General features: G+C 50.3%; 93 protein-coding genes and 1 tRNA gene (1 of these 94 running past the window's edge). 55 read left to right on the forward strand and 39 right to left on the reverse strand.

The genetic code is table 11. The features are described 5' to 3' along the window. Positions 1–172: 172 nt before the first annotated feature. The 4 genes from gpmA to AC52PS_RS09265 all read right to left on the reverse strand — a co-directional run bounded on the left by gpmA (position 173) and on the right by AC52PS_RS09265 (position 3735). Positions 173–919, reverse strand: a complete 747-nt coding sequence (gene gpmA / locus AC52PS_RS09250) for a 2,3-diphosphoglycerate-dependent phosphoglycerate mutase (RefSeq protein WP_495562776.1) — start codon at positions 917–919, stop codon at positions 173–175. Positions 920–1105: 186 nt separating this feature from the next. Continuing rightward, entirely contained in the window at positions 1106–1519 is a 414-nt protein-coding gene (gene sufU / locus AC52PS_RS09255; protein ID WP_495562777.1) for a Fe-S cluster assembly sulfur transfer protein SufU, read from the reverse strand. A gap of 65 nt (positions 1520–1584) precedes the next feature. Continuing rightward, entirely contained in the window at positions 1585–2826 is a 1242-nt protein-coding gene (locus AC52PS_RS09260; RefSeq protein WP_495562778.1) for an aminotransferase class V-fold PLP-dependent enzyme, read from the reverse strand. Positions 2827–3126: 300 nt separating this feature from the next. Next, the gene (locus AC52PS_RS09265) at positions 3127–3735 is read right to left on the reverse strand and encodes a superoxide dismutase (protein ID WP_495562779.1); all 609 of its coding nucleotides are present in this window, start codon (positions 3733–3735) and stop codon (positions 3127–3129) included. Positions 3736–3880: 145 nt separating this feature from the next. Here AC52PS_RS09265 and AC52PS_RS09270 point away from each other — a divergent pair, with 145 nt between their 5' ends. Continuing rightward, entirely contained in the window at positions 3881–4855 is a 975-nt protein-coding gene (locus AC52PS_RS09270) for a dihydroorotate dehydrogenase-like protein (RefSeq protein ID WP_495562780.1), read from the forward strand. A 50-nt stretch (positions 4856–4905) separates the two neighbouring features. Further along, on the forward strand, positions 4906–5286 hold the full coding sequence (locus AC52PS_RS09275) for a RidA family protein (protein ID WP_495562781.1): 381 nt from the start codon (positions 4906–4908) through the stop codon (positions 5284–5286). Here AC52PS_RS09275 and AC52PS_RS09280 read toward each other — a convergent pair. Continuing rightward, positions 5264–6544, reverse strand: coding sequence for a D-alanyl-D-alanine carboxypeptidase family protein (locus AC52PS_RS09280; protein WP_495562782.1), 1281 nt, complete (start codon positions 6542–6544; stop codon positions 5264–5266). The genes AC52PS_RS09275 and AC52PS_RS09280 overlap by 23 nt on opposite strands. Positions 6545–6826: 282 nt before the next feature. Between AC52PS_RS09280 and AC52PS_RS09285 the strand changes: the two genes are divergently transcribed. Genes AC52PS_RS09285 through AC52PS_RS09295 form a run of 3 tightly spaced genes read left to right on the forward strand, consistent with a single transcriptional unit; the run spans position 6827 to position 8917 of the window. Next, positions 6827–7432 (forward strand): biotin transporter BioY, encoded by a 606-nt coding sequence (locus tag AC52PS_RS09285; RefSeq protein ID WP_495562783.1) that lies wholly within the window; start codon positions 6827–6829, stop codon positions 7430–7432. Then, complete coding sequence (locus AC52PS_RS09290; protein WP_495562784.1) at positions 7419–8153, forward strand: energy-coupling factor ABC transporter ATP-binding protein; 735 nt, start codon at positions 7419–7421, stop codon at positions 8151–8153. Before AC52PS_RS09285 ends, AC52PS_RS09290 begins: the two co-directional genes overlap by 14 nt. Beyond that, positions 8138–8917 carry a CbiQ family ECF transporter T component gene (locus AC52PS_RS09295; protein WP_495562785.1) on the forward strand — a complete coding sequence of 260 codons (780 nt, stop codon included), beginning with the start codon at positions 8138–8140 and terminating at the stop codon, positions 8915–8917. The genes AC52PS_RS09290 and AC52PS_RS09295 overlap by 16 nt, the downstream gene beginning before the upstream one ends. Before the next feature lie 135 nt (positions 8918–9052). Here AC52PS_RS09295 and ilvY read toward each other — a convergent pair whose 3' ends face one another. Continuing rightward, positions 9053–9934 (reverse strand): HTH-type transcriptional activator IlvY, encoded by an 882-nt coding sequence (gene ilvY / locus AC52PS_RS09300; RefSeq protein ID WP_495562786.1) that lies wholly within the window; start codon positions 9932–9934, stop codon positions 9053–9055. 160 nt (positions 9935–10094) lie between these two features. On the opposite strand from ilvY, the gene AC52PS_RS09305 reads away from it, so the two are divergent. Together AC52PS_RS09305 and nrdR are read left to right on the forward strand one after the other, a co-directional pair. Beyond that, positions 10095–11564, forward strand: a complete 1470-nt coding sequence (locus AC52PS_RS09305; protein ID WP_495562787.1) for a ketol-acid reductoisomerase — start codon at positions 10095–10097, stop codon at positions 11562–11564. Between the two features lie 100 nt (positions 11565–11664). After that, a complete protein-coding gene (gene nrdR / locus AC52PS_RS09310) occupies positions 11665–12147 on the forward strand; it encodes a transcriptional regulator NrdR (RefSeq protein WP_495562788.1) in 483 nt (160 codons plus the stop codon). Between the two features lie 104 nt (positions 12148–12251). Here nrdR and AC52PS_RS09315 read toward each other — a convergent pair. The 4 genes from AC52PS_RS09315 to AC52PS_RS09330 form a co-directional block, all read right to left on the reverse strand. After that, positions 12252–12324: transfer RNA gene (locus AC52PS_RS09315), tRNA-Met, on the reverse strand. Positions 12325–12477: 153 nt separating this feature from the next. Beyond that, positions 12478–15444, reverse strand: coding sequence for a hypothetical protein (locus tag AC52PS_RS09320; RefSeq protein ID WP_495562789.1), 2967 nt, complete (start codon positions 15442–15444; stop codon positions 12478–12480). Between the two features lie 14 nt (positions 15445–15458). After that, positions 15459–16682: a PilZ domain-containing protein gene (locus AC52PS_RS09325; RefSeq protein ID WP_495562790.1), complete on the reverse strand. Its 1224-nt coding sequence runs from the start codon at positions 16680–16682 to the stop codon at positions 15459–15461. A gap of 105 nt (positions 16683–16787) precedes the next feature. Further along, complete coding sequence (locus AC52PS_RS09330) at positions 16788–17501, reverse strand: hypothetical protein (protein WP_495562791.1); 714 nt, start codon at positions 17499–17501, stop codon at positions 16788–16790. Between AC52PS_RS09330 and AC52PS_RS09335 the strand changes: the two genes are divergently transcribed. From AC52PS_RS09335 to AC52PS_RS09345, 3 genes are all read left to right on the forward strand, one after another. After that, complete coding sequence (locus tag AC52PS_RS09335) at positions 17476–18771, forward strand: HD domain-containing protein (RefSeq protein ID WP_495562792.1); 1296 nt, start codon at positions 17476–17478, stop codon at positions 18769–18771. The two genes, AC52PS_RS09330 and AC52PS_RS09335, sit on opposite strands and share 26 nt — an antisense overlap. Positions 18772–18952: 181 nt before the next feature. Further along, on the forward strand, positions 18953–19411 hold the full coding sequence (locus tag AC52PS_RS09340; protein WP_495562793.1) for a hypothetical protein: 459 nt from the start codon (positions 18953–18955) through the stop codon (positions 19409–19411). After that, complete coding sequence (locus AC52PS_RS09345) at positions 19398–20108, forward strand: late competence development ComFB family protein (protein WP_495562794.1); 711 nt, start codon at positions 19398–19400, stop codon at positions 20106–20108. Before AC52PS_RS09340 ends, AC52PS_RS09345 begins: the two co-directional genes overlap by 14 nt. Before the next feature lie 142 nt (positions 20109–20250). Here the strand turns inward: AC52PS_RS09345 and AC52PS_RS09350 are convergent, their stop codons facing one another. Genes AC52PS_RS09350 through AC52PS_RS09360 form a run of 3 tightly spaced genes read right to left on the reverse strand, consistent with a single transcriptional unit; the run spans position 20251 to position 22859 of the window. Next, entirely contained in the window at positions 20251–20541 is a 291-nt protein-coding gene (locus AC52PS_RS09350; RefSeq protein WP_495562795.1) for a DUF503 domain-containing protein, read from the reverse strand. Between the two features lie 3 nt (positions 20542–20544). Continuing rightward, positions 20545–21924, reverse strand: coding sequence for an ion transporter (locus AC52PS_RS09355; RefSeq protein ID WP_495562796.1), 1380 nt, complete (start codon positions 21922–21924; stop codon positions 20545–20547). An 8-nt stretch (positions 21925–21932) separates the two neighbouring features. Further along, the gene (locus AC52PS_RS09360) at positions 21933–22859 is read right to left on the reverse strand and encodes a hypothetical protein (RefSeq protein WP_495562797.1); all 927 of its coding nucleotides are present in this window, start codon (positions 22857–22859) and stop codon (positions 21933–21935) included. A gap of 104 nt (positions 22860–22963) precedes the next feature. Between AC52PS_RS09360 and AC52PS_RS09365 the strand changes: the two genes are divergently transcribed. The 4 genes from AC52PS_RS09365 to mutL all read left to right on the forward strand — a co-directional run bounded on the left by AC52PS_RS09365 (position 22964) and on the right by mutL (position 33992). Further along, entirely contained in the window at positions 22964–28213 is a 5250-nt protein-coding gene (locus AC52PS_RS09365) for a hypothetical protein (protein ID WP_495562798.1), read from the forward strand. A gap of 151 nt (positions 28214–28364) precedes the next feature. Then, positions 28365–29750 (forward strand): hypothetical protein, encoded by a 1386-nt coding sequence (locus tag AC52PS_RS09370; RefSeq protein ID WP_495562799.1) that lies wholly within the window; start codon positions 28365–28367, stop codon positions 29748–29750. A gap of 12 nt (positions 29751–29762) precedes the next feature. Beyond that, a complete protein-coding gene (locus tag AC52PS_RS09375; RefSeq protein ID WP_495562800.1) occupies positions 29763–32099 on the forward strand; it encodes a FecR family protein in 2337 nt (778 codons plus the stop codon). An 18-nt stretch (positions 32100–32117) separates the two neighbouring features. After that, on the forward strand, positions 32118–33992 hold the full coding sequence (gene mutL / locus AC52PS_RS09380) for a DNA mismatch repair endonuclease MutL (RefSeq protein WP_495562801.1): 1875 nt from the start codon (positions 32118–32120) through the stop codon (positions 33990–33992). A 142-nt stretch (positions 33993–34134) separates the two neighbouring features. Here mutL and AC52PS_RS09385 read toward each other — a convergent pair whose 3' ends face one another. Next, positions 34135–36054 (reverse strand): tetratricopeptide repeat protein, encoded by a 1920-nt coding sequence (locus AC52PS_RS09385; RefSeq protein ID WP_495562802.1) that lies wholly within the window; start codon positions 36052–36054, stop codon positions 34135–34137. 55 nt (positions 36055–36109) lie between these two features. Next, positions 36110–36772 (reverse strand): hypothetical protein, encoded by a 663-nt coding sequence (locus tag AC52PS_RS09390; protein ID WP_495562803.1) that lies wholly within the window; start codon positions 36770–36772, stop codon positions 36110–36112. A gap of 163 nt (positions 36773–36935) precedes the next feature. Here AC52PS_RS09390 and AC52PS_RS09395 point away from each other — a divergent pair, with 163 nt between their 5' ends. The 3 genes from AC52PS_RS09395 to AC52PS_RS09405 are packed head-to-tail and all read left to right on the forward strand — an operon-like array spanning position 36936 to position 40015. Further along, positions 36936–38294: a tetratricopeptide repeat protein gene (locus tag AC52PS_RS09395; protein WP_495562804.1), complete on the forward strand. Its 1359-nt coding sequence runs from the start codon at positions 36936–36938 to the stop codon at positions 38292–38294. A 46-nt stretch (positions 38295–38340) separates the two neighbouring features. After that, complete coding sequence (locus AC52PS_RS09400) at positions 38341–39099, forward strand: metallophosphoesterase (protein WP_495562805.1); 759 nt, start codon at positions 38341–38343, stop codon at positions 39097–39099. Then, positions 39092–40015, forward strand: a complete 924-nt coding sequence (locus AC52PS_RS09405) for a transcriptional regulator (protein WP_495562806.1) — start codon at positions 39092–39094, stop codon at positions 40013–40015. Before AC52PS_RS09400 ends, AC52PS_RS09405 begins: the two co-directional genes overlap by 8 nt. A 107-nt stretch (positions 40016–40122) precedes the next feature. Here AC52PS_RS09405 and AC52PS_RS09410 read toward each other — a convergent pair whose 3' ends face one another. The 5 genes from AC52PS_RS09410 to AC52PS_RS09430 all read right to left on the reverse strand — a co-directional run bounded on the left by AC52PS_RS09410 (position 40123) and on the right by AC52PS_RS09430 (position 45938). Beyond that, positions 40123–40908, reverse strand: a complete 786-nt coding sequence (locus tag AC52PS_RS09410; RefSeq protein ID WP_495562807.1) for a hypothetical protein — start codon at positions 40906–40908, stop codon at positions 40123–40125. Between the two features lie 3 nt (positions 40909–40911). Beyond that, positions 40912–41121 carry a 30S ribosomal protein S21 gene (gene rpsU / locus AC52PS_RS09415; RefSeq protein WP_041402484.1) on the reverse strand — a complete coding sequence of 70 codons (210 nt, stop codon included), beginning with the start codon at positions 41119–41121 and terminating at the stop codon, positions 40912–40914. 155 nt (positions 41122–41276) lie between these two features. Next, a complete protein-coding gene (locus AC52PS_RS09420; protein ID WP_495562808.1) occupies positions 41277–42383 on the reverse strand; it encodes a M23 family metallopeptidase in 1107 nt (368 codons plus the stop codon). Positions 42384–42420: 37 nt separating this feature from the next. Continuing rightward, positions 42421–44526, reverse strand: a complete 2106-nt coding sequence (gene recJ, locus AC52PS_RS09425; protein ID WP_495562809.1) for a single-stranded-DNA-specific exonuclease RecJ — start codon at positions 44524–44526, stop codon at positions 42421–42423. Between the two features lie 47 nt (positions 44527–44573). Further along, the gene (locus AC52PS_RS09430; protein ID WP_495562810.1) at positions 44574–45938 is read right to left on the reverse strand and encodes a thymidine phosphorylase; all 1365 of its coding nucleotides are present in this window, start codon (positions 45936–45938) and stop codon (positions 44574–44576) included. A gap of 176 nt (positions 45939–46114) precedes the next feature. Between AC52PS_RS09430 and AC52PS_RS09435 the strand changes: the two genes are divergently transcribed. Further along, positions 46115–46576, forward strand: coding sequence for a hypothetical protein (locus tag AC52PS_RS09435; protein ID WP_495562870.1), 462 nt, complete (start codon positions 46115–46117; stop codon positions 46574–46576). On the opposite strand, the gene recO is transcribed toward AC52PS_RS09435, so the two are convergent. Beyond that, positions 46559–47323 carry a DNA repair protein RecO gene (gene recO, locus AC52PS_RS09440; protein WP_495562811.1) on the reverse strand — a complete coding sequence of 255 codons (765 nt, stop codon included), beginning with the start codon at positions 47321–47323 and terminating at the stop codon, positions 46559–46561. The genes AC52PS_RS09435 and recO overlap by 18 nt on opposite strands. A 222-nt stretch (positions 47324–47545) precedes the next feature. Between recO and lon the strand changes: the two genes are divergently transcribed. The 3 genes from lon (at position 47546) to AC52PS_RS09455 (ending at position 52297) form a co-directional block, all read left to right on the forward strand. Continuing rightward, positions 47546–49891, forward strand: coding sequence for an endopeptidase La (gene lon, locus AC52PS_RS09445; RefSeq protein ID WP_495562812.1), 2346 nt, complete (start codon positions 47546–47548; stop codon positions 49889–49891). Between the two features lie 76 nt (positions 49892–49967). Then, complete coding sequence (locus AC52PS_RS09450) at positions 49968–51011, forward strand: M15 family metallopeptidase (RefSeq protein ID WP_495562813.1); 1044 nt, start codon at positions 49968–49970, stop codon at positions 51009–51011. Between the two features lie 47 nt (positions 51012–51058). Next, complete coding sequence (locus AC52PS_RS09455; RefSeq protein WP_495562814.1) at positions 51059–52297, forward strand: peptidase U32 family protein; 1239 nt, start codon at positions 51059–51061, stop codon at positions 52295–52297. On the opposite strand, the gene AC52PS_RS09460 is transcribed toward AC52PS_RS09455, so the two are convergent. After that, positions 52282–53238, reverse strand: coding sequence for a hypothetical protein (locus AC52PS_RS09460; RefSeq protein WP_495562815.1), 957 nt, complete (start codon positions 53236–53238; stop codon positions 52282–52284). The two genes, AC52PS_RS09455 and AC52PS_RS09460, sit on opposite strands and share 16 nt — an antisense overlap. A gap of 173 nt (positions 53239–53411) precedes the next feature. Between AC52PS_RS09460 and AC52PS_RS09465 the strand changes: the two genes are divergently transcribed. Further along, a complete protein-coding gene (locus AC52PS_RS09465) occupies positions 53412–54752 on the forward strand; it encodes a DUF1015 domain-containing protein (RefSeq protein ID WP_495562816.1) in 1341 nt (446 codons plus the stop codon). A gap of 189 nt (positions 54753–54941) precedes the next feature. Next, positions 54942–55892 carry a TP0183 family DNA metabolism protein gene (locus AC52PS_RS09470; RefSeq protein WP_495562817.1) on the forward strand — a complete coding sequence of 317 codons (951 nt, stop codon included), beginning with the start codon at positions 54942–54944 and terminating at the stop codon, positions 55890–55892. Here AC52PS_RS09470 and AC52PS_RS09475 read toward each other — a convergent pair. Then, positions 55856–56392 (reverse strand): hypothetical protein, encoded by a 537-nt coding sequence (locus tag AC52PS_RS09475; RefSeq protein ID WP_495562818.1) that lies wholly within the window; start codon positions 56390–56392, stop codon positions 55856–55858. The genes AC52PS_RS09470 and AC52PS_RS09475 overlap by 37 nt on opposite strands. Positions 56393–56572: 180 nt before the next feature. Between AC52PS_RS09475 and AC52PS_RS09480 the strand changes: the two genes are divergently transcribed. Genes AC52PS_RS09480 through AC52PS_RS09505 form a run of 6 tightly spaced genes read left to right on the forward strand, consistent with a single transcriptional unit; the run spans position 56573 to position 65161 of the window. Continuing rightward, on the forward strand, positions 56573–59104 hold the full coding sequence (locus AC52PS_RS09480) for a midas domain-containing protein (RefSeq protein ID WP_495562819.1): 2532 nt from the start codon (positions 56573–56575) through the stop codon (positions 59102–59104). Between the two features lie 3 nt (positions 59105–59107). Next, positions 59108–60553: a hypothetical protein gene (locus tag AC52PS_RS09485; RefSeq protein ID WP_495562820.1), complete on the forward strand. Its 1446-nt coding sequence runs from the start codon at positions 59108–59110 to the stop codon at positions 60551–60553. An 8-nt stretch (positions 60554–60561) separates the two neighbouring features. Then, complete coding sequence (locus tag AC52PS_RS09490) at positions 60562–62232, forward strand: hypothetical protein (RefSeq protein ID WP_495562821.1); 1671 nt, start codon at positions 60562–60564, stop codon at positions 62230–62232. Then, entirely contained in the window at positions 62229–63962 is a 1734-nt protein-coding gene (locus AC52PS_RS09495) for a 6-hydroxymethylpterin diphosphokinase MptE-like protein (protein WP_495562822.1), read from the forward strand. The genes AC52PS_RS09490 and AC52PS_RS09495 overlap by 4 nt, the downstream gene beginning before the upstream one ends. Continuing rightward, the gene (locus tag AC52PS_RS09500) at positions 63959–64216 is read left to right on the forward strand and encodes a hypothetical protein (protein WP_495562823.1); all 258 of its coding nucleotides are present in this window, start codon (positions 63959–63961) and stop codon (positions 64214–64216) included. Before AC52PS_RS09495 ends, AC52PS_RS09500 begins: the two co-directional genes overlap by 4 nt. 27 nt (positions 64217–64243) lie before the next feature. Continuing rightward, complete coding sequence (locus AC52PS_RS09505; RefSeq protein ID WP_495562824.1) at positions 64244–65161, forward strand: hypothetical protein; 918 nt, start codon at positions 64244–64246, stop codon at positions 65159–65161. Between the two features lie 50 nt (positions 65162–65211). Here the strand turns inward: AC52PS_RS09505 and AC52PS_RS09510 are convergent, their stop codons facing one another. From AC52PS_RS09510 to fabV, 6 genes are all read right to left on the reverse strand, one after another. Continuing rightward, positions 65212–66288 carry a DUF4340 domain-containing protein gene (locus AC52PS_RS09510; protein ID WP_495562825.1) on the reverse strand — a complete coding sequence of 359 codons (1077 nt, stop codon included), beginning with the start codon at positions 66286–66288 and terminating at the stop codon, positions 65212–65214. A 4-nt stretch (positions 66289–66292) separates the two neighbouring features. Beyond that, positions 66293–67921, reverse strand: coding sequence for a GldG family protein (locus tag AC52PS_RS09515; protein WP_495562826.1), 1629 nt, complete (start codon positions 67919–67921; stop codon positions 66293–66295). 4 nt (positions 67922–67925) lie between these two features. After that, complete coding sequence (locus AC52PS_RS09520; RefSeq protein ID WP_495562827.1) at positions 67926–68663, reverse strand: ABC transporter permease; 738 nt, start codon at positions 68661–68663, stop codon at positions 67926–67928. Beyond that, positions 68660–69598, reverse strand: coding sequence for an ABC transporter ATP-binding protein (locus tag AC52PS_RS09525; protein ID WP_495562828.1), 939 nt, complete (start codon positions 69596–69598; stop codon positions 68660–68662). Before AC52PS_RS09525 ends, AC52PS_RS09520 begins: the two co-directional genes overlap by 4 nt. 68 nt (positions 69599–69666) lie before the next feature. Beyond that, positions 69667–70605: a ribonuclease Z gene (locus tag AC52PS_RS09530; protein WP_495562829.1), complete on the reverse strand. Its 939-nt coding sequence runs from the start codon at positions 70603–70605 to the stop codon at positions 69667–69669. Between the two features lie 17 nt (positions 70606–70622). Then, positions 70623–71798, reverse strand: coding sequence for an enoyl-ACP reductase FabV (gene fabV, locus AC52PS_RS09535; RefSeq protein WP_495562830.1), 1176 nt, complete (start codon positions 71796–71798; stop codon positions 70623–70625). 195 nt (positions 71799–71993) lie between these two features. Here fabV and AC52PS_RS09540 point away from each other — a divergent pair, with 195 nt between their 5' ends. The 7 genes from AC52PS_RS09540 to AC52PS_RS09570 all read left to right on the forward strand — a co-directional run bounded on the left by AC52PS_RS09540 (position 71994) and on the right by AC52PS_RS09570 (position 79699). Further along, positions 71994–72485, forward strand: coding sequence for a hypothetical protein (locus AC52PS_RS09540; protein WP_495562831.1), 492 nt, complete (start codon positions 71994–71996; stop codon positions 72483–72485). Next, complete coding sequence (gene hisD, locus AC52PS_RS09545; RefSeq protein ID WP_495562832.1) at positions 72485–73795, forward strand: histidinol dehydrogenase; 1311 nt, start codon at positions 72485–72487, stop codon at positions 73793–73795. Before AC52PS_RS09540 ends, hisD begins: the two co-directional genes overlap by 1 nt. Further along, complete coding sequence (locus AC52PS_RS09550) at positions 73788–75119, forward strand: bifunctional folylpolyglutamate synthase/dihydrofolate synthase (RefSeq protein WP_495562833.1); 1332 nt, start codon at positions 73788–73790, stop codon at positions 75117–75119. Before hisD ends, AC52PS_RS09550 begins: the two co-directional genes overlap by 8 nt. Before the next feature lie 38 nt (positions 75120–75157). After that, the gene (locus tag AC52PS_RS09555; RefSeq protein ID WP_495562834.1) at positions 75158–75694 is read left to right on the forward strand and encodes an O-acetyl-ADP-ribose deacetylase; all 537 of its coding nucleotides are present in this window, start codon (positions 75158–75160) and stop codon (positions 75692–75694) included. An 83-nt stretch (positions 75695–75777) separates the two neighbouring features. Continuing rightward, the gene (locus tag AC52PS_RS09560) at positions 75778–77316 is read left to right on the forward strand and encodes an NFACT RNA binding domain-containing protein (protein WP_495562835.1); all 1539 of its coding nucleotides are present in this window, start codon (positions 75778–75780) and stop codon (positions 77314–77316) included. A gap of 14 nt (positions 77317–77330) precedes the next feature. After that, positions 77331–78215, forward strand: a complete 885-nt coding sequence (gene amrB, locus AC52PS_RS09565; protein WP_495562836.1) for an AmmeMemoRadiSam system protein B — start codon at positions 77331–77333, stop codon at positions 78213–78215. 11 nt (positions 78216–78226) lie between these two features. Beyond that, positions 78227–79699, forward strand: coding sequence for a hypothetical protein (locus AC52PS_RS09570; protein WP_495562837.1), 1473 nt, complete (start codon positions 78227–78229; stop codon positions 79697–79699). Here AC52PS_RS09570 and AC52PS_RS09575 read toward each other — a convergent pair. Next, positions 79656–80900, reverse strand: coding sequence for a FecR domain-containing protein (locus tag AC52PS_RS09575; protein ID WP_495562838.1), 1245 nt, complete (start codon positions 80898–80900; stop codon positions 79656–79658). The two genes, AC52PS_RS09570 and AC52PS_RS09575, sit on opposite strands and share 44 nt — an antisense overlap. A gap of 141 nt (positions 80901–81041) precedes the next feature. Here AC52PS_RS09575 and AC52PS_RS09580 point away from each other — a divergent pair, with 141 nt between their 5' ends. Continuing rightward, on the forward strand, positions 81042–81989 hold the full coding sequence (locus AC52PS_RS09580) for a hypothetical protein (RefSeq protein ID WP_495562839.1): 948 nt from the start codon (positions 81042–81044) through the stop codon (positions 81987–81989). A 5-nt stretch (positions 81990–81994) separates the two neighbouring features. Beyond that, positions 81995–83530 (forward strand): Mur ligase family protein, encoded by a 1536-nt coding sequence (locus tag AC52PS_RS09585; RefSeq protein WP_495562840.1) that lies wholly within the window; start codon positions 81995–81997, stop codon positions 83528–83530. Here AC52PS_RS09585 and AC52PS_RS09590 read toward each other — a convergent pair. Then, positions 83414–85000, reverse strand: coding sequence for a YncE family protein (locus AC52PS_RS09590; protein ID WP_495562841.1), 1587 nt, complete (start codon positions 84998–85000; stop codon positions 83414–83416). The two genes, AC52PS_RS09585 and AC52PS_RS09590, sit on opposite strands and share 117 nt — an antisense overlap. A 155-nt stretch (positions 85001–85155) precedes the next feature. Here AC52PS_RS09590 and AC52PS_RS09595 point away from each other — a divergent pair, with 155 nt between their 5' ends. Then, a complete protein-coding gene (locus AC52PS_RS09595; RefSeq protein WP_495562842.1) occupies positions 85156–86373 on the forward strand; it encodes an adenosine deaminase family protein in 1218 nt (405 codons plus the stop codon). A gap of 198 nt (positions 86374–86571) precedes the next feature. On the opposite strand, the gene AC52PS_RS09600 is transcribed toward AC52PS_RS09595, so the two are convergent. Beyond that, positions 86572–87891: a lipid II:glycine glycyltransferase FemX gene (locus AC52PS_RS09600; RefSeq protein ID WP_495562843.1), complete on the reverse strand. Its 1320-nt coding sequence runs from the start codon at positions 87889–87891 to the stop codon at positions 86572–86574. Next, complete coding sequence (metG, locus tag AC52PS_RS09605) at positions 87891–90212, reverse strand: methionine--tRNA ligase (protein WP_495562844.1); 2322 nt, start codon at positions 90210–90212, stop codon at positions 87891–87893. Before metG ends, AC52PS_RS09600 begins: the two co-directional genes overlap by 1 nt. A 31-nt stretch (positions 90213–90243) precedes the next feature. On the opposite strand from metG, the gene AC52PS_RS09610 reads away from it, so the two are divergent. Beyond that, complete coding sequence (locus tag AC52PS_RS09610) at positions 90244–90678, forward strand: hypothetical protein (RefSeq protein ID WP_495562845.1); 435 nt, start codon at positions 90244–90246, stop codon at positions 90676–90678. 83 nt (positions 90679–90761) lie between these two features. On the opposite strand, the gene AC52PS_RS09615 is transcribed toward AC52PS_RS09610, so the two are convergent. Next, positions 90762–91556 carry a dienelactone hydrolase family protein gene (locus AC52PS_RS09615; protein ID WP_495562846.1) on the reverse strand — a complete coding sequence of 265 codons (795 nt, stop codon included), beginning with the start codon at positions 91554–91556 and terminating at the stop codon, positions 90762–90764. Positions 91557–91866: 310 nt separating this feature from the next. On the opposite strand from AC52PS_RS09615, the gene hflK reads away from it, so the two are divergent. Both hflK and hflC read left to right on the forward strand, forming a co-directional pair. After that, positions 91867–92862, forward strand: coding sequence for an FtsH protease activity modulator HflK (hflK, locus tag AC52PS_RS09620; RefSeq protein WP_495562847.1), 996 nt, complete (start codon positions 91867–91869; stop codon positions 92860–92862). Continuing rightward, positions 92859–93878, forward strand: coding sequence for a protease modulator HflC (gene hflC, locus AC52PS_RS09625; protein ID WP_495562848.1), 1020 nt, complete (start codon positions 92859–92861; stop codon positions 93876–93878). The genes hflK and hflC overlap by 4 nt, the downstream gene beginning before the upstream one ends. 265 nt (positions 93879–94143) lie before the next feature. Here the strand turns inward: hflC and AC52PS_RS09630 are convergent, their stop codons facing one another. Then, entirely contained in the window at positions 94144–95979 is a 1836-nt protein-coding gene (locus tag AC52PS_RS09630) for a DNA adenine methylase (protein WP_495562849.1), read from the reverse strand. Positions 95980–96039: 60 nt separating this feature from the next. On the opposite strand from AC52PS_RS09630, the gene AC52PS_RS09635 reads away from it, so the two are divergent. The 4 genes from AC52PS_RS09635 to dinB all read left to right on the forward strand — a co-directional run bounded on the left by AC52PS_RS09635 (position 96040) and on the right by dinB (position 102595). Next, a complete protein-coding gene (locus AC52PS_RS09635) occupies positions 96040–97740 on the forward strand; it encodes a Mur ligase family protein (protein WP_495562850.1) in 1701 nt (566 codons plus the stop codon). An 84-nt stretch (positions 97741–97824) separates the two neighbouring features. Next, the gene (locus AC52PS_RS09640; RefSeq protein ID WP_495562851.1) at positions 97825–98931 is read left to right on the forward strand and encodes a D-alanine--D-alanine ligase family protein; all 1107 of its coding nucleotides are present in this window, start codon (positions 97825–97827) and stop codon (positions 98929–98931) included. After that, complete coding sequence (locus AC52PS_RS09645) at positions 98931–101348, forward strand: hypothetical protein (protein WP_495562852.1); 2418 nt, start codon at positions 98931–98933, stop codon at positions 101346–101348. The genes AC52PS_RS09640 and AC52PS_RS09645 overlap by 1 nt, the downstream gene beginning before the upstream one ends. Further along, on the forward strand, positions 101348–102595 hold the full coding sequence (gene dinB, locus AC52PS_RS09650; protein ID WP_495562853.1) for a DNA polymerase IV: 1248 nt from the start codon (positions 101348–101350) through the stop codon (positions 102593–102595). Before AC52PS_RS09645 ends, dinB begins: the two co-directional genes overlap by 1 nt. On the opposite strand, the gene AC52PS_RS09655 is transcribed toward dinB, so the two are convergent. Beyond that, positions 102513–103103 (reverse strand): hypothetical protein, encoded by a 591-nt coding sequence (locus AC52PS_RS09655; RefSeq protein WP_495562854.1) that lies wholly within the window; start codon positions 103101–103103, stop codon positions 102513–102515. The genes dinB and AC52PS_RS09655 overlap by 83 nt on opposite strands. Before the next feature lie 293 nt (positions 103104–103396). Between AC52PS_RS09655 and AC52PS_RS09660 the strand changes: the two genes are divergently transcribed. The 5 genes from AC52PS_RS09660 (at position 103397) to AC52PS_RS09680 (ending at position 106498) form a co-directional block, all read left to right on the forward strand. Next, entirely contained in the window at positions 103397–103801 is a 405-nt protein-coding gene (locus AC52PS_RS09660) for a hypothetical protein (protein ID WP_495562855.1), read from the forward strand. Then, complete coding sequence (locus AC52PS_RS09665) at positions 103794–104147, forward strand: tRNA-binding protein (RefSeq protein WP_495562856.1); 354 nt, start codon at positions 103794–103796, stop codon at positions 104145–104147. Before AC52PS_RS09660 ends, AC52PS_RS09665 begins: the two co-directional genes overlap by 8 nt. Continuing rightward, positions 104131–104970 carry a TatD family hydrolase gene (locus tag AC52PS_RS09670; RefSeq protein ID WP_495562857.1) on the forward strand — a complete coding sequence of 280 codons (840 nt, stop codon included), beginning with the start codon at positions 104131–104133 and terminating at the stop codon, positions 104968–104970. Before AC52PS_RS09665 ends, AC52PS_RS09670 begins: the two co-directional genes overlap by 17 nt. Next, positions 104933–105718 carry a tRNA threonylcarbamoyladenosine dehydratase gene (locus AC52PS_RS09675; RefSeq protein ID WP_495562858.1) on the forward strand — a complete coding sequence of 262 codons (786 nt, stop codon included), beginning with the start codon at positions 104933–104935 and terminating at the stop codon, positions 105716–105718. Before AC52PS_RS09670 ends, AC52PS_RS09675 begins: the two co-directional genes overlap by 38 nt. 66 nt (positions 105719–105784) lie before the next feature. Then, complete coding sequence (locus tag AC52PS_RS09680) at positions 105785–106498, forward strand: YjjG family noncanonical pyrimidine nucleotidase (RefSeq protein WP_495562859.1); 714 nt, start codon at positions 105785–105787, stop codon at positions 106496–106498. 59 nt (positions 106499–106557) lie between these two features. Here AC52PS_RS09680 and AC52PS_RS09685 read toward each other — a convergent pair whose 3' ends face one another. After that, the gene (locus tag AC52PS_RS09685) at positions 106558–106824 is read right to left on the reverse strand and encodes a UbiA family prenyltransferase (RefSeq protein ID WP_495562860.1); all 267 of its coding nucleotides are present in this window, start codon (positions 106822–106824) and stop codon (positions 106558–106560) included. 2 nt (positions 106825–106826) lie between these two features. After that, positions 106827–107243, reverse strand: coding sequence for a UbiA family prenyltransferase (locus AC52PS_RS09690; RefSeq protein ID WP_495562861.1), 417 nt, complete (start codon positions 107241–107243; stop codon positions 106827–106829). Between the two features lie 257 nt (positions 107244–107500). Between AC52PS_RS09690 and AC52PS_RS09695 the strand changes: the two genes are divergently transcribed. From AC52PS_RS09695 to AC52PS_RS09705, 3 genes are all read left to right on the forward strand, one after another. Beyond that, entirely contained in the window at positions 107501–107656 is a 156-nt protein-coding gene (locus AC52PS_RS09695) for a transposase (RefSeq protein ID WP_495562862.1), read from the forward strand. A 448-nt stretch (positions 107657–108104) separates the two neighbouring features. Then, entirely contained in the window at positions 108105–108722 is a 618-nt protein-coding gene (locus tag AC52PS_RS09700; RefSeq protein WP_495562863.1) for a hypothetical protein, read from the forward strand. A 114-nt stretch (positions 108723–108836) separates the two neighbouring features. Next, positions 108837–110672 carry a hypothetical protein gene (locus AC52PS_RS09705; RefSeq protein WP_495562864.1) on the forward strand — a complete coding sequence of 612 codons (1836 nt, stop codon included), beginning with the start codon at positions 108837–108839 and terminating at the stop codon, positions 110670–110672. Positions 110673–110902: 230 nt separating this feature from the next. Here AC52PS_RS09705 and AC52PS_RS09710 read toward each other — a convergent pair whose 3' ends face one another. Beyond that, positions 110903–111328: a hydrolase gene (locus AC52PS_RS09710; RefSeq protein ID WP_495562865.1), complete on the reverse strand. Its 426-nt coding sequence runs from the start codon at positions 111326–111328 to the stop codon at positions 110903–110905. Between the two features lie 353 nt (positions 111329–111681). On the opposite strand from AC52PS_RS09710, the gene AC52PS_RS09715 reads away from it, so the two are divergent. Then, positions 111682–115343 carry the 5' portion of a DEAD/DEAH box helicase gene (locus AC52PS_RS09715; protein WP_495562866.1) on the forward strand. 940 nt of this gene lie beyond the right edge of the window, so the window shows 3662 of its 4602 coding nt (coding positions 1–3662); it begins with the start codon at positions 111682–111684; its stop codon lies beyond the right edge, outside the window.

Genomic DNA, 115343 nt, shown 5'->3' on the forward strand with positions numbered 1-115343 from the left:
TTTTATTTTAATCAAACAATGGGTTTTATAATTACCAATTCATCACGTTCCTGTTCTTGTGGTATAAGGTCTTATTCTAAATTGACTATTACGTCACTAACTTAAAAAAAAACACGACCGGGGATAATCCTCCGGTCGTTTTTTTTTCCAAGATTGTGTGGCGGCAGAAGGATCAGCCCTTCTTTCCCTGGTTGGCAACCGCATTCATTTTTGCAGAGATTGCATCCTGGTCGCCCAGGTAGTAATGCTTCAGGGGTTTGAGATTATCATCCAGTTCATATACCAGAGGCACTCCGGTAGGGATGTTAAGCTTTACGATTTCTTCGTCGCTCATGTTGTCCAGATATTTCACCAGTGCCCGGAGGCTGTTGCCGTGGGCGGCAATTACCACTTTCTTACCAGCTTTAATGGTGGGAGCAATCTCTTCGTGCCAGAAGGGCAGAAACCGGTCTACGGTGTCTTTCAGACATTCGGTTTTGGGAAGCTCTTCCTTGGAGAGATCCGCGTAGCGGGGGTCTCGGCCGGGGTACCGCTCATCGTCCACGTCCAGTTCCGGGGGCGGTACGTCGTAGCTTCTGCGCCAGATTTTCACCTGCTCTTCACCGTGCTTGTCTGCGGTTTCCCCCTTGTTGAGGCCCTGGAGAGCACCGTAGTGACGCTCATTCAGTCTCCAGCTCTTAATAACCGGAATCCAGTGAAGCCCCATGGTTTCAAGAGCGATGTTCAATGTTTTGATTGCCCTGAGAAGAACCGAGTTGAACGCAATGTCAAAGGTGAACCCTTCAGACTTGAGAATTTCTCCAGCGGTTCTTGCTTCTTCCAGACCTTTTTCTGACAGATCCACATCGGTCCAGCCGGTGAAGCGGTTTTCTTTGTTCCAGACACTTTCGCCATGTCTGATGAGTACCAGTTTGTACATGCACAAACTCCTTTTTCTATAATGTTATAAAGTTACGGCAAATTCGGGAATGATAATTCGTTGAAATTGCCATTCATATTTTAACGAAGATGAGGATCTTACTCCAGTGACAGGGGCCGAAAAACGCCCCATCCCAAGGCTTACCGGGGCCTGGCTTACCGGGCCAGGGCTTTGGACGGGAACGGTTTACTCCGTAAGATCCAGCAGAATTTTCCAGCCCATGGTGGCACATTTTTGCCGCATGGGAAACTGTTTCAGGGTGAGCAGAGCGGGAATGTCTCCGGGAAGTTCGGCCTCATGTTCGCTCCCGGGCTCCAGGGTTTTCAGAAACTCCCGGGCGGTTTCCCGGGCTTGGGAGACCGGCACCCCGTTAAGTTCATTGCAGAGGATGTCCGCCGAGGCGATGCAGATAGAGCATCCTTTTCCCTGGTAGCCGATGTCGCTGATTACCTCTCCGTCGGTCCGGATGAACAGGGTCAGTTCATCTCCGCAGGAACGGTTTACCTCATGTCCTTCCAGCCTGGGCTGATCGGGGAGGCGTTCCCAGGGACGTTCACGGTAGTGTCGGATGATGATATTTTTGGATTGCTCCTGGTCCATTGCCTTGCTTCACTCCTGATTGAGTTTTTGGGCCGTCCCTCGCCGGAGCTTGGGTACGCCGAATATTATGCGCCGAAGACGCTCTTGGCCTGCTCTATGCCGTGGAACAGGGCGTCTATGTCTTCCCGGGTGTTGTACAGGTAGAGACTCGCCCTGGCGGTTCCCGGGACGCCCAGCCATTCCATGAGAGGCATGGCGCAGTGAAAGCCGGTGCGGATGGCAATTCCCTGGGCGTCCAGGACTGCTCCCAGGTCGTGACTGTGCAGCCCCTCCACGTTGAAGCTGAAAATACCCCCCCGTTTCCCGGAATCAGGGAGCAGATAGCTCTGCAGCCCCTTTACCTCCCGGGCCCGTTCTTCGGCATAGTCAATGAGGCTGCGCTCGTGGGCTTCTATGCGTTCCATCCCGATATCCGCCAAATATTCCAGCGCTGCTCCAAAGCCCAGTACTCCTGCGATATTCGGCGTACCGGCCTCGAATTTTTCCGGCAGGGGATGATACGTGGAATGGTCCTTGTGCACCTTGAGAATCATATCTCCCCCGTACATAAAGGGATCCATGGCATCCAGAAGCTCGGTTCGTCCGTAGAGCACCCCCACCCCCGTGGGTCCCAGCATTTTGTGGGCAGAGAAGAAGAGAAAATCGGGCTTGAGCTCCTGAACATCCACCTTATGATGGCTCACCAGTTGGGCCCCGTCCAGAGCCACAACGCTACCATTGTCATGGGCGCTTTGTATCATCCGCTTCAGAGGAGGCATGTAACCGGTCACATTGGACATACCGCTCATGACCAGCAGCTTCACCTTTTCATCCAGGAGATCTTCATAGGAGTGAATATCCAGCTCCAGGGTCTCCCGGTCAATGGGGATAAATCGAAGCTCTGCGCCGGTGGCTTCGCACACCGCATGCCAGGGAACCAGCGAAGAATGGTGCTCGTACTCGGTGGTGAGAATCACGTCCCCTTTTTTCAGGAATTTTCTGCCCCAGGAATAGGCAATCAGATTGGATGATTCGGTGCTGCCGTGGGTAAAGATAATCTGGCCCTCTTCGCCGGCGTTTAGGAAACGGGCGGCGGCAAGACGTACCTCATGAAATTCCCTGGTGGCCCGTTCGCTGAATTCATAGATTCCCCGGTGAATGTTCACCCCGTATTCCCGGTAGTATTGGGAAATACGCTCTATTACCGGTTCGGGAGTGAGGGATGTTGCACCGCTGTCCAGATAAATAAAGGGTTTCTTGCGCATTTTACCGGTCAGAATCGGGAAATCCTGCTGGAGTCTGCTCTGTTCTAATATATTTCCATCCATAATCATCACCTACTAATCGGCTATCACCGAAATATTTCGCCGGTGGGAATATCAGCGGGGAACCGCTTGCCTTCCCCAATTTCCCGTTCCTCTGGGTACCCGGGTTATACCACAATTCATTGGAACATGTCATTCCACCCTGCAGCCCCGGCGACAGCAAAGCCCCGGCGACAGCAAAGCCACAGAGACAGCAAAGGCCCAGCGACATCAAAGCCCCGGAGACAGCAAAGGCCCGGAGGAAACCGGGCCTTCGCAAGATCTGTGTTTCAAATACTGGACGGATGATTAATCGGTGTCAGATTAAATCAAATTTTGATAGTGTTCACTGACTTTGTTCCAGTTTATTACGTTGAAGAATTGTTCCACATATTCGGGCCGGCGGTTCTGATACTTCAGATAATACGCATGTTCCCACACGTCCAGCCCCAGAATGGGAGTGAGTCCCTGGGTAAGCGGGCTGTCCTGGTTGGGAGTGCTGAGAATATTGAGTTTCTTTCCACCGTCCACGGCAAGCCACGCCCAGCCGCTTCCAAAGCGTCCGGTGGCGGCGCTGCTGAACTGCTTCACAAATTCGTCGAAGCCGCCGAAGGTTTTTTCTATATCTTTTGCCAGTACGCCCTCAGGCTGGCCGCCGCCCTTGGGAGACATAATCTCCCAGAAAAGTCCGTGGTTATAATGTCCGCCGCCGGCGTTCCGCACTTTGGTCTGGATGCTTTCAGGAAGGGAATTAAGATCTTTCAGGAGAGTGACAATATCTTTTTCGGCATAATCGCTGCCTTCCAGGGCGGCGTTTACCTTCTTGGTGTATCCTGTATGATGTTTATCATGGTGAATTTCCATGGTTTTTGCATCGATATACGGCTCGAGGGCATCAAAACCGTAGGGTAAATCGGGTGTGGTAAATGACATAGTTCCTCCTTAGGTTCTATTTCTTACTAATGTACTAATATATATCCTCTGTGAAAAGCCGGAAGGAGAGATTGTTGCTTTCCAGCTGCGAGATTTTCGGATATACTAGGATTGTACCAATAATTATCTATATAAGGATTCTTACATGTCGAAATTACATACCAGTTATCTGGGTTTGAAGCTGAAAAATCCCCTGATTATTTCAAGCTCCAGCCTCACGGCACAAAGCGACAGCATCGAAAAACTTGCCAAAGCAGGAGCCGCTGCGGTGGTACTCAAATCCCTGTTTGAGGAACAGATACAGGCTGAAACCAATGAGATGGGCGATACCCTCTCCCACGCGGAAGCCTACGACTATATAGAGCAGATGGGCATGAGTCTGGGCCCCGCCCAATACCTTGATCTGGTGAGGGAGACGAAACAGAAGGTGGATATTCCCGTTATCGCCAGCCTGAACTGTGTGGACGGAAAATGGTGGAAGGAGTACGCCGTACAGCTGGATTCTGCGGGAGCCGATGCTCTGGAGGTGAACTTAAGCCTCATGCCCCGGCGCTTCAATCAGAAAGCAGACGACCTTGAAAAAGAGCTGATTCGCAGCGTGGAGACGATCCGGAAACACAGCTCCCTCCCCCTGGCAATCAAACTGGGGCCCTACTTCACCAGTCTGCCGGAGTTCGCTACCCGACTTCAGAAGGCGGGAGCCGATGCTCTGGTGCTGTTCAACCGCTTTTATCAGTTCGATTTCGATCTCAGCACAGGTCAACCTAAGGGCAGGGTATCGTTGAGTTCACCGGAGGATTACCATCAGGCTCTGCGCTGGATATCCATTCTGTTCGACCGGGCGGGTGTTGAGCTTGCCGCATCCACAGGGGTTCACAGTGCAGAAACGGCGTTAAAATTGATTGCCGCCGGTGCGGATGCTGTTCAGCTGTGCTCGGTGGTTTACCGTAACAATACTCAGGTTGTGGAGAGCATTCTCCAGGATATGGAAGTTCAGCTGGACGGCCTTGGAGTTTCCAGTATTCAGGAATTAAAGGGACGCTATGCGCAGAAGAAATCTGACAAGCCGGAAAGCTATGAGCGTCTTCAGTATATTAAAGCGCTGACCGGGGTCAGTTGATCTATGCTGGGGATGCTGCCAGCACCGGAGAGTCCGCTCAGGAAGAAAATATGAAACAACAGATCAGCACAGAGAGCAACTCAGGCATCGGCCCGTATTCACCGGCACTGCTGGTGGACGACACCCTCTATATTTCAGGCCAGATAGCACTCGATCCCCAAAGCGGTGAGTGCATACCCGGCACTGGGGTGGAACAATGCAGGGTGGTGATGAACAATATCGGCGGGCTTCTGAAAGCCGCCGGTATGGATTACCAGGATCTGGTGCATTGCAGAATTTTTTTGAAGCAGATGGGTGACTATGCATCCATTAATCCGGTATACGAATCATTCCTGGCGAAACCTTACCCCGCCAGGGCCGCCGTTGAGGTATCCGCGCTGCCCAAAGATGCAGCCATAGAAATTGAAGCTATTGCACGGAAAAGCCGCTGATATCCCCTTCCAGCGGCTCTTCTCCGGTGAATAGCCTTCGGAAAAACTGCCCCACGCTCTGAATAATACCCCTCAGGCCATTGCTGCGGACGATCTGACGACCGGACTCCCGGGCGTATTCCCCCACAATAACTCCGTCCTGGATCCAGCGGTAGCGTTCCACAATCTGATCCCCGGCCACAGGTGCAAGCAAGGCCGCTGGCCGCCTGCGTTGAACGGTTATATCTCCTCTGCTCACCGGAACAATCATCTCAAGCGATTCAGCTGACAATTCAATTCCTTCTTCCCTCCCCGTTCTTACCGGAATAACGGATTCAGGGACGTGAAGCTCAACCGTAGTGAAGTTGGTAAATCCGTAATCCAGAAGAGCCGCAGCTTCCTCTTCCCGAATCCTGGAACCATCCATTGAATTCTCCGCCTGTACCCCCATGATCAGTGCAAACAGATGCATACCCTCTTTTTGGGCTGTGGCAATGAGATTGTATCCTGATTCATCAATATATCCGGTTTTCAGCCCCGTAGCGCCTTCATAGCTATCGATCAGACCGTTTCTGTTATATTGGGTGATATTCATGAATTGGGCGGTTGCCCCATTAAGCATATGCTCACGCCGGGGATATGTAAAACTTTTCACCCGGTGGAACTGATCGATGACCCAGGGCCATCGATCCAGATAAAGCTGTGTAAGCCGGGCCAGGTCCAATGCGGATGAGCGGTTATTCTCCGAATACCCCGAAGGCTCCACAAAGCCGCTTGAGCGCAGCCCCAACTGTTGGGCTATCCTGTTCATTCGCAGCATAAATCCTTCCATGCTCCCGGTACTGGTCTCGGCTATGGCCATGGCAGCATCGTTTCCGCTGGAAACCATGAGACCAAGGAGAATCTCACGAATGCTGGGTGCCTGATCGGGTCCCAAAAACATGAGAGAGGACCTGGGGGGAGCATTTTCCGCCCAGGCAGCAGGGCTGAATTCAGCGGTATCTTCCATTTCCACCCCCAGCTCCTCATAGATTTCCAGCGCGGTATACATGGTAAACAGTTTGGTCAGGCTGGCTGGAGGATACTCCTGACGGATATTTTTCCCATACAAAATAGTGCCGGTCTCCAACTCCAAAAGGAGGGCAATGGGGGCGGTGTGCTTTGGGGGAGCAAGATCGAAGATGTTCTGGTAACTCAATGGGTAAAATGTGGTGGCATCAGGCCCGGGTGGATTGGATTCTTCCCCATAGGGCGCCATCACCTGAGTAATCGGATACATGCTCCCAAGATACTCATTATCCAGATTCTGCCCTTGGACTGAAAATATCCCCCCGAGCAACGTCAATATCAACAAAGAGGGAAACAATGGGGGGCGAAAAGCAGGGCGAAACCCTCCGGCTCCCCTGATCTGAAGGAATTCCTGAATGAAATTCAGGCTTTTCCAGAGTAATTTACTGACACTTTTATACATAGCCTTTATAGTAGCCAATCGCGGGCTCATCGCGCAATAGAAAATTCGCAAGCCTTTTTCGCGAATCAGTACAACCGAATAGGAGATTCCATGACCTATCAAACGAAGCATATTCAGAATATCGTTCAAACCGCATTGTTCGCAGCCCTCATAGCAGTAGGTGCCATGATCCGTTTTGATATTCCCCTGAGTCCGGTGCCTATTACCCTCCAGACGTTTTTCATCCTTTTGGCGGGAATTCTCCTCAGACCGCTTTATGCCCTTGGGGCTGCAGCACTGTATATTTTCGCAGGGATTGCAGGCCTGCCGGTATTTGCCGGAGGAACCAGCGGTTTTGCGGTAATACTGGGTCCCAGCGGCGGATTTATTATCGGATTTCTCCCGGCTGCGCTGCTCATGTCCCTCATCGTACATATGCGCCCTGGACACAAGGCCAGTGCCGCGGAACATGCGGGTCATCTGAACCGTGGTGCCATGTCGCCTCTGCTGAGAGATATTCTTGCAACCGTGGCTGGAACCCTCATCATCTATGCAATCGGGTATCCCTGGATCGTACTCAACCTTGGCTGGGATTGGCGCATCGGACTTGGCCGGGCCGTACTTCCCTATGTTCCCGGGGATGTGATAAAAATTATTGCCGCTGTTTTACTGGCAATACCCGCTCGGAGGATACTGGAAGGGAATGCTCGAAGCTGATCAACTCTCGTTATTCATAGACGAACACCAAATCCTCTCTAATATCAGCTGCAGGTTTCACACCGGTGAGATAACAGTAATCACCGGTCCCAACGGTGCGGGAAAAACCATGCTGATTCACGCCCTGGCAGGCCTTCTTGATACATTTGAAGGAAGCATCCGTCTGAACTCCAAGCCCTACCCTTTGAAGGGACAGGCCTTGGGTACCGGGGTGGGTTTGGTGTTTCAGCAGCCTGAAATGCAGGTAATTGAGCAGACTGTGGAGGAAGATATTTTGTTCGGCCTTCGGAATCTGGATCTTTCTGAGGATGAACTGCACAAACGCCTTGAGTACGCCCTTGAGTGGAGCGGCCTCCATGAGCACCGGGATCAGAACCCCCGAAGCCTTTCCGGCGGAGAAATACGCCGATTGGCCCTTGCATCCATTCTTGCCATGAACCCCGATTACATTCTTATGGATGAACCTTTTGAAAACCTGGATTATCCGGGAGTTGTGGAGACCCTGCATCAGATTCTCCGCCTGAAAGAGGAAAAACGGGGAATTGTGATTGTGACCCATGGTCTGGAAAAGTGTCTGGCCCTGGCTGACCGGCTGATTCTGCTCAAGGAAGGCCGGATTATCGCCGACGCCCTGCCCGAGCGGGTGCTGAATTTTCTGGAGGACCACGATGTACGTAAGCCTCCCATGAAGATCAAGGATATGACATGGCTCAAAACCTGAGCTTTCATTATCAGGGTGGAACAAGCATCCTCCACAACGCATCCGCTTCGGTCAAATTCATTGTATATATCTGCCTCAATCTTTTCTTTTCCACCGCAGGTTTTGCCGGGATGCTTCTAAACCTTTCGGCAATGATTGTCGTCAGTCTCCTGGTGGGAACCCGGCTTCTCCGGGTCATGAAAGAATTGCGGGCATTTATCTGGATATTTCTTATCAGCTACATCAGCAGAGCTCATTTGGCTGAGGGCATCCCCCTTGAGCTGTCAGTCCTAACATACGATTTCACCCTGAATTGGAACAGTGAAGGGGCCCAAGAAACTCTCCGCCTCATACTACATATATCCAATTCAATTATCAGCACCCATCTGTTGATGTCCACCACCAGACTTTCACGACTCCAGGATGGAATTTATCGGCTGATCCGCCCCCTTCATGCACGGTTCGCCTGGACCGTTTCCACCATGCTCAGGGTCATGCTGGGCGCCATTCCCCGCTTACTCGACGCCGCCCGGGATTCCGGTCAGCGCATTCGTTTGCGGGGACTTCTGATCAGAAAGCATCCGTTACGGTACCTAAAGGCCATGGGGGTGTTAATGCTGCAACATATGGGAAATCTCAGTACAGGATACAGCAGATCCCTCATGCTCCGGGGGTGGAAGGAGGATGGGCCTGTAACTCTTCCTCACATTCAATGGCTGTCCTGGTCCAACGGGCTGCTCTGTTTGTCCGCGGCGGTTCTGGCGGCGGGGTCCATGCTGCTGTAAGCCCCGGTAGAGTCCTGCGAGCCGGAGCTCATGTCCAACTCGGCGAAACAAGACTGGGCATAGCCCGGTACATCTGTAGAGCCAAGACTGGAGCATGGCCGCTATGCTAAGCCGGCGCTCAGAGCAGAAGGTATTTTAGCTCAGATTTTCCATTGCACTCTGCATAAAGGCCCGAAGCGCCGGGTTGGCCCTTCTGCTTTGCTTGGCCGCCACCCCCACCTGAAAATCGGGAACCTCATCAATATGGGGAAGAATTTCCAGACCTTCGGTGAGGGGACTGTTAACCACCACAAGCTCAGGCACAAGGCCGATACCCAGACCAAGATTTACCATGGAAAGAATCCCTTCATTTCCCGCAGCCTCAGCCCGAATTCGGGGGTGTATTGCCCTGCTTCGAAACCAGGTATCTATGCGCTCCCGGGCAAGCCCCCGTTCCGGGAGAATGATCGGCAGTTCATCCCAGGGAGCATCCACGGGAAACCCTTCCAACTCCTTTCGAAATTCATCCCAGGGAGCCACAAACACCAGAGGCGTAGCTGTCAGCACCTGGACAAACAGATCCTCCGCCGAAGTATCCGGAATGGGGGCAACACTGCAGTCAACCCGGTTCATCCGCACCGCATCCAGGGCATCCGCAGCATCTCCGGTACGCAGATGGATGGTTACCCCGGGGTACGCTTTGCGGAACGGATTGAGCACCTTTGGAAGAATGGAATAGCAGGCGGTAACCGTTGCAAAGATGCTCAGATCCCCGGAAACTTCTCCGCTGTGCAGCTGCTGCCGGACATTTTCATACTCCGCAAGAGCTTCCCGGGCATAGGACAGAAAACGCTCCCCTGCGGTGGTTATAAAGAGCTCCCGGGTATTCCGGACACACAACTCAACTCCCAACTCATCCTCTGTACGCTGAATTATCCGGGAAAAGGCAGACGGGCTCATATAGCTGCGGGAACTCGCCCGGTTGAAATTTCTGGTTTCAGCAAGGGTTACAAAACACTGAAGTTGCTGGTAATTCATCTCATCATCCTTAAGGATAGAAAAAGTCTCGCACCTGTTATATTGCGTTTATTGCAATAATATAGTGCAAATATTTCACTTCTTGCAAATGCTTTCCTGTGATATATTCGCCGTATCAATCAATACAGGGTTGATTTCACATTGCACGAAGGAGCGAACCATGCAACTTGATTTTACCAGTAAAATATTCGACAAGGAATCCATCAATCTGGATGGAAATACCGAATATATCGTTCGGGGAGGCCGACATCTTTTTTCCCGGCTTTCCCAAGCCTTTGAGGGCATTTCCCGCATTGGAGTAATCGGCTGGGGTTCTCAGGGCCCTGCACAGGCACAGAATCTCCGGGACAGCCTTGAAGGAAGCGGAATTACCGTGCAAGTAGGACTGCGAGAAGGAAGTGCCAGCTGGTCCAAAGCCGAAGCTGCGGGTTTTACCCCCCAGTCGGGTACTCTGGGAGAGATGTTTGAAGTGATCTCTTCAGCAGACCTGGTGATCCTTCTTATTTCAGATGCAGCCCAGGTAAGTCTCCATGAAAAAATATTTAAAAGCATGAAAAAAGGGGCCACCCTTGGATTATCCCACGGTTTTCTCCTCGGGTATCTCAAATCTGCGGGGAAGGACTTTCCCGAAGATCTTAATGTGATTGCCGTCTGCCCCAAGGGGATGGGGCCTTCTGTTCGCCGGCTCTATGAACAGGGCAAAGAAGTGAACGGCGCGGGAATTAACACCAGCTTCGCAGTACATCAGGATATTGACGGGAAAGCAACTGATTATGCCATCGGCTGGGCTGTTGCCCTGGGTGCTCCGTTCAGTTTTATGACAACCATGGAAATGGAGTACCGCTCGGATATCTACGGCGAACGGGGCATTCTGCTGGGTGCGGTTCACGGGATTGTTGAAAGTCTCTGGCGCCGGTTTGTTGGAAAGGGAATGGATAAGCAGGAAGCATTCCGACAAACCGTTGAATCCATTACCGGTCCCATCAGCAAAAAAATCTCACGGGAAGGAATCAAAGCGGTCTACGATTCCCTTTCCGGGGAAGAACAAAAAACCTTTGAAAAAGCGTATTCCGCAGCCTATCATCCGGCATTCGAAATCCTCATGGAGTGTTACCAGGAAGTATCAAGCGGAAACGAAATCCGTTCTGTGGTTCTGGCCGGCGAACGCCTCGAGCGCTACCCTTTCGGCACCATCGACAATACCGAAATGTGGAAGGTGGGCGAAGGCGTGCGGGCAGCCAGAAAGGAAGATGCAATTCCGGTTAACCCGGTGACCGCTGGAATTTATATTGCAACCATGATTGCCCAAATTGATGTTCTCCGTGAAAATGGACACAGCTATTCTGAAATTGTAAATGAATCGGTAATTGAAGCCGTGGATTCATTGAACCCCTATATGCATTACAAAGGGGTCGCTCACATGGTGGATAACTGTTCCACAACCGCACGGTTGGGAAGCCGTAAATGGGCCCCCCGCTTCGATTATAATCTATGGCAGCTTGCATACCCGGAACTTGAATCCGCAGCAGACGGCCAGTTGATTAAAGATTTTCTCAATCATCCGGTACACCAGCCGGTTTCGGTTCTGGCCGAACTGAGACCCAGTGTAGATATAAGCCTTCAAGGCTGATCTTTTCCCTCCTCAGTCCCCCGGACATACAGCTCCGGGGGGCTCTTCTCTTCTTTTCTCTTCTCTTGCGAAAAGCCATACGGCAATATACATTGACCTCATGAAATGTCCCCATTGCGGAAGTAAAAACGACAGGGTAATTGAAAGTCGAACGCTGGCTGATGGTTCAGCCATTCGAAGGCGGCGGGAATGCACGGATTGCAGTTACCGTTTCACCAGTTATGAACGAATTGAGGACAAACCCCTCATGGTGGTAAAATCCAGCGGACGGCGGGAACCCTTTAACCGGGAAAAATTGGAACGGGGATTACAGCGAGCCCTGGAAAAACGTGAAATCAGTCAATTGGAAATCGAGAATATACTGAACCAGATTGAAGATGAAAGCATGATTCTGTCGAAAAGCAGCCATGAGATCAGTTCCCGGGAATTGGGAGAAATGGTACTGAAAAAACTTCACGACATGGATGACGTTGCATATATCCGCTTCGCATCTGTGTACCGGAATTTTGAAAGTCTCGAGGGGTTCATCAGTGAAATTCAAACCATTTCGGAATCGGCCAAGAAACAGAAAAGCAAAGGTTAAACAGAAAAACAAAGATTAATTTAGCCGCAAAAATAAAAAAGGATATCCGGGGGATCGGATATCCTTTTTTTGATGCCACCGATCTGGTGTCATCCTGGTAATGATAGTGGCGAAGGGACTTGAACCCCTGACCTAACGGATATGAGCCGTTTGCTCTACCAGCTGAGCTACGCCACCGTGTTACAGATCGGGAATATATCAAAATCTTCTGACAAGTGTCAACGACCTTTTTCCATTTTATTTTTTTGATTGTTCGCGGAAGCCTGCACACGATCCGCATTTTCCCGGAAAACGCAAATAGCCGGCGGTCAAACAGCACAGTTTGTGAAATTATACCAGGTTATGACGTTTGGCCTTCTCCAGCAGTTCACGGTTCCACACCACGTTTTTCAGGTATTCCCGTTTGTCAGCAGGCTCTTCAATTCTGCTGGAGCGCTCCTGAAGGGCTTTGACGGCTTTTCCCAACAGCGTCAGTCTGTCTTCCCCTTCATCTTCCCGGCTCTTTTCCAGAATCCCCGAGTACCAGTAGAGAATCGTGCTCTCATGGGGATCGGACGATGGGAGTTTCTTCTGCCGCGTCAGCCAGTGAAATCCTCCAATACTTTCCTGGGTATCCCCGATCATTCCCTGGGCATAGCTTCGCATGCCGTAATAAAAGTTCCACAACACCGAATCCTGGCTGAGATCATCAACAAACATGTCTTCCACCCAGGAAAAACCGCTGTTCCAGGGAAATAGAATTGATGTGGGATATTGCATTTGGACTTCTGCACCCGGGTCTTTCAGCCTATCCAGAGCTTGCTCGAATTCACCCCGAATAATGCTGGATTCGGCAAAGTATAGGTTCCGTTCCAGGCTGGGAGGAAGGTTTTCCAGGATGGCACACCCTGCCCCATGACTGCCCAGATAATTCAAACTTCTGGCCATCCAGGCGTAAAATATTCTTCGGATCTGAACCCATCGGTCTCCACTGAGACTGTTGAGAATCCGGGACAGCAATGTGTAACATTTTTCATACAGTCCCAGGGCAAAATAGGTACGAGATATTAGGAAGGCAGCTACAGCATACCATGAATGTGCTGCGTTGTTTGAGAACTGATCCAGTAAGCCTTCGTCACCCTCCAGTTCCTTCCTGACCCGGCTGTATTTACCTTCTGTAAAGTCGCTGAGCACGGGAAGAAAACGGGCGTACATTCTATTCAAATCGTTGGGAGACACTCCGGCATGGCGCTCTGCAATGGTAAAGTAGTGAAATGCTTCCTGATGTTTCCGCTTCCGCAGATGAAGATACCCGAATACCGTATTAGATGAACTAAGACCGGGTAAATCTCCATTCTGCTGAAAAGAAATAATCGCTTCTTTGCTGTATTGTTTGGCACCGTGGAAGTCCCGTTCCCTGAGGGCTGCAAGTCCCTGGAGAAGCTGCCACTCAGCCTTCCACAAAAGATCTTCAGGATACTCAAGTGGCAGGAGACCTTTATGAAACTCCCCCATGTCCAGCGAGTACTGGGCTTTCAGAAGCCGTGAAGCTTCGCTGAAATTTGGTCGAAGTTCCAACATGGCCATAAGCCGATGGTATTCACCGTAGAGTTTGCAGTTTAACAGCGTCTGCAGGTGTCGGTAGAGCTGAGGAGCCGGATTCCCGTTCCGCTGTCGAAGGGCGTACTCAACCAGTAAGGCTATGCCGTCTTCGGTAAGGGGCATGCCGTTGGTTCCGTTGCTGAGAGCGGAGATGATCATATGAAGATATTCCTGCTTTTTCTCACCAAGGGTATAGGCAATATGTTGTACGTTGTCACGAAAAATGGTGTTGTGAATCTGCTCGTACATTAAAAATCCCGAAGCCTGGAGATCCTTAATTATCTGTGTAATCCTCGTCCGGGTTTTTCCCCGCTCCTCAAATAGTTTGAATATTCGTTCCCGGGAAAAACACGTTCCCGCAAGGGTAAGGACATACAGCACCTCCCGGCTTTCAAAATCGAGTCGTTCCAGAGCTCTCAACATAATGCCGGTACTTGTATCCACAATCTGACTTCCGTATGTTTTCAACCGACTGGGCAAAAGTTGGGAATAATAATCGAAATCAGTTAAAAAATGAAACAGAGGAAGCGCATCGCCATGGGTCATACTCAAGAGATAGGACGGCTCCAGGGGGGAATCTTCCAGATCTTGATCCGACAGGAGCCGCTCAATTTCATTGTGACTTCTGCTGACCAGCGTCAAATTTCTGGAATCTTTCATCAGTTTTTGCGAAGGGAGATATTGCTCCTCTCCGGTGAAAAACCACAAGAGTCTGGATTCACGTTGGAGGGAATCCATGAGCAGTTTCAGAAATCGAATTTCCCAATCTTCCATCTCCCGGCGAAAATGGATAATTACCAGGGGGGAATTGCCTCCCCGCCGGGACCACCGGGCGTAAGCTCGGAGATATATCTGGAAAATTACCTGCATGTCGTTCCAGGGCTCCTCGGGCGGACGGGGAATATCCCGGCTGCCTAGCCCCGGATCGAGACGGTAACGGGTAATGGAAAAAAGCTTTTCTTTCCAAACCGAACGTTCAGTCTCATTCAAAAGGGGGTGAACCCAGTTCAGATCATTAATATCCAGGGATGCGGTCAATGACGAGAAGAAATCTCCTGGCTGCTGGATAACCTGGAACGGAATTTTGCCCTGGGCATCGGGATTGGTTAGTCGCTGAATAATTTTTCTTCCCAGGAGATGGGTTCCCTGAGTTTCCGTACCGGTAATGCGAAGTTCACCGGGCATCTTTTCCCCATTCATCCACTCTTCGATGGTGTTGAACAGTGACTCCATAAACTCTTTGGAAAGGGCAAAATCCGATGCGGTACCCAGATCCTGATCTTCCCGTTCCATTCTGTCAAGGATCTTCCACAGTCCTCTGTACTGTTCTCCGATAAGGACCCGGGAAAGAAGCTTGGCAGCCTTCGGTCCCAGATACATTCCGTTGCGCTCCCTGAGGGAACCGGTGAGAGACGGAATAATGGAGTAAATGTCATCTCCCTCATCCACCGCCTCAATAATAATACTGTAGCCATTCAAGTCGTCATCGAAGCTCACCAGGTTATCACGGGCTTGAAAGAGAGCCCTCAGAAGAGGTTCATGCTCACCGGGACTGAGCTGAGAATGCTTAAAAAGAAACAGCTCAGAATGGTCTACCGGAGTAAACCCCCAGCGGTCGCAATCTGCTGTCAGCGTTTTCCGGATTTCTGAAACGGTTTCCGGGATTATCTGTTTCAGCTGGCTGATATGATGGATGTCGAAAAGAATATAGTACATGGAACAATCGGTCCTCAGTCGGCGGCTGTTTCAATTTGACCGTCGTAATTTTCCCCGTAAAGCTCTTTTAACAGGGTATGCTGATCGTTATCTGAAAGATCAATGAACTGTACACCCAGATAAATCCTTCCGGCATCCCGGAATTTTCGCACCACCCTGCCCAGAATAGGAATGGAAAGTTCGTCGATTTTTACGGTAAGTTCCACATCAGTGTAAAGCTGTATTGAAGGTCCGTCCAGCGGATAGCTGAAAAGAAGACCGGAACCGCTAATATCCACAAGTTCAGACTTGGTGAACTGTTCTTTTACCGGTTCGGATTTGAAATAGCCATTGAGTTTCAGCGAATAGGTCAGAAGACGACTGAATTGATGCACCATTTCCAGATGGTCCTGGGTAAACGGTGTGGTTTGAATATCCGCGCGCATGAGATAAATATATCCCACAACATACTCCCGAAACAGTACGGGGCAGTAAAGCTCATGCCACAGTCTTTGGGAATGATTCTTGTTAACATGGTCGGTAAGCTGGGAGGCTGCCAGCATGGGGTCCTCCCCTGCTTCCCTGAATATCCTTTGAAGATCATCCTCTTTGAGAATTTTCGTCGCAAGTTTTGATCGAACCAGAGTAAAATTATCTAAATCTTCGAAGGGAAGAATGACAATCTTTCCCGATAGCGCAACAAGACGCTCAACCACATCGGTGGGCCGCCGTTCACGAAACATGGTAATTTTATTTTCAGAGGCAAATGCAGCCGAGCGTTCCCTGAATGTTTTCAGCAATTCCGAGATCCGTGTGGCATCAAAATTAAAATCAAGGTCAGGAGCCTCGGGTTCGTAATATGACTCGGAGGCGGGAAAATCGATCTTTAGCCGTTCGCCGTTTATCAGCATGATCAGGGACATATTGCTCCCCGCTTCCACCCGTTCAAAGTTTCTCGATAAGTCTCGATACACTTCCTCCGGTGCCTGGAGAATAAGGGTTTCTTCGTCAATGCTGAGAATTTTACTTCTACAGGTAATAGGCGTACCCCTGAAACGAAAAAAAAGACGCAACTCAACATTTTTCTTCAGGATATCCGGGTCGCTGTGCTCGAGTTTCAGATTAATCACTTGCTTATCTGCCTTGGTTAACACTCCGCGGAACCTGGACTGCCCCCGATGAGCTGCAACAGGTGACTGATTATCGATAAGGGTTTTAAAAATGAACTCTTTTTCTATTCTGTGAATTTGCTGGGCCATAATGTCTCTCTCAATAGTAGGATGTTTCACTGGAAAATGCGAGTAATTTTATCTATTTTCCATATTCTGTGTACAGACCGGAGGGGAAACTCGTCAATTTAAAATTCAGTTTCCCTCTTCACCCGTTCCGTTGAGCCCGGCTATATGAACAATACGAGCTGAGTTTCCATCATAATATACCACAATCTGAAGGAAATGCGTGCTCTCAAAGGATCTTAATTCGCAGGCGATATCAAAGCGGGAATTTCCGAGACTGTAAATCGAGAATATGTTAACAGACCGAAAGGGAGCACGGGGGGGATTGGCAAGTCCGAATACCTGAAAATCCACTTCCTGCCAGTAATCACGGCGGGAGAGAATATCATACATCCGCTTCTCCTGTTGGGACATGAGAAACGGCGCTTGTATTTCCCCCAGCACATCATGGCTGGGAAGTACCACCCCGGTGGATGTAAAATCGTAGCTGTCCACAAAGTTCTTCAAAGAGGGGGAAATATCAGGCTGATCAGCTGCTGTACGGGTTTCGCTTTGAGTACGCCCTTCTCCGGATTCTGCTCCCGATTCCGTTCCTGATTCTGACCCGGTTTGACCGTTTGCAGATTCGGATTCCTGATTCTGAGGCCGGCCATCCATAGTGGCTGCCTCCCTGACCCGGTTCACAGCTTGCTGAGCGGCGTTTTCCCGTTCAATGGAATCACCGGAGGAGGTTTGATCATCTCCGCAGGAAAGGTTGAGGATAAGAAGGGAAATGAGGATTGCAAGGAGCCGTATCATCAGGCTATGATCTGTGGTGATGAGCGATGTGAGCAGATATTTCAACGATTTTCTCCTTAATGAATGCATTCACCCCATCAGAGATCCTCTGTGGGGTCATGTCTATTTCCCAGAATCCTTTCTGAAAATTATTCAGACTCCTGAATACCAGCAGCTGGGAAGAATCAAACAGCTTGGTCCAAGCTATCTTGTGTATCCTGGAGCAACCCATTCACGATTAAACCACAGTCTGGGAGTTTTTCATATAGCCTCCAGAATGGTTAAGCGGATGAGTCAAAGCACGCTTCCCCTGCCCCTGACACTTCAGGGTGCCAAGGCGTTTCTTGCTGCCGCCCTTCTTCACGATCTGGGACATTTTCCCTATACCCATAGTCTGAAGGAGCTTCCCCTGGATGAGCATGAGCAACTGACTTCAAGGCTGATTCTTGATTCTTCAATTACCGGAATTCTCAAGAACGATGCGGGTATCGACCCGGCGATGGTGGCGGCAATTGTGGATGAAACCATGCCGAACCGTTCCCGGGAAGTATCGTTTTTCCGTAAAATACTCAGCGGTCCCATCGATCCGGACAAATTGGATTATCTTAACCGGGACGCCTATTTCTGCGGCGTTCCTTACGGATCCCAGGACGTAGACTATATATTGTCGGTACTTCAGCCCCATCCGGAACATGGTTTTACCATTACGCAAAACGGGGTTTCCACAATCGAAGGGCTCCTTTTTTCCAAGTATCTTATGTATCGGGCCGTGTACTGGCACCCCACTGTCCGGACCGCCACGGGCATGATCAAAAAAGCGCTGCACAGAGGTTTGGAAAAGAAAAGCATTCGTATATCCGAACTCTACGGATTGGATGACGACAGTTTCTACCGCAGCTTTGCTGAAAATCAGGGAGAGGAGTTCAGCCTCATCCGCAAGGTGTACAACCGGGATCTGTTTAAAACCATCGGTACCTGGAGCGTCGATCCGGAAAACCCCCAACACACCTATTTGGATGATCTCACTCACCGTTCCATCCAGGAAGAACTGATCCGGAGCGAACTTTCAGAATTATTGGATCTCCATGTGGATGATTTTCAAATCCTGCTGGATATTCCGGAAAACATATCCTTTGAGTCCAAACTCATGATTGACCGTGATTCAGAAATCATTTCCTATCATGATGCCCAGACGGTTTTCACCCAAGAGGTGGTTCATCAGTTCACCAGGAATCTGAGAAAGATCCGTCTTGCGGTGGCACCTTCGGTGAAGGAACGAATTCGGGAAAAAAACATACCTACGGATAGTCTGTTGAGCCTGGGAGGCCTGCAATAAGCGGCAGTGTTCGCCCGGGTCCCGGTCGCAATGCAGATGGTTCGCGCCATCGGCCGCCTTTGAATGCCTATCTGTATCCATTAAATGAGCACCAAACTTTTTCGGAAAAATCTGCGTTTCCCGGAAAAAGTGTTTATACTGTAGTCAGGATTGATATTTAAAACCCTGTTAGAGAGCATGCATGTCACAAGAAGCAGTTTTGGAAGAACGAAAACGGAGAGTGGAAATCCTTTTAAAGGAGCTCCATTACGATATTGTGGACGGAGAGGAACTGGAACAAGCCTATTCCGCAACCATTCAGGGGGAAGACGGTTTTATGGCCGCCTACTTCATAGACCCCCAGAATAGATTTCTTGAGTTCAGCTTTGTATTCAGCTTCCCCCCGGATTTCCACGATTTTATCCGGGACAGAATGGATGAGATGTTGCAAATTTGCTACGAATTCGGTTCATACGTTAATATAATAAACAACAGGGAAGAAATCGCATTCAGCGTTTTTTCCAAAATATATTACGCGGGTTTGAATTACTACGCATTGAAGGAAACATTGCGGGATTTCAACGGCGTTGTAAAGAATCTAACAGAGCTCTTGGATATCCGGATGGAGATCCAGAAGGGAGAGGAATATGGAGATTCATAATCTCATGGAGGACAAGGTTCTGAACATACTCAATGAGATCTGCGATGATGAGGAGCAGAGCAACGAATACAGCTACTGCACCACAGCTCAATGCAGAATGGACGCGGCATGCTTCGTACTCAACCGCATACCCCAACGCTATGTCAGCTCCGGGCGGGGATTTGCGCATATAGAGAGCGACATACAGGACGATCCACAAATTCAGATTGATATCGTAACCCTGGTGCATGAGGGATTACGCAGAGTCACAACCATTCAGCGCAGTTTCTATACGGGGAAAAACCCTGAAAATGAAACAATCGACGAGGGACTCTATTTCCAGTTTCCCATGATTAAAGGCCGACTCTTCAATGCCCTGAATTTCGCACCTATTGTGGATGTGGATGTGGCGTTCCGTTGCGACGGCGAAGAAGTTCCCATGGTGGATACCCGCTGGCAGAATCCCTACAGAATCGTCAGCAACACTCCGGGCACATACCTTTTCTGGCCCAAACCAATTAAAGCCGATAACGAAGGGGATGAAAAAGATTTTGTGTTCGAATTACGGATTAACGATGAAAAGTATGAACCCTTTGTTCATTCATTCTCCCTTCATCTAGTCGCCGAAAAGGTGAAACCGATAAAAGGAATGAAGTCCATGCGGGATTTTAATCTCCAGGATCTGTTCCTTATTCCCCGGGGAGATGAAATTCGATAATCACATTTTTTGATCTCCGGGGCGTGGATGCTGGCGCCCCGGAATTCTCTTAGGAATGCCGCGCGCCTTAACAGCTTAGCGGAAAACTTGCCCGCACCGAAACAGACTGCCCCACCCCATAAAATTTCACCACTTCAACAACTTACTGATAGTTCTCGGAATATATTGAAGTATCGTGCACTCTGCCGTCAAACTCATCTTCACAGAAGTTCAGGATTTTATTCATCAGCCCTTCTCCGTAGCGGCGGCTGTTGGATACCACCGCAACACCCAGCTGGGCGAAACTCAGACTGTCATGGAGATCAACTTCGGCAGCGCTCACCTTGTACTTTCTAATAATGCGCTGCTTCAGTGAATTTATGCGCTGCCGCTTCTCTTTAATGGATGTAACCCCCGGCATTTCCAGGATCACTTGGAGCATAGATACGATCATGCCCTATTTATCCTTTGAATCATCCTCTATGTCAAATTCCATATCATCATCCAGATCGGGAATATCCGGCAGGTCATCGGCATCAAATTCATCCGCAGATTGGCTGGAAAAGTCTTCCAGGCTAAGTTCCCCCAGCCCCTCCTCGTCGGGCAGTGAAAGGTCCGGTTCTTCCAAGTCCGGAGATTGGGATTCCTCAAGGTTTAAATTCATGCCGCTGTCGGGGAATTCATCACCCGGCAAAGGAGCGGAAGACTCCTGCTCTCCGGGTTCGAAATCTGCAAAATCCGCCAGGGAAATATCCAGAAGAGAGGAGCTTTCATCCAGCCGCTCTCTATCCTTCATGGGCAGATAATGATGATTATAGAGCTGGGCAAGGCGGTAGATTTCATCATTCTCGAACTGTCCGGGAATTCTAACCTGAAGATTATAGGATGGTTCATCAAATCCTCTGCGCATAATGTGAATCGGATCTGATACAGTTAGGGCGAAATGGGGGCTGTATACAAACATCAGCATGAGAACCAGAGCTACAATTATGCTAAAGTAGCGGAGATTGATAAGGGCGTTATCCACGTTTAAATGGCTGATATCAATAAATAGGCCGGTATCTCCCTGGGATATATACCCGTAGTCCCCGGCTGACCATTGTTCAGCATATAGCTCGTTGGAATAGCGGCTATAACGGGTATGGCCATCGTCCTTTATCATAAGCAGCAGGGGCAGTGATTCTGCATACTCCTTCAGCGCTGCGCTGTTTCCCGTTTCGGTGAGTTCCCGGGATTCCAGGTAATCTCCAACCGACCCCGTAGTCTCCCGGTAGAGAACTTCCACGTTTCCCGTGGTAACAAAACTTTCAACCACCGCAAATAGCAGGAGAGTGAATACCAGTGTGGAAACAACCATGGTGGAAATTCTGGCGATATGCCTCTGGGTCATGTTGGAATCGGTGTTCTTGATCCGCCGGAAAATCTTCAGGACCCTGAGCAGCCTAAGAACCCTGGCCACCCGGATTGCCTTCACAACCTTAAGAATATTCAGGATGCTGCCAAAGGCAAGTACCGCGCCGGTACCGGTTATGAGGGCGAACAATTGGGGCCCCGAATTAAACAGTAAAAGGGGAATGGATGCGAGAAAATCAATCCAGCCCCGGTCTTCAAGGAAGTAGCGACGGAATTCCTTCCGGGATCCGGCATACAGACTTCTGGTCAGAAATTCAACGGTGAACAGCAGGTCGAAAACAAAACCGCTGATAACCAGAATATTTCTGAGCCGTGCATTCCAGCCGCTTATAACGGCAAAGTCCTCCAGAAACGTCTGGATGAGAACAAGAATTATCGCTACAAGTATGAAGTTTTCCAAGAATCGTGCCAGTCTGCTTTGCATTCTTCCTCCTACCAGCCATTCTCGGCGGCAATCATATACATTTCATCCAACATTTTGATATCGAATCCGTAAAACTTATAATTCCTTCTTGCAATACTGAGCCAGCTCTTGTCGGGGGTATCGGCTCCGCGGTCCACCTTCATGTCAGGGGTGTAGTTTTTGGCCCGTGCGCTGAGAATGGCGCCGATGCGGGATGTGGTTTCAAGCTGGGGATTTTCCAGAAAAGAAACGTTGGTGTTTACCGCACTTGAAAGTACCTGGGGAGGCAGCAGAGTCAGCTCCCCTTTCAGAATCTCCATGAGGTTTTTCGCGTATCCAGTACTAATGAGACCGCTGCGGGGGTCAAGAATGTCACCCTCACCGGCATTCCCAAGGGCGTATCCGGCGGCCTGTAGAAGAATGGTCACTTCAACGAAGGACTTTATCTCTTCCTTACTCATTTTCAAACGCTGAACCTTCGTCAATTCGAAATGGATGTGCCTGCGCATCCGGAACGCTTCATTGACATATCGGGCAGGGAAATCATAATGAAGGGCGGTATAGCATCCTGCGAAATTCCGCCTGAAATCCGGCTTTCCCAGACCGTTATTCAGGAAGCGCAAAATCTGATCCTGAATGCTGCTGGGTCTGCTTTGCTGCTGCCGGAGAAACTGAACGAAGGAAAAATCAATTTTCTGAACAATACCCTTCAGAGCGGGAAGCATCCGCTCATTGGTAAGTTGTCTCAGATTCGCAAGCAGCAACGTTTGTATCTGATCCAGAGGCAGACCGGGGAAAAATGACGGAGACATGAGTGTGGGGCCCAGCTGCCGGATGTTGCTTTGCAAGAACTGTACAACCTGTTCCTCTTTTTGAAGTGGTGTATACTGTTTCAGGGCCGGGTTTGCCAGTAACCTGTGGACAAACGCCCCTGCTTTCTGCTGATGTTGATTCATAGGCCTTCCAAAATTGGGGTTATAATGAACGCTCCATAAACTATAATACAACGGGGATGAAACTGAACACAAGCTTGAAACCACATTGCAAAACAGTCCGAACAGTGAGTTTGCAGGTATCTGTGCTGCTCCTTGTATTCCTCCTCTATTCTAATGGAATCACGGCCCAGAATGCCAATACAACCCTGCCTTCATTGGGAACCGACGGAGAGCTCATGTATCCCGAAGAGGCACCCACCGCTCTTTTCGAATATGATATAGAGGATAGATCGGTTGAATTTTTTCTATTGGGAACCTGGGAGGCCAAGCTGGGCTTTGCCGCAGGCATGGGATGGATTCCCGACGGCACCGGCGGGTACACAACTCAGTCAATCCTTCCCCGGGCGCTGGTCTCTACGCCGCTGACCAATACGGTTGATCTGGTCCTCTCTTTGTGGATAGAGCAAAGATTCTTTTTCGAAAGCAGCTTCCGCAGCGGATTCCGGGATAACAGCATTTTGGCAGGATATTACGGTGAGGGGATCCTGCGGGAACTCAAACTGGGTAACACGGATATCGGTATCGGGGACTACCCAATGCTGCCCCTTGGAGATGGTCCGGCCGGTAGTCCCGGGGTCTCGGTGGTTTTGGCTGATGTTCTGGGTTCCCGGTCCCGGAGAATTGAGGGGAGCCTTCACGAACTCATGCTCCGTTATGAAACCAGTACCCTCGTTGAACGTCATTTTCAGGGAAACCGGGAGTTTATCCAGGAAGATTACGGCATCCATGAAGCCCTGAGTTCCAGCCTCTTTCTGCTACCCCACAGTACAGTTGAGAATCTCAGCGTACTCATCCAGTCCGAAGCGGGTCAATCCGGACAATACATAGACAGCCGCAGCGGCGAAGCATACCGCAGGCTGGAGGCCGGAAGAGAGTACGGTCTCCGGGACGACATTCCTCTGCTGAGTTTCAGTCCGTCGTTGCTGGATGAAGAAGAGCCCGATGGATCCGGGCGGATGCCCAAAATACTCGTTCGTTACCGGGGAAACGGTTCGTATCCTGAGGAGGACTTTTTCTCCGGCGATATCCATGTGAGCCGTCTCTATGGGGCGGATCCGGGGATCTCAAGAGAGGAGGTGACGTTCAGCCTCCAGCCGGGGGCAGACTTTCATGAATATGTGGTGAAGCCCCTGGATGCATTGAGCGGAGGAAGTTCCGAGAGCAACATAGATCTGGAGGATTTCACGGTGACGCTGAACGGCGACACATACCTGGTTCTTCATGACCCCTTAATTTTTTCCCCTTTTTCCGTCCGGTCCAGATATGCTTCCTTCGCCTCCCCCTCTTCAGTTCAACTCATTGGTCCGGACTCCCGCAGCAATGCTGTACCCTTCCAGACCATCCAGGCGGATTCATCGGCGGATGTTGAAATTCTCCCCGCCGAAAGCCCGGATCTTTCGGATGAGCCAAGCCCGGATCTCCCGGATGAGCCGTGGCGTATCCGTTATCCCCTGCTTACCCTCAGCGACGATCCTGCTTTTCTGGAGACCGTGGGAAACGCCTACGGTCCTCTCAGTCCCGAAGCGGCCGAATTGCCGGATACTCAAGCCCGGGGCATCCGTGGATACCGACTGCGATTTCTCAGCGAACAGGGGGAGGGACTGCGTATCGACCAGGAGATTGTGCCGGGAACTCTCCAGGTGTACCGTAACGGAGTGCTTGAAGAATCGGCCTATCTGGAGGAGGGGGTGGTGATTCTTCCGGATGAAATCGCCTCCAACGATGCCATTCAACTGCGATACAGGATTCCCGATCCCTCAGGTGTCAGCGGAAGTCTCAGCTTCGCCGCCGGCCAGAAAGTGTTTCTTCCCGGGGATCAGTTGTGGACGGTATCAGCAGGGGGGAGCGTGGTTCTCCCCTCCCGAACCGACCCGGATTCCGGGAGTGAAGATGCACTTGAAGGTTCACAGGATTCCCCGGCTCAAGACGCTCCGGACAGCGGCGACAGCGATTCGGACGGAGATGGAGACGGGAATGGAGAGGCCCGGTTGGCCGATGTTCACCCGGAATTTTACAGCAATTTGCCCGGAACTCCCGGGTACATTCAACTGGGCAGCAGCTACAGTTACCAAAACGATTTGATCGAAATCTCAGTCCAAGGCGCTTTGGGAATTTATTCAGGGGGCAGCGGAGATCCTTTGTTTTCCCCGGGGGATACGAATGGCCGTCTGGATGTACAGCTGAGCCCGCTCACCCTTGTGCCCTCGGCTCCTCCGGACATGCCGGCTTCCTCTGAGACTCCTCCATATAACAACCAGCTTCAAAACCTGGACGTACCCCAGCTTCCGGGTTTAAGCGGATTGGAGTTCACCCATGAAACCCGGGGAAGGCTCTTTTTTAGAAATTACCGCTCCTCGCTCCGGGGAATTCTGCTCACAAAGGCACAGGCCGAGAGCGGAGGTATGCCGGGCCGGGTCGACGGGGTGAGCGGTCCCTACCCCGTTTTGGCGTCAGAAGCCGATTCGGACGCCGCTGCCGTGGAGGGGGTTGTCTCCATACTGGAATTTGATCTGGATGCCGGTTCATGGGTGGGCTATCAGGCCAGGGGGAGCAGCAGCGGAACCATGCAAATACCTGAGGGCTTCGCCGTCGAGGTGCTCCCCGACTCGCTGGAGCCCCAGTCCGGTGAGCTGCACGTATTTCTCCAGCTGGGAGCGATTTCAGAAGACAGCGACGCTGATAGAACCTTGGATATCCAACCCGACCCCAACGCTACGGGCTATGAGTTTAACGGCTGGGACGGTGATCTTACTGCAGGTTACCCCGGAGAGGCTTACAACAGCGGCTACACGGGAACCGGAGAAGATTTAAATTCCAACGGGAGACTTGATGCCCGGGTATCTCCCGCCATGACGAGCCTCTATCTGGGAAGCATAACCGGGAGCGATCAGGGAAGCTGGAAGACTCTCGAAGGCGATTTCACCGAGCAACAACGAAATGTTCTGCTGAATCATCCGGATGTACGGGAAAATCTGAGAGTTGTGGTGTATTCCTCCCAGGATGCCCAGGGGGTGCTGCAGTTCGGCGGACATAGGTACACCCACATCCCCGTGCTGCTTCAGGGAAGCATCACCCACGCAGGGGGAGACGTGGATAATCCCGGCGGTACAGCGCCTCAGTCTTCGCTACAGATTCAACGGTATCGCTACAGCTCATCTGACAATGGAACCATACGCTTCCCTCTGGGAGGTATTCCCCAGGGACTCTATTCACGGATACTCCTACCCGTATTTGTCCAATCATCCTCAGCCCTGCCGGAATTTCAGATCAGGGTAAATTCTTTTTCTGCCGGGTTCCTCACTATTCCCACAGGGGAAACCTGGTACCAAATTGCCATCGACTGGAAACGCTCCAGTCTGCTTCTTATAGATAGCGAAGGGGGGATACTGAGTGAATCGCCGCTCCCCCCGGCCCTTGAAGAGAGTGGCCCGCTAAACAGCCTGTCTCTCAGCTTCACCCCAGCCGGGCCGGGCGAACTGTATATCCAGAAGCCCTATTTCACCGGCCTGGATATCCAGCCGGGTGCGGGACTTCAAACCAGCGTGAATCTGAGCCCCGGGCTGAGAACTCATAGCTCCCCCTGGCTGTCCTTCGCTCTGGAGAGAGTTGAATTTCGGGGGAACGCCTACAGCAGGAATTACCGCAATGGAAACGGCAGCTACGGAGGCATTACCCTCCGGGGAAGAGTTCCCATGTTTGCAGCTGAAATATCCGGCGAACTCTCCACCCCCGACTATGAGCGGAAATCCATAGATCTTGAGTTCGGTCATGCCCTGGAGTTTGACCCCATTCAGGGGCTGCTTATCTCAAATTCGTTCAGCAGAAATTTTACCCCGGGAGTGATCATTCCCGATGAGAGCAGTCGCAGAATCAGTCAGGACCTTTCCCTTTCCGCGGAACCTGCAGACCTTCTCAGCACGTCGTTAGGCTACAGTTTTGCCCTTGATTCCCTCTCATTGGACCGGAGTTGGGACTTTAGCGGAGAGCTGACCCCCGGCGAACTCACCCGGATGAGTATGGGCCTGGGACTTGCCGTCTCCGAAGACAATTCCCGCCGCGCTGCTTTATTTTACGAAGATTCTCCCCAGGGATACGCAAATCAATATGTCCGCAGTCTCGGGCAAATTGACTGGACTGAAACTCCTCAGGATTTCTACCGGCGAAAGTTGAACATGGAAACCTCAGGAGGTATATCCGGGGAAAATTTGAATCTTGAACTGGATGGATTGTACCGCAGCGAGATGACCATTGCCGGGGATACCCGTTTTTCAACAGGGATTGAACAGCGCCAGAGCCTTAGTTTTACCGTTCTGGAGGGGATCCAGATCAGTCTTTCACAGCGAAGCAGAGCATCGGTAGTGAGCTCCCGGGAAGCCGGAAGTCTGGGCGAGCAGCTTGATGCCTCATACGCCCAGCTCGCTGACGCCCCGCTTATGTGGCTGCCTCTTGGAATCGCAGGGATATTTGATCCCGCTCTGGGAGAGAAGTTCAGTACTCAGTTTCTGGAAGTATCAGTATTCCAGCCTCTGCGCAGCTCGGAACTGGATTATCTGTTCGAAACCGGATTCAGCAGGGTCCCGGATTCGGGAATCTCCGGACTCCTGCTGCCTGTGGGGGCGGATATTTCCCTGAGCAGGAAAATCGCCTGGCAGGACGCTCTGGTGCGGGATCTGCGCTTTGTATCCGGGGGAATTGACTGGCAGGCCCTCAACGTGTTCGGCAAACAAGGGAGAACCCCCGTGTTTTCCTTTTATGACAGCGATGACTACTTCTACACCATTGAAATGGGAATGAATATGAACCGACGCGAAATTTGGCGGGGAGCATTCACCTCCCAAAGCATATTGTATTTCCCGGGCACCCTGGATGCACTGGAGCTGAATGGTGATGCGGAATACTGGAACCGGGGCCCGGTTGCCTCCCACTTCTCCCTGGAAGCCGGGCTGTCATGGGTTTCGGAACTGAATCCCGGAGGTTCCCTGAACAGCTTCCTTCAGCGGCATGGTTCTGAAGAACAGCCCGGAAACCTGAGCATCCGGCACCGGGAGGGCATAGAAATCTCTTTCAGCAGTGCACCGGAAACACGAACAGTCCTATCAGATGATTGGGAGATTCCTCCGGACTGGCTCCAACCTGCAACCGGGGCCACTGAAGTCCTGGTTTCCCACAGCTCAAGCCTTCGCTTCTCCAGTATCGGAAGCCTGACCCTCGCCGTAAAGGGTGCATATGAAAACGAGCTCTTGGAGGAAATAAATTACCAAAAATCTCATAAAATCGGGATACAGATTGATGCAATCCTGGAGCTTTCTTATTAAACTTGGATTGGTAATATTCACATCTTGTTATGTGGAAAAGCTGAGATATATTATTATCTACTACATATTGTTCAAAGACAGGTTTTACATTGGAATCTGTGTTAATAGGGTATTGCTGAACATCAGTGCTGAAGGTTTTTAGGAGGAATCAATGAAACTGGCCCGTCCTTTCGTTTTTGCAGCGGCATTGCTTATACTTATGAGTTTACCCGCCAGGGTATTGGCTCAGGAAGATGGAGAAGATAGTTCAGACTTTGGATTCGGAATGGATCTCGGTCTTGGAACCACGGTAATTGAAGATCCGCTCACCGGTGAAGCGGAAAGCTGGCAGAGCCTCAGCCTGCGGCCGGACCTGTCATTTGGTAAATTCGGTATAGGCCTGGCAATCGACCTGAATTTCGCATTCTCCGATGATGAAGGAAACCCAGGTTTCCGGGTACGGGAGGAAGACTGGGTTCCCAGTGAACAATACAGTTTTCTTGAGCTGTATTTGCCAATATTCCGTTATGTCAGATACGGCATGAAGGGAGATCCTCTCTTTGCAAAGATTGGTTCAATCGACGATTTCCTGCTGGGGAACGGCTTTATTATCGCCAATTACTCTAACACCCTCTTTCTTCCGGAACAAAGGATCAGCGGACTTTCATTTGACCTGGACGGAAACCTCTTCGATTTTCCCTATATCGGTCTGGAAACGGTTGTGGGGAATCTCTCTCAATGGGATATTCTGGGTGCACGGCTCTACACCCGGCCCATATACTGGAGCGGTGTTCCCATTATCAAAGAACTTCAGCTGGGTTTCACATTTATCGGCGACCGAAAGCCCCTTTACTTTGAGCGGAAAAATCCCGATACATCGAACTTCGCCGGATTCTTTGATGAAGAACAGTCAGTTTTTATTTGGGGTACGGACCTCAGGCTTCCAATATTATCCAAAGATGCCATCAGCCTGGCTGCGTTCTCCGATCTGGTCTTTCAAAATGAAAGCACAGGAGGCATGATCGGTTTCGGAGGTAAGCTGGTGAATCTGATCACCTACGGAGCCCAGATCCGTTTCCTGGGACAGAACTTCATTCCCACCTACTTCGATTCAAGCTATGATTTGTACCGGGGTGAAAAATGGTTCATCTATAATTCCGATACAGAGATTATCCCTGCTTACACCGGCTGGTTCACCACCCTGGGAATTGAAGCCCTTGAAAGCCAGATTGTTTTTAATGCCAACCTGGAAGGATCTTTTGGCAATCCAGATAACAACGAACAGCTGCGGCCCACCCTCACCGGTGTTCTCAGCTTAAGTGATGAGCTGCTTGGGGGATTCAGCGTGGATGCCAGGTATCAGAAAAAATACATCAGCGATTTTGCAGATCTGATTTCCCCTGAAAATGCCGTAATCGGTGCTACTATTGGATATAACACCGGGCCTGCCACCATCAGCATGATTTACGACCTGAAATATGATCCGACGGTGGATGAAGGCGAAGATAACTGGAAGGTTACCACCAAACTGGAAACGAGCATTTCGCTCTTTAACTAATTGGGAGGAAGTATGATGTTACGAAGAATACATGCAGTACTCTTATTTCTGCTGCTGCCGGGTATTATGCTGGCGGCACAGGAACAGGATGTATATGCTGAATTAATTTACTATGATTTCGGTACCGATGTGGAAATTGTCATTCCCGAAGATGACGGTACCGAGTTTCCCTACTCCGAATTGGAAGGGAATTTGGATATCGGTATGCGGCTTCCTGTAGGATCCACCATCAACACCAACAACGGTGCGGTGGAAATCCAGCTGGTGCCAAACAGCTCGGTAATGAAACTGACTCCAAATACGGAGTTTGTAATCAGGGATCTTTCTCCCAGCAGAAACAGCGGCAATAATGACTTTCAGGTTGCTGCCGGCCGTGTGCGTACCGTGGCATCCCGGCTCAGCGGAAATGCCCAAATGCGCATTCGCTCCGGCTCGGCACTTGCAGGTGTACGGGGAACCGACTTTAGCTTCGATGCCGATAGCGGCAAGCTTTTCGTAACCGAAGGTCTTGTGGATTTTGCCAAGACTACCGGCGAAGGTTTTTCAGATGTAGGTGAGACCGTCCAGTTGGCCGGCGGACAGTTCGCCGATGTCTTTGCCGATGTATTTGAAGCAGCGAATTTCAGTGCCGAGCAGTTCGCCGAACAATTCGGTGATCAGCTTGACTTCAGCGATCCCCAGATTCTGGAACAGGTTCAACAGGATCCTGTTGAGGAAGAAGGACAGGAAGAGGGTGAAGAAGAAGCTGAAGAAGATGGTGAAGAGGAAGAAGAAGAGTCTTCTGAAGAGCAAACAGCTGAAGACGAAACAACCGACGGAACCGGGGATGCCACTGCGGCCGATACCGCTCCCGAGACCGATACTCCTTCCGAGGATACAGAAAGCGATGAAGATATTGCAGATCTGGACCAGGGCGGCGAAGACGATCTGGTAATGAAGGCTCTGGGATATCTGGGCATGGAAATTGGTTCCATTACCATAGACGGCAAGACCTACAGCAAGGTGGTGTTCCAGCCGGAATTCACTTTGGGTAAATTGCACACCCAGCTCTACCTTCCCATTATTTACACCTCGAATTTCACCGATCCTGACGATTGGTACCGCCCCAAAGGAAACGATGAATGGTCGTTCGGAACCGATCAGGAAGAAACTCTCGATATGATTTCCGACGCTGCCACGGACCTGATTCTAAAGTTCAAGTTTATTGAATGGGGAGATCTCAGAGATGACTTCTTCTTCCAGATTGGGAATGTTGAAAGTATGACTCTGGGCCACGGTATTCTGATCCGTGAGTATGCAAATGACGCAGACTTTCCTGCAATCCGGCGGATCGGCTTAAACCTTGGCCTGGGCTTCGGCAAGATGCACATCCAAACCCTGGTCAATGACCTGTCGGATCCATATCTCTACGGTATTCGCACCCAGTTCGGACGCAACGGCGGTATGGGTATTTCATTCGCCGCAGATCTGAACCCCTTCGAAGCGTATGAAGGTGTTGAAGATCCAAATCAGCTTCAAAGAGATGTACTGGAAAGCAAGCCCGCATTCCTGAATGCCGCAGTGGATTTCGATATACCAATCATGGAAAATGATGTGTTCGGTCTGGTATTGTTCGCAGACGGGGCAACTTTCTTCCCGTATCTGAACAACAGTCTGAGCTCCGGAGGCAGTACTCTCAAATCCGGAATCCAGACTCAGGCAGTATTCACCGGAGATGGACTGAAAAACTACGGTATTGAAGCAGGGGTTTTCGGAAATATCCTCTTTGTGGATTACCGGCTCCAGTATCAGTACTATGAAGGTGCGTTTAAGCCCGGCTTCTACAGCCAGCCGTACGACCGTATCCGGGGCGACAGGGCGGGAGAAGTAATAGACTACCTGCTGAACCCCGATGCAGAAAGATATAATTCCTATACCATGGGAATTTTCGGCAGCGGAGCAATGGATCTTGCCAACACGGGACTGAGTCTTGAACTGGGTTATCTCTGGCCATGGACGCTCAATAAGGAGACCAGAGAAATCAGCACCGATGCGGATGACTATTTCGAGTTGGGCTTCTCAGCCGATAAGGAAGCATTATCCTTCCTTCCCTGGGAGATGGAATTCGGTCTTGAATACAGCCGGCTTCGATTCCGGGATGTGTTCATGGAAGAGCGAAACGCGCGGCTCTTCGATGAATCAGCCATCTTAAAGGGCGAAGGGGTTGTAGCTATTGTTCCAGGAATTAATATCGCTCTCACAGTGAGCACCAACGTGCTCCGGGACGAAAACGGTAACATCCGCTATGATGATGACGGAAAAGCGCTCATCGGACCGTCCATTGGTCTGGAAACGCGCATAGGAAACTGATAAGATTATTTTCATCATATGAAAACAACACAATCATCCCGGAGAATATCCATTCTCCGGGATTCAGTAGCCCGTAAAATTGCGGCCGGCGAGGTAATCGACCGGCCGTTTTCTGTACTCAGAGAACTGGTGGACAACGCCATCGACGCCCAGGCAGGAAGTATCGATGTGTACATCGAGAAGGGAGGGATCTCCCTGTTGGAAGTTTCCGATGACGGTTGGGGGATGTCCGGGGAGGATATTCAGCTCTGCTGGCTTAGCCATGCTACAAGCAAGATCAGCCACGAAGACGACCTCTTACACGTCCACAGTCTGGGTTTCCGGGGGGAAGCCCTCTCGAGTATTGCCGCGGTTTCCCGTCTGGAGATTGTAAGCCGAAACGAAGAGATGGACGGGGCTGCCAAGGTTTCCATTGAAGGCGGCGGAGAACCCCGGTATGGCAAAGTTCCCGGACGCAGAGGTACACGGGTATCCGTACGGGATCTGTTTTACAATCTTCCTGCCCGACGAAAGTTTATGAAATCTTCCCGAAGCGAAGCCCTTTTATGTAGAAATGCATTTCTGGAAAAAGCCCTTCCCCATCCAGAACGATCGTTCAAACTCTTTGCCGATGGCAAACCCCGGCTCCTTTTACCCCAAACCGGGAAAACCCGGTATATCCCCCGGATCAGCGCCTCATACCCGGAACAATGCCCCTCGGAACTTCTCCAGCAAATTCATGGCAGCGGTGATGGATTCACCCTCGATATCGTGATCGGTATTCCTCCCCTCTTTCGGCAGGACAGAAAATACATTCAGGTCTATTGCAACCGCAGGAGAATTAACGATTTCTCCCTAATTCACGCCGTCGAATATGCCTTCGACTCCATTCTTCCCGGCGGGAATCATCCTGTGGCGTTTGTGTTTCTTGAGATTGATCCGGAGCTGGTGGATTTCAATATTCATCCCGCCAAACGGGAGGTGCGGTTCTCCAGGCCGGAGATCATACACCGCCGGATTCGGGAACTGATAGAGGAATTTATCGGATTCCAGATCCGGAATAAACCCCAGAACTTACGCACACCCAACGATCTACCCCAGCACTCACCGGATCTCCCCTTAACCGGCGGCGAACCGGAAAACGTCCGCTCTGCAAACAGCCTGCATGATGAACCCCGGCAGTCCACTCTGCATCCTGCACCGGGAGTTGTCCGGGACAGGGCCTTCGAGTACCACAGCAGCTTTGATGAGCGTCGACTCCGAAATGATGTTCCTCCGTTCCGTCCCGCCGATCCCCCGGGTGCACCGGAGGCCGGGAGCGCGGGAGATTGGATTCAGGAAGAAAGCTCCGGGGCAAATGAGGGAACAATGCCCGCTTACCGGTATCTGGGGCAAATATTCTCCGTGTTTCTCCTGGTTGAGATGGAACACACCTTATACATCATCGATATGCACGCCGCCCACGAACGGATACTTTACGACAAATTCAGGAGTTCATCCGCCGTTGAGCGTCTTCTGATTCCCTTCACCGTGGAAAATGACGACCCGGCACTTGCAGAGCGGATGAGCCATCAGGCCGATAAGCTCCAAAACCTGGGCTTCGATATCCGCCTGAAAGGCAGTGAAAACTCCCTGGAAATCCACGCCATCCCATCGGCACTGAAAGGGAAAGAACAGCTTCTGAGGTCCACACTCAGGGAAATCGAGCGGGATTCCCGGGATCTGGAGCTATCACTCTATGAAAAGATGGCCTGCAGAACGGCGGTAAAGGACGGGGATGTGCTGGACGGCAATACGGCGAAATCCATTATTGAAGCAAGCTGGCGTTTACCTGAAAAACGATGTCCCCACGGCAGACCCATATGGTTCACCCTGAGCAAGGAAGAGCTGTTTCAAATAGTTGGAAGAACCTGACTCCCTCATCCCCCGGCGGCCGCTCCCCCAATCTCCAGCAGGCAGCTCGTATGGGGCCCATAAAGGCCGGCACCTCATAGAGCGCTTAGAGACCCGGCCGCACATAAAGGGCCCATAAAGGCCGGCAACCGCCGGCCTGGAGTCACAGAGAGTTCAACAGATTTCGTGCCTTCTCAGCCTGGCTGCTGTCCCCCGCCCGCTCCACAAGTTGCTGTAGAATCCTGCCGGCTTCCTCCTTGTTATCCAGAGCAATGAGCACTTCGCCGAGCCTTATATATGCATCCCAGTAGCTGCTGTCCAGATTAATGGCGGTTTTCAGACTGCTCTCGGCTTCCCCATAGGCTTCCATTTTGATCAAGGTAAGTGCAAGGTTGTATCGAAGAAGGGCTGAATTAGGTTCGGCCTGAATTGCCGTAGCTGAATGGGTCAAGCTGTCTTCATACAGAGTTTTCAGTCTGTATACCGTTGCAAGATTGTTATTCACATCCGCCCGGGATGAGTCAATTTTTGCCGCATCCAGGAGCACCTGTAATGCCTCATCGTATTCTTCATTTTGAATATGAATATCCGCCAACTCAATACGGGGTTTGATATACCCCGAACGCTGGCGAATCGCCGCCTGGAAATATTGAGAAGCCTGATCCAGGCTGCCCAACTCTTTTACGGCAAGCCCCAGAGTATAATTATATTCGGGCACAGATGAATCCATTTTTACCGCTTCGGCCGCGTACGGAAGGGCTTCGTCTGCACGGTTCAAGTCCAGAAGCACTGCAGCATTGTTATAGTGGTTTTGCGCCCTGCCGGGTTCAAGTTCAACGGCATTGGTAAAAAACTCGAGAGCCTCAGTGAGCCGTCCAAGTTCGTAATAACTCCGTGCCACTGCACGGTTGTTTCTGGCGGAATCATCATACTCCAGAGCCTGCTGAAGATTGGTCAACGCATCTTCGGCATTACCCTTATCCAGCAAAAGTTCGCCTATGCGGTTATAGGCACTTGCATAATCGCTCTTTACGGCCACTGCTTTCCGATAGTTTTGTATGGCCAGGTCAGGCTGATCCAGCCGCTCCAGAGATAGTCCTAGGTTAAAGAAGGCCTTTTCATTGCTGGAGTCCAGGAATACGCACGCCTCGTAGCTTTGACGGGCATCTGAGTAACGCCGTGCATCAAACTGGGCGTTCCCCAATGCATAAAAAATATCCGCGTTGGTGCTGTTCAGATCGGCGGCGGTGCTCAGTTCGCGAATTGCTTTATCGAACTGTCTGGTTTCGTTAAAAATCCGGCCCAGAGTATAGTACGGTTCCCAAAGCCTGGGATCCCGGTCGATAGACTGTTCGGAAAAGCTGATCGCTTTGGAAAGGTTGTCGTTGTTCTGGATATCTTCTTCCACAAATGTTTCGGCCATACGGGCAAAGGCAAGAGCTGAATCTTCGTCGATATCCATGGCCTGGTTTATTTTGCCTCTGGCATTCACGAACTGATCATCCTGCTGAAGGCGCCGGGCTTCATCAAGCAGTTCCTGTATCTGCCGCTCCCTGGCAGCCTCTTCTTCACTGAGTGCTGCCAAACGCTCTTCTTCAGCTCTCCTCCTGGCTTCTTCCGCTTCCCTTCGCCGCTGCTCTTCGGCTTCCCGCTGAGCGGCAAGCTGTTTCTCCAGCTCGAGTTCAGCCTCCCTTCTCCGAGCCTCCGCTTCAGCTTCACGTGCGGCGGCTTCCCGTGCTCTGGCCTCGGCTTCGGCTCGGTCTGCACCGTTGTCAGTGGTATTTTCCGGCTGACGTTCTGCCTGACGGGATGTTTCAGCTGCCTGGCGCTTTTTATCCAGGGCTTCATCTCTCAGTGCCACAGCCTCTGGATCATCAGGATTCTCAATCAGTAAATTTTCAAGCAAATCCAATGCCCGGTCGTACTCTTCCTGCTCAATATAATCCGCGGCCAGTGCAAGCGTGTTGAGCCGGGCCTGATCATCTCCGTCATTCAGTAGAAGAACTGCCCCTGTACCCACAATGCCAAGCAGTGCCACAATCCCTAATGATATAAATAGTGCCTTTTTCGTTCTGCTATCCATTACCCTTCCCCTGTTTACAAAAATTCTTACCTTTTAACAGAAATCTCCCCATGCGCTAATCCGCACGTTCAAAATCTTCTTCGTCTTCTTCTATCTCTTCCGTACCTGCGCCCAGAGTCTTTGCCTCGGACCCCGCCTCATTCAGATTTCCGAGAATATCGTTCAGAAGCGCTTGTCTTCGCGCTTCCTCTTCGGCTGCCTTTCGCTCTGCCTCAAGAGCTTCCAGTCGTGCCCGCTCTTCCTCCAATTCCGCAAGACGCTGCTCCTCAAGTTTCCGGGCTTCCTCAGATGCCAGTTCCTCTTGTATTGCGTTGATCATCTGCCTCACCCTTGGTGCCAGATTATGCTGAGGATCCAGCTGGAGGAACTGTTCGTAGTCAGACTTGGCATTTACAAGTTCCCATTCTCTGAGATAACTGTTCCCCCGGTTCAGATATGCGTTGCTGAAGCTTCCCCGGCTGCTGATTGCCAGACTAAACTGTTCGATGGCGGATGAGGGGTCCTCTTTTTGAAGATACAGATTGCCCATATTATAATAAAAGACGTGTCGTTTATCCCTGGCGTACCCCAGTCCGTTTTGTAGGGTGGTAATACCCTGATCATACAGACCCAACTGTGCGTAACTGTGAGCAAGATATAGAAAGGTGTCTGGTTCGGTATTGCCCTGAGCAATGACCGTTTCGAAAATGGCTGCCGCATCCCGGGGCTGATTGTTCATAAACGCGTCAATCCCGGATTCAAGCAGATTACCTTCCTGACCCGCCGCTGCTGTGGGTAATATGATGAGAAAAACTATCAGGAGTAGAATGCCTATTTGACAAGGCTTCAAGTATTCATTTATTCTTAATCTAGAATTCATACTACAGGTTGTTAAAACACACATGATTATTATACCCCTTGCGGTTTTGGGAATCTTCATCGTCATCGCCGCTATTATCATCGTCAGAATCTTCTTTCGCCCAAAGAGGGTGAAAAATATTTCCCAGCTTTACAAGCAGGGAAAATACTCCCAAGCCACCCGCATGGCAAAACAGATCCTCGCGAAAGATAACCGTAACGCAGACGCCCACTATTTTCTCGGCCTCTGTTACGAAGCAGAAGGAAAATCTGAACTTGCACTGATGGAACTGAAAACGGTGAACCAGCTGAGCAAGTTTGATGAATTTATCAATGAACTTGAGTTCAGGAAGAAAATAGCCGAATTGTTCCTGAAATTCAATCAAAGTGAAGAAGCTTTGAAAGAGTATCTCCTGCTGGTAAAGAAGGACGAAAATAATGCGGAGTATTATTTCCTGATCGGGAGTCTCTTTGAACAACGTAACCGTCCGGACAAAGCGGTTAACTATTATAAAAAAGCCATTAATCTTGATGAACGGCATGCGGGTAGCCATGCCCATCTTGGAAGCCTGCTCTACCGTGCGAAAAGATTCTCCGATGCCCGGGGGTATCTTGAACGGTCGGTAAAGCTTGATCCGGAAAATACCCAGGGAAGTTATTTTCTCGGAAAGATATTCAAGGATAATAATGATTTTCACACTGCTCTGAATTATCTTGAACGGGCGTCCAAAGATCCTGATCTGAAGGTAAAAAGTCTCGCAGAACGTGGAGCCTGTTATATCAATATGGGTGATGTGGATCGGGCCCAGGCCGAACTCCGCAGAGCAATAAAAATTGCAAAAAACCCCCGTTCACATGAAGTCTTATATGCCAGGTATCTGCTGGCTTACATTCTGGAAAAAGAGCGGAAGATCGAAGAGGCCATAGAACATTGGGAAGAGATCTACAAAGTGAAAGAAGACTTCCGGGATGTGGCGGAAAAGCTCGCAAATTATCAGGATCTGCGTACCGATGACACCATTAAGGATTTTCTCATTGCCGGTCAGGAAGAATTCCTTGAAATGTGCAAAAAAGCTGCGGGGAGCATGAGTTTTGTTGTACATGAAATAACCCCTATCAATGGGGGGTGTCAGATATTAGCCAGCGAGAATATAGATAAAAAGTGGCGGAATCAACGTAAACAGCCCAGACTGATCCACTTTCTCAGGGTGACCGACCCCATCGATGAAGGTACAATCCGGAGCTTCAACGACACTATGAGGGAACAGAACTTTCCCCGGGGTATCATGCTGACAAGCTCAACCTTTTCAAAGATGGCTCAAAATTTTGCTGAAAGCCGTCCAATTGAGTTATTCGATAAGGAAAAACTTCAGAAAATTTTGAAAACCGCACTCAGCTCCTGATGCATCCGATAGGTAATTTTTCAGGAGCATATCTATTTGGAAGAATATGAATTTCGAGAAAAAGCATCAGTCCAGAGCCGGCAAAAAAATGAAAATCCTCTGTGTGGCGGATCATATTGATCCCCTGGTTTACTCGGTAAATGCAAAAGAACGCTTCAAAGATGTCCATCTCATTCTGGCAGCCGGGGACTTGAGTATGAATTACTTAGGATTCATTGCAAGTACGCTGAACCGTCCGGTATGTTTTGTATTCGGCAATCATAACCTGAAACACCTTGAGCTGTTCAAACGGCCTCAGCATTTTCTCCGCGATGGCATTAAAGAGAACTTTCACACTGTGAATTTTTTCGGATCCACCTACATCGGTGACAAGCACCATCGGCATAGAGGTCTTCTGATCGCAGGGCTGGGAGGCAGTATTCGATATAATGACGGACGGAACCAGTTTACCGACTTTCAAATGTTTTTGAAGATTCTCAAACTCGTTCCCGGACTATTATTTAATAGAATTGTTCACGGGAGATGGCTGGATATTCTTCTGACCCACAGTCCCCCATATCAGCTCAATGACCGGGATGACCCATGCCACAGGGGGTTCAAGGTGTTTAGAAATTTTATGAGGGTTTTTAAACCCGCCTATCTACTTCATGGCCATGTACATCTCTATGATCAGAATACAGAACGTAAAATCCGTTATTATCAAACACAAATCATTAATGTATACGATCATTATGTCCTGGATGTGGATATGTACGCCAGGCGAAGATTCAAGTGGAAAACACAAAGGGGGGCTGCACATGAGTAACAGCTATTTGGATATCAGCTCCAGAGAAAATTTTACCAAGGCTCGGAAAAAAGCGTTCTTCAAACGGATCATGAGTCTACTTCAGCCGAATAAATACGACCTTCTCTCCCTGGAAGAGGTGCGAAAATTACTGAGTCCCAGCAGCGAAAGCTACCAGGGGCTCAAGGCTGTTCCCATCGATCATATCGTGGGAAGCGAAGGACGATACCAGGATTTTAATAAGGAGTTTCTGCCGAAACGGGATCACCTGCGGCCCCGATGGGTGAACATCGATAAGCTCCATCTTCAAAATGTCAATCTTCCTCCCATCCAATTGTACGAAGTGGGTGGTGTATATTTTGTCCGGGATGGGAATCATCGGGTGAGTGTTGCAAGAAGCCAGGGCGTCGAGATGATTGATGCGGAAATTGTCAGTCTGGATTCAATGATTGAGATTACCCCGGATATGGGCAAACAGGAACTTCGGGAAGCAGTAATTGCGTTTGAAAAAAAGAGCTTTGAGCAGAAGACCGGCTTCTCAGGCATTGTTCCCGATTATGATCTGGATTTTACTGCCACCGGTCGTTTTAATGAGGTACTCTTCCATATTCTTGAACACAAATATTACATCAACCAGGAATTCGAAGAAGAGCTTCCATTGAGTTCAGCGGTGTTTTCCTGGTTTGAAAATGTTTATACTCCCATTCTTCAGGTTATCCGGGAATACGGTTTGCTATCCAGTTTTCCGGACAGGACGGAGGGCGACCTGTATGTCTGGATCGTGAAACACTGGCACAATCTGAAAAACAAGTATGGTCAGCATGTAAGTATTCTGGAAGCAGCCCAGGATGTGGTGAAGAACAAGGGGATGGACTGGGGTGAACGGATACGGTATTTTTTCCAGAAGATATTCAAGGGAAAGGGAGTGGGCGACTAATCGGTATTCCCCGCTCCTTCTTCCCATCATAATATGCCCGGCCGGTCTTGCCCAATAGCAGGTGCCGGATCAACTGTGCAGCTCAGTGCCCGAATGTATGGTATATTTCATGGAAGAGAGAACGGTCCTGCAAGAAACAGCATATCAACATCGGTGAACGCCCCCCAAAAATAAAACTGACGCCCAGCAGCACCTCTTTGGACAGTCTCTGCTTGTGCCGCAGACTCATTTTGACGGGAAAGCACTTCCCGAATAAACGAAACTGTATCGTAGCGTTGCATGCTGCCGTTTTCTGATAACTGAATAATTTGAAAGTATGCGTTTTGTGGGAAAGATTCAGGCTCTAATGATATGGATGCTATGCGTGACTCAATATCTTCAATCCTATTTTCAGAAGGCATATCCAGCTGTACATTCAATGTACGCCGGTTACCGGAAAAATCTTCCAGAGTTACTTCATAGATACCCGGCTGCAGACCCTGTGAACCTCCCCCGGCAAACCATGGATAAAAGAATTCTCTACGTGTCTGATCATCGGATGCTGCAAAGAATGGGGGATCGGCCTGAAAATCCTCTTCGCCGGAATTTTGAGCCGGGGAGCGTATGAGCGGGCTGTCTTCCTCAGTGAGTTCCTTTTCCCAGAAAATCCGATCCGACGTGCTTTCCAACGAAACCTGTTTTAAAATTGTGTCCCCCTGCTCCACGCTAACCTGGAGGGCTGCAAATACCACTGGTTCGGGATATGAAGGATCATACACATAGAGGGGGTATAGTGAAGCGGATCGAAGTTCCATACTTCGAGAGGAACAGGCGCTGAAGAGAAGTAGAGTCAGACTGATGAAAAAAAACGCCCGTCTCCAGTTGAAGCGGGCGATTACGTGTAAACTGCTCATGTCTTAGTAGTTTTTCATGTTCTGCAGTTTGCGCATTTTCTTCTGGATTTTTCTTTCCAGAGCTTTGCGCTTGCGGTTCTTAATTGTTGAAGGTTTTTCGTAATATTCCCGCTTTTTCCACTCACGGATAATGCCCTCTTTTTCGACCATTCTCTTAAAACGTTTGATGGTCTTCTCGAGGTTTTCACCTTCATCTACTTTAATGAACGCTATGGTAATCACCACCTTTATAATTGGTTAAGGCAAGCACAAACATGATTGTCCAAAACTTGCCGGAGCTTTGAGAAATCTGTGCCGATTGGAGCAACCAAGCGCAGCGATTTCCGCTCCAGGCTGAGATTCTTCAAACAATTACATTTTGAATAGCCTCAGTCGCCATACAGTATAAAATTCCGCCGCTGTTTGTCAAGAAGCGGGGAGTTGAGCATATCCCGGGGATCAACGGCGGCTCCCATAATTCTCAGCTCCCAGTGAAGATGGCTGCCGGTGCTCAGCCCCGTTTTTCCTGCGGTTCCCAGCTGTTCTCCGCTTTTCAGCACCGTTCCTTCTGCCACATCTATTTCATGAAGATGATAGTACATGGTGTACACTCCTGGCAGATGTTCAAGAACCACCGTCTTTCCGCTTACTATGCGGTCGTCGGCCATAACCACTTCACCGCTGAAGGGGGCAATCACAGGAGTGCCTTCGGCTGCTCGGAAATCCAAGCCGTTATGGATGCTGTACGCCTCATTTCCGTCCTGGTAGCGATAGGTTCGCCGGTCTCCAAAGCCTGAAGTATAATCGATATGGTCCAGGGGCATGAGGCCAGCTTCGCTCAATTGGATGTGCCGTGCGGAGGGGTCGCTGCTGAGTAATAGCTGGTTCAGGGTTTCAGTTTCGGCAATGCGCCGGGGACTTTCATCGGTACGGATATTGGTAAGCTGCCGGTTCAAATAAATTTCTTCCCTGGCGAACTGCCTATCGCTGATCCGAAGGGAGTAGTCCCGGGTAAACGCAGGATCATCTCCCTTCGGTTTTTCTCGATCCGTATCTGATAGTTTCATATACCTGAGCCGGAGGGTATAATCACCCGGCGGCATCCACGTATGAAACCCGGAATAAAAGTAAAACAGACCGTAGCCGTCTCCCTCCTCCCCGGAAAATTCAAGAGCTATGCCTGGTATTTCCCGGGCCCGGGAGAGATCCGCTGATTTTGAATCTGAATCTGAATCTGATTCCGGAAGGGAATCACCGTCCAGCAAATGAAGGGTGTAGGTGTAGCCCGCTGCAGGCTCGGGTGCAAATGCCTCAAAAAACGATCCCGGGGTATACACCGGTCTGGAGAGAATAAAACCGGGAACGGTGCGAATGGTAACCGCCGGGGCTTCAGATATTTCAGGAGCCGTCGTTTCTCCCGGATCCGGGATGATTCCGCAGCTTACGGATACAGATGCGAAGAGTATTACTGCAAGGACTGATACCGGGTTTTTCATATATACCTAACATATTGCCGGCGGAGCATTTGGGCAATCAGGTCCGCTGGATATCGATAATATTTAACTGCATGTTGCTATTATTTCCGAAGTAATTCCGCTCTACGGTAAACGCACATTGTACCGTATCCTGAAGTTGGAAATCATCGGGGAACCGATCTGCCGATGACCAAAAAACCGCGGGCCATTTCCGTCTACCGATGTTGAGCAAAAGCCGCAAATGGTATTGATCTTTCCCGATCACCTGACAGTTCTCGATTTTTGCCGAGGATGTCATATAGCGGATTTCCTGAAAGTCCATTCCCCTGGGTTCAAGGGATGCCTGGAATTGCTCAAGCTGTTCTGTCACCATATCCGGGGAAAGATGCAAGTCCAGGTTGAGGGTGGAATCCTCTTGAGCATCAAGCTCGATAAAAGGCGCCGCATCTTCAAGCCTTTGGGAAAATGTATCAAATTGATCCCGGGTGAAGTGAAATCCTCCGGCGGCGTCGTGGCCCCCAAAATCGTCAAAGATATCCGAAAAACGGCTGAGAAAATCGGTGACATGAAAACCCCGAATACTCCGGACCGATCCCACATAATGTTCCTCAAGGTCGGCTATGACAAAAGCAGGAACCTGAAGCAGGCGCGCAAGCCGGCCTGCAAGAATTCCAGTTATTCCCCGATGAATAGATGGATGATACACCAACGCAAGTTTGCCGTCGTATTTTTCCAGGGAGTTTTTCGCATCGGGAACAACCGCCTCCCATGCTTCATTGCCGAGACGCTTCCGATCTTCGTTCAACTGATAAATCTCATCCGCAAGGGAGGAAATATCTCCCTCCTCCAACAACAGTTTTACGGCCAGGTCCGGCCGCCCCATTCTCCCTGTGGCATTGATGGCGGGGGTCAGTTTCCATGAAATAGTCTGAGAGCTGAGATCCTTATTCAGCAGCCCCAGTCTGGCAATCAGTTCCCGCAAGCCCGGTCGTCTGGCTGTTGAAAGCAGCTTCATCCCCTGCTTCACCATAATCCGGTTCTCGTTCAGCAGTGGCATCATGTCTGCAATCAGTCCAAGGGAAACCAGATCCAGTCTGGATTTCATGTTCTGGAGGATCGACGGATTTTTCGAATAGAGATAGCTCACCAGGAGCTGTACACCTGCATCAATCTCTTGAACCTGCCTGGAGCTGAATTTGTTGAGCTTGGATCCCTGAAGCATTCGGAGAAGACTTTTTCCCTTCAATGCTGGAAACTGCTTCCAAACCTCCTGGGCAATATCCTGGACGGCAACCTGGGTTCCCGGGCCGAGGAGTTGCTCAAGGAGTTTCAGCTGGGCGTCCTGCTGGTACACGAGTATTGCCTGGTCCGAAATAAAATCGATGACCCGCATCAGCTGAACTTCACTGGAACTGTTTACAAAGGTTTCGGTAATTCGTGACTGCTCCACCAGGTTCGACAGCTTCACGGCCTCAACAATTATGCTGTCATTTCCAGGTCTAAGATTCAAAAAGCAGAACACCTGGTTGTAGAAATCACTTCTGGCCATGTCCAAGGCTGTAAGCACCTTGAATACCAGGGCTACAGCGCTCAGCCCCTGGAAGGGATAGCTTTCTTCAGGTGACTTGGGATTAATGATCGCCGTTGCGTCAGGCAGATATTCCCCGGGATTATGGTGGTCGATAATAATGGAGTCGATCCCCGCACTCCTGGCAAATTCAACCTCTTTCACATTGCCGATTCCGCAGTCGACGGTGATAATGAGACTTACATCCATGGCTGCGTATTTCTCCACCGTTTCCATCTGAAGACCGTAATGATCATCACCCATGGGAACTTCCCAAAATACCTCAAGTCCTTCTTTGCGGAGTGCGGAAACCATCAATGCCGTAGAGGTAATCCCATCCACGTCCCGGTCCCCGAAAACCATCACCTTTTCTTCTTCTTCAAGGGCATTCAGAAGACGGTCGGTGCAAAGATCCATTTGGGAGAATAGAAACGGATTATGCAGTAATCTGATGTCATCATTTAAAAAATACTTCAGCGTCTCGGGTTCAAGAATGTTTCGACCCAGCAGGAGTCTGGAGGTAAGGGCGTCAGTGCCGTATTTCCCGGCAAACAATTCTATTTCATCTGTATCTACATTGGGAACATTCCATTGCATGCTTACGTTTTCCTGTCTGTTTTGTTAAGGAGGCGTCAGTTTGGCGTCTATACGCCGATGACCTCCCGGATCATTATCTGGGGCTCAACCGGATTTGATGAAAGTTCTACCACATTTTCAAGGTACTGCAAAGCTGATTTCATTCGCCCATCTTCCCTGGCAAAGAGAGTGAGAATTGCATCGCCCTTTTTTACCCGGCTGCCGGGTTTCTTGTGAACGATAATCCCCACATCCGGATCTACATTATCGCTGGCCACATTTCGGCCGGCACCGAGAATAACCGATGCCGAGCCAACCATAAAGGAGTCGATACCGGAAATATAGCCGTCTGAGGATGCCCTGATTTCCTGTTTTACCAGACCGTCTCTTTTGCCGATTTTTTTCTCGGCCGAATTCTTATCACCGCCCTGCAGCCTGGCATTTTCCCAGAAACGGTCCAGTGCCGCCCCGCTTTCAATTACCTGGAGACATTTCTGCACCGCCTCTTGGAAATCCCCGGCAACACCGCTGACCACCAGCATCCATGCGGAGAGATGCAGGGTTACCTCCATGAGGTCTCCGCTCTCCCCTTCCACAACCAGGCTCCCGTTATTAAACCGGGCTTTCCAGCCCTTTGATTCGAGGCAATGGATACTTTCTTCAACTTCCATGAAATTTCCAACCATTGTCCCCAACGGGGTGTTCATATTTGTTATTACGGCGGTCACCCCTCTTCCCAGCTCCCGGCCGGTTCTGACCAAAGAATCCGCAAGTTTGCGGGCTTCTGCGGGGGTCTTCATGAATGCTCCGCTTCCATATTTCACATCAAAAACCAGATGTTGTGCGCCTTCTGCAAACTTTTTACTGAGAATGCTGGCAGTGATCAGGGGTATAGATTCCACAGTGCCGGTGACATCCCGGAGGGCATACAGTTTTTTATCTGCGGGTACAATATCCCCACTTTGACCGGTCATGGCAAAGCCGCACTCCTGGATGATGCCGGCGAATTTTTCCGGACTCAGAGCGGTAGAAAAACCCGGAATGCTCTCAAGCTTATCCAGCGTACCGCCGGTATGTCCCAGGCCTCGGCCGGACATCATGGGAACTTGAGCCCCTGCGGCGGCAACAATCGGGGCTAAAATAAGGCTCACCTTATCCCCCACACCGCCTGTTGAATGCTTATCCACCAATGCGTTCTGTGTGTAGCCGCTTACCATACTGAGATCAATAACCTCACCTGAGGCAATCATTGTTTTGGTAAGCAGAGAGGTCTCAACACTGGTCATGCCCTGAAAATACACGGCCATGAGAAATGCGGATATCTGATATTCCGGAATACTTCCGTCCACGTATCCGTTCACGATATATGCAATCTGCTCTTCGCTGAGGGCTTTTCCGTTCCGCTTCTCTAAAATGATATCCAATGCACGCATTCCACCATCCTCGCGTTTTTGAAATTTCCAGTATTGTATCACGTTTTGTTTGTCCCACCAACATCCTCATCTCTGCCTCCATAGAAAAGGGTTCTCCGGCTGATTGAGGGGGCTGCTGATATTTGTTAAGATGAATCATGCAAAATTTTTCGTCCGATTCGTCTGCACCAACATGGATGTTATTTGTGGATCTCGATGGAGTTCTGGTAGATTTTGACCGGGGTGTGAAGGAATTAACCGGTAAGTTTCCCGGAGAGCTTCCCCCGAAAGTGATGTGGCCCAGATTGGCAAAAAGCAGGAACTTTTACGACAGCCTGCATTGGATGCCCGACGGGAAGGATTTATGGAATGAAGTGAAAGAACTGCATCCGATTATTCTCACAGGTCTTCCCATGGGGAACTGGGCGGAAGCCCAGAAGCGCAGCTGGTGTGCCAGGGAATTGGGTGAAGAGGTGGAAGTTATTACCTGTATGTCCAGAGATAAGGCCAAAAAAGCGAAGGAACGGGCGGGAAGCGCCACCCCCATCCTAATAGATGACAGGCTGAGGCTGAAGGACCCATGGGAAGAAATGGGCGGGATATTTATCCATCATCGAAGTGCAGAAGAGAGTCTCCGGTTGCTAGGGGAAAAGACCTGATTCCAGACTTTTCAGCTTCCTGCCCATCCCGTACTCATACATGCCGGTGAAAAGCCGGAATAGGGAAATTGTCTGGCCATGAGTGAATTCTGCCATGTTGCTGGTATGTTCAACAGAACTCTTGAGAGAATTCTCCGTACAAAGCTGCAGAAATTCCCGCTCTTCTGCGCCAATTATAATCCCTTCCCCGGGACTGAAAGATGCCGTGAAGCCTTTCTCGTGAAAGAGGTACACGGATTTGCTTTCCCGAGGAATCCTGGCTGATCTACGGATGTCGTAGTCAAGCTCTGGCTGTTCTCCGATAATTTCCAGATACCGCCACAAGGCACCGGATGCGAGAAGAACTTCCATGCCCGCAGGTATTCCGTCCAGGGAGTCAAGATATTCATACATCAGTCGGTATGCACGGGGATCCTGATCATTACCCCAGTAGGCTTTCAGCATTACCTCGCTAAGAAGGCTGGCCGCATAGATCTTCCGGGGATCGTTTCTGAGAGTGGTGAACTCATGGATTACATCTATATCTACAATTTTGGTGTAGTTCTTCACCGGATCGGTATAGAAAAAAAATTCTCCGGTGTGAAAGGTCTGGGTTGATGCTCTCAGGGAGCTTTTCTGCCCCGATGCCCCGTATGCCGTGGCTCCGACAATTCCCATTCCAGGTGTGATTATGGAAATATACCGGTTTTTATTTTTACCGGGCCGGACCCGGAGAATAATTCCGGGACTTGAGAAATTCCGCTTCATTGGGCTCAATATGAATTGAGTTGACGAATTATTCAACTACCAATATTTTATTTCGGGAGTCGATGTTAATATTCCCCGATGTTTGAAATCGGCAGAACGTATTGAAATCATAATCTAATACAGACTTGAATCCTTATGGTTTCGACCCTATGGCAGGAAGGTTTAAAACACCCCTAAAAACCTTCCTCACAGCACAGTTTTTACACCAAACGGAGTTAATATATGTCAAAATTTGAAATTGCCCCTCTTGAGCTCTCACTTCCTCAGAAACTGAGAATTGTACCCCTGAACGGGAAACCTATCTTCCCGGGGATTTTTACTCCTTTGATGATCAGCTCTGATGAAGATAAGGCCGCAGTGGAAGAAGCGGTGGAGGGTGACGGCCATGTGGGGCTGGTGCTCACCCGCACAGCCGACCAGGAACAGCCGGGTTTCGAAGAACTGTATGGGATCGGAACGGCCGCAAAGATCGTAAAGCGGATTAATCTCCCGGATGGCGGAATAAATGTGTTTATTTCCACCATCCGAAGATTCAAGATCAAGAAACCTATTCAGTCGGCACCTTCGCTGATCGCCGCAGTGGAGTATATCGACGATGACTACGAGGATAGCAACGAAATCAAGGCTATGGCCAGAAGCCTTCTCACTGAGATCAAACAGATATCCGAGGGGAATCCTCTGTTTTCTGAAGAGATGCGCCTAAATATGGTGAATATTGATCATCCGGGAAAAATCGCCGATTTTATCACTTCAATATTGAATATCGACCGGGATGAGCAGCAGGGAGTATTAGAAACCCTCAATATCCAGGATCGGATGGAAAAGGTGCTGGTATTTCTGAAAAATGAGAAGGAACTTCTCCGCCTGCAAAAGAAAATTCAAAGTCAAATCAATGAAAAAATAGAGAAAAGCCAACGGGAGTACTTCCTCAAAGAACAGCTGAAAACAATCAAAGAAGAATTGGGAATAGCCGTTGACGGAAAGAGCGAAGAACTCAACCGTCTTGAGCAAGCCATTGAAGATCTCCAGCTGCCCGATGATGTCAGGGAACAGGTGGAGAAAGAACTGCATAAGTTCAGCCTTATGGATCCGAATACTTCAGATTATCATGTAACCCGGAATTATCTGGATACGATTGTCAGTCTCCCCTGGAATGATCCTGAGCAGAAAGAAATCGATATGAAAAAAGCTTCGAAAATTCTCAATAGAGATCATTATGGTCTTGAGGATGTAAAGGAGCGTATTCTTGAATTTTTGGCCGTACATAAAAAGAAGAAAGATTTTAAGGGCTCAATAATATTGCTGGTCGGTCCCCCGGGAGTTGGGAAAACCAGCATCGGAAAATCTGTAGCCCGTTCACTGGACAAAGAATTCTTCAGGTTTTCGGTGGGGGGAATGAGAGACGAAGCAGAAATAAAAGGCCACAGACGTACCTATGTGGGTGCCATGCCGGGAAAAATCATTCAAGGATTGAAGATTGTAAAATCTAAGAATCCGGTGTTCATGATCGATGAGATTGATAAACTGGGGGCAAGCTTCCAGGGGGATCCCAGCTCGGCGTTGTTAGAGGTTCTGGATCCCGAACAGAATATCAGTTTCCGGGATCATTACCTGGATTTACCCTTCGATGTGAGTCAGGTTCTGTTTATTGTTACGGCCAACACCCTGGACAGCATTCCCCGCCCCCTCCTTGACCGGATGGAGGTGATCCGGCTGAGCGGATATATCGCACAGGAAAAAGTTGCAATAGCCAAAAAATATATAATTCCCAAAAGCCTGGAGAAAAACGGCCTGGATAAAAAAGAAGTGAGCTTTAAGAAAAACGCCTTACAGAAAATCGCCGAAGGTTATGCCCGGGAAGCGGGTATGCGGAACTACGAAAAGGCAGTGAACAAAATTAACCGAAAAATTGCCACCAAGCTGGTCATGGAGGAAGTTGAGCCTCCGGTGGAGGTTGACGAATCAACCCTGCCCGATTATCTGGGCCAACCCTATTTCCGGGAAGAGGACCGAAAAATTCTGAAACCGGGAATGGTCACCGGACTTGCCTGGACCAATTTCGGGGGCGATACCCTGATTATCGAAACTGTGGCCACCAAAGGAAGAGAAAGTTTTAAGCTCACAGGTCAAATGGGAAAAGTGATGCAGGAATCTGCAAATATTGCATACACCTGGGTGAAGAAAACCCTGGAAGATCAAAAAGACACGGAAGGATTCTTCAGTGATCATACGGTGCATATTCATATCCCCGCCGGCGCAACTCCCAAAGACGGTCCCAGTGCGGGTATCACCATGGCAAGTGCCCTTCTCTCCCTGGTAAAGAACCAAAAAATCCGCAAACGGCTGGGAATGACCGGAGAGTTGAGCCTCAGCGGTTCTGTTCTTCCAATCGGCGGATTAAAAGAAAAAACCATTGCCGCAAAACGGGCAAAAGTGAAGGAAATTATCATTCCCAAAGCCAACGAACGGGATCTCACAGAAATCCCCGACCACATTACCCGGGGGATCACCTTTTATCCCGTAGAACATATGGAAGAAGTTTTGGAGATTCTCTTTCCAAAGAAGTAGTTGTCATATATGGTTACCCATATGCCCCTGACAGATCCCGGGGGCAGCCACATTGTTCGAGCAGGAATATCAGCATATGAGAAAATCCCGAAAACGTTCCAATACAGCCAACAAGATCACATTTCTGCGGAGAGTGGTCAGCATAACCGGTACAAGCCTCCTGGTTCTGGGGGCCCTCCTGATCGGATTGTTCGCCGGGGTCCGGTATTCAACTTCACTTCCCCTTCCCAGTAACGGCGAAGCCGGGCCGGGGGATCAGCTTGAAACCGATGCTCAGGTTCCAACGGAAGATCGGCTGAATACAGAACAATCGGCTTCAGAATCCCCTGAATCAGCCGAAGCTGGCTCTAAATTTCTGCACCCCAGTTTCAGCCTTAACGATTCGGATTTTCGAAGCCTGGTAGGCCGGGGATTGGAAGCCATGAATACCCAACCCTCCGGGGAAACCCGGCAGCGGATGTATGAGAGCATTGTTGCGGAACCCGCTATTTTTCTGGACTACCTTCACTCCATGCTCACCAATCCTGATCCCATGCTCTACGTATTGGCGGACAAAAAAAACAGTCTTCCCTCAGATTATGTCCCCGGGGACCTGGTATCCCTGAATGAATACTCCTCGTATCTCGTTCTCAACAGGAATGACCTGAGTCTCCGCCGTTCCATTATGCCCATGGTGATGGCCATGGTTGAAGCTGCGCGCCTGGACGGCATTACCCTGGACTTTTCAAGCTCCTACCGAAGCTACGAATACCAGGAGGGCCTTTTCCAGAGACATGTGGATAATCTGGGTATTGAAGAAGCGGAGCGGGTCAGTGCCCGCCCGGGCACCAGCCAGCATCAGCTGGGTACCACCATCGATTTCGGCTCGGTGACGCCGGCATTCGCCACCCATCCGGCAGGTTTATGGCTTGCACAGAATGCAGGGGATTTCGGCTTCAGCCTTTCATACCCCGACGGCTACGAGGAGATTACCGGTTATAGCTATGAGCCATGGCATTTTCGCTTTATAGGAGATGCGGCGGTGACTCTCCAAGACAGGTTTTTTCTGGGAATCCAGCAGTATCTCCTGGAATTTTATCAGGCTTCGAAAGAGGAGTTCAGGGAACATCTACGGACCTGAACCTCTTCAAGCTTGACCTAGTTCGGCACCTGTGATACATAGCTGCAATGGAATTACTTGCCCCTGCGGGAAATATAGAAAAACTTGAAACGGTGTACCGCTACGGTGCCGATGCCGCCTATATCGGCGTAGGAAATTTCAGTCTCCGCTCCCGGGCGGAAAACTTCGATGGCGGCGACGGCAAACGGATTGAAGAAATGAAGGGCGCTCGGAAATTGTATGCCGCCTTGAACATATATTTCCATGATACCGACTTGGCGGAACTGGAACGGAATCTGGACGTTTTCGCCGAGTACCCCTTTGACGCATTTATTATATCGGATATCGGCGCACTTCCCCTTCTGAAGCGGCGCTTCCCCCGAATGGAATACCACCTCTCAACCCAGGCAAACTGTATTAACAGTGAGGCTGCAAAAATGTATGCAGACATGGGGTTCTCCCGGATTATCCCGGGCCGGGAACTCAGCCTTAATGAGATCGCTGAGCTGAAGAAGAAGGTTCCCGAACTGGAAATTGAAACCTTTATCCACGGAGCCATGTGCCTTGCCTATTCGGGACGCTGTTTTTTAAGCAGCTGGATGTCCGGCCGCTCCGCAAATCAGGGGGATTGCAGCCACAGCTGCCGATGGAACTACCGCCTAGTGGAAGAAGCGTCCATGGCTCTGGAAGAAAAAAAGCGGCCTGGAGAGTATTACCCGGTAATGGAAGGGGAAGGTTTTACGACCGTTATGTCCAGCAAAGATATTTGCATGATTGATTACATGCAGGACCTCTATGATGCAGGGGTGGACAGTGTAAAGATTGAAGGACGGATGAAATCCCTCTACTATGCCGCGATGGTCACCCGGGCATACCGCAAGGAGATTGACAGGGTGAGCGGCGCCGACAGCAACCTGACTTCGGCGAACGATACCCGGCCCTTCAGAGAGGAACTCTATAAGGTGAGCCACAGGGAGTTTTCCACCGGCTTTTACTTCGGCAGCGAAGAAATCAGCAAACCCAATGAGATAAGCTATGCCCGCAGTCACATGTTTTTGGGAACCATAGGTGCCGAACTCAGCCCTGGGCGTCACATTCTCCATGTGAAAAATCAGATTCGCAGGGATGATATTCTTGAGTATATCGGACCCAATATTCTGTTCATTAGTGAGAGTGACTTCGTCATCTATAATCGGGACGGCGAGGCCGTTGAGCAGGCTGATCACGGAAAGTACTATGAAATACAAAGCTCCGCAGAAATCAGCGAAGGATACATTGTCAGAAAGGAAGTTCAGCCCAATCCCTGAGTCTGAAGAATTCTCTTCTGAACCAGATTCAGGGTCATCATAAACCGTTCATACCATGCATCTTCAGTGAAGTGTTTGATGGAACGGTTCAGCTCCTCCTCAAGCTCCCTGAAGCTGGATATTATGCCGTCCCCGTTGCTCCAGTCATTCACAGCTGTTTGGACGCTGGAAAACGGCCACAGATGTCGGGAGGATCCCCTCTGCAGTCTGTTAATCAATGATGCGGAATCCTGAAACAGCCCTCCGGGAATTGAATCCATCCACCGGGTCCAGGCAGCACGCAGCCGGGGAAAACCGGGGTATTGGGAATCGTGTATCCGGTTCATAACCTGTTCAGGACAGATATCATGGATTTCCAGTTCACTGAGCTGCTCAAGCCAAAGTTTCCCGGGAAGAATGGGGATCAACCCGCTTTTGCCGGGGGAAATGCTTTTTTCCGGAGATCCCGGTTGGAGCCAATGGATTTCCAATGACGAATCGGGAATATCTTCACGGAGCCTGTCCTCAATTTTTTCCCTGATTGATGGTGATAATTCGCACATCAGTTCCACTGCCCTGATCCCTTTCGCTGAAAGACTGAGAATATCGGAAATCGTCTCGCTTAAGCGGGCGGATAAAAAGGGAAACGCATCCTCCCCCCGTTCGTCCAGCCCCAGCCGCCAGTCTTGTTTGCCGGGTATCCAAAAAGGATGATCCAGGTAGATTCGCACCCCAATCCGATCCCCGAATGCAAACAACTGGGAAAACAGCTTCTCGTCGTATGCCAGACCGTCATCTCTGTCCTGAAACGGAAAAACCGGAGTAAGATGAAGGGACACATACTCCCGGGGTTTTACATAAGGAGAATCCAGGATCCGGCGAACGCTTCTCAGGAAAAGCTCGGGAGTGGGTGCCAGGGGTTGTACATCAAGGTGAATGGTGGAACTGCTGCCGGAATTCATAGCTTGAATTATAGGGAGTGATTCAATGAGCATGCAAGGAAAATCTCACAGAAGTCTCGGAGACTTCAGCAAGGGTACGAAGGTATTGGGCCCCCGTTTCCAGCAAGCACCCTTGATGATGTGGGATAATCTGAATATGCTTCTTCAAGCAACATCAATTACAAGGCGGCCACATGAAAATTAATGAATCAGCACTGGAAAAACTGGGCCTGCAGGTCCCGGAAATTCTGCTTCCCCGGGAAGATATTGCCCAGGATAAATGGGCGGTCATCGCCTGCGATCAACATACGTCCGATCCTGGATACTGGAAAAAGGTAGAGGATTACAGGGGCGACAGTCCAAGTACCCTGGATCTGGTGTATCCTGAAGTATATTTGGACGAGGATAACGGGGACGAGCGTATTTCCAGGATTCATGGGGCAATGAAATCCTATTTGGATTCAGGGGTGCTAAAAAGCAAGGGACGCGGATGGGTTTATGTGCAGCGGCACACCCGGGCATCCGGATTGAGAGAAGGTCTGGTGTTGGCGGTTGATCTTGAAAAATACGATTACTCTGCAGACAGCAGCAGCCCGATTCGGGCCACTGAGGGAACCATTCTTGACCGCCTCCCACCCAGAATCAGAATTCGAAAGAAAGCCCAGCTTGAGCTTCCCCATATTATGATTCTCATTGATGATCGGAGTGCAAGCATCATCGAAGGTCTTAAGGAACAAAGCGATAATCTTGAAACCATCTACAATATAGACCTGATGCTCGAAGGCGGACATCTGAAAGGATACTGGATCGACCAGCCGGAAATAATTAATGATATTTTGGCCAGGCTGGAACCTCTTGCCGATCCCGAAACAAGTCAGAAACGCTATGGCAGCAATACGCCACTTCCCTTCGCAATGGGTGATGGAAATCACAGCCTGGCCACCGCCAAGGCGGTCTGGGAAGAGTTGAAAAAAGACCATCTGGAGAACGGCGGAAGCTTCCAGGATATTCAGGACCACCCTTCCCGCTTTGCACTGGCTGAGCTGGTGAATATATACAGTCCCGGACTTCAATTTGAACCCATTCACCGATGCCTTTTTCAAACCGACAGCGGGTCATTTTTTCACGCGCTGGAGGAAGAAACAGGACACAAACCTATTGAGCTGGATAATGAAAAAAAGGCACGGCAGATTCTCAAAGACAGTCAAAATGATGCAGTAGCCTACACGAAAGGAAGGTGGTACCATGTACCTAATTCCCGGAGTGAACTGGCTCCTGCAATTGTGGACCGGACCTTTCACCGTGTTGAAGCAGAGAGTTCCCGGGGAAAGATCGATTTTATCCATGGTTGGGAGCATACTAAGTCCATATGCGGGGAATCGGATGACCGAATTGCAGTGTTTTTCAATGTGATACCCCGTGAAGAACTTTTCTCATATGTAATTAAGCATGGAGCCTTGCCCAGAAAAGCGTTCAGTATGGGCGATGCGGAAGAAAAACGGTATTATTATGAGGTGCGCAGGGTCCGCGAATGAGCGCTTGATGCCTGATCCCGTCGGGACTTTCACCCGGCTCAGGTCGACTGAACGGCTCAGGTCGACTGAACGGCTCAGGTCGACTATACTGCTCAGATCCGCTGTGGGGCTCTGAGCTGTTCGACTGTCTGTATTTCAAAAAAGCCGTCGGGAATGGATTTTTCACACCACGGGGAGTAGAGTTATTTTATGAGGAAAGCACTTTTCTACATACTCAGCCTCATGCTGCTTAGCGGATTTGTTCTTCCCGAACGGCTTTCCGCACAAATTCCCCGCTCCAGAATCAGTTTCGCCTTCGCCGGACTGCTCAGCGACCAGGAAGATTTCAGCCCGGAGGAAATTACCGTCCTGGAAAACAGGATTACCAGCCACCTTCTGGAAATTGGACAGGCTGAGAACTATCGTATTATTCCCATTGACGATACTTCACGTTTCAACAGTTCCTTTCCTTTCGGAGAAAATGCAGGAGCCTTCCTTCAGAATTATCCGGACGCCGCCCCGCCCCAATCCAGGGGAGTGATTATCGGAGAAATAAACAGAATCGGCGAGCGCATATATCTGGATCTTCATATTTACAGCAGGACCAGTGGAGAGCTGCTCCTGGCAAATTCATCGGATTTCGCCGGATTCGAGGATGCGGTATCGGGAGTCAGACGGGGTGTTCGCAGTCTCTTCGGCTTTGAAGATGAATCCGGGTCGTCCACCGGAATAGCCAGGGGTGTACAGTCCCAATCCGGGTCCGACCAGGAATGGCGCAGACCCACAATGAACGGAATTAGCGGCACCTGGGAAGGTGACACAGGTATTGGGAATGTGATTATCGAAAGTGACGGCACGGCGTACGCCGAATTGGCCGGAAATGACGGTATGCGTCTCCGTGTGGTTATTGAGGAAGAAAAGGTCAGAATCAGACAGGATGAACCCAATGCTCCTAAGCTCTATCTGCCCTTATTCCCCTATTCAATCGCCTCCCAAATCGTGGATCTTGCCCGGCCCATGAGCTGGGAGTTCCGTCTCAGCAGCAGCGGTGACAACCTTATCGGTGAAAAATTCACATCCTATTTTTTTATTGAGGACGGTCAGATCAGCAGGGTGGATAATACTTATTCCCGGGCCGCAAGATGGATACGCATCGAATGACTCATGTCAAAATCGCTGCCCACCGTTCCCGGCTGTGAATTTGTATCAGTTTTTGGAACACCGGCTTTCAGCCCTTCCTCCGGAGGATATACGGGGATAAGAAGCATGAGAAAGAAAACCAGCATGCTTACCGCCACGGAAACACTGCGGATTATCCGAATCCTTTGGGTATTTTCAGCTTGATGGTATGCAAGCGTTTGTCCAGGACTCATAGCCGGAATTTCCCGGGAAGCATCCCTGAGCTGGAGCATTCGTTCATCGGTAAATAGTAAGCCGAGCCGGTGAGCCTCTCTGATGAGAGCATCTTCCTGATCACGAAGCTGGTAATAATATACCTCCAGATACTCCCCTTTTTCCCTGATCTGAGCTATATTGTCTGCAAGGGATTTCCGGAAATGATCCAGCTCCTGAAAGTTGGCTTGGCTGTGAGGACCATACAGTGCCAGAAGAAGCAGATAGGCAACGATGCCGCTGAATATGGATATTAGTATCCGGAGCATTTTCATATCCTTTCAATTAACGGTATGAGGAACGGAAATCTTAAGGCCTCAATACCGTTTGATCTCCAACATTGACAGCCACAAGTCCATGCTGTAGATTTAAATTAGGTATAACTTTTTAATCGGTTCGGCCGATACTTTTGCTAGACTACTACCGATCGAACGACCAGGAGATCGCCGATGGCTGATGAAAATAACGCTCAGGACATGGATATGGACCTGGAACTTGATGAATTAGATGATCTCGATGATGAACTCAATGAGTATGGTGTATTTGTAAAAGCCGGTCCTGAGGATGTGGAAGATGAGCCTTCGGACCCCGAGCTTCTGGATCTTGAGGCGGATACCATTGCACAGGAAGACGTCTCAACTAAAGATGAAAGTAATCCGGAGGAACCGGATACTCCCGTGGATCTCAGTCCCGATGAGGAAGATTTGCTGGGTAATTTGGAGGAATCCTACGGAGATGATGAATCGGACACATTCAGTCTGGACGACGATCCTGACTTTTCGATAGACGATTCAGATGATATTCCCGTCAAACCCGATATCCAGGTCTCCGGCGACAATTCTGCACCTGAAGAAACTTTGAGCGACAGCGAATCCCAGGCCCTGGATGACGCCCTGAACGACCTTGAAGGTCTGGAAGAGGAAATCAGCCTGAGTCTGTCTGATGAAGATGAGGATGACCAGACCATTTATCTCGAAGAAGATGAGATGAAACTCGACCTGGACGAACAACGGGACGATGTTGCCTTCGAAGAGGATGAGACACCTGACGATATAGTCATTCCCGATCTGGATGATGACCTTGACGATATTACCATTCCGGAATTGGATGATGAAATTGACATTCCCGAACCCGATTCCGGTGAATCCGATGAAAACCAAATGGAATCGGATCTTGAAGTTGAATCGGCGGATGAATCTCTCCCCGGTGATCTGGAAGCCCTGGATGAGTTGGACGATGACGGTTCCGACGATGTTCTCCAGGAAATCAGTCTCGATGAGTTCATGGATAAAACCCGGCCCTCTGAGGATGATGACTTCCCGGATAATGATATATTCTCCAATGAGCCCGCTTCCGCAGCAGGTGATGAGAATGCTGAAGAAGCTCTCAAGCCACCGGAGCAGGATGAAGATTTCCTGGAACTTGACGACGAAGAAGACCTTCTGCGCAGCGAAATGGAATCAGACGATATAGATATCGATCTGGACGAAGAGCTGCTGGATTTTTCGAGCAGCGATGATGACGCTTTCACCCTTGAGGAGAAGCCCCTAGATGAAACTGCAGAGTACGAGTCTGAAGGTGAATCGGGCAGCTCCTACGAGAGCGAACTTGAAGATTCATCTCTTCCAGGCGCAGAAGATGATGTGGTAAGCCTGGACGACCTTCCCGACAGCGATTATTCTGAGGAGCTGGATGAACTGGAACTGGATGAGCTGGAAGTGGACGCTCAAGATGAGACATCCAAAGCACAGGATCCCGGGGATAATGCAGAGAATTTTGATGATGTTGCCGCTTTTTCTGACAGCCTTACAGAACCGGCAGAGTCGGAACCCACCGAAACATCTATGGTTGATGAAGCGATCCGAAACAGCAAAGAAGCAGATACCGGCGGGGACGAAAATAAAGTACTGGCAAGTATTGAGAGCGAACTTTCCGCCATTAAGACCGAATTGACCGACCTGAGAGCTGAACTCCACCGCCTTCGAGGGGGTGGAGCCGCAGCAGGAGCCGTTGCAGGCGCTGCAGCAGCATCCGTTCATGAAGCAGCATTGGAAAATGCCGGTGAACCTGTAGCAGCAGATCATCCTGAAGCACAGGCCCCGACAGAAGAAGATATTCACGGCGGCTTCTTCGCCGGAGAAGATGAAGATGAAACCATCGCTCTCACCGGAGATGAACTGGATAATATTCTAAACACCGCTGAGTTCACCGAAGAGAGCGGACAGGCAACGGCCTCCCCCGATGAAGAAGAAGCAGCAGGGGCATTCGAAGACAGCTCACCTGATCAGAACAAGGTGACAGAAATATCCATAGAAGGTGATGAAGAAGATCCCTTTGGGGGAAGTGATGATGAGCTTCAGGCAATGGCCGAGCTGGATATTGAAGAAGAACTTGCCGGAATTGATGATCTAAAAGATGACAGTGATGATATTCAGCTTTATACCGGCGATGAATTGGAAGACATGGAACTGGAAATCCCCGAAATCGGTGATGAAGACGAAAGTCCGGTTGACGGAGAAATTGAGGCTGAGACAGTCACTGAATCGGACATTGAAGATGACTTCCAGGAAAATCCTGAATCGGAATCTGAAGAGGCTTCTGTTTCTGAAGGATTAAGTGCCGATGAAGAAGCAATGCTTATGGGTGATCAGGAATCCGAATCACAGATGGATATAGACCTTACGGAGGACGAACCCGTAGAGGAGCTGAATCTGGAAGAAATTGAAGATGCCCATGAAATAGGAACTGAGGATTTCAGCGAACCAGAAGTCTTGGATATCTCTGAGGATTCGGAACAACTATCGGAACCGGCTCAAAGGGAAGACCATCAGCTTACAAGCGAATTAAAGCATGAGCTGAAGGCCGTTCTTACGTATATGGATTCACTACTGGAAAATCTTCCGGAAGAAAAAATTGAAGAGTTTGCTCAGTCAGAGCATTTTGCCACCTACCAGAAGCTGTTCGAAGATCTGGGGCTCTAATCCATGGGGCTTCTTGCCAGAGTGAAAGAATATCAGAGTAAAACAGCTCACTCCGAACATCGGGGTGGGCTGCTCCAGAGGGCCCGTGAACTTCGAGAACAGGGTTATCACGGCAATCTCTCTCAGACACCCTCATCTGCTCCGGCTCAATCTTTGAATGCCACCGCTCCCGAAAGAGAGGCGGAAGATGATGAACTTTTCGTAGAGCTTCAGTTTCCCGATCATCCCAATTCCTCTGTCCCCCTGCCCGCCCATGGCGATATTCTCATTGGCGATGAGGAGGTTTTACCAAAGAACGATCTTGATGCCATTACTGAAATACATTTGGCAGACGAAATACCGGATGACGAAATACACCTGGCCGACGAAATACCGACTGACGAAGAAAATGACAATGATTTTTTCCTTTCTGAGAAACAGTCCCATGAATCTGAAACCACATCCGATAACCTCAACGGGGAGAAATCTTCCGCCCACAGTGACAATAGTGACCAAGTCCGTGCTCAAACTGATAATACTGTCTATGACAAAACAGATCATTCGGCTGACGATGCGATAGATGATTTCAGCCCACAGGCCGGACGACTGATTCCCCAGGTTCTTGCAGGACTGGGCAGCATTCCCCGGGGTTTCGAAGCACCCTATATGGCATGGGGTATTTTACGGGATTTCCTGGGAATACAGCAGGGAGCCCTTCTGCTTCAGGATCATGCGGAGGACACCCTCATTCCCTACTCAGCAAGCGGTTTGAGTTTCGACAGCCTTCAAAAGCTCCGGATTGACTCGAAAGACGTGAAAAGTATGGCAGTCCCCGGGAGAATCCGTGACCCGCGGGTACTTGAACAATGGAAACTTCATTTATCTATCCGTGAGGCCGAACTGCTGGAAGAACTGATGGTCATTCCAATGGGAAAAGGGGAAACCGGGTTGTGTGTACTTTTTAAGACCCCGCTGTTTTCCCTGGGTGATGAAACCCTTTCTATTATGACCTCAACCCTCGCAGAAGCGCTGGGGAAGATGCTTGAAAACAGCAGGACCATTCTGCTCAATAATATCAGCCCACGTTTCATTGTAAGCATGAATCAGTTTCCCGGTCTGTTGCAGCAGGCTTTGGAAAATGAGAGTTCACTCATTCTCGGAATCCAGCTGCAGCAAATTCTCGATAGCCTTTTACAGGCCTCTCCGGATGCTCTGGAGAAACGGGTAGCCCTTGATGCAATGAGGGTTATCGGGAGCATTGTACAGGAAGACGGTGCCGTTACTTCAGATTCCGATTATATTTACATCCTCTTCAGCGATATCGAAGATATCGATCCCCAACTTATTAAGGAGCAGTTGGAATTTTCCATCCAACAGGCATTTTCCACTGAGCTTCCGGGAATACAGTTCGTAGAGTTTCAACCTCAGGAGGTTGAACATATTCTCCGGCATATGACCCGGCGGTCCTGAGTACGCCAGTGGGTTCCTACAGGATAATACCGCTGAACGGCGGTGATTTTTCCATACACAGCGACTCCGGGTATCTTCACAGCCGGCGTAATCCCCGGAAAGAGGCGGAGCGTATAGCCCGGGAAGCCATTGGCAATTCGGGTATATCCTCCCGTGTAGATACCGGCCGTCCCATTTATGTGATCTGCGTGAATCCGGGGCTGGGTTATCTTGCGGAAACTATTGTACGGCACTATCCCCGGGCCATTGTTCTCGGGGTGTACAGCGACTCTGTCCTTCTGGATGCCGTTCGGGACCATTCGCCGGAACGGTTAAAATTTTTCACCGGTCCGGTGTTCGCCCTTTCATCTCCAGACAAGATCTCCGGGAAAGAACTGACTATTCTTGAGTACGCTGTTGAGGATCTGCGAATGATGAACTCCCTGGTAATCCCCTGGCCCGGTGCCCGTCACGTTCCCGGCAATGACGCACTGATGAAAAAGATCGGGGAGATCATGTGGTCATCTCAAAAACAGCTGCAGACAAAAATGTATTTCGGGCCCCTCTGGATGAAGAACTACCGGAGAAATCTTCAGCGTCTTTCTTCTTCCCGGAAGCACAATTCTTCCCGGGAGATCCCTGGTCTCAATATGCCCGGCCCGGCCACGGTACCCCGGAAATTCCAACGCCGGGGAATTATTCTGTGCGCGTCCGGTCCCAGCCTGGAAGCATCTCTGCCGCTTCTGCAGGAATACATTGCAAATGGGCACCTCTCCTTCCGGCCGGAAATATGGGCACTTCCTTCAGCTCTCAGAGCACTGCAGCACTGGAATATACCGGTGGATACTGTTGTAAGCATTGACGGTGGATACTGGGCGGGTGTCCACCTGAACCATGCACCGCCCTCCGCCGCTCTTCACATTTCCATGAGCGCAGCAATCCCTCAGCGTCTTTTCTCACGATTCCGGGACCGTATAGTTCCATTTTCACTCCGAATGCCCTTTGAACAGGAAGGCTGCAGTCTGGAAAGTTTTCCCGAGCGGGGTTCTGTGCTGTTTACCGCACTGGATCAGATCACACAAAATTACCGGGGTAGCTGCATCATTCTTGGGGCGGACTTCACAGATCGGCAGGGCAGGAGCCACTGCCGGCCCCACAGCTTCGATGAATTCATTGTATCCCGCTGCTCCCGCACCAGACCTCTTGAACATGAACTTTTTCTCCGCACTAGAGGGGATCAACTGGATGTCTACGCTGAATGGTTTGAGACACATCTCTCCCGGATGTCCGGGCTATACCGGCTCAGAAATACCGGTAGGGTATTGAATACTCCGGAGGTTACATCACTGGCGGAAGCATGGAAAATGCTTGAACGTTCGCCCCCCTTTCCCTCATCTCCTCCACCGGCATCAATTTCCGGCTGCGGGATTGCTCCCCCTCCAACTCATGCAGAATATGACCGTCTGTTTACCCGCTACCATAGCAGTACCGGTTTTTTTGAGCATCCCCATACCATTGACTCTCATTCCCAACAGGTGATGCATCGGCTTTTATATTCACAAGGAATAGAGTTGAAAAACGCCCATGCCAGCTGGCTATCCGGCGAGGATGAAGCGAACTGTTTGCGCAGGGTGCTGGAACAGAAGAGCCCGGAGGGAAGGAAGGACCCGCATTCACATTTGAAGGGAGAGAGCCAGTGAATACCCCGAATTCAACCGCAAACAGCCAGCCCCTCCTGTTCAAACCAAAGCTTTTCCATGAGTGGCGGCAATCGCGCAACGGGTATCCGGTCCCGGGGTTTCTCAGTTCCGGAACCTTCAGTGCAGTTCACTCCATGCGAGACCCCTCCAGAGAAACTGAGCGGATAAACCGGCAATTCAAGGGAACCAACTACCTGATCATAATCGGGGCCGGGGGACTGTATCATATTCCTCCCCAGGACCCTGGACGCCGCATCTTGCTCATTATCCCCGACAGTTTTATTTTCAACGCCCCTGACTGCCGTGAGAAGCGGGAAGAAATAGCCGGGAGAAAGGATGTTCTGATTTGCCGGGCAGATTACCGTGATGGACGCCCTGCGAAAGATTTTTTAGAGCAGATTGATCTGATGTTGAAAAACAGTTACCGTCCGCTGTTTCATCCACGCCTGGATCTATTCAGTCTTCCTCCCCTGGAGCGGGCCATGGAGGAACTGTTCAACGGCATTCGCCTGCGTATTCGACACAGCCTTGATGAGATCCATTCGGATTACCTGACCCAAAAACGCTTCGGAAAAATGTGGTTTTTGAACATGCTGCGAAACACCGCATTTTATTCAATGAGAGAGCTGAATGAAACCTCCCACCGAAATTCCACTGGATTGGCTACTCCTCTGGATAAGCTGAGAACTATGGTGGCAGGTAAGCAGGTCGCCGTGCTGGGAGCTGGCCCGGGGCTGGATCACTTTCTGGACCGTGTCAACCTTGCACAGCAGCGCCAAGGAAAGGAGCCCCCAACTGTGGTAATTGCCGTGGATTCCGCCCTTCCGCCCCTGATTGCACGGGGAGTGGTTCCCGATGCAGTGGTTTCCACAGATCCCCAGTATTTCAGCCTTCTTCATCATATACCAGGACAGGAAGGTATTCTGCTATGCGACCCGGGGGTTCATCCGGCTATACTTCGCCTCTACACCGGCAGTTTTTCCTTCATTTCCACGGCTCACCCAATGGTTCACAGCGGACTTTTCTCGGATATTTCCATCCTCCCCCTTCCCTTCCATTTTACTCAGGTTGGAGGAAGCGCGGGAGCTGCAGCCCTGGCAATGGGAGCATCCCGAATCCGCTTCTACGGTCTGGATTTCCGCTATCCCGGAGGTGCGGCATATGCCCGGGGAAGCTATCAACACATCTGGACCGGACAGCACGCTAACCGGCTGAATCCGGTTGAAGATCATTTCTTTCAACTGGTTTCCGGGAACGGAGAAAACGTATTTCAACGGGAAGAGTCAGGCCACGCCTACTCAAGTCCCCGTTTTGAGGCATACAGAAGAGAATTTGAACAGGGAATGAATATTCAGGGAACCCTTCAGCGCTCTGCAAAGTCATACACCCTGAACCCGTTTCCCTCTGCCTCCCAATCTGTAACCACCCACTCCGGAACTTCCGATTCTGTAACCTCCCATTCCACGACCACCTATTCCAAAAAATACCAATCGGGTGCGTCATTTAGGGATTATGCCTCGGCATTGAATCAAATAACGGAAGAAGACTGCCGGCGATTCCTGAACGGCCAATACAGCGAAGGGGATGCTGGAAGGCTCCAGCACATATTCATTCCTGTTCTTCCACTCATGTACCATATGCTGGGAAATAATGAGAAAATTGATTCACATTCAGTTTTTCGTGTTATTCAGTTTGCAACTCGGCGAATCTCCCATATAATGATGCTATGAGTTCCAGACTCCATAAGATATTCACCAGTATAACTATTCTGTTTTTCATCACCATTCTTACGTTTTTTATAATAATGCTCAGTGCGATACGACTGGACAATATACAGCGAATTCAACAACACATGAATCAGGATATTGAATCGGCTCTCGCAGCCGGAGGGAGCAGACAGAACATTCTCCGTCAGCTGATATCACCCCCGGGAAATCCCAAATTAAAGATGGCGGCCATTTATTCCCCCGAAAAGGGCCTGTAAGGGCTCTGGAGTGCTTCGTCATCTTATGTGGAAAAGATTCCAGGGGATCCCTCATCACTCAGGGGCACCCCACTTTTCACATACAACGGAATTTATGAAGAACTGTTGGAGACTCCAATCCCCGGGACTTCCGGGGAGAAGGCGGCGGTTATCTACCAGGTATTATCCCCTTCGGATCTCCGCCCGATAGGGGAAAATTTACTGTACATGATTTCCGGATACGGCCTGTTTATCATTATTTTTTTGATTATCAGCATTACGGTTCATCGGAACAGGGAAGAACAGACATACGAGTACAGCGGAGCCGGCATTCAGGAGGAATCTCCCGATCCTGGTCCTTCGGAAACTTCATCACAGAACATGGGGAATTCTGAAGGTGCAGAAACGGGAGAAACGGAGCAGCAGCATCAGCAGCCGGCACGGAAACACCCTCCCCGTCGAAAAAAGGAACGGGATTTTTCCGCGGGGGAGAATGAGATCTGGCCCTCCGACCTGATGAAACTCCGGCTGAATAATGAAATTGAGCGTTCCGCTGAGAATGAATCTGATATTGGGTTTGCGGTATTCCGTCTGGGAAGGGAGTTTACGAAAGATTCCACGGCCCTCTCCACTTTCGAGCGGGAACTTCTAAAGAGTTTTCGGTATGAAGACTTGATTTTTCATATCCAAACCGGATATTACGGCATTATCCTGCCGAACCAAAACCAGGATGAATGTGTAAAACAGATTGAGCGCTTTCAGCGTATCTGCGATAACGGATCTATCAATACTGAACATGTATTCATTGGCCTCACTACCCGTTCCGGAAGACTCATGAGCGGGGACAGGCTGATGAAAGAAGGGATCAGGGCGGCATCCATGGCCAATACCGGCAACGGCGGATTCATTCAATTCAAGGCCGACCCCAGGAAGTACCGGGCTCACCTCAGCGGAACACCGGGCTGAAAAAGATCTCCCCCTTTCTGCGGTGAGCAATAAAAACACGGGTAAAAATATCAGATTGCCAGAAATCGTTCAAACTCCTCTTCAGATATTTCCAGTATACGAACTGTCCCTTGAGCTGATGTAAACCATGGTCCTCTCACCGGTTCCACCAGATAACGGGGAGATTCTCCCGTTCCCGGTTCATCCAGCCGGTATATTCTTGCTTCCAGTATCTCCGAGCCCAGGGTGTTCACTCCGACGGTTAACACCGGATACGCGCTTTGGGGAACATCTCCCCGTGCAGAGAATACGGACTCAGCCTCAAGCCTGACAAGCATAGCTGCTGCTGAGCCGACAGCTGAAGGATCTTCAACCGGTTCTCCTTCATTGGAACTCCAGTTGAGCCGCCCTTCCCGGGTCCAGACTGCGGTTGTGCCATCTGCGTAGCTTCGGTAAAACTGATCCGCAGTTCGTGTGGTGCCGTCCCGAAGGGGCTGCCACAATCTCAGCTCAACCCAATACTGTGGAGCCTGATTCAGATAAAAGCCAATATCCGGAGAAACTGCATGTACCGTTGAATCCCGGGCAAAGCGGAAAAACAATTCCGATGTATCCGGGCTGTAAGAACCGAAAATGAATGTTTCTATGACCCGTTCCCGGGAATCGAAAATGGTCAGAATTACGGGGGTCATTTCCTGGTCAGTGCTCAGAACGGTATTTATTTCAAGTCCATACTCCGAGAAATTACCCGTTTCAGTCACAGTTCTGCTGAATTCCATGGAAAGGAGATCATTTAAGAAGGCGCTGATCCGCTCCTCACGGCCCCGGCTCAGCTCCCCTGTAAGAGAATCCTCCACAAGCCATGCACCATCGGAAGCCCGGAGAAGACGCACCCCGTGCCCGCTTCCTCCCTGTATTTGGATAGCTCCCGCATCGATGGAGGATTCGAGATACTCATACACTCCTCCGGGATCCGGGGTCCTGTTTGTCCTGCGGAGAATGTTTCCCGCAAGGAGGACCAGAAGGAGAGCGGCGATAATTACCATTTTGTACAGCAAAGATTTAACCTGACGGGTATGGATGGCAGACTGGGAACTGCCGGTATTGGCTTCCGGTGTATCTATTGGGTTTTCTGATAGTATGGACATGTTTCTATCTGCCTCCCTGTTCCGGATAATGGCGGCCCTCAGGTATATATCTTGAAAACGAGAGTCGTTTTCGGCGAATCAAACGGAAAAATCCGTAGAGAATTACCAGGCCGGGAACCGCGACAAGACCGGTAAACGACGCCAGGCTAACAATCCGTCTGAATTCCAGATCCGAGGAAGCTGCATCCAGGCGCATATTCCGTCGTCCCCTGCTGCGCAGCTCCATCAGCTGCTCATCTCCCATGAGATATTCAAACAAATTCTGCATAAAAAGAATATTATAGCTGGACCCGGTTGACTGAAACAGCTCCCCGGGGAAATCACTGTCACCCAGAATAATCACATGTACGTCCTCCCCGGAATCCTGGAGCCGGGGGTACCTCACACCCCGTCTGGTAAGACTGTCCGGGGGAGAGGGGTAGTAGGCGCTGAGCGGACCAGATAGTTCCACAGCAAGAGCATACTCGCCTCTTTGATCCTCCGCCCGGGCCATCATGGCAGGAGCAGCGGCAGGATCACTCACCGGCTCAGGGGCATACACCGATTCTGAACTGGAACGCAGTAGAACGGTCGTCTGTTCTTCCGCCAGCCCTGGAGAGAGAGTTAGCGGACTGGCCCAAAAAAGGTCCAGGCCCTGAAATCGTGCGGTCACCGGATGGGCGGGATGGACATCTGAGGATGTCAGTCCCAGCCAGGGGGGATATTCCTCATACTGATTCACCATCACTCTGCCCTGCTGTCGCTGAACCGGAATCTCCAGGTTTTGGGAATCCAACACCCAGCCCGGCTCAATCCTGATTCCGTAAGAATTCAGCATTTCCAGCATGGGATGATCACTCACATTCTCCGGAGCCAGATTCCGTGCCAGGTCTACCACGGTACCTTCGGCTGCAATTATCACACCCTTGCCTCTGAGAATAAACTGCTCCACGGCAAACAGATCGCCCTCATTCAGCCCGGAGAATCCCAATACCGCCAAAGCATCGGCGGATGGCGGCAGAGCGTCTCCTGGGGAATAGATCTGAAGGTCATAATACTGACTCAGGTATTGAATCATTGACTGATAATCCCGGGGTTCTGCGCCGGCCCCACCCAGAAGAACGCCCAGGGACGGACGGGTATCCCGCTTGAGAGCGAGGATACGTGAACTGATTTCATACTCAAGACCCTCCGGGTTAAGAACCAGGGGTATGACCTCCATTGAATCCTGATATTTGATCACGATTCCACTGTACACGGTTGTGCGGGTTTCCTCATTGCCCTCGAAAATTTGCAGTTCCCGGGGAACAATGCCGAATTCTTCAGGGCTGTTTTCATCGCCGGCCTCAATGTTATCTGTATTAATGATCCTCAGCTGGAGATTTCCCCGGCTCAAACGACGATATTCAAAGAGAAGATCGGATATCTCCTGAATCTCCGGGACCCTGGAAACCAGACCCTGTGAGAGATAATAGGAAACATCAACTGAATCATCCAAATCCCCGAGGAGTTCCCGGGAATAGCTGCTGATACTGAATATCTGATCCCGGCTCAGATCCAGCCGAAGATGGAACTGCTGAAATATCAGACCAAGGAGGAAAAAAATAATCAAGGTAAGCAGCATACCGAACTGCAGACATTTCTTGAAGGTCATAATATCAGCTCCATTTCCTTACTTTTAACGCCATTCCATCGGCGTACAAAAACAGAATCGTCATCAGAAAGAAGAAACCCAGATCCCGTGTATCCAGAACTCCCTTGGAGAAACTGTCGAAGCGGTACTGAAGACTGAAATAGCGTAATACTGTTCCCAGCCAATGGGGGGTGGATGAAAGCTGCTGCAGCAGCTGGAAGAGAATAGTGAACATGAGCAGTACAGTAATAGTGACCAAGGCCGAAGTGATCTGATTCCGTGACAGACCGGATATCCATTGACCCAAGGCAATGGAAGCGGCACCTAAAAGAAGTGCACCCAGGTACTGGGTGAAGAGTGGACCGTACGCCACATCGCCCAGAGCACTGAGAATCAGCAGCATGGGAAGGGTCAGAAGAACGATGATTGCAAATAGAAGATACACCGCAAGAAATTTCCCCAGAACTAAATGAAATCCGCTGAAAGGCATGGTGAGCAAAACTTCTGCGGTTCCGCTGCGATATTCCTCGGACCATACTCCCATAGTCATCAGGGGAATCAGGAGAATATTAACAAAGGGAAGCATGGCAAAAAACTCCCGGAAGGAGGCATAATCCCGGGCCGGAAAATTGTAAATCCTGAGAAACCAAAACGATGATAGAACGAGAAAAAATACGGCTGCAACATAAGCTGTGGGAGCGTTGAGCATTCTCCGCAGTTCTTTTCCCATTAATGAAGCAATGGGGTAATAGCTGAGCTTCATATTTTCTCCTGAGTGAGACGGGCGAAAATATCTTCCATGCTGAGTTGAACAGGAGTGAGTTCCCTGATCATCACCCCCCGATCCACGGCCCATGAAAACAGAAATTCATCGCCCTGTACGATTTCCTCGGTCATCATAACCTCATATATGGGGCTGGTTGAGCTTGAGTCAATTTGCCTGATATATTTCACTTCCCCGCAGCTTGCAAGCTCATCAAGAAGCGCTACAGTGATATTCCTGAAACGTATTTTGTACGCTTCGGAATGTTTTAAATCCCTGGCTATGCTGATTGAATCCCCCTGGGCAACGATTTCCCCCCTATTCATAATGAGGACCCGATTACACAGGGCTTCAACTTCCTGCATAATGTGGGTGGATAGAATAATGGTTTTTTTCCGGCCAAGACGGCGGATAAGTTCCCGAATATCTTTAATCTGATTAGGATCCAGACCATTGGTGGGTTCATCCAGGATGAGGATTTCCGGATCATGCAAAATGGCCTGAGCAAGTCCAACCCGCTGACGGTATCCCTTTGAAAGAACTGAGAGTTGGCGGTGAAAGACGTTTTCCAGCCCGCAGATTTCAACTGCCGCGTCCATCGCCTTCCGGACCAGCCGGATACTGGAAATCCGCGCCTTTGCATGAAATTCGAGCTGCTCCCTTACTGATAACTCGGGGTACAGCGCTGCATGTTCCGGGAGATACCCGATCCTGCGCTGAATCTCCCGGGAGCGGCTGTGGATATCCATTCCGTCTATGTAAACCGAGCCTCCATCGGGATAGTGGTAGCCGGTCAAAATCCGCATAATCGTGGTTTTCCCAGCCCCGTTAGGACCAAGGAGACCCACAATTTCTCCCTTTCCCACGTCAAAGCTAATGTTCTGAACCGCACGAAGACTCCCGAAGGATTTCTGAACATCATTCAGCGAAATCATTAACCGCCTCCACGGATTGAGTATGTTTGGTTTTCTGGATGGTAAGGGGTTCAATGACCGGAAACCGGTCAGATTTCATCGTAGGGTATGGAAAATACCTGCCGATCCCGTGTGAGAACCATGGACTGGAACTCCTCCCTTGCTTCTTTCAAGAGGAGTTTCAGATCCTTTTCGGTGTAGCGGGGAGAAAAATGGATGATTCCCGCCTGCTTCACCTCTGCCTCCCGGGCAATACGTCCCGCATCACGGGCAGTCATATGCCGCTTTTTCGCGGCAGTTTCGGCCAAAGCGGTTTCAAACATACCCTCACATACCAGAAGGTCTGCGTCCCTGACCTCATCAATAATAGAAGGTATAAACGCCGTATCGGTTACATAACTGACCTTCCTCCCGCTCCTGGGAGACCCCAGTACTTGAGTTGGTGTTACGGTTCGTCCGTCTTCAAGCTCCACATCATCCCCACGCTGAAGGCTGGACCAAAGAGGTCCCCTGGGAACCCCCAGCCGCTGGGCCTCTTCGGGATGAAATACTCCTGGTCGGGCGTTTTCCGTGAATGAATATCCTACACACACCCTGGTGTGACGGAGGGGAAATGATCTGATATGGTAGTCTTCACCGCTGAGCACCACCTGGGGCACTGCCGGATCCTGAATCTCTATTACCCTGATTTCATAGTTGATATACATTTCCAGAATCTTTCTGCTGGCTTCAACGTACTCCCGGATTCTGGGCGGACCAATTACGTAGAGGGGTTCCTGACGGTCCACCTGTGAGGAAAGCATGAGCATTCCCGGTAATCCTGTCACATGATCCGCATGGGTGTGGGAGATCAGAATTGCACTGATTCTTTTCCAGCGGAGATTCAGCTTCCGCAAACTTACTTGAGTGCCCTCTCCGGCGTCAAAGAGAAAGAGGTCCCCTTCCCTCCGGAGGAGCATGGATGTGAGATGTCGGTGCGGCAGGGGCATACTGCCACCGCTGCCGAGAATAAATGCTTCCATTGTCATAGCGATGGGCTAATGTATCAGAGACGTAGTTGAGTATCAATATCAGCTTCGTAATCCACATCTTCTCTGCCGAATCCGTGGAGATTGAGAAAATCCCGATTGTATGTTTCCAGGTCCCCCAGTTCGTTGATGTTATGGCTGTTCACTTTCGGCCACAGGGCGTTTACTTCGTCCTGCACATCTTGTTTCAGTTCCCAGTCATCCATCCGTATACGGCCTTTCTCGTCGGTCTCAGGGGTGTTTGAGTAGAGTCTGGAAGTGAACAGACGATACATTTGCTCAATACAACCTTCGTGAAGGTTTTTCTCCTTCATAATCTTAAACAGCAGCGCAAGATACAGGGGGACAACGGGTATGACTGCCGAGGCCCTGGTAACCAAGGCTTTGTTCACTGAAACAAAAGCTCTTCCCCCGCGGCTTTTCAGCTGGTCGTTGAGTTCATGAGCGGTTTGCTCAAGGTGCGCCTTTGCCTGCCCGATTGTGCCGTCCCGGTAAACCGCTTTGGTGACCTCCGGTCCAATATATGAATAGGCGATTGTGGTCACGTTTTCCGTGAGCAGGTCGGCTTTTTCCAGGGCTTCAATCCAGAGCTTCCAGTCGTCCCCGCCCATAACCCGGACGGTCTGCTCGATTTCATCTTCATTGGCAGGCTCAATGCTGATCTCGGAAATTTCGCCGGTCTGCGGATTAATGCTCTTTGCGGTATAGGTCTGTCCGATGGGCTTCAGTGTGGAGCGGAATGTGGTATCGCTGTCGGGATCTTTGCGTACCGGACTGGCAAGGCTGTACACCACCAGATCCACCTTCCCCATGAGCGTCTTCACTTTTTCTGCAGTTTCGGCTTTGATTTCATGACTGAATGCGTCCCCGTTGATACTTTCGGCTATCAGGCCCTTCTTTTGGGCCTCATGCTCCAGGGTGGCATTGCTGTAGTAGCCCATTGTGCCTGTACGCTTTGCACTGGGTTCCCGCTCAAACGAAACCCCGAAGGTGTTTGCTCCGGCTCCGAATGCGGCCACAATCCGGCTTGCCAATCCGTAGCCTGTGGAAGCTCCGATCACCAGTACATTTTTCGGTCCCCCGAAAGAAGGCTGCGAGGATACATAGGATATCTGATCCTGAACTTCCTTCTTGCATCCTTCGGGATGAGCGTTCATACACATATTGCTTCGAATCATCGGTTTAATTACCATAGTTTCTCTCCTGATTTACCGTCCCAGAGCAGCCCGAAAAGGAGCTATACATGAAATAAATGCCCTGCAGACTTTGAGTTTTCGGCGAATTGTCCCAGCTGATCTTGCCGGACGCCGTGTATGCACATTATTCTACACAGAAAGTTTGGGCTTACTCAAGCATTTAACTGAATAACATTCAATTATTATTACAGGATGGACCATATTATGCAGCAAAGACACAGCTACGTCAGATTTCTCGGATACCTGTCGCTGGGCTTATTATTCCCCGGTATCATTTTATCCCTCATTGCTCAGCCCTTCATTGCCAGTTTCGGCATCTCCTTCATGATATTAGGGGGACTTACGGGTATGAGGGCCATGTTCTCCGGTTTGTTCCGAATCCTCTTCTCCCGCCAAAGTGGAAGTTTGGGTACGGATTCCGTAGCCGGGCTGGATGATCCTCGAAGTGAAATGGGAAAAAAGCATCTTATCAGGCATAGACGCCGCCGTTTTATTGAAGCCGCTGTGAGTTTCCTCGGATTGATTATTGCCATGTCGGTGGTTATTATGGCTCAGCAGCTTGAGATCAGTACCGGCATGGGTTTCGCCACCGGTGGAGCCGTGGGATTGATCCCCCTCCATATGCTCCCCTTGTACGCGGCAATTAAAACAGATCAGCTTTTAAAACACGGGGGAAATTCCTGATGCTGCAGAAATATATTTGGAATGAACTGAGCGATGAACGAAAGGCGGCTCTCCTGAACCGGAGTGAGACGGACATCCGCAATGCAATGGATAAGGTCCGCCCGATCATTGAAGATGTACGGATCAGGGGCGATGAGGCTCTCAAGGAGTATACCCTGAAATTTGACGGTGCGGATCTGGCCCGCATACCCGTGCGGGTACAGGAGTCTGAGTTCGCATCCGCCGAAGCATCCCTGGCTACCCCGGTGAAAGAGGCCCTGGAATACGCCATTGAGAATGTGAGGCGCTTTCACATGAGTCAAAAACCCCGGGCTGTAGAGATGGTTGAAATCAGACCAGGCATTATGGCGGGAGAAGCATCCCGCCCCATTGAATCGGCAGGTCTCTATGTTCCCCGTGGTCGGGGGAGTTTCCCATCTATGTTGTATATGCTGGCGGTGCCTGCGGTAATTGCCGGGGTTGAACAAATCTCCATTATCACCCCACCGGGACCCGATGGAAGCGTTGATCCAGCGTGCCTGTATGCCGCCCGGCTCTGCGGGGTGGAAACAGTATACCGGGGAGGTGGAGCCCAGGGTATTGCCGCCCTTGCATACGGTACGGAAAGCATTCCCCCCTGCCAAAAGGTGGTGGGTCCTGGCAGCATGTATGTAACCGCCGCAAAAAGACTTCTCTCCCAGATTATAGATCCGGGGCTGCCTGCAGGGCCCTCGGAGTCCATCGTCGTGGCGGATAAAGCTGCTGATCCCGAGCTGGTCTGTGCAGACCTGTTTATTGAGGCCGAACACGGCTCGGATTCTTCGGCTCTGCTGATAACCGACAGCCGTGAACTCGCCGACAACGTGATTGAATACGCCGGCAGCTACATCTCCCGAATTCCCCAGGAGCGGCGCAGCTACATTGAAGATGTGTTTTCAGGCTACGGGGGGATCATACTGGTGGATGACATGAAGGCCGCTGTCAGCGTAGTGAATGAGTTCGCCCCTGAACATCTGCAGCTTCAAACCGCTTCCCCCCTTGATCTTGTAGCGGATATCCGCAATGCCGGAGAGATTCTTCTGGGCGACAGCGTACCATTCTCGGTTGCCAACTATGCCGTGGGGGCAAATGCCGTCCTGCCCACCGGAGGAAAGGCAAAAACCTGGTCTGCGGTTTCCGTCCGGGATTTTATCCATTACAGCTCGGTGGTACAGGTGGGAAAAGGGGCATATGAGCAGCTTGCCGAGCACAGCATAACTCTCGCGGACTACGAGGGATTTTTCACCCATGCAGAAGCCTTGCGGATCAGGCAGACGCGGAAAAATGGCTGACTTTCAGTACCTCGAGCAATTCACCAATTTTGAAACCCGACGGGGACATATCAGGGACTTCAAGCTGGAAACCATGGAGAAACTGCTGAATGATTTCGGCAGGCCCCATGAGGGACTGAAATTGATCCACATTGCCGGTTCAAAGGGAAAGGGATCCACCAGCGCATACACCGCCGCCCTGCTTAGCGATTTTGTGGATGAGGCAGTGGGGATTTACGCCTCTCCTCACGTTTTCGACTACCGGGAACGGATACGCTCAGCCGTTCCCGGGATGACGGATATCCGCCAGGGATTCTTCCCCGATGAGACCTACGTCAGGAACCTGGAGCGGATCCGGGATTACATAGAGGGGCTGCCGGAAGAGACCGAGTATCCCAGCACGTTTGAACTTCTCACCCTTCTGTGCTTCCTGGTATTCCAGGATGCCGGGCTGCGTTACGGGGTGATTGAAGTGGGGATGGGCGGACGCCTGGATTCCACCAATGTAATCCGGCCCCAGATATGCGGGATAACTCCCATAGAAATTGAGCATGCAAAATATCTGGGAGATACCCTGGAAAAAATCGCCGGAGAGAAGGCTGGAATTATTAAACCGGGAATACCGGTAATCTCCGCCCCTCAAAAACCGGAAGCCGCCGATGTAATCCGTCTCCGTGCTGCGGAGGCCGGTTCGCCGCTGACCATGCTTCCTCCCGGGGGGAACCCTGAGGAGTTTGGCGAAACTGGAGTTGACTATCTTAAGGAAAATTTTCGCCTCGCCAAACGGATCTTTATTGAATTCCCGGGAATTCAAGCGCATAATTCAAGCGGGCACCCCGAACCCGCAGAGTATCTTCAGAACAGGAGTTGGAAAGTTTTTTCCCGGACCAAACTTCCCGGAAGATATGAAGCCCGAACACTGCCCGGCTGCCTCAGACCGCTGGTACTGGATGCGGCCCACACCCCGGACTCGCTGAAGCGTTTCATTTCTGCACTGGAACACGATGAAGCACTAAAATCCGGTGTTCAAAAGCCGGGATACTGTATCTTCGCCGCTCTTGAAGATAAGCAGCGCATCCGGATGCTGGAGATTATTTTACGACATTTCCGCCGTATCATTTTTTGCGGTACCGGAAATTTCAAACCCAGCGATCCCCGGGAGCTTGCCGAGATGGCTAAACAGCTTCCCGAAGCTGACACTGCGGAGATCCAGGTGGCCGAAAGCCCTTCCCAGGCCCTTCGCATGGCATGCAGCATGGAGAGCTGGGGTGCGGCATGCGGATCTTTTTACTTGCTCGGTGAATTGCACCGGGAACTGGAAACAGGGGAAGTGAAGAAAACATAAGAAGCCGGAGGATCATGGGTGCCCATGAGGAGCATTCTATGGAAATATCTCTACATGTTTTGCAGGGTGATATTACCAGACTTGACGTGGATGCGGTTGTAAATGCTGCCAACTCAAGTCTGTACGGCGGCGGAGGGGTGGACGGGGCCATTCACCGGGCTGCGGGACCTGAACTCCTTGAAGAGTGCCGGAATATCCGCAGGGACCTTCTCCCCGACGGCCTGCCCACCGGAGAAGCGGTTCTCACTGAAGGGTATGGGCTGAAGGCCCGTTACATAATTCATACCGTGGGACCTGTCTGGCAGGGCGGATCGGCAGATGAAGATCTGCTTCTAAGGCAGGCATATCTGAACTGTCTCCGGATAGCCAGAGAACAGGAAGGGATCGAAAGCATTGCATTCCCGGGGATTTCCACCGGCGTATATGGGTATCCGCTCTGTGAATCGGTGGAGGTTGTGTCCGAGCTGCTTAAAGAATACCGGGGAACCTACAGTTCACCGACACAAATTATGATGTGCTGCTACAGCAGCAGGGATTATCAGGCCTATCTGGCCACCGGACTCTTCACCCCATGAGACAGTCTTTCAACGGGAAGCTGAGAGTCTATCAATGGGCTCTCTATAGTCCTTCAATAGGAAACTACAACTAAGGTAAACGTATGAGCTTAAACTGGAAAGAAATAAACCTGGTCCTTCGGGAACTTCAGCTCGAGGGCTGTCATATACAGCAGATATTCCAGCGGGATTACCGGAACATCTATTTTCAAATGTACCGTCCAGGGGAAACCTTCTACCTTCGGATTTGTCTGGAACAGGGAAAAACCAGGGTGCATTCATCCCCCACCAAACCCAGATCCCGGGGTGTACAGCCCCGGTTCTCTCAGTTTCTCCGGGCACGCATCCGCGGTGGAAAAATTGAAGAGGCCGCTCAAATAGGCGAAGAAAGAATTATCCGGCTCAAGGTGGTAAAAGGGGGGGAAACCAGCCTCATATTTATACGCCTCTGGAGCAGTGCGGGAAATATTATCGTGTGTGATGAGAACATGGAAATTCTCGATGTTGCATACCGCAAGCCCGGGCGCAGGGAAAGCAGCGGTGAAATCTTCACTCTGCCTGAGGCAATTCATGACGGGACAAAACGGAAAAAAATTGAATCCATCCCGGTACGCCCACCTTCTCCCGGGCTGAGTTTTCAGCAGAGCATTGCCGCAGAATACGCTTCACAGGAACGTGAGGAAGAGCGAAACCGCCTCCTTAAGGAACTGATGCGCTATTACTCAATGCGGGAGAACAGTTTTGCATCCAGAATAAAACGGATATCTGCGGCAGAAGCAAAACTGGAGAAAGCCGACGAGCTTTCCCATATGGGTAATCTGATTCTCTCCAATATTTGGAAAATCAACAAGGGGGATCATGAGGTGTTGGTGGATGATTTTCGTGAGCAGGGTGAAGGCAACTCCTCCCCCGCCCCAGGGCCAGATGACGCTTTTGAAAGGCCAGATGACGCTTTAGAAATATTGCCCGCCACAAAAATGGATAGCGGCAATGGGGGAAAGCTCAGGATTGAACTGGACCCCGGTCTGAGTCCAGGAGAAAACGCCGAGCAGTACTTCAGCAAGGCAGGCAAAATACGGTCCCGTTCAGAGCATATTCAGCAGGAACGACAGAATGTTGAAGGAAACCTTCTGCGGGTTCGGGGTGTTCTCTCTGAGCTGAAATCGGATCAAACTCCTCTGTCAAGGATCCGGGAACTGCATTCACTCTATCGTGAAGAAAGCGGGGGTGGTCAGGGTGGAAAAAAGCAATCCGGCACCCCGGGGCTGGAATTCATAAGCAAAGGCTTCAGAATTCTGGTGGGAAGAACTTCCCGGGAAAATGACTCGTTGTTACGGCGGCATACCAGAGGCAACGACACATGGATTCATACCCGGGACTATCCCGGAGGCTACGTGTTTATAAAGCAAAAGTCCGGCAAGTCCGTACCGCTGGATGTGCTTCTTGACGCCGGTAATCTGGCTCTGCATTTTTCCAAGGCAAAAAACAATGGTCAGGCCGATATGTATTACACCCAGGTAAAATATCTCCGGCGTCCAAAGCAGGGAAAAACCGGGCTGGTTCTCCCCACCCAGGAAAAAAACCTCTTTATTAAAGCGGATCCAGGTCGTCTGAATCGCCTATTGAAGGGGGGAAATGAATAAACCATACTGGGTATATGGAAGACGCCTGGAACAGGGAACTTTTGAGGGAGCCGGTTGTGGAAGGGCTTTTTTACCCGGAAGATCCCGAGGAATTAAAAACACGGATTGAATCTCATATTCATAATGCCAAGACCATTGCCGGTAGACCCAAAGGATTGATCGTACCCAATGCAGGTTTTGACTTTATTTCAGAAATTCTTGGCGAAGCCTATAAACTCTGTTCGGATTCAGTATTCGACAGAATCGTGCTTCTGGGACCTGTACGGGACAATTATCCTGAAGGTTTTCTCCTGCCCGAAAGCACCGTTTTCCGCACACCGGCCGGCATGAGCAGAGTGGAAATTCCTGCGCTTCAACTTCTGTTAACCAGCACTACGGCGGTACAGGTTTCTGAGCTTGCACATCTGCAGGAACATAGCATTGAAGTGCAGCTTCCATGGATTCAGGTGATCTTCCCCGATATTCCCATAGTGCCCATCCTTTGCAATCACCGCAGCCCTTCAGGGGTTAAAGCCCTGGCTTCGGCCCTGTATTTTATGGAACAGGAACTGGGTGGAAACACGTTATATATCGCCAGCATGAATTTCAGCCCCGCCCTTCCAAGAGAATCCGCTTCCAGACATGCCGGACTTATCATGGAATATCTTTTGGAAGGTAAATGGGAAAACCTTGCAAGCTCCAAGGAACTCCGTAATCCCCATACCGGCAATGCCTGTCTCGCCTCGGTCCTCAGTATTCTGCTCCATAGGAGCTGCCGGGTTGAGAGCATTACCCATGCAAGCTCCTTTGAGCATGACAAGAACGATTCATCCGTTGTAGAGTATGCTGCAGTGGGATTTGAACTTCCCCTTGAAGCGGGAAAGGGACCACATGGTAATACACAGCATAGAACCACCTGAGGATACACTCCATGCAGCTGATACAATCACATAACTTATTTCACCGACTTGAACAGAACGGCAAAACCAAGACCGCAATCGACACAGGAATTCAAGCCAGCGGGCCGGGGATGACCCGACTTAAGGACAAACTCAGCCAGAATGCGCTTGTTATTACCCTCTCTCCGGATACGTCGGAAGGGGACGGTTTCGAGTACCGGAAAATTCCTCTGGATCAGGTACTCAGCTTCGATAAAACCATTTATCTCACCCTGGAAGAGTATTTTTCCGGTAATACTCTGCAGGATTATCTCGATTATAACGACCCCATCTCCGAGGAAGAAGCCAGGCTCATCGTGAGTCTGCTGAAATTTTCCCAAAGTCACAGCGACCTTCTCCCGGAGCAGTTAAACCCTCAACATATTCTCATGGACGGAGACGACATTTTAATTCTACCGGGACAATGGAGCAGGGCCATAAGTACCAATGAACATATCGGTTCCCTTTCCAAGGGATTTGAGCAGGTGAATTATCCGGATAACGGAATGTATAAAGCATTCCGCCTCCAGCGCTTTGCCCTGGCGGCATCACTCTACCGGATCCTCACCGGTGAATGGCCTGTTCGAGAAGAAAATCTGGAACTGCAACGACGATTTAAGCGTAAGGGTCTTATCACCCCCATAGAATTTTATTTACCGGAATTGGAATCCTGGGCCACCCAGTGGTTTGAAGACATACTGTCTCTGAGAGACTTCAATTCGGCAGATGACATGGACGAATCCCATGTGTATGACTGGATCCTTTCTCTTCCTGAAGCAACTGTGAAGGTTGCCACCCACAAACATCCCGAAACTTCAGACCCGGCGGCCTCGGAAAATGATCGCCTGGGAAAATACTTGCGAAGGATGCGGCTGGAGCGCAGGCTTCAACATATGAAAGCAAAGACACCCATACTCACATTTGCCGGATTGCTGGCAATTGTTTTGCTTGCAGTTGGAATAACCGCTGTACGGAATGCAACACGGGATCTTGCCGTTACAGGACTCACTCCTGATCAGGTGGTACGAGAATATTATGAAAGTTACAACCGCCTGGATCATGGATATATGGAGGAGGCAACCCGGGGAAAGATCAACAGGAGCCGGGTAAACCGTCTTGCGAATTTATACGCCATAAGTATGGTCAGAGAGGGTACCGAACTCCGCAGCGTCTTTGTTCCGGCGGACGAATGGCTGAACAAAGATCCCGAAGTGAGAGAACCCCTTGGAGATTTCATGGTGTTCGGCATGACCGGTTTTGAGATGCTGGAACGGAATGAATACCTTGACGCCGATGGAGAGACAGTTATTGAGTATCGGGTGGAATACACCGTGTGGGATCCCCGTGAAGATATGGGAGATATTCAGGGCGTCCTGCGCACCGATATGCTGAAGCTGAGAGAATTCCCCAGGGGATGGCAGATCATCGAGTTGCGTCAATTATCAGAGAAGTCAGTGCAACGGTAAGAGCGACCCCTCCTGACGCAAGAAGAACCGGACCATATGCCTGGCCCACAGCTGGATCCAGTCCCAGATCTTCGCCTAAAAAGTAGAGCACAATTCCGCTCAATTCCAGGAGACTGCCAACCACTCCCATGGTTCCTCCGGTAATTCTCAGCGCATTCGGATTGTACACCTCGGTTTGAATTTCAGGTACCAGGGATGCCACATCAATGGAGGGAACGAGGGGATACAGCCGGCTGGGGCTGTTGACCGCCACTTCCCGGGATGCCCTGAATTCCTCAAGGGTGCCGCCGGCTTCAAGAAACGCCTTGAGGCTGGCAGCCAGCCGTGCCTGTGAAACCGCATCATCCAGCATTTCATAGATTCCGGGAAACGCTTCTTCAAGCTCGTCGGGATTCACCGGGTTGCTGCGGATGTCATTATTCTGCCAATATTCGCTGATCTGAGGGGTGATGCTTCGCTTTCTCAACGATGCGGGCTCTCCCCTGTCCGATTCGAGATCGCCGGCTGTTTTACTCACAACATCCACCATTTCATTGGCGGAAATTACCGCTGCAGACGGAGAAAGTTCACTCTCGCCTTCCGGGCCCCCCTGGGTTTCCTGGGCATCCGCCTGGGCTGCAGATTCGTATCCCGGTAATTCAACTTGGACGCTGCCTTCAAAGCAATACACTGATGCGGCAGGAACGGCTCCCTCACCTCTGCGGGTTATGTAGTCAAAACCGAAATCGGTTCCCCGAACCCCGGCTACGGCGGTTCTGCCCCGGATACTGAAGCTTCCCGACTGATTAAGCCCGGCCACCCGCGCACGAACCCGGCCATACAACAGTTCAAAGCTGCCACCTTCACGCCCCCTGATATTTGTCAGCTCAAAAGTGGTATTTTCGGCAACCTTTACAATGTTCTCACTGGGTATCAACTGAAGCTCGATAAAACTGTCCGATTCCGTCTGAACCATATCTCCTTCAAGGAGGGGCAAACCTATTACATCGTCTTCTCCGATGGTAAGACTGATCAACTCGCCCTGACGGAACAAACTCACAGCATTTCCCGATGCGAAAAGGATCACTGCAAAAACATCTTTTTGTTCAGACGAAGCGCTAGCTGCATCTGTGGTCTCCTGGCCGAAGACAGGCAGAGAATTCATCCCTACAAGTAGAAGAAAAAGGAAAATCCTTCCGGTTCGTGCAAATATCGATCCCACTGTACATCTCCTGTTTGGATTGTATCCCAGCCATGCTTTTTATTCAAATATCGGTCAATTCAGTGTCCCATGCACCATTTTTGAAAGTTCTCCGGTTGCAATTGCAAAACACCCGAATAATTGACTATATTTTAATATATCATGGCTGAATCAAAGCATCTAATAGTTGGTAACACAAATCAGGACATCAATCGGCTGATTGCCGCCGAGCATTCCCAGGCCCGGGGGTTTACAACCCATTACAATCAGAGCGAGGAGATGTTCCTTCAATTCGATACCAGTCTACGAATTCCCACTCTTCCTATACATCATGATGTACGGAACCCCGAACCTTCTGCGAAGTATACGTCGGGCATACTTCAGGTAATTGAGGGGGTTATGGAGAGCCTGCCTGGTCTGCTGAACGGATTGAAGTATTACTTTGATCCCGGGGATGTCCACCGCCCCACCTTCTACCAATTGTACAGGATAGGAGATGACAGCTATGTGTATCAGTTGAAATTTGATCTGACCTTTCATCCTTCACATCATCGGGTAATCCGGAAGGGTGATAATGATTACTCTCCGGAATTTGAGACCAATAAGCTGGTAGTAGAAGCTGATGTAATTCCCCTAACCCGTATTGACAAGGTAAACGGTTTTCCCGCCCTATTCATCGAGCAAAGCATATCTGAAACCTGGATCGGAGAGACCGGAAGAGGATATTTCGTACAGGGGATTTGGCTGGACAGAGAACTTACCAAATTTTTCTCCAAACTGTTCATGGAGGATGGAAAGAAAATCTACCCTTATTATCCGGTTACCTGTAAATATCAGGCCATATGTCAAAGCCTCAATGTGTTCACCTCCCAAGCGAGGAGAATCCGCCTTTCCGCCCATCACAATATCAGAAGATTTTTATTGAAATATCTTGATACCATTGAATCCGCTCTTCGACACAGCGAATTCAGTGAAAATCTTGAATCATACCGCATGATTAAAGAAAAAGTACCGGAAAAGCTCCGTGCCATATGGAAAAGCACCAAAGTGAACATATATTTGAACGATAACGACATGCGTGAATATCGAATTGAGGATGAGCTCTTTTGATAGATATGAAAAACCTCAGAATTACGGTGATGGGTCTGGGGCTTCATGGGGGAGGAGCCGCAGCTGCACGCTTTTGCGCATCCAGAGGTGCACGGGTGACGGTCACCGATCTGCGGGATGCCGAAACCCTTCAGCCCAGCATAGACTCGCTTCAGGATCTGGAAATAGATTTTGTTTTGGGTGAACATCGGCCCGAGGATTTTACCCGGTGCGATTTAGTTGTGAAAAACCCTGCGGTCCCCCGTCATGCACCCTTGCTTCAAATGGCTCTTGAGAATGGAGTTGCGGTTGAAACCGATATCAGTCTGTTTCTGCGAAATCTCAATACCATGGAAGAGCGGCTTCGGGAAGGCGGCGACACAATCCCCGTCCAGGTGGTTGGGGTAACGGGAACGAAAGGTAAAAGCAGCACCGCCAGCGCCTTGCATCATGCCCTGAAAACCGCCGGTGCCACGGCTTTTATCGGGGGCAATATTACCTATTCCCCCCTGCTTTTTCTGGATGATATCCGCAGCGCTTTGGAGCATCATGCTGCAGGGTTTCATACCCTGCCGGTTCCCGGCTCCCGCCGTTCCGATCCCCGGCGGAGTCCCTGGGTGGTTCTGGAACTCTCCTCATTTCAGATCGGAGACCTTCGGATGGTTCGTGAATCCGGTTCAGGAGATCTCTTCGGCCATGGCATGCATTGGCCTGATTGGGGAATTCTCACCAATATATTTGTAGATCATCAGGATTATTACGGCAATATGGATTCCTATGTGGCGGATAAGCAGGCCCTTTTTTCTCCAATGGCTGCAGACAGCTGGAGTGTAATCGGAAATGCCCGTGAGTGGACAACCGGATTTCTCCAAGCAGCCGGGGGAAATACGGTTGAGGGAACAAAGGCGGGGAGAAACTCCGTTGATCTGGTTCCCAGCGATCGACTGGTCCCCGGTCGACATCAATATGAAAACCTGTTGTTGGCAGCCCTTCTTCTCGAAAAAGCAGGGTTTTCACGGGAAGAAATCCCCGAACTGCTGAGAAATTTTCCCGGAGTGGAACATCGGCTGCAGTTTTTTGGAGAGCTTTGCCGGGCAGAAGAGGTACCCTGCTGTAAAGTGTATAACGACTCCGCGGCCACCATCCCCGAAGCATGCCTGGCTGCGGTGGAAGCATTCGATTCTCCGGTTTTTCTCATTTGCGGCGGCAGCGATAAGGGTCTTGATCCCGCCCCTATTATACACGCCATGAATCAGTCGGAGAAATCGTTTTTACTTGATGGGAGTGGAAGCGCAAAAATTCTTGAACAGCTGACTTCGGGCAGGGAAAATGGAGCTGACGGCTCACAAAGCTACGCTTCTATGACAGATGCGGTACAGGCTGCCTCAGAAGCAATCCGTGAGTACACATCCATCCATCCCCGGCAGAATCCTGTGCTTCTTCTTTCACCTGGATGCGCCAGTTTTGGGATGTTCCTGAATGAGTTTCATCGGGGCAGGCAGTTCGTGGCCGCCGTAAAACAGCTGGAGAATTTCATTCCGGTATCTGATAGACCATCGTGATAGAGGATTCACCGCCGAGAGTGCGGTGACATCGTAAAGTTCAATTCGATTATCCAAGAAATCACTGAATGCCAGAATCCTTCCGTCCGCTGAAATATCCAGTCCCGTAGGCTGATTCCCTCCCCAAGTCCAGTCAACAATATCGAGGGTATCGGTATCGAGTACATAAATTTTCCCGAAATCAGGTCCCGGAACTAAATAGCTTTCGGGATTATTCCTTCCCCGGGAACTCACATACAGCAATTCTTCATTGGGGTCCAGTACAATGGTATTCAGTTTCGGCCCAATATATCGGCTCATGATCTCTTCGCCATCCGAAAGATCATATACATGGATTCTGCCGTACATCATATCGGAAACATATATTCGTTCTTTTTGTAATGATACGGCGATATGACGTTTGGCCCCGGGACCGTAGTCAAGGATATCAGGCTCTAAGAATGACAGCTCATGAGGCATTGACTCCGCGGCCGGTTGGGAATCGTCCGCTGAGTAGAGTGTTTCCAAAGAAATGGATGTAAGAGCTCCGCTGGCATAATCGGCGGCGTATAAGGTGGAATTATCCGGAGAGAGAGCGAGTCCCCTGGGAATTCCACCTGTTGGAATTCGGCCGAGCAGGGAGTAACTCTCCATACTGATTACCGAGATATCTTCGCTCAGCCAGTTTGAAACAAATGCATATTGGTTGTCCCAATCGAAAGCAATTACCTTGGACCAGCGGCCTCCGGTTTCAATGCGTTGGGTCACCCGTTCGCCGTCTATATCCACAATGTGTACCTGAGCTGTGGTCATCTGGCTCACCCAGAGCCGGTTCCTTTGCTGATCAAAGGCGAGCTCCACAAACCCGCCGCCTGCTGAAGCGCCGCCTGAAACATCTTCCGAAATCGGGATGGGACGGTGCCTGATCCGGCGGGAATCCGGCCACCCCTGCCAACTGAAGGTATCTACACCGTAACCTGCAAGAAGTGCGGCAAACAGCATATCCTTGTGGGGATGGAATAGTACACTCTTGGGCTGTGCCCCCGTTTTCAGACTACCCAGGTACTGCATCCGGGAACGCCCGGGATCCCGTTCAAGCTTAATTTCAATGAATACTCCCTCCCCGGTCTCCTGAAGAGAAAACACCAGATCCGGATGCCCGGGAGCAACCCGCAGGTTTTCCCGGAATATGAGCACCGCAGAGCGGTATCCATCGCTGCTGAACTCAAGCCGATTTCCCGGAGTTCCTCCCGGCGGCTGAAAACCGGATACATCGTATGCCTGGAAATAGTTTGTATCCAGACTGGGACGTCGTATCAGATCAAGCCCACGGGTTTCAATGCGGTAATCCTGGGGGAAACAGCGGATATACAGACGCCCGGGTACCGAACTGAGGTTCGCCATGGCATCTTCCTGTGCTGAGAGGAGAGGAAATACAAAAAGCAGAAACCCGAAAAACGGAAAAACCATTCGCATTGTGCGCAGTATCATAATCTTTCACATAATATCCTGAGAACCGTCCCGGGACAATAGCCTGTATTTCATCGGAAGCGCAGGCCGGGGGCCTGTGAGATTGTTTCCATACTCTTTGGGGCATTATCTGCTTTTTACTGGACGCTTCTCGGCATTTTGAATAGGTTGATGAAATGAAATGGTACAGTAACGAATTCTTGCAGGCAATTCCAAAAACCGATGTTCATGTTCACCTTGACGGCTCACTGCGCCTTTCCTCCCTAATTGAACTAGCCCAAAACAAGCATATTCAACTCCCCTCCTATACTGAACAGGGTCTCATAGATACGGTATTCAAACCCTCATACGGGGACTTGAACGAGTATCTTGCAGGGTTTGCATATACTACCAAGGTGATGGACGATCCCGAATCCCTGGAGCGAATCGCATACGAGCTGGCTGAAGACAATCTTCGGGAAGGAGTACGGTATTTGGAAGTGCGCTTTGCACCCCAGCTTCATATCCGCCCCGGCATGGGGTTCCGGGAAGTGATGGAAGCGGTGGACCGGGGGCTGCGACGCAAACGGGATGAATTTAATGCTGCACTGACGAACGATGAACCGGAATTTGAATACGGGATGATTGTATGCGCAATGCGCTTTTTCAATGAACACTTCAGCCCCTATTTTTCCGACCTTGTACACGCCCATCCCTACAGCAGCGAAAGGGAGATCATTCAGTACGCCAGCTTGGAACTGGCCAGGGCAGCCGTGCAGCTTCGCAGGGAAAGCGACATTCAGATTGTAGCCTTCGATCTTGCAGGAAGTGAACACGGGTATCCCGCATCGGCCCACCAGGGAAGTTATGATCACATTCATAAGAACTTTCTGAACAAGACCGTCCATGCGGGTGAGGCGTACGGTCCGGAAAGCATTTTCCAAGCAATTACAGACCTTCATGCCGACCGCATCGGCCACGGGCTACACCTGTTTCACGAACATATGATTCAGGATAAAAAAATTAAAGACCGCGCCGCCTACCTGGACGGTCTGCAGCAGATCATTGCAGATAAGCGGATTACGCTGGAAGTATGTTTAAGCAGCAACCTTCAAACCAGTCCGGAAATCCCTGCGGTGAGGGAACATCCCCTGGGGCAGATGCTGGACAAGAAACTGAGTGTAACCCTATGTACCGACAATCGATTGGTGAGCCATACCACAGTAACCCGGGAATTAGAGCTTGCTTTGGATAATTTCCCAATCAGCCCCAACCAGCTGAAAGATATGACTATTTACGGCTTTAAACGTTCATTCTATTATCGAAATTATGGAAACAAGCGGAGCTATGTGAGGAAAATTATCAACTATTATGAAAAAATGGAAGAGCAGTTTTCCATATCCACCACCGATTGAAATCCGGGTAATATAATCCCTGGACCAAAATACGGCAACGGGGAGAGAATGAATTCCCGCCACCAAGGCTTGGCCGATACAGTCTGCTCAAGAATTGGCTCAGACGCGGCCCGCGGTCACTCCGCACACAGAGAGGCACAGCACAGATAAACAACCACCCGCAAGCCCCTTCACAGATGAAGCACAAACACTACAGTGTCAGCGCTTTCGCAGCACCCGCAGATAATACATTCTCAGAAACTCCGCCCACCTGTACAGACGGTAGAGAACCGGTCGCACCGGGAGATCCCATGAGCCGGGGGTATGCACCGCTTCGCCTCCGAAACCTGTCTTGAACTGATAGAGACCGAACATTGGATGCCCTTTCTCCCCGTATGGGGGAATTCCAAAAAAGTCGTAGAACCGGCATCCGGCGGATCTCATATCCCGAATTGCCCGCCACTGAAGGGCGTAGGCGGGCATGAGGTTTCGCTTCACATTCGAACTGGCCCCATAGAGGTAGCGTGCAAGATTTCCTTTCCTGCTTACGATAATTCCCGCAAGCAGATCGCCTTCATGTTCGGCAAGATACAGGATGCATTGCTCGTCCCGGGTGCGCCGGAATAACCCGGCGTAATATTCGTAGCCGTGAACTCCGATGCGGTTGCGCTCCTCGGTAATCCGGTAGAGCTCATACCACTTTTTCAAATCCCCGGGCACGCTGAAGTCTTCCCGTTCAATCCTGCGGATCTCCACATGCTTTTTTCCGGCCAGACGGATGTTGTAGCGGGTCTTGCTCTTCATGGTTGCAAGGAGTTCCTGCTCTCCGGGATCATGATCCTTCCGGGAGCCCGTCCCGGCTGTATCCGGACTGTTGCCAATTGTAAGAATCACCGTATCTGGGGGTTGAATGTCTGCAAGAGATTTTTTCAGGACTGATTGTTCCAGCCCGGTATTTTCCCAGGGGATTTCCGGGTAACTCCAGCCATCGGGTCTGGTGAACGTAAGGGCCGCTTCGACATTGGAGGAGGACTCGGAAGAGGCGCCCGAAGAAGAGTCGGAAGAGACTTCAGAAGAGGCGCGGACTGAGGTTTTCGGAGCCAGACTTCTTCCCGCCAGAGTTCCCGGGAATCCGGGGTTCAGACTCCAGTTCAGGTCAAACCGTACGCAGAACAGGGATGGAACCTGCTTTTGCACCGCCTTTCCCACATACTCCAGCAGGACGGCTGGACTGAGCTGCATATTCCGGTTTTCCAGGCTATGGCGGAGGGCTGATATCTGTTTTAGATCAGGGGCAAAGGGGATGTAAGCCAGCCCCAAACCCCCGGGAAGGCTGCGGATTAGCACAAGAATGTACACAGGCGTATGTGCCCGGGCATCCTTTTCGTCCCCGGAATCTGCGGGGGATAGTTCAAAGGCCCGGGCCGACCAGCCGAAGGCTTCCTTCTGCCGGGCCCAGATAGCTGACTGAATGAGCTCTTCACTGTCTTCCAGTACCGAAACATCCCGGGGAATGCAGCGGAGCGCAGAAGCTTCCATCAGCCTACTGCCCCGCTTGCCACGGTTTCTGAGCGAAGGGTCTTCCCGGCCGCCTGCAGAGGCTTTCCGCCAACGCTCACCTCATGATTCTGGGAGGTTAACGGAATATCAAAGAAGGTATCTATGTCTATGCGGTCTTTTTCGCCTTGGGGTTCCAGTCCGCTTACATGCACCTGGTCGCCGGGTTGGGCGTGATCTGCAAAAATTACATCCACAAGCTCTTCACCATCAACCTTTGAACTTGCGGCAAGAAGCATTCCATGGCTCTTCACTCCACGGAGCTTGGCAGGTTTGAGGTTTGCAACCAGAATAATATTCCGGTTTAAAAGCTCTTCCTCCCGGTAATGGGGCACCAATCCGGAAACGATTACCCGCTCCTCTCCGCTTCCGTCGTCCAGAGTTTCAATATAGAGTTTCTCTGCTTCAGGATGGGGTTCAATTTTAACAATTTTTGCCACCCGCAGCTCAATCCGTTTGGTAAAGCGCTGATCCAGACTCAGGCCTTCATCCTGTTTGCGGATTTTTTCAGCTTTGCTCAGTTTCTTTTTGGAGGATCCCTCAGCGGAGGCTCCGGCGTCAGCGTCGGGGGACGCCCCGGTTTTTGCCGCAGCTTCCGCCCGCTCAGCCTGGCTTCCGGCAAAGCGTAATCTCATTTCTTCAATGTGCTTGCCGTCCAGCTGCTTAAACAGAATCTCCGGGGTGGAAATTACCGGAATAGGAAATTCCACCGCGGCGGCGCTTCCCAGTTTGCTCCAGTCCGAGCTTTCGGCCCCTGCTTCCATTCCCAGGAATGCGCCTATGCGTTCCCCGGTTTCGGGTATATATGGGCGGATCAGAATGGACAGGTCTCTAACCAGGTAGGCAAGGTCACTGAGTATGCGCTGAGCTTCCACGGGATTGCTTTCTCGGAGCTTCCATGGTTCCGACTCCTGGAATATCTTGTTACCGTAGCTTGCCAGGGCAAAAATCTTTCTAAACGCCTCCCGAAGCTGGGCCCACTCAAGATGGGTGGTGATCTCCTGCTCCAGACGGGTGACTTCTTTCCAGAACACCGAGCTGTCAGAATTGTTCAGATCGGGAACCGGGAGCTTGCCGTCAAAAAAGCGGACCGAGAAGCTGAGGGTACGGTTCACCAGATTGGCCAGGTTTCCTATCAGCTCTTTATTGGTTTTTTCCTGAAAATCCTTCCAGGTGAACACATAGTCTGAAGTTTCCGGTCGGTTATAGAAAATGTAGAATCGCCATACATCCGCGGGAATTCCTGTGTCCTTGGCATCGTTTCCGAATACACCGATACCTTTGCTCTTGGAGAATTTCCCGCCCTCATAATTCATATATTCGGAGCTGCTCATATGGTGGAGCATGGTCCAGTTATCTCCGGAAGCCAGCTGGGATGAGGGAAATATCACCGTGTGAAACGGAATATTATCTTTACCGATGAACTGGAACAGCTCAACTTCATCGGGATTCAGCCACCAGTCTTTCCATCCGTCCGGGTCTCCGGATTTGGCTGCATATTCTGCGGAAATGGAAATATATCCAATAGGAGCATCAAACCACACATAAAACACCTTATCTTCGAAACCTTCCAGAGGAACCGGGATTCCCCATTTCAGGTCCCGGGTAATGGCCCGTTCCTTCAATCCGTCTCGGATCCAGGCCTGGGTCATCTGAACCGCATTTCGGGCCCATTTCCCCCGTTCGCTTGCTTCATCCATCCATTTCTGAAGGAGGGGCAGAACTTTGGGCAGATCCAGGTAAAGATGAGTGGTCTCTTTCAGCACCGGGGTGCTGTTATCCATGATGCTCACCGGATTGATAAGATGCTCAGGATCCAACAGTTTCCCGCAATGCTCGCACTGATCGCCCCGGGCATCGTCATAATGACAATGGGGACATTCGCCCTTCACATAACGGTCGGCAAGAAACATTTCGCTTTTTTCCGAATAGAGCTGTTTGATGGTATGCTGATTGATATAGCCGTTGGTATATACTTTGGTAAACATATCCTGAACGATTTTCGTTTGAAAATCGGTGGAGGTCCGGCCGTAATGATCAAAATTGATATTGAACCATTCATAAATGTCCTTATGAATGGCATGATTTTTATCACAGAGTTCCCTGGGGCTCATTCCCTCTTCCCGGGCACGGGTTTCCGTCGCGGTACCGTATTCATCTGAACCGCAAATATAGAGGGTGTCGTAACCTCTCTGACGGGAAAAACGGGCAAAAACATCGGCTGAAAGGACTTGAATGAGGTTGCCCAGATGGGGGATATTGTTTACATAAGGGAGAGCACTGGTTACTAAACGTTTCTTCATAATGAGACACTATAGAAGGCAGGTTTAACGAATGTCAACTACATCCCAACAGAGCAGGAGCAGCGGCGGACCGGGTGACGAATTTATCCGCCGAGCCACAGAAATTACCCACAAACACCTTCAGATGGTGAGCGAAGAAAGCTGTACACTGTTTGAATCCATGCTCAGCACACTCTGGCTTGACGAAGGAATTCTTGACGACCATGAAGCCCGCTCAATCCCTTCGGAACTGACAGCGCATGTGCGCAAGCACTTCAGCCTGGATCAGCTGCAGGCCCTGTGCCGTTTCTTCCTGGATTTTTTTTCCGGAGGGCTTTCGGGACAAAAAGAGGGCCAACTCAGTTTTACCCAGCTGGAATTTGACGGCCTGAAACACTTTCAGCAGAAATTTGCGCACAGACTTCCTGAGGACGATCGGAATAAACTCCATCAACTCATCGGAATGTTAGAAAAAAGCGGGGGCTGAAGCATTCACCCCCACCTGAGCGTCCCTTAGGATCCGTATCAGGTCGCCATTTTTCGACCATTCTTCTCATCCTTCTCATCAGTCTAAAGTTCCGCTTCAAGAAAGCCCAGAAATCTCCGCCATGCCTGGGCGGAAGCTCCGGGGCCGTTCAGTTCACCGGCTTTCACAAAAGCGTGACCCACACCTGAGTATATTTCCTGCTGGTAGTTCACCCCCCTGATTTCAAGAGCGGCCTTGAACTCTGCAACCTCTTCAAGGGGAATACTGGCATCCTCCTCGCCGAATATACCGAGTACGGGTCCGTTGACTCCCAGACTGCCCTGCGCGTCCGGATCGGTTACCAGGCCACTACCGTAAAACGTCACCGTCGCAGCAGGCTGATCATTCCTGATCCCCAGCATCATTGCCTGTCGGCCTCCGAAACAGAAGCCTGCAACCCCGGTTCGTTCGGAATCAACCATGGGGTCGGTAAGCATCGCCGCATAGCTCTCGTCAATACGGGAGTGGATGTCCTGGCTGCTCTGAGTGAATGTGAGGAACAGCGCACCGGGAACGGTCCGGGCAAGGTTACCGCCGTAGGCATCCGGTGCATACACCACATAACCCCGGGCGGCCAGGGCCTGAGCCTTGATTATATGTTCCTCGTTGAGTCCCCACCATTCGTGGATCAGGAGTACCGCAGGAAGCTCACCGGGGGAAAGATCGTTCTCATGCACATCATCAGGATAAAAAACCGCATAGTCATTCCCCTGGGTGTGAAAATCACCGGCACCGGAAAAGGCCAATGCATCGGCGGCGGCAAACCCCGCCAATCCTAGAATCAGGATCACCGGCAGAGCCAAGATAATAAGTAAAATTCGTACGGTATTCCGTTTCATTCCATCTCTCCTATCTGCGGAGTGTACTTCTAAACCGCAGAATCATTCGCTAATAGATACGGGAAACATACACAAATTGCGCCCGGTAGTAAAATTTCATGGGCGGGAGGGATCTGACGGCAGAGGCGTTCCTCCATTGTAGCAGGATAGCTCCTGAGGCCCTGTTTGACCCGGAGGAAAATGGGGTATACTTTAGAGAAGTCCCCGCATGTGTTTGACCAATGAAATTACATCTCACGGGGATCCAAGTTGAATATTCCCTGCAGGTATGTGTACTTGTAGATATTGACAACGAAATCAAGGAGGCAGTATGTCAGATGAAAACCGCCCCAAGAAAAAGGCAGGGGGAACCGTCACCACTTCAATGATCATTCTCATTTTGGTCGGTCTGGTGGTGCTTGGTGGTGCCCTAAGTTCCTTTTTCCAGGTGGATGCCACAGAGCAAGCGGTAATTACCCGGTTAGGAAGATATAACCGTACCCGGGGTGCCGGTCTGCATTTTAAAATTCCGTTCGGCCTGGAACAGCACTACATAGTTCCCACCGAACTGAATCAGTCTATGTCGTTCGGATACCGGGCTCTGGAGCCGGGGGTTCAAACGGTATATGACACCCGTGATTATCCGGAAGAGTCGGTGATGCTTACCGGAGATATCAATATAATTGATGTGGAATGGGTAATTCAGTTTTTGATCACCGATCCTCAGAACTGGCTGTTCAAAGTGGAAGATCCGTATAAAACCATCTCCGATATCAGTAAATCGGTTATCAATCGTCTGGTTGGCGATGAAAGCCTCAATGCGGTACTTGGTCCTGCCCGTCCTGCAATTGAGGATCAAGCCCGCCAGGACATGAACGTGATTTTTGATGAATACGAGCTGGGAATAAATGTAACCACCGTGGAGCTGAAAAACGTTCTGCCTCCAAGCGGAAGAGTTGAAGAGGCGTTTAAGGACGTACAGGACGCCCAGCAGGACATGGAGCGTCTGATCAACGAAGGACAGCAAGCCTACAATACCGAAATCCCACGAGCCCGGGGTGAAAAAGAACGGGCTATTCAGACCGCCCTCGGTTATGCCAATGAGCGAGTTAACCAGTCGGAAGGGGATGTGGCACGGTTCCTGGCTGTTCTTCAGGAATACAGCAATGATCCGGATACCACCCGAACCCGTCTGTATTACGAGATGGTTGAAGAGGTGTTCGAGGATGCAGGCACCACCAATCTGATTGACCGGGATCTCCAGAATTTTCTTCCCCTGCTTAATCTGAATCAGGGTCAGGCCCAGACACAGGGAGGTGCACAATGAATAAAGCAACACGAAGACTCATCATTGTACTTAGTGTAATTGTGGTGCTTGGAATTCTCTTCTTTGCACTCGGTCCTTTTTACGTTCTCAATGAAGGGGAACAAGCGGTAATTCTTCGCTTCGGACAGATTGTGCGAAGTGATACCGAAGCAGGCCTGAAGTTCAAGACTCCGTTTATTGACAATGTTGCGGTATACAGTAAGAAAATCCAGCCCTGGGACGGCGATCCAAAAGAGATGCCCACAGTGGGTGGAGAGTTCATTATCCTGGACACTACTGCCCGGTGGCGTATTTCCGATCCCGAACAGTTCTATTCCAGGCTTGGCAACATGACTGCAGCCTTCCGGCGTCTGGACGATATTATTGAATCCGGTGTGAGGACGGTTGTCAGTCAGAATACGCTGAATTCCATCGTACGGGACTCAAACCAGATCAACGAAGTTGAAGCACAAACCGAAGAGCTGGAGAACTTATCCATCAATACCGAAGGATTTGATCAGCAGGAATTTCAGCGCCAGCTGGAACAAGCAACCAGCACCGGAAGCCAACCCAATATTCGAAGAGGTCGCTCAGAGCTCAGTGCACAGGCTTTATCCATCAGTAAGCCCACCGTAGAGGATCTGGGGATTGAACTGATCGATCTGGTAATCCGTCATGTTCGCTACAGCGACGACCTTATTGACCGGGTATATGACCGGATGATCTCCGAGCGTAACCGTGTGGCAGAATTCTACCGATCTTTCGGGGAAGGACAGCGCCAGGAGCTTCTGGGTCAGCTTGAAAACGAAAAGCGTAGGATTATTTCCGAAGGCTATGAAGAAGCTGAGATTATTAAAGGGGAAGCCGATGCCCAGGCAGCCCGGATCTATTCCCAGGCCTACGCCCAGGATCCTCAGTTCTTCGAATTCTGGCGTGCTGTAGAAAGTTACCGCCGTACGGTACCGGGCTTTAATAAAACCCTTTCAACCGATATGGATTACTTTAACTTTCTCTATTCAAGTGAAGGAAACCGATAACAGCCCACGGCTGGAATCCACATTCGGCGTAGGAACTGCGCCGGAACCTACAAAGGCGGACCGGATCTTTCCGGTCCGTTTTTTTATGCAGGAATAATCCGAAGCAGAGCCGCAGGCCTCATATTTCCTCACAGGGACCCACCATTTTTTTAGGGACACCCATAGCCTGGGGGCAGGCATCTGCGGCGCCCTCGCCCTGGAGCGTGCCTGTTCGGTGGTGGCGCGTTCGGGGTGGCGCGTTCGGGGTGACACCCATTCCAATAATTCACCCCATCCGGGGGCGCACCCTTTGGACGACCTCATCCAGTTCCCGGGAAAAATCAGGCAGGATTCCGCTGCGGATGCCCTCCCGCAGTTGAGTCTCGAGCATGCGAAACTCATCTGCATACTTCCGGAACCCCAGTTTCTTCAAACTCCAGAGCAGAGTTTTCACATAACGGCGGATCTCCGCGGACCATATCTCCACAGGCCGGCTCTCCACGGGCTGGCTCTCCGCAGGCCGGCTCTCCGTTTTCATTTCACCTCCCCTGCCTCTGGGATTCGCGGAGTTCAGGGTGGCATGTTTCTGCTGAAGAATTTGCGAAATAATCTTCACTCGACCGGCATGATCGGGAATTTGAGCCGATTCAAGAGTGTCCACTACGCATTTCAGTTCTTCAGCTGATACGTGAGCGCTCTCATTGCCATTGTGGGCAGGGGGCATCAGGCTGCGGATCCGGACTTGATCATTTTTAGAAAACTCAAAAAAATCGGGAAGTTCGCAGTCTCCAAGCAGCGGTAGAGATTTATCGGGGTAGTGCTCAGCCAGAAGATCCGGTTGAAACCAGGCGGCGGACAGACGGTGAAGTCTGTTCAGAAGAAGCAGTTCCTGAATTCGAACCCCTGCACTTCTGCTCATCGTGCGGCGTCTGTCCAGGTGGAGAATAAATTCCATATTTCCCACCCTCCGGGTACTGCTTTGCCGGCCGCCGCGGTAGGTGGTGTAATCCCGGGTCAGCATTTCCACCCTGCCTTGTTTACTCATGATTTCCAGCAATTGCTCAAAGGGGATTATCCCCTCACTGTTATAGCTGAGCAGAATATCCGGAGCATCCAATGTATCCAAAAGATTTTGAAAGGCTGCGGGTGCCAGATCCCTATAGCAGAAATCGCTGCGGGTGCGGATCCAGTCCCTCCGTATACCGGCTTTTTCCTTCAGTCTTCCGTCATCCCCAAGGCGGGTGCTAACCTTCGGTTTATCCCACCTGGCAATGCTGTTGAGCATAAAATAGTTACTTCCGTATTGATGCTGGTTATAGGGGGGATCAAGATACACGATATCATACGCTGCCCCGCTTAAAGAGAGAGCATCGCTGCTGCTCACACGGACTCTTTGGTCATCGGGCAGCAGCGTCCGCCCCGGCAGCCGGGGATACTGCAGTTGCATGGGTTGAAGAATTCGCCCCAGGGCATCTTTTCCATGACCGCCGAACCCCTTATGGTAGGCTTTGAATACCCCGGATGTGTTAGCATGGGTTCCCGCCTGATAGAGCAGCAGAGCAATGAGCAGGCGGGATTGGCGGCTGTCACCGGGATACTCGTGTTGAATTTTCCATCTCACCCCGTCAATGAAGCGTGCATTTTCAGCGGTATAAAACAAGCGTTCGCCGGAGATATCCGCCGCAGCGGTGGATTCGGGGGCATAATATTTAGATATATAGGCCTGTGACTCGGGGTCATCCAGTCCCTGTGCGCCGCATGCTTCCCCGTATTGGTTTATCTCTTCAAGAACCTTCACCAGGCCGCCATCGGCGGCAAACAGTTCTTCTACGCTCTCAAGATCCTCGGTGAGGTATGCGGAATTGAAAATATAGCTATAGTCCTCCCAGTCGTTGGCATGGACATCCATACCCATCAGACGGGCCAGGCGGGACGCTGATCCGGTGCCTGCAAAAGGATCGTAAAACCGCGGGCGGCTGGAACTCGGTTCCGTATATAGACCGAATCCCGTGTTTCGTGAAATATTTGCAAACTGCTCTTTGAGAAAGGGCAAAAGGGCCCGTTTGTTGCCGATGTATGCAAACAGCTGGCTAGTCAAATAGCTGTGCTCAAGGATGTCCAATATGCCTCCAGGCGGGGAGCTGTCTTGCAGGAGTCATGGCAGCTTGGTAGACTCCGAAAAATGAACAAAAAGAGATTATCAGCTTTGCTTGCCGCCTGCAATACAATGAAACGGGCGGATAATAGTTCCCTGGATCCGGAAGTTTCCTCTCTGGTGTATGATTCCCGGGATGTGGTGCCCGGATCGCTGTTCTTCGCCATTCCCGGCGCCCACACTGACGGCCACCATTTCATTTCCGCAGCCATTGAAGCCGGTGCTGCCGGGGTGGTTTTTCAAAACGAGAATGACTTTCTCAGACAGATAGTCCGCCGCGGTTTACCAGGGGAGATTCCCCGGGATCAACGGCTTGGGCCTCCGGTTTTCATTTCCGCAGATAACAGCCGGGAGGCCCTATCACGCTGCAGTGCCGCCTTCTATGATTATCCTCACAGGGATTTGACGGTTATCGGGGTTACCGGCACCGACGGCAAAAGCTCAACGGTGGCATTTCTGCATCAGATGCTGAATGACCTGGGTATTTCTGCGGGTTTTATCTCTACGGTTGCCATGCAAACCGGCGGCGAAACCCGGGACAACATGCTCAGGCAGTCCACTCCAGAGGCTCCGGATATTTACCGGCTCCTGTCAGAGATGCGAGCCAATGGAAAGCGGGCGGCTGTGGTGGAATCCACAAGTCACGGATTGAGTAGAAAAACATCCCGTCTGCTGGATCTGGAATACGACGGTTCAATATTCACCAATATCTCCCACGAACACCTGGAATTCCACGGAAGTTTCCAACAATACCTGAGCGACAAAACCAATCTCTTCCGTCAGCTGAAACCAGCAGATCCGGATACAGAAAAAAAATCCGTGGCGGTAATCAATCTTCAGGATCCGAACTTTTCTTACATCGCCCGGGCAGCGGCTGAACGTTCCGCCAGGATCTGCGCATATATCAGCAGCCAGCAGGGTGAATGGCCACGGGCAGAGGCTTGGAAGGATCTGGAGCTTGCAGACATTCTGTTCGCCGCCCATCCTGTGGAATATCTGTCCGACGGCAATCGCTTTACCTTGAACGTGATAGAGAAATCAGCCTGGTTCGGAAAATTGGCTCCGGAACGTCTGAACCAACTCATTGATCAGGCAGAGGCTATAGAAATGTATCTGCCTATTCCCGGAGGGTTTAATGTTGATAATATTCTAGGATGTGCAGCACTGCTTTCTGAACTTCTTGAGCAGTCTGTCCAGGAAATCGCCGGAGCCACTGCGGGGTTGAAGGGTGTGAAAGGACGAATGGTGCCCCTCTTTCACGGACAGCCGTTCACCGCCATTGTGGACTATGCCCATACTCCGGGCAGCTTCACAAAGGTGTTTCCTCTGTTCCGGGAATCCTGCAAAGGTCGGCTCATTGCCGTGTTCGGCTCTGCGGGGGAACGGGATACGGCTAAGCGTCCAATTCAAGGTGCCATTGCAGCGGAATTTGCCGATATACTGGTTATTACCGATGAAGACCCCCGGCTGGAAGATTCAATGAATATCATCAGGGATATTTCCCGGGGAGCCAGGGAATCCGGGCATCCTGCTGAGATTCATGAAATTGCTGACCGACGATCAGCAATATCCGCAGCCTTTTCCATGGCCGGGGAAGGTGATACTGTTGTAATGCTGGGGAAAGGGCATGAAGGCAGTATTATAACCGCATCGGGCAAGCAGCCCTGGGATGAGGAGTCTGTTGCCAGAGATTGCCTTCGGGAAATGGGGTATGAACAGCAGAAGTAATGGGAATAGAAGCGAAATACCGCTCTATCCCGTTGTCCCGCCCGGGGACATGCAGGGTAGAAAACCAAAATGAATGGGTGAGCTATGAGTGAGAGCAAAATGAATGTTGTAATTCTGTACGGAGGGAAAACCGGGGAGCACCATATTTCCAGAATATCCGCCGGATCGGTAATTCGGAATATTGACCGCTCCCGTTACCGCCTGCAAATGGTTGGTATAGATGAAGAAGGAGTTTGGCATCTTCAAGACGAAGCTGAACTTGAAAAAGTAATTGCCGGAAGCGAACCGGAAATTCAGCCCGGCAATCAGGTATCCGCCGTACCGGGCCTGGGTCTTGGGGTGAACGGTAAGCTGCTGAACATTGACCTGGTGTTTCCCGTACTTCACGGCACCTTCGGCGAAGACGGTACCGTACAGGGTTTTCTGGAAATGATCGGTCTTCCCTATGCAGGTGCGGGAGTTCTCGCCAGCGCCTTTGGAATGGATAAGGTGAAGGCGAAGGAATTGTGGCGAAAAGAGGGCCTGTCGGTGGTTCCCTTTATCCGATGCAAGCGGCAGGAATATGAAGCGCTGGAGGTGAACACAGAAGCACTGTTCACCCGTTGGAGCGGGGAGCTGGGTGCACCATTCTTTGTAAAACCCTGCCGTGCGGGAAGCTCGGTGGGTATCAGCAAGGTGCGCCGTCCCCAGCAACTTGCCCCGGCCCTGGATGCGGCCTTTCACTTTGATAATGAGCTTCTCATAGAAACCGCAATAAACGCCCGGGAAATAGAATGCTCCGTACTGGGCAATCGGCAAATCAGGTCGTTTCCTCCGGGAGAGGTGATCTCTTCCCATGATTTTTACGATTACAGCGGAAAATATCTTGACCCCAAGGGAGCCCGGTTGGAAATTCCTGCGGATCTCAGTCCTGCAAGCACCCAACGGATTAAGCATATGGCCGAAGAGGCTTTCAAAGCCCTGGGCGGAGACGGCCTTGCCAGAGTTGACTTTTTTGTGGACCGGGACAGCGGCAGCATATACATTAATGAGGTGAACACCATGCCTGGTTTTACCAGTATCAGCATGTACCCCAAGATGTGCGAAGCCGGCGGTCTCAGCTACCAGGAGCTTCTGGATGAACTGATACGCCTGGGAGTTGAACGGCACAGCGAACGTTCACGTCTGGATCTTCATTACGGGGAGGAATAATGGTTTCACTCCGCCGGAAAGCGTCCGGTGAACTCTTCCGAAGCTCCTGCCTGGTTCCGCTGATTATGATAATCGGACTCTTCGGGTCCATTTTCCAAAGCATGGTTCCCCACATCCCCACTTCAGGACCGCAATTGTATGCTCAAGAATCGGGGGAGAAGCAGAGCAGCGATTTATCCAGGCGGTATCGGCGGATCTATAATGAACTGGAAACCATCGGTGAGGCCCGGGAGAACAGCAGTGAAGCCGAAGAGCTCTTTCGCTATATCGGGACTTTTGCAGACAACGCGGGCATCCTATGGGATTGGCAGCAAATCTCCAGGAGGGAACAGTTTCACAGTTTCGGCAGGAACATCCGATATACCATAGCGGGGGAACAGGAAAGCCGGATGACCATTATTCTGCCCTATGTGCTGCCCCCGGGCTCCGATTCAAACCAAAGTAAGGAAGATTCCTCCACGGCAGACTCTGAAAGTCTTGAAAGTCTCGCTGCAGTGCTCAGCGTTCTGGAAAGTTTGGATGGTTCCAAACCGGCTGCGAACCTGGAACTGTATTTTCTCGGCAGCAGAGATGAGCAAAAAGGAATTCGGGAATATCTTTCTATCAACAGAGCCGTACTTCCCCAGGCAGTCATATATCTGGAAGCTGCCGTGGAACAGGGAAATTCTGTTATTCTGGAAAACGGCGATACCGGCATTGTATCGCCCCTCTGGCTGGTCCGGCATATCCAGCAATTATTGGAGAATAACGGGATCTCCGGAGGACTTGCCAACAGCAGAACCCAGCTTTACCGAATCGGGCTTGCCCGACCCAGCGAGATCGGACGGCTACTCCAGTCTGAACTCAACTCCATCGCTCTGAGGTTTCAACAGAGTGAATCGAAGAGTTATGATCCCCTTGCCCGGAACCTTCAGTTTCTTCATGATCTAATACTGACCAGCGGAGATTCCCATATTGCAGATAATGCAGACATCACCGGACTATGGGATCAGCATTATTTGAGCTTCAACATCGGATCCCGTCAGTTTCTGGTTAATGAAATGCTGTATGTTCAATCTGTGCTGGGAATAATTCTCCTGCTTTTGCTGTGGCTTTTCATCTTCAGAAAGCGTCGACGGAAATATCTGAAAACTCTGGGAAGGAATTTCTGGAACCTGCCGTTGCTGTACTCGGCCATGTTTGCCTTCATTTTCATGGGAAGTCTGATGGTATCCCTGGTGGAGCAGCTGCGGGGAATTGAAAACCTTTGGCGGTATCTGCCCATTCCCCTCTTTCTTCTGAAGATAATCACAGCAAGCTTTCTGTTTACCGTGTTTTTCACCCTAATTCGCCGCTTCCCCCTCTCCAAGAACGGGAGTTTTTATTCGGCGGCTGCAATTCTTATTCTGGCGGCCGATGTATTCATTTTTGGAATTATCAATATCAATTTTGCATACTACTTCCTCTGGGCGCTCCTGTGGGCGTTTATTTTTTCCGTCAGCCGCAGCAGACTCCTGAAAAGTATTTCAGCCCTGCTCTCACCTCTTCTCATAGCCATTTCGGTGGTGGATATTATTAGAATTGATGAAACCCTGCTCATCGGCGAACTTATTGCATCGGACGCGGGAATCAATCTTCTGGTTGCTTTCATTCTTCTGCCGTTCATGCTGATGTTGATACGGCTGGATTTTCTTTTCCCCCATCCTGTTCGGGGACGGAAAAATTTTACCCTGCGATACTCAGCTTTGGCTATGCTTCTGCTTCTAATGGTGAATCTCTTGAGTACCTTCGTGCTGGAACCCTTTCCTGAACAACAGCCTCAGCAGATTATTATCCGGGGGGAAAACAGCAGAGAGTATGACTTTCGGGGTGAAGAGTCAGATGCGTCCGATGAGTTACTCGCCACCAGCATTACCGCCTACAGCAACGCACGGCTCGGCGAACTAGACTTCACCCTTGCAGAACAGGAATTTTCCTTGGACACCCGGAATACCAGCTACCGTTTTCCATCAGCTGATATTCCCGGTCGGATGAGTTACACCCTGGAGAGCCGGAGCTTTCTGGGGCGAACAAGCTATTCCCTGAGATTGGACAGTGGAGATACCCCCGCCCAATCGATTCGGATAAGTCTATTTACATCAGAAGATACCTCTCCCTACGACGCAACACTTCCATACCGGTTCATTACCGGCAGGGGTGAAATTCGCTTTTTGAATGGCATTAATCCCCCATCGCCCTTGCTTGTGGAGTTCACGCTGCCATCCCGTACCCGCCCCAGAATCGAAATTCAAGCACTGTTCCGTGAACCCGGAACGCAGTTCACCCGGGAAAACGGGAGATGGAATGTGGAGCTGCAAAAATTTATCCAGGAGTCAATTATTATTTCCGGTGATACAGAGGGCGGCCAAGAAAGGAATGCAGAAACGGAGGCCCCCTGATGCGAAGCCATAGTCCCCTCTGGTTTCATGTTGATATGGATGCGTTTTTCGCCGCCGTTGAACAGCGTGATACTCCAGAATATCAGGGAAAACCGGTAATTGTAGGCGCCAGACCCGGAGAACGGGGCGTTGTTTCAACATGTTCTTACGAGGCGCGAAAATTCGGTGTACACAGTGCAATGCCCGTGAGCCAGGCCTACCGGCTCTGCCCCGATGGAATCTATGTACATCCCCGAATGAAAGAATATTCTAAAGCCAGCCATGAGATCATGAAAATTTTTACCAACTTCAGTCCGGAAATCATTCAGGTGTCCATAGATGAGGCCTTCATAAACATGACCGGTACAGAGGGAATTTTCGGCCCTCCGGAGGATGCTGCCGCAGCTCTAAAGGCAAGGGTGCATGAAACCAGCGGGCTGACCATTACTGTGGGGGGAGCGTCAAACCGGCTGGTGGCCAAGATGGCATCGGCCTATCGGAAACCTGACGCTCTTACCATTATCCCCCCGGGAGAAGAAGAGGAGTTTATTAAAAAACTGGATATCTCCGCTCTCTGGGGCGTCGGAAAGAAAACCCGACAGAAGCTTGAAGATCTGAACATCAGAACTATTGATCAGATTCTGCAAATACCCCGTGAAACCCTCCAGAGACTTCTGGGTAAGTCGGGGGGTGAATACCTGTTTCAGATTGTCAGGGGAATTGATCCGGGAATTTACAGCGGGGAAGTGAAAAGTCACTCTATCAGTAACGAACACACATTTGCTTCAGACTGTAAGGATCCGTTGGTTCTGGAAGACACCCTTTTCACCCTTGCACATGGTATTGTATTCCGCCTGCATGCTGAAGCAGGCAGCAGTAGAACCCTGGTTTTGAAATTGCGTCTTGCAGATTTCAGCACATCCACGGTTCAACGGCGAGCTCCCAGTAATATCCTCAGCGTGGAGGACTGTTACCGCATGGCATTGGAGCTCCTTGCAGAAAAATGGGACAATCGGACTCCTGTTCGGCTCATCGGTCTTGGGTTCGCCTCGGTTGCAGGGCAGGATAATTTCTCCCAGGCCGAACTCTTTGAGACAGGGGAAAAACGGCGGTCAAGAGCAGAGCAGGCGGTACTGGAGCTGAAAAAAAAATATGATTCACTGAACATATCCAAGGCAAGAACCTTCATTCAAAGCGATCGGCAGAACCATTCTCATATTTCTCGCAGGACAGATGGGGAGAAAGATCAAAACTCTTCGAAGGAATAATTTTTCGAAGATTATTCCAGCAACGGAACTCGCCCCCGCTGAAAAGGGGAACGAAGAAGTCCTCCTTCCCGGTTATGGCTGCGAAAATAAGATCTTCGGAAAGAGGCAGCAGATGAAGGGACTCCTGTGAAGAAAGCAGATAGGGCGCGGGGATTGAATGTCCGAACCCATCCCGGGCTTTGCTCCACGGTTTCTCATGATATCCTCCACGAATAAACGGGGATTCAATTCCCCAATGAGGTCCCAGTACATACTCCTCTTTTGTATGAACCGAGAAGAAGAACCCGGCCAGCTCAACTGACTCACGCTTCACAGTTGTACGGCAGATAGTAAGCAGGGCATCCAGGGAATCGGCCCATGATATATTCAAAGTTCGCAGAGTCTCTTCGCGGTATTCGGGATCACAGAAGATCATGGCCCAATATACCCCGGCACTGAATTTCTGTACAGCGGGATTGCTCTTCCTTCGATCGGTGGTATGATGAACCTGGACGCAAACTTCTGCCAAATCCGCAAGAAAACATATTCCCGTAAATCATAATTTGGATATCCTTTACTATGGAAGGTAATTACAAACATCGGCGATTTTTGTAATTACCAAAATCTTTAGAAATACTAATTCATTTCTTGTGCGAGGATTATGGTTTCAACCCGGTATCCTGCATCCTTTAAAATATAATTTCGAAAGATGCTCATGGGTGTTTTTTATTATTTGTCAATGATTATCTTTAAATATCTTCTGTTTTGAGGTATGATACCCGTAACAGGGATGCAGGACTGCCTCATCTCGGGGAGGGAACAATGGTATACGACATTCCGGTCAATGAAAAGCGCGATTTATTAAAACAGACATTGGTTACTCAGGGGTTTCATTGTGACACTGAAGCCGAATGGAACGCCCTGCTGGAACATATAGAAGTGCACAAGTATTTCGCAAGCGAACACAGTCCGTCTCCGGTGAACTGGCATGAAGCGGTTTTTTCATGGATGGAAGAAGTATATGAACCTCTTCTGGATGCCGTTGAAACACCAGAGCTTCAGGAGGTCTTTCCTGATGTGAGCAGCGGAAGCCTGCTGTTCGCGATCTCTTCTCACTGGTACTACCTGAAGCAAAGCAAGGCAGATGTGAGTGCCGTAGAGGCAGCCCGGGACTATTCCCGGAAGTATGGGACAGCGGGCGAATTTCGAGATCCGGATAATGGATGAGTTGGTCAGCCTTGAAGAGTTTGAAAAGGTGGATATGCGGATTGGAACCGTTGTGGATGCTCAAATCTTTCAGGAAGCCAGAATCCCCGCCCTCATTCTGAGAATTGATTTTGGAAATGAACTGGGCATCCGAAAATCCAGCGCTCGCATTACCGATCTGTACAGCCCGGAATCATTAATCGGACGTCAGGTAATTGCAGTAGTGAACTTTCCAGCAAAGCAGATCGGACCCATACAATCCCAGTGCCGTGTACTGGGATTGTATGATGCACACCAAAGGGTGGTTTTAGCGGTTCCCGATACAGAAAACGGTCGTACGATTCATAATGGTGCCCGTTTACTCTGATTTCCACATCAGCACAGAGATTCTGGATGCCCACCTCCACACCCAGGATGCCGGGGATACAGTGTTCCCTGAAAACCTTCGCAGTATTAGTTGCTCATCCGGGATAGAAGACTGGCAGGCACTTGTGGAAGACTCATCCCCCCGGATCCACCCATATATTGGTATTCATCCGGCACAGGTCCACAGAAATCTCAGAAACGTATCCCGAGAGAATCAGGCTGCCCCCCACGGTTTGGACCCCCGGCTACGGCGACTGAGTGAACTGCTTGAAAGCCGAGAGGATCTGGGTGTTGGTGAAATCGGCATGGACAAACCCTTGTATCCACAGGTTTCCCGGCAAGAACAGGAAGAGCTTTTTTCCCGACAACTTCAAATAGCTATGAAATACCGTCGACCTGCAGTTCTCCACGTGTTGAACTGCGGGGGTGCTGTGGCGGAGGTACTTGAAAGGAACCGGCCTGAAATCCCCATCATGCTTCATTCCTGGTATGAACATCCCGAAAACATCAGACGCTTTCTTAAATTTAACTGTTACTTTTCCGTCGGCCCCGGAGCTCATTGGCAGAACAGACAAACCTGGAAAACGAAAACGGGGAAGTCCTTTTCAAATCACTGGCTCAAAGCCATACCTCTGGAACGGCTGCTTATTGAAAGTGACTGGCCTTACGGAGGGGTGCGGGACAGTCTGAATACCGATTATTCCCGGCTGCTGCTATCCATGTATGAGCGCTGCGCCCGAATCTTGGAAATTGACAGGGACGAGTTAATTAATGTAGTACTCAGGAATGGAACGGTTTTCACGGATTTCCCGACTCATAGGTGAAGAAAAGCTGGCTCTGCTGCAGAGATCCCGAATTACCCTTGTAGGCCTGGGCGCTGTGGGTAGCTACGCGCTGGAAGCTCTGGCCAGAAGCGGTATTGAATCATTCAGACTGGTGGATTTCGATACGGTGCACCCCAGCAATATTAATCGCCAGCTTTTAGCACTTGATTCCACTGTGGGCAAGAGCAAAGTGGAGGTTGCCCGGCAACGGGTACTGGATATTAACCCTCGATGCCGAGTTGAACTCCGGCAGCTGGTCGCCGGCAAAGATACCCTAAATGAGATTTTTTCCCGGAATTCCTCCTCATCTTCTGCAGGAGGAGAAACGGAAATGCTGGTGGATGCAATAGACTCTCTCTATTCCAAGGCCGATATCCTGGAATATGCATGGAACAGAGGCATACCCAGCATATCGTCTATGGGGGCTGCACTGCGGAGCGATCCATCCCGTATAAGAATTGATGATCTAATGAACACCCGAATGTGTCCTGTTGCAAAAAAAATGAGACTCTTATTGCGTAGACGGGGTGTGAGCCGGGGAATTACCGCCGTGTATTCAACAGAAGAAGTGATCTTTGATTACCAATCGGCAGATCGCACTCCGCTCGGAAACAGCCAGAAGGATTTTCAAAAAGCTCACAGAGATCCCCGACATGTACTGGGCAGCCTCCCCACCCTCACCGGGATCTTCGGTCTCTACCTGGCGAACACGGTTATCGAAAAAATCTGCGGCGGCTTCTTTGAATAAGCGTTTTGAGTTCAGACTATTGCTCAACCGATAGTCAAAAAAGGCATTTCCTGATATGCAGTATATATGACTTCAAATTTCGACTGGCTGCTATTCGACGCAGACCACACTCTGCTAGATTTTGATACTTCAGAAGCATATGCTTTCCGGGCTTCATGTGCTCGGATGGAGCTTGAGTACCGGGAAGAATGGTTTCCCATCTACAAGGGTATTAACCGCAGCCTCTGGCAGGAACTTGAACAGGGCCGCATCAGCTCGGAACAGCTCAGGCTGCAACGCTTTCAAAAGTTCTGTGATGCTCTTCCGTCGGGAAGCATCCGGCCAGATCTTGAGGCCGGCCGATTCAGCGGCATCTTTCTTGAAGAGCTGCAGAATACGGCATTCCTTATCGACGGTGCGAAAGAAATCCTGCATCAGCTGGCCCCCCATGTTCCCCTGGCAATCGTAACCAATGGCATCCGTGAAACCCAGCATAAACGACTGGAGCGCACCGGACTCAAGCACCTTTTCCGTCACATTATTGTCTCCGAAGATGCGGGAGCGGCAAAACCTCATCCGGACTTTTTCCATCACACAATGAAACTTTTGGGCACAGCTGTGAAAAAAGAACGGGTGCTGGTGATCGGAGATAACCTGGGCTCAGATATTCTCGGGGCGAACCGGGCGGGACTCCCCTCCTGTTGGTTTAATCCGGGAAATGCAGAGAATCCCGGTACGGCGAAATACGACTTTGAAATTCAAAACTTGAGCCAGCTGGCGGATATTGTGTTTGCTGAGTGACAGACCGTACCTGGTTGTACTACCTCATTATTGCTGATCTATTCAGACTGATGATTAATTCAGAAGCTAAAAAAGCCCGAAGAAATGATCAGCAGCACCGCCAAACTCCTGCTGCCGCTTCGGGCATCCCCGGCGGCATCCTGAATATCCCCGGAAAGCTCCAGGACCAGGGATGAGGTGAAAACAATAAGGACGAAACGCAGAAGCGAAGCGCTCACAACATGGCTCAGGGCCATGTACCCCAGAAGTACCGTTGAAGCCACGCAGAGACTCACCATCATATTACCCAGAATACCCAGCTTCTTCCCAAATAGATTGTAGAGCACGCTCAACAGAAACCCGAAGAAAGCGAAGCCGGCAGCCAGATAACGCCCCTGAGCAGAAGCATGATGGAAAACCCGCCCCCAAGTGCACTTACAATGGCAAAGAGACCAATGGCCCGGGAAATGCTGATCCTGCCCGAAGGGATGGGTCTGCTCGGCCGGTTGATCAGATCGGCCTCCAGATCCACCGCATCATTAAGCGGCATGGTCCCTGCGGAAAAACACAGCACGGCCAGACAGGCAGCTGCCAGATTCCACCACTTAAATCCGGATACTGCCGATGTGATGTGTTGGTCAACTGGTAATGCGAGAGACGGATCAACCCGCTGAGAAACCGCCAGAAGTCCACCGGCAGCGGTACAGAGCATGGCGCTTACTGCGAGGATTGGCCTGAGTATCTCCGAAAGAGTGGTAATTCGCATGATCCCATACCTCCGATCCATGATGCTGCGGATAATCCACTGTATACTGTTAGTGTATACTCCACCCTGTATACAATCAAAGCTGCCGTTTCCGCAATGGCCTGATTCACCCCACCTGGTGTGCTGGTGCGCTGGTGTGCGGCTCGCATTGAAAGGAGATAATCCGTGCCCCAGGCTTCTTTTCCTTTACTCAGCCCACTGTATCGTGAATGCATCTCGCACGTGTGCCGCGTTCAAAATTCCTATCAGTAAGTGCAATGTATTCCAAGCGCATAGGGATCGTAGAACCGGTGTTTGGTCAGCTACGGAATGACAAGGGGCGGAAGCACTATACTGTGCGGGGACTGAAGAAGGTGCGTACACAGCGGAAATTGTTTTGCCTCGTTCACAATATAGGAAAGCTCAAGCTGTGATTGTAGCAATACAAAAATGGTTTAGCCTGGCTCGAAGAAGTCAAAATCACCAGGGAGCGAAGAGAACGAGAGGAATATCAGAATAGCTGTCCGGCAATACCGAATTTAATCTTCCCTGAAAACATTGCACCGGCATAAAATGCTGGCCGGTTGTAGATGTTTTTTTTATAGCCTCGTTGTATTGACATCAGGAAAAATAATGTCGAAAATTCGATCAAAATACTCAGGATTTAGATATGAAGAGAGAACACACTTCACTAGGGCTTTTTCTAATAATAAAAGTTTTTGCACGCTATAGCGCAGTAAGATTAATTTATACTACGGAATATCGGAAATAGATTATTTGGTTATTATTGTTTTAATGATGTAAATTGAATTTCGATGGTAGCGACAATTTTAGCGGTAACCGAGGAAAAACAATGGAAGTATCCAAGCAAAGGACGGAGAAATGAGTAATATGCGCGTTTTTTTTCAAGTGGTATTTTTCTTTTTTTTAGCCGCTACCTCTATGGGGTGTGTAACTACCAAGTTTACCCCCTTGGCAAACGGAAGCTTTGAAGAACCATATGGTTTCGAAGGCGAAGGCGTTCAAACTGATGGGTGGGAAGGCTATGGCGAAAGTTTTGGTCGGCTTTACCTTGGGCTGGATGCTCCAGATGGTGATTATGTCATCTATTCTGGCAGTGGGGATGAAAATTTCTTTTTGCATCAAATGAATACGTTTCAGCTTACTTATGGGCAATACTACATCGATGTTTTCGCGTCTGCCAGGACTATTGGTCTCGTTTCCCGCCTTGAGATCGGATACCTTGATGATCAAGAGAAGTTTGTAAGTGTTGCGGGTGATGACCTTGCTATCCCTGGATCTGGAGAATGGGTAATTCAATCACTGAGAGCGGATTTCACCGAAAACTACACCAGACCGTTTTATGGTGAAGATCTCTGGGTTAAACTCTCGGTAATTGGTGAGGCGAATGCACAGGAATCCGGATTTGTATTGTGGGACAATGTACAAGTAGATATGTGGAATTTCAATCCTTACTACATTCCTCTGGACACACCATAGCTGCATAGTGCTCCAATTATAATGACGTTGTGATCCTTATGATGGTCAATTATTTACAGTTCGATTTTAAAGAAAGGAATACCGATGCGGTTATCGGGAGGAGTCCATTTCAATATGTTGGCTACAAAATTCAAATCTCATAGGCTTGGTTTCTTTCAGAGGGGAACTATATTCTCAATACTTGCAATAGCATTATTCCTGTTTTCCGGATGTATTAGTACTGAGGTCGCGGTTGATCGTTTATACGATGATTACCCGTTTCGGTACAGAATAGAGCAGCAAAGCACGAATCCAGATCTTTTATCACTTTCCAGTAGTATACCTGTGATCGATAATCTTGACCAAGATGCCATTACTTTTGCCTATAGGGGACACTTTGGGCAAATACTGCGAGGTGACCCACGGTTCCTCATCCGTGAGGAGTTGCTTCCATGGAGCGATTATACATCCTTGCCATTCGACGGGGAAAATCTGTACCTGCCGTTTTATATCGCACAGTGGTTTAAAGGGTATGAGATCGACAATCCAGGGAGCGTTGGTTCGACTGAGGTCGATAATGTAAAAATAATCCCCGAAGCACTCGCAATAAACCTCCGGCAGGGTACGATATCAGATTCTGGTAGACGATTAATGTTCGTTGATGATGATTATGCTGGTGAGTTTCCGTCTGCTGAAGAGGATCGCGTATACTACATGGATAATCCGGAAACTTTTGTCTTAACCGCAAATCTACTGCCGTTTCGTACCCACTTGAGAGCAGTTCGCGATGGGATAGCCTTTCAGGTTCTATACAAAGATGCTCGGCAGTTTGTACTTATAAGCCCGGATAGAAAACTGTTAATCGGCCTCTCTTCTCGGACTTCTGGCTCTGTAGCAAGGGCGGTCGAGACGGAGATTGTTATTCTGCAATTCTCTGATTTTGAAGCACTTGTGGGCAGTCTATCGATATCCCAAGATGTCACGGGGGTGAATGTTGGGGCAATTGATTCAGCAACAACTGAACTTCGCCCATTTGCTCTCGAGCCGGTGGGGGAAGAGGCCATTCAATACGCTGAGCAGATACGCGAATATTCAAATGATCTGGCATCCTTGTATGGGGAGCGTGCACGAGATCTTGCGCTTGAGGAGGCTCGTGCTGAACAGGCTAGGCTCGAAGCAGAACTCCGGGAGAAACGTGAGCGCTGGGAACGTACTGTCGAGAATTTTGACAGGTTTCTCACTGGAAGTATCTATGTGGCTGCAGGTTTTATCGCAAGTATGGAGGAAATGTCTGAATACACAGAAGCGCTCCGCCAGCGCGACGCCGAACTCTTTGGAGCTTTAGCTATCGCATCACAATCAGAAATTCCTGCCAGCGAAGGTATTGGAAATACCAGCAGCTCCGGTACCACGTCTTCCACTAGCTCTAGCGGGAATGATGTTGGTAATAATAGAGATAATCCAGATAATTCATCCGGTTCTGGCAGTGCCTCCAATTCAAACAGCTTTCCAAGTAGCCCAGGTACTGGAAATACCAGCAGCGCTGGTACTACATCTTCCACCATCCCTAGCGGAGATGATGTTAGTGAAAATAGCGCGGAATCAAGCTTTTCCAAAAGGGTGGATATTGTACTGGAGCGACAAATGTACACGGAGGACACCGAGTTTGTGATTGTGGTCCCCAATACTGACAGGGTCTTAGAGATGAGAGTACAGGTTGAATACAGTGAAATATTCGATTACGTAATGTATTACAGGTTCGATTTTCGATCGTTAACGGATGATGAGTATGAGGTAGAGCTGATTTCTGCAGAAACTAGAAATGCAGAACCAGGTATAGCAAATAACGGAGTTGCCATAGCTAATCCAAATCGTTGGAGTCTTACTAGGTGGAGTTTTTCATCGAATAATATAAATGACTCGGTTAGCGTTATACTAGATAGCCTGCGGATAATGGTTTCGAGTAGATAGTATTTGTCACCGGTAGCGACAATGGTCTGCTTGTGGGTGGTAGTTTCCCTGGTCGTGAAGCGGTTGAGCAGGGAATAAGAGACGATATCCTGGAAGTTACCGATTTCCAGGTGATAAGAGTTGAAGAATGGTGGGGACTCGATGAGGCCCGAGTAGAAACAGGCAAGCGATAATTATGGTGCCTGGTAGAACGATATCTGATCTCGCAGATACCGGTTTTTACCATTTCTTTACGCGTTTTTAGCGAACATGACCACGTAGTTTTTCCCGTACTCTTTGGCGCAGCGGGGACATGTGGTGTAGAACGCCAGTATCCTTTCGGGGACGGAGCCGCCTTCCGGCTGGGGGTGGTTCATTTCCCGATACCAGTCTCCGGCTTCCCGAAAGCTTCCTTCGAAGACCCGGGCCCGCCACTGTCCCGATAGGCTTCGCGTCGGGTAGCCCGGCACATCCCGGGTGACCAGCATCAGATGATTCGTTCTCCAGGGAGAGTGGTCTTCGGAGAGCATCAGATAGCGATCGGGGTCTGAGGCACCGGCATTTTCGATGGCCGTCTGCGCCCGGCTCATCACTTTGTCCATGTTCAAGGGAATGTACAAAAAGTTCCTGGTGGCCGTTTCGATGAATGACTGATAGAAATTTTCAACGTGGCACACCCGGCCGGACCGCCTGGGTTAGGCTGATCCGACCGGGAAGCGCCAGCAGTCCGCTCGCCAATGTGCAGAACCCGGCAACGGCACATAGCAGATTCAGAACTTCAGTTCCTGAGATCGCCAGGGAGAATGCCCCCTCTGGATACTAACGAGCATCTCATTAAATTCGATTATGAAAGATGCTGAATAGTGGGTTGAAATAGTGATCCACTTACAAGAAATGAATTATGCTTCCTAAAGGTCTTGGCAATTTCCTACATCGCTGATTTTGGGAAATGCCTTCACCAACAAGGCTGTTTTGCAAATACCGCATTTTACCCGTATATCGAATGGGCACAGTCCAAAGGAGTTGTTCCGTGTTACAGGCTCTTTCAGTATTTCATCCCCTGATTCGTGAATGGTTCAACTCCAATTTCCACGCTCCTACAGATATACAGACCGAAGCCTGGAGACGCACAGCAGAGGGGGAAAACCTGCTGATCTGCGCCCCCACAGGAAGCGGAAAAACATTATCCGCGTTCCTGTGGGCAATCAACTCGCTTATTCAAGGTAAATTCTCCGGAAAGATTCTGTATATATCTCCCATGAAAGCTCTGAACAACGATATTCTCAGAAATCTGGATCGTCCTCTGAAGGAAATCACCGAATTAGCTGAAGCGAGGGATATGGCTATTCGGGAGATTCGCACTGGTATTCGCTCAGGTGACAGCAGCCCGGCAGAACGGGCTCGCTTGAATAAATTTCCTCCAGATATTTTTGTCACAACCCCTGAAACCCTGAATATCATGCTCACATCCCGGAGCGGTCGACAGCTTCTTTCGGATGTCGGCATGGTAATTCTGGATGAAATTCATGTGATCGCCGGGTCCAAACGTGGCACCCTACTCATGACCAATCTTGAGCGTCTTGAAGAGTTGACTCCCATGGGGACAATTCAGCGGCTTGGAATTTCCGCCACCGTTAGACCTCTTGCAAGGGTGGCATCTTTCCTGGGCGGCTATGATCGTACGTTCCTTCCCCGGCCGGTATCCGTCATCTCCGATTCCCGCACAAGGGCATATAAACTGGAAATCAAACTGGGAGATGGTCCTGCAACGGGTTGGTGGGAACGGCAAATTCCTGTTATGGCCGAAGAAATTTTGAACCACAGCAGCAGCATTCTATTCTGCAACAGCAGGCGGGCGGCCGAGAAGGCTGCAATGCTTCTGAATGAATATTTTGAAGATACTCTCGTTTTCGCCCACCACGGTTCATTAAGCCGTGAATACCGCAACTGGGTAGAACAGGAACTGAAGGCAGGACATCTGAAAGCGGTGGCGGCCACATCCACCCTTGAACTGGGCATCGATATTGGAGAGGTGGATCGGGTAATTCTTCTCCAGGCACCCTTCAGCCTCAGCTCGGCGGTGCAACGGATCGGCCGTTCCAATCATGGGCTGAAAGGTATTTCCAGTGCGGTATTCATTCCCCTTCATCCTCGAGAGACCCTTTCTGCCGTGAGCATTTACCGGGCGGTTCTCCGGGGCGTTATAGAAGATGTGAACATCCCGGAAAACTGCCTGGATATTCTTGCGCAGATAATTATATCCGAAACGTCCGGAAGAAGTATCTCGTATGATGACCTCTATTCAATTATCAAGCGCAGCTATCCCTATAGAAATCTGGAAGAGGAGCATTTCCGAAACATAATAGAGATGCTCGCAGGCCGTTTTGAGTCCACAAGAATCCGGGAACTGAAACCCCGACTCATGCTCTCACGTTCACCATCCCCTGAATCGGAGCTCAGACTGGAGAGCCGGGAGGGGCTAAGTTATCTCATTTACAGCAGCGGCGGAACCATCCCCGACAGGGGATACTTTGACCTTCGAATACGCGGCAGCAATGAGAAGATCGGCGAACTGGATGAGGAATTTGTATTCGAACGAAGTCTGGGCGACCGATTCACTCTGGGAAATCGCGTCTGGAAGATCGATGAGATGGATAACCGGAGTGTTCACGTATCTTCCACCCGGCGAAGCGCCATGCTTGCGCCTTTTTGGCGTGCCGACGCCCTGGGTGTGGACCCTTTAATGGCCCAACAGACAGCCGATGAGCTTACCCGTATAGAACGAATTCTCGATTCATCGGAAGAAGAGCAGAGCAGAATATCGTATATATCTGATTTGCCCGAGCAGGTGTCCATGGACGGAAATTCAGCACGGGAACTATTCTCCTGGGTTTCTGCCCAGCGAAAGCTCTCGGATACCTCATCATCTCTCCCATGCCGAAACCGCATCGTGATCGAAGAACTTGACGATCCCTCTCTCACCCCGGACCTGATTCACATTGTCATTCACAATCTTCAGGGCGGACGGATGAACGCAGCCCTGCTGATGTGCATGCAGATCCGTTTTTCCAAAAAACATGGGATCAGGCTGACCGGAATGTATAATGACGATGCGGTGATACTGTCGGTACCCCGGGAGTACCGGGGATATGATCCCTTTACCGGCCTGGATTCCGATTCGGTGAATACACTTCTATCGGATGCACTGCCGGGCAGCGGTTTATTCGGAGCCAGATTCCGGGTGAATGCATCCAGGGCTCTGTTGATACTTAAGCAGGGCTTCTCCCAGCGTACTCCTCTATGGCTTCAGAGAATGCGCAGTAAACAGCTGCTTGAGCGGGTATACGAGATGAAGGATTTCCCGATAACCAATGAGACCTGGAGAGAACTGTTTGATCATGATCTGGCTCTGAATGCACTGAAAGAGCATCTGGACAGAATTGAATCCGACGAACTCGAGATTACCCGCATTTTTACCGGACATCCCAGCCCATTTTCATCGGATATCATGTGGCAACTAAATAATGAATATCTCTATGCGGATGACCGCATGGAACTTCCTTCACCGAATGGCAGAGGAAACGGCATGTCATGGTTGAATACTCTCTTACAATCCGCCGATCCCCTCCCAGATATCCCGAAAGAAATCCAAACCGAATACCTGGGCAAAATGCGCAGACTCATCAGCGAATATCTACCCACCGGTGCCGATGAATTGGTTCTTTACCTCAGTGACCGCCGAATCATGACTGGGGAAGAAATTGCTGAACTCACAGGAGCCCTGGAAAGCAATGGGGAAGCCGCTGATTGGAACCCAGGGGAAGCTTTTTCGCAGCTTTTGGAAGAGGAGGGAATCTACCGAAAGTTTCAAACCGAACAGCTTTGGCTTCACCGCAGTTGTGCACGACTATCCGCCGCAGACCTGGCTCTTGAATGGATGGGGTGGCAAGCCATCGTTCCGGAAAAGCGCTTCATGGAGATTTGGGGCAGTGAAGTCCTTAGTGAAATCAGGGAATCTAATAACCTTCTTGAACTGGAGGCTGGAAAAACTGACGGTCGGGAAATATGTCTGGATGAAACCCTGGAACGGCTTCTACGGATTCGCCGCAGGAATACGCGTAAGATCAGCCGCATTTTAAAGATCAATGAGCTTCAGGAAAGCAATAGAAAACTTCAAGGAATCCAACTGCACCCCATACCCCACAACTCAGATCACTATCCTGAGAACTCCGGGGCAGGTACGTATGCCCTCAGAGAACAAGACGGGGAAGAAGAACGCTATATCCGGATGTTTGAAGCCCTGTCCGGAAGGAATTTGAAATCGGAGCTGCTGCTCAGAGGACTTTTTCAAGCAAGGCTTGGCAGAATGTCCACGGCTTTGGCTGAGGGCATATTCAGACAACTGGATCTGATGTGGACCTGCAGCGGTACACGGCAAATCAGTTTCGCATCCCGGGAAGATTCCTCCCAGTATTTCGAATGGAAAGAACCAACTGCAATTTCTGTTGAGAATTGGGAACTTCTTAGCAAGGGTCATGTGATGAATGATTCATTCCAGGCCATGATTATGGCAGCCAACTTCCTGTCCTCCTCAAAAAAGCCCGGCTCCTCCAACAGTGCATCCCATGGGGATTCAAAACGTTCGGCAGCCCTGCGGCTTTGGGAAACTGCGATGGGCGGCGGTACACTCCG

The sequence above is a fragment of the Salinispira sp. genome (assembly GCF_059431795.1).

Bases quoted from the DNA above. Each gene is read 5' to 3' on its own strand.
- gpmA (WP_495562776.1), bottom strand. From the start codon at position 919: ATGTACAAACTGGTACTCATCAGACATGGCGAAAGTGTCTGGAACAAA.
- sufU (WP_495562777.1), bottom strand. From the start codon at position 1,519: ATGGACCAGGAGCAATCCAAAAATATCATCATCCGACACTACCGTGAA.
- AC52PS_RS09260 (WP_495562778.1), bottom strand. From the start codon at position 2,826: ATGGATGGAAATATATTAGAACAGAGCAGACTCCAGCAGGATTTCCCG.
- AC52PS_RS09265 (WP_495562779.1), bottom strand. From the start codon at position 3,735: ATGTCATTTACCACACCCGATTTACCCTACGGTTTTGATGCCCTCGAG.
- AC52PS_RS09270 (WP_495562780.1), top strand. From the start codon at position 3,881: ATGTCGAAATTACATACCAGTTATCTGGGTTTGAAGCTGAAAAATCCC.
- AC52PS_RS09275 (WP_495562781.1), top strand. From the start codon at position 4,906: ATGAAACAACAGATCAGCACAGAGAGCAACTCAGGCATCGGCCCGTAT.
- AC52PS_RS09280 (WP_495562782.1), bottom strand. From the start codon at position 6,544: ATGTATCCGATTACTCAGGTGATGGCGCCCTATGGGGAAGAATCCAAT.
- AC52PS_RS09285 (WP_495562783.1), top strand. From the start codon at position 6,827: ATGACCTATCAAACGAAGCATATTCAGAATATCGTTCAAACCGCATTG.
- AC52PS_RS09290 (WP_495562784.1), top strand. From the start codon at position 7,419: ATGCTCGAAGCTGATCAACTCTCGTTATTCATAGACGAACACCAAATC.
- AC52PS_RS09295 (WP_495562785.1), top strand. From the start codon at position 8,138: ATGGCTCAAAACCTGAGCTTTCATTATCAGGGTGGAACAAGCATCCTC.
- ilvY (WP_495562786.1), bottom strand. From the start codon at position 9,934: ATGAATTACCAGCAACTTCAGTGTTTTGTAACCCTTGCTGAAACCAGA.
- AC52PS_RS09305 (WP_495562787.1), top strand. From the start codon at position 10,095: ATGCAACTTGATTTTACCAGTAAAATATTCGACAAGGAATCCATCAAT.
- nrdR (WP_495562788.1), top strand. From the start codon at position 11,665: ATGAAATGTCCCCATTGCGGAAGTAAAAACGACAGGGTAATTGAAAGT.
- AC52PS_RS09320 (WP_495562789.1), bottom strand. From the start codon at position 15,444: ATGTACTATATTCTTTTCGACATCCATCATATCAGCCAGCTGAAACAG.
- AC52PS_RS09325 (WP_495562790.1), bottom strand. From the start codon at position 16,682: ATGGCCCAGCAAATTCACAGAATAGAAAAAGAGTTCATTTTTAAAACC.
- AC52PS_RS09335 (WP_495562792.1), top strand. From the start codon at position 17,476: ATGAGCGATGTGAGCAGATATTTCAACGATTTTCTCCTTAATGAATGC.
- AC52PS_RS09340 (WP_495562793.1), top strand. From the start codon at position 18,953: ATGTCACAAGAAGCAGTTTTGGAAGAACGAAAACGGAGAGTGGAAATC.
- AC52PS_RS09345 (WP_495562794.1), top strand. From the start codon at position 19,398: ATGGAGATTCATAATCTCATGGAGGACAAGGTTCTGAACATACTCAAT.
- AC52PS_RS09350 (WP_495562795.1), bottom strand. From the start codon at position 20,541: ATGATCGTATCTATGCTCCAAGTGATCCTGGAAATGCCGGGGGTTACA.
- AC52PS_RS09355 (WP_495562796.1), bottom strand. From the start codon at position 21,924: ATGCAAAGCAGACTGGCACGATTCTTGGAAAACTTCATACTTGTAGCG.
- AC52PS_RS09360 (WP_495562797.1), bottom strand. From the start codon at position 22,859: ATGAATCAACATCAGCAGAAAGCAGGGGCGTTTGTCCACAGGTTACTG.
- AC52PS_RS09370 (WP_495562799.1), top strand. From the start codon at position 28,365: ATGAAACTGGCCCGTCCTTTCGTTTTTGCAGCGGCATTGCTTATACTT.
- AC52PS_RS09375 (WP_495562800.1), top strand. From the start codon at position 29,763: ATGATGTTACGAAGAATACATGCAGTACTCTTATTTCTGCTGCTGCCG.
- mutL (WP_495562801.1), top strand. From the start codon at position 32,118: ATGAAAACAACACAATCATCCCGGAGAATATCCATTCTCCGGGATTCA.
- AC52PS_RS09385 (WP_495562802.1), bottom strand. From the start codon at position 36,054: ATGGATAGCAGAACGAAAAAGGCACTATTTATATCATTAGGGATTGTG.
- AC52PS_RS09390 (WP_495562803.1), bottom strand. From the start codon at position 36,772: ATGAACAATCAGCCCCGGGATGCGGCAGCCATTTTCGAAACGGTCATT.
- AC52PS_RS09395 (WP_495562804.1), top strand. From the start codon at position 36,936: ATGATTATTATACCCCTTGCGGTTTTGGGAATCTTCATCGTCATCGCC.
- AC52PS_RS09400 (WP_495562805.1), top strand. From the start codon at position 38,341: ATGAATTTCGAGAAAAAGCATCAGTCCAGAGCCGGCAAAAAAATGAAA.
- AC52PS_RS09405 (WP_495562806.1), top strand. From the start codon at position 39,092: ATGAGTAACAGCTATTTGGATATCAGCTCCAGAGAAAATTTTACCAAG.
- AC52PS_RS09410 (WP_495562807.1), bottom strand. From the start codon at position 40,908: ATGAGCAGTTTACACGTAATCGCCCGCTTCAACTGGAGACGGGCGTTT.
- AC52PS_RS09420 (WP_495562808.1), bottom strand. From the start codon at position 42,383: ATGAAAAACCCGGTATCAGTCCTTGCAGTAATACTCTTCGCATCTGTA.
- recJ (WP_495562809.1), bottom strand. From the start codon at position 44,526: ATGCAATGGAATGTTCCCAATGTAGATACAGATGAAATAGAATTGTTT.
- AC52PS_RS09430 (WP_495562810.1), bottom strand. From the start codon at position 45,938: ATGCGTGCATTGGATATCATTTTAGAGAAGCGGAACGGAAAAGCCCTC.
- AC52PS_RS09435 (WP_495562870.1), top strand. From the start codon at position 46,115: ATGTTATTTGTGGATCTCGATGGAGTTCTGGTAGATTTTGACCGGGGT.
- recO (WP_495562811.1), bottom strand. From the start codon at position 47,323: ATGAAGCGGAATTTCTCAAGTCCCGGAATTATTCTCCGGGTCCGGCCC.
- lon (WP_495562812.1), top strand. From the start codon at position 47,546: ATGTCAAAATTTGAAATTGCCCCTCTTGAGCTCTCACTTCCTCAGAAA.
- AC52PS_RS09450 (WP_495562813.1), top strand. From the start codon at position 49,968: ATGAGAAAATCCCGAAAACGTTCCAATACAGCCAACAAGATCACATTT.
- AC52PS_RS09455 (WP_495562814.1), top strand. From the start codon at position 51,059: ATGGAATTACTTGCCCCTGCGGGAAATATAGAAAAACTTGAAACGGTG.
- AC52PS_RS09460 (WP_495562815.1), bottom strand. From the start codon at position 53,238: ATGAATTCCGGCAGCAGTTCCACCATTCACCTTGATGTACAACCCCTG.
- AC52PS_RS09465 (WP_495562816.1), top strand. From the start codon at position 53,412: ATGAAAATTAATGAATCAGCACTGGAAAAACTGGGCCTGCAGGTCCCG.
- AC52PS_RS09470 (WP_495562817.1), top strand. From the start codon at position 54,942: ATGAGGAAAGCACTTTTCTACATACTCAGCCTCATGCTGCTTAGCGGA.
- AC52PS_RS09475 (WP_495562818.1), bottom strand. From the start codon at position 56,392: ATGCTCCGGATACTAATATCCATATTCAGCGGCATCGTTGCCTATCTG.
- AC52PS_RS09480 (WP_495562819.1), top strand. From the start codon at position 56,573: ATGGCTGATGAAAATAACGCTCAGGACATGGATATGGACCTGGAACTT.
- AC52PS_RS09485 (WP_495562820.1), top strand. From the start codon at position 59,108: ATGGGGCTTCTTGCCAGAGTGAAAGAATATCAGAGTAAAACAGCTCAC.
- AC52PS_RS09500 (WP_495562823.1), top strand. From the start codon at position 63,959: ATGAGTTCCAGACTCCATAAGATATTCACCAGTATAACTATTCTGTTT.
- AC52PS_RS09510 (WP_495562825.1), bottom strand. From the start codon at position 66,288: ATGTCCATACTATCAGAAAACCCAATAGATACACCGGAAGCCAATACC.
- AC52PS_RS09515 (WP_495562826.1), bottom strand. From the start codon at position 67,921: ATGACCTTCAAGAAATGTCTGCAGTTCGGTATGCTGCTTACCTTGATT.
- AC52PS_RS09520 (WP_495562827.1), bottom strand. From the start codon at position 68,663: ATGAAGCTCAGCTATTACCCCATTGCTTCATTAATGGGAAAAGAACTG.
- AC52PS_RS09525 (WP_495562828.1), bottom strand. From the start codon at position 69,598: ATGATTTCGCTGAATGATGTTCAGAAATCCTTCGGGAGTCTTCGTGCG.
- AC52PS_RS09530 (WP_495562829.1), bottom strand. From the start codon at position 70,605: ATGACAATGGAAGCATTTATTCTCGGCAGCGGTGGCAGTATGCCCCTG.
- fabV (WP_495562830.1), bottom strand. From the start codon at position 71,798: ATGGTAATTAAACCGATGATTCGAAGCAATATGTGTATGAACGCTCAT.
- AC52PS_RS09540 (WP_495562831.1), top strand. From the start codon at position 71,994: ATGGACCATATTATGCAGCAAAGACACAGCTACGTCAGATTTCTCGGA.
- hisD (WP_495562832.1), top strand. From the start codon at position 72,485: ATGCTGCAGAAATATATTTGGAATGAACTGAGCGATGAACGAAAGGCG.
- AC52PS_RS09550 (WP_495562833.1), top strand. From the start codon at position 73,788: ATGGCTGACTTTCAGTACCTCGAGCAATTCACCAATTTTGAAACCCGA.
- AC52PS_RS09555 (WP_495562834.1), top strand. From the start codon at position 75,158: ATGGAAATATCTCTACATGTTTTGCAGGGTGATATTACCAGACTTGAC.
- AC52PS_RS09560 (WP_495562835.1), top strand. From the start codon at position 75,778: ATGAGCTTAAACTGGAAAGAAATAAACCTGGTCCTTCGGGAACTTCAG.
- amrB (WP_495562836.1), top strand. From the start codon at position 77,331: ATGGAAGACGCCTGGAACAGGGAACTTTTGAGGGAGCCGGTTGTGGAA.
- AC52PS_RS09570 (WP_495562837.1), top strand. From the start codon at position 78,227: ATGCAGCTGATACAATCACATAACTTATTTCACCGACTTGAACAGAAC.
- AC52PS_RS09580 (WP_495562839.1), top strand. From the start codon at position 81,042: ATGGCTGAATCAAAGCATCTAATAGTTGGTAACACAAATCAGGACATC.
- AC52PS_RS09585 (WP_495562840.1), top strand. From the start codon at position 81,995: ATGAAAAACCTCAGAATTACGGTGATGGGTCTGGGGCTTCATGGGGGA.
- AC52PS_RS09590 (WP_495562841.1), bottom strand. From the start codon at position 85,000: ATGATACTGCGCACAATGCGAATGGTTTTTCCGTTTTTCGGGTTTCTG.
- AC52PS_RS09595 (WP_495562842.1), top strand. From the start codon at position 85,156: ATGAAATGGTACAGTAACGAATTCTTGCAGGCAATTCCAAAAACCGAT.
- AC52PS_RS09600 (WP_495562843.1), bottom strand. From the start codon at position 87,891: ATGGAAGCTTCTGCGCTCCGCTGCATTCCCCGGGATGTTTCGGTACTG.
- metG (WP_495562844.1), bottom strand. From the start codon at position 90,212: ATGAAGAAACGTTTAGTAACCAGTGCTCTCCCTTATGTAAACAATATC.
- AC52PS_RS09610 (WP_495562845.1), top strand. From the start codon at position 90,244: ATGTCAACTACATCCCAACAGAGCAGGAGCAGCGGCGGACCGGGTGAC.
- AC52PS_RS09615 (WP_495562846.1), bottom strand. From the start codon at position 91,556: ATGAAACGGAATACCGTACGAATTTTACTTATTATCTTGGCTCTGCCG.
- hflK (WP_495562847.1), top strand. From the start codon at position 91,867: ATGTCAGATGAAAACCGCCCCAAGAAAAAGGCAGGGGGAACCGTCACC.
- hflC (WP_495562848.1), top strand. From the start codon at position 92,859: ATGAATAAAGCAACACGAAGACTCATCATTGTACTTAGTGTAATTGTG.
- AC52PS_RS09635 (WP_495562850.1), top strand. From the start codon at position 96,040: ATGAACAAAAAGAGATTATCAGCTTTGCTTGCCGCCTGCAATACAATG.
- AC52PS_RS09640 (WP_495562851.1), top strand. From the start codon at position 97,825: ATGAGTGAGAGCAAAATGAATGTTGTAATTCTGTACGGAGGGAAAACC.
- AC52PS_RS09645 (WP_495562852.1), top strand. From the start codon at position 98,931: ATGGTTTCACTCCGCCGGAAAGCGTCCGGTGAACTCTTCCGAAGCTCC.
- dinB (WP_495562853.1), top strand. From the start codon at position 101,348: ATGCGAAGCCATAGTCCCCTCTGGTTTCATGTTGATATGGATGCGTTT.
- AC52PS_RS09660 (WP_495562855.1), top strand. From the start codon at position 103,397: ATGGTATACGACATTCCGGTCAATGAAAAGCGCGATTTATTAAAACAG.
- AC52PS_RS09665 (WP_495562856.1), top strand. From the start codon at position 103,794: ATGGATGAGTTGGTCAGCCTTGAAGAGTTTGAAAAGGTGGATATGCGG.
- AC52PS_RS09675 (WP_495562858.1), top strand. From the start codon at position 104,933: ATGGAACGGTTTTCACGGATTTCCCGACTCATAGGTGAAGAAAAGCTG.
- AC52PS_RS09680 (WP_495562859.1), top strand. From the start codon at position 105,785: ATGACTTCAAATTTCGACTGGCTGCTATTCGACGCAGACCACACTCTG.
- AC52PS_RS09690 (WP_495562861.1), bottom strand. From the start codon at position 107,243: ATGCGAATTACCACTCTTTCGGAGATACTCAGGCCAATCCTCGCAGTA.
- AC52PS_RS09695 (WP_495562862.1), top strand. From the start codon at position 107,501: ATGTATTCCAAGCGCATAGGGATCGTAGAACCGGTGTTTGGTCAGCTA.
- AC52PS_RS09700 (WP_495562863.1), top strand. From the start codon at position 108,105: ATGAGTAATATGCGCGTTTTTTTTCAAGTGGTATTTTTCTTTTTTTTA.
- AC52PS_RS09705 (WP_495562864.1), top strand. From the start codon at position 108,837: ATGTTGGCTACAAAATTCAAATCTCATAGGCTTGGTTTCTTTCAGAGG.